The 115,343-nt window shown below is 32.8% G+C and carries 87 protein-coding genes, 1 other RNA gene, 3 pseudogenes and 1 riboswitch (1 of these 92 running past the window's edge); of the genes and pseudogenes, 79 read left to right on the forward strand and 12 right to left on the reverse strand.

All coding sequences use genetic code 11. The annotated features are described in order from the left end of the window. Positions 1–246 (forward strand): annotated as a pseudogene (locus ACZ267_RS03020) (NADP-dependent phosphogluconate dehydrogenase); the annotation flags it as partial. A gap of 171 nt (positions 247–417) precedes the next feature. After that, positions 418–2,064, forward strand: a complete 1,647-nt coding sequence (locus tag ACZ267_RS03025; RefSeq protein WP_015364983.1) for a glycoside hydrolase family 13 protein — start codon at positions 418–420, stop codon at positions 2,062–2,064. Positions 2,065–2,131: 67 nt separating this feature from the next. On the opposite strand, the gene ACZ267_RS03030 is transcribed toward ACZ267_RS03025, so the two are convergent. Then, a complete protein-coding gene (locus ACZ267_RS03030; RefSeq protein WP_079449014.1) occupies positions 2,132–2,998 on the reverse strand; it encodes an AraC family transcriptional regulator in 867 nt (288 codons plus the stop codon). A gap of 230 nt (positions 2,999–3,228) precedes the next feature. After that, on the reverse strand, positions 3,229–4,713 hold the full coding sequence (zwf, locus tag ACZ267_RS03035; protein ID WP_002465779.1) for a glucose-6-phosphate dehydrogenase: 1,485 nt from the start codon (positions 4,711–4,713) through the stop codon (positions 3,229–3,231). Positions 4,714–5,032: 319 nt separating this feature from the next. On the opposite strand from zwf, the gene rnz reads away from it, so the two are divergent. Continuing rightward, positions 5,033–5,953, forward strand: a complete 921-nt coding sequence (gene rnz, locus ACZ267_RS03040) for a ribonuclease Z (protein WP_002465732.1) — start codon at positions 5,033–5,035, stop codon at positions 5,951–5,953. Positions 5,954–5,995: 42 nt separating this feature from the next. On the opposite strand, the gene proC is transcribed toward rnz, so the two are convergent. Then, positions 5,996–6,808: a pyrroline-5-carboxylate reductase gene (gene proC, locus ACZ267_RS03045; RefSeq protein WP_079449013.1), complete on the reverse strand. Its 813-nt coding sequence runs from the start codon at positions 6,806–6,808 to the stop codon at positions 5,996–5,998. Positions 6,809–6,966: 158 nt separating this feature from the next. On the opposite strand from proC, the gene ACZ267_RS03050 reads away from it, so the two are divergent. After that, the gene (locus ACZ267_RS03050) at positions 6,967–7,728 is read left to right on the forward strand and encodes an SDR family NAD(P)-dependent oxidoreductase (protein ID WP_019235920.1); all 762 of its coding nucleotides are present in this window, start codon (positions 6,967–6,969) and stop codon (positions 7,726–7,728) included. A 92-nt stretch (positions 7,729–7,820) separates the two neighbouring features. Here ACZ267_RS03050 and ACZ267_RS03055 read toward each other — a convergent pair whose 3' ends face one another. Next, positions 7,821–8,729 carry an aldo/keto reductase gene (locus ACZ267_RS03055; protein WP_002465738.1) on the reverse strand — a complete coding sequence of 303 codons (909 nt, stop codon included), beginning with the start codon at positions 8,727–8,729 and terminating at the stop codon, positions 7,821–7,823. 82 nt (positions 8,730–8,811) lie between these two features. Here ACZ267_RS03055 and ACZ267_RS03060 point away from each other — a divergent pair, with 82 nt between their 5' ends. The 3 genes from ACZ267_RS03060 to xerD all read left to right on the forward strand — a co-directional run bounded on the left by ACZ267_RS03060 (position 8,812) and on the right by xerD (position 10,905). Next, complete coding sequence (locus tag ACZ267_RS03060; RefSeq protein WP_002465769.1) at positions 8,812–9,354, forward strand: NUDIX domain-containing protein; 543 nt, start codon at positions 8,812–8,814, stop codon at positions 9,352–9,354. Positions 9,355–9,458: 104 nt separating this feature from the next. Beyond that, on the forward strand, positions 9,459–9,917 hold the full coding sequence (gene fur / locus ACZ267_RS03065) for a ferric iron uptake transcriptional regulator (protein ID WP_002465733.1): 459 nt from the start codon (positions 9,459–9,461) through the stop codon (positions 9,915–9,917). A gap of 100 nt (positions 9,918–10,017) precedes the next feature. Then, positions 10,018–10,905 (forward strand): site-specific tyrosine recombinase XerD, encoded by an 888-nt coding sequence (gene xerD / locus ACZ267_RS03070; protein ID WP_002465792.1) that lies wholly within the window; start codon positions 10,018–10,020, stop codon positions 10,903–10,905. A 40-nt stretch (positions 10,906–10,945) separates the two neighbouring features. Here the strand turns inward: xerD and ACZ267_RS03075 are convergent, their stop codons facing one another. Continuing rightward, positions 10,946–11,482 (reverse strand): DUF309 domain-containing protein, encoded by a 537-nt coding sequence (locus ACZ267_RS03075; protein WP_002465789.1) that lies wholly within the window; start codon positions 11,480–11,482, stop codon positions 10,946–10,948. Between the two features lie 92 nt (positions 11,483–11,574). Between ACZ267_RS03075 and ACZ267_RS03080 the strand changes: the two genes are divergently transcribed. The 6 genes from ACZ267_RS03080 to ACZ267_RS03105 all read left to right on the forward strand — a co-directional run bounded on the left by ACZ267_RS03080 (position 11,575) and on the right by ACZ267_RS03105 (position 17,082). Beyond that, positions 11,575–12,306, forward strand: a complete 732-nt coding sequence (locus ACZ267_RS03080) for a segregation and condensation protein A (RefSeq protein ID WP_002465785.1) — start codon at positions 11,575–11,577, stop codon at positions 12,304–12,306. Continuing rightward, positions 12,299–12,841, forward strand: coding sequence for an SMC-Scp complex subunit ScpB (gene scpB, locus ACZ267_RS03085; RefSeq protein ID WP_002465782.1), 543 nt, complete (start codon positions 12,299–12,301; stop codon positions 12,839–12,841). The genes ACZ267_RS03080 and scpB overlap by 8 nt, the downstream gene beginning before the upstream one ends. Further along, a complete protein-coding gene (locus ACZ267_RS03090) occupies positions 12,834–13,574 on the forward strand; it encodes a pseudouridine synthase (RefSeq protein ID WP_002465723.1) in 741 nt (246 codons plus the stop codon). The genes scpB and ACZ267_RS03090 overlap by 8 nt, the downstream gene beginning before the upstream one ends. 130 nt (positions 13,575–13,704) lie before the next feature. Beyond that, positions 13,705–14,430 carry a response regulator transcription factor gene (locus ACZ267_RS03095; RefSeq protein WP_002465735.1) on the forward strand — a complete coding sequence of 242 codons (726 nt, stop codon included), beginning with the start codon at positions 13,705–13,707 and terminating at the stop codon, positions 14,428–14,430. Next, positions 14,414–16,156 (forward strand): ATP-binding protein, encoded by a 1,743-nt coding sequence (locus ACZ267_RS03100; RefSeq protein WP_015364986.1) that lies wholly within the window; start codon positions 14,414–14,416, stop codon positions 16,154–16,156. The genes ACZ267_RS03095 and ACZ267_RS03100 overlap by 17 nt, the downstream gene beginning before the upstream one ends. 187 nt (positions 16,157–16,343) lie before the next feature. Then, positions 16,344–16,472: riboswitch (FMN riboswitch) on the forward strand. A gap of 61 nt (positions 16,473–16,533) precedes the next feature. Continuing rightward, complete coding sequence (locus ACZ267_RS03105; protein WP_002465771.1) at positions 16,534–17,082, forward strand: ECF transporter S component; 549 nt, start codon at positions 16,534–16,536, stop codon at positions 17,080–17,082. A gap of 51 nt (positions 17,083–17,133) precedes the next feature. Here ACZ267_RS03105 and ACZ267_RS03110 read toward each other — a convergent pair whose 3' ends face one another. Further along, the gene (locus tag ACZ267_RS03110) at positions 17,134–17,382 is read right to left on the reverse strand and encodes a ferredoxin (RefSeq protein ID WP_002433578.1); all 249 of its coding nucleotides are present in this window, start codon (positions 17,380–17,382) and stop codon (positions 17,134–17,136) included. A 111-nt stretch (positions 17,383–17,493) separates the two neighbouring features. Here ACZ267_RS03110 and ACZ267_RS03115 point away from each other — a divergent pair, with 111 nt between their 5' ends. The 4 genes from ACZ267_RS03115 (at position 17,494) to ypdA (ending at position 22,980) form a co-directional block, all read left to right on the forward strand. Continuing rightward, complete coding sequence (locus ACZ267_RS03115) at positions 17,494–18,462, forward strand: YpbB family protein (RefSeq protein ID WP_079449012.1); 969 nt, start codon at positions 17,494–17,496, stop codon at positions 18,460–18,462. Beyond that, positions 18,443–19,822, forward strand: coding sequence for a RecQ family ATP-dependent DNA helicase (locus tag ACZ267_RS03120; protein ID WP_002465787.1), 1,380 nt, complete (start codon positions 18,443–18,445; stop codon positions 19,820–19,822). Before ACZ267_RS03115 ends, ACZ267_RS03120 begins: the two co-directional genes overlap by 20 nt. A gap of 156 nt (positions 19,823–19,978) precedes the next feature. Continuing rightward, positions 19,979–21,805 (forward strand): elastin-binding protein EbpS, encoded by a 1,827-nt coding sequence (gene ebpS / locus ACZ267_RS03125; protein WP_058714511.1) that lies wholly within the window; start codon positions 19,979–19,981, stop codon positions 21,803–21,805. A gap of 188 nt (positions 21,806–21,993) precedes the next feature. Beyond that, positions 21,994–22,980, forward strand: coding sequence for a bacillithiol disulfide reductase YpdA (ypdA, locus tag ACZ267_RS03130; protein WP_002465727.1), 987 nt, complete (start codon positions 21,994–21,996; stop codon positions 22,978–22,980). Positions 22,981–23,037: 57 nt separating this feature from the next. On the opposite strand, the gene ACZ267_RS03135 is transcribed toward ypdA, so the two are convergent. Continuing rightward, complete coding sequence (locus ACZ267_RS03135; RefSeq protein WP_002465794.1) at positions 23,038–24,012, reverse strand: asparaginase; 975 nt, start codon at positions 24,010–24,012, stop codon at positions 23,038–23,040. Between the two features lie 76 nt (positions 24,013–24,088). Between ACZ267_RS03135 and cmk the strand changes: the two genes are divergently transcribed. The 25 genes from cmk to ACZ267_RS03260 all read left to right on the forward strand — a co-directional run bounded on the left by cmk (position 24,089) and on the right by ACZ267_RS03260 (position 49,041). Continuing rightward, positions 24,089–24,748 (forward strand): (d)CMP kinase, encoded by a 660-nt coding sequence (gene cmk / locus ACZ267_RS03140; RefSeq protein WP_002465786.1) that lies wholly within the window; start codon positions 24,089–24,091, stop codon positions 24,746–24,748. A gap of 284 nt (positions 24,749–25,032) precedes the next feature. Beyond that, the gene (gene rpsA / locus ACZ267_RS03145; protein WP_002465798.1) at positions 25,033–26,211 is read left to right on the forward strand and encodes a 30S ribosomal protein S1; all 1,179 of its coding nucleotides are present in this window, start codon (positions 25,033–25,035) and stop codon (positions 26,209–26,211) included. Positions 26,212–26,386: 175 nt separating this feature from the next. Further along, positions 26,387–27,697 carry a ribosome biogenesis GTPase Der gene (gene der / locus ACZ267_RS03150; RefSeq protein WP_002465765.1) on the forward strand — a complete coding sequence of 437 codons (1,311 nt, stop codon included), beginning with the start codon at positions 26,387–26,389 and terminating at the stop codon, positions 27,695–27,697. Positions 27,698–27,718: 21 nt separating this feature from the next. Then, positions 27,719–28,717 (forward strand): NAD(P)H-dependent glycerol-3-phosphate dehydrogenase, encoded by a 999-nt coding sequence (locus tag ACZ267_RS03155; RefSeq protein WP_002465734.1) that lies wholly within the window; start codon positions 27,719–27,721, stop codon positions 28,715–28,717. 170 nt (positions 28,718–28,887) lie between these two features. Then, the gene (locus tag ACZ267_RS03160; RefSeq protein ID WP_001043863.1) at positions 28,888–29,160 is read left to right on the forward strand and encodes an HU family DNA-binding protein; all 273 of its coding nucleotides are present in this window, start codon (positions 28,888–28,890) and stop codon (positions 29,158–29,160) included. Positions 29,161–29,402: 242 nt separating this feature from the next. Beyond that, positions 29,403–29,975 (forward strand): heptaprenyl pyrophosphate synthase subunit A, encoded by a 573-nt coding sequence (locus ACZ267_RS03165; protein WP_002465724.1) that lies wholly within the window; start codon positions 29,403–29,405, stop codon positions 29,973–29,975. Between the two features lies 1 nt (position 29,976). Then, positions 29,977–30,684 (forward strand): demethylmenaquinone methyltransferase, encoded by a 708-nt coding sequence (locus ACZ267_RS03170; RefSeq protein ID WP_002465741.1) that lies wholly within the window; start codon positions 29,977–29,979, stop codon positions 30,682–30,684. 20 nt (positions 30,685–30,704) lie between these two features. Beyond that, positions 30,705–31,664: a polyprenyl synthetase family protein gene (locus tag ACZ267_RS03175; RefSeq protein ID WP_079449034.1), complete on the forward strand. Its 960-nt coding sequence runs from the start codon at positions 30,705–30,707 to the stop codon at positions 31,662–31,664. Positions 31,665–31,797: 133 nt separating this feature from the next. Then, positions 31,798–32,247 (forward strand): nucleoside-diphosphate kinase, encoded by a 450-nt coding sequence (ndk, locus tag ACZ267_RS03180; RefSeq protein WP_002451137.1) that lies wholly within the window; start codon positions 31,798–31,800, stop codon positions 32,245–32,247. A gap of 259 nt (positions 32,248–32,506) precedes the next feature. After that, positions 32,507–33,673 (forward strand): chorismate synthase, encoded by a 1,167-nt coding sequence (gene aroC, locus ACZ267_RS03185; protein WP_015364988.1) that lies wholly within the window; start codon positions 32,507–32,509, stop codon positions 33,671–33,673. 24 nt (positions 33,674–33,697) lie between these two features. Beyond that, a complete protein-coding gene (aroB, locus tag ACZ267_RS03190) occupies positions 33,698–34,762 on the forward strand; it encodes a 3-dehydroquinate synthase (protein WP_002465790.1) in 1,065 nt (354 codons plus the stop codon). Between the two features lie 11 nt (positions 34,763–34,773). Then, positions 34,774–36,075 carry a 3-phosphoshikimate 1-carboxyvinyltransferase gene (gene aroA, locus ACZ267_RS03195; RefSeq protein ID WP_015364989.1) on the forward strand — a complete coding sequence of 434 codons (1,302 nt, stop codon included), beginning with the start codon at positions 34,774–34,776 and terminating at the stop codon, positions 36,073–36,075. A 2-nt stretch (positions 36,076–36,077) separates the two neighbouring features. After that, entirely contained in the window at positions 36,078–37,322 is a 1,245-nt protein-coding gene (locus tag ACZ267_RS03200) for a tetratricopeptide repeat protein (RefSeq protein WP_015364990.1), read from the forward strand. A gap of 15 nt (positions 37,323–37,337) precedes the next feature. Beyond that, positions 37,338–37,913 (forward strand): YpiB family protein, encoded by a 576-nt coding sequence (locus ACZ267_RS03205; RefSeq protein WP_002466631.1) that lies wholly within the window; start codon positions 37,338–37,340, stop codon positions 37,911–37,913. Beyond that, positions 37,903–38,499, forward strand: a complete 597-nt coding sequence (locus tag ACZ267_RS03210) for a DUF1405 domain-containing protein (protein ID WP_015364992.1) — start codon at positions 37,903–37,905, stop codon at positions 38,497–38,499. Before ACZ267_RS03205 ends, ACZ267_RS03210 begins: the two co-directional genes overlap by 11 nt. 44 nt (positions 38,500–38,543) lie before the next feature. Continuing rightward, positions 38,544–39,239, forward strand: a complete 696-nt coding sequence (locus ACZ267_RS03215; protein ID WP_002451145.1) for a zinc metallopeptidase — start codon at positions 38,544–38,546, stop codon at positions 39,237–39,239. Between the two features lie 167 nt (positions 39,240–39,406). After that, on the forward strand, positions 39,407–39,724 hold the full coding sequence (locus ACZ267_RS03220; RefSeq protein WP_002466603.1) for a nucleotide pyrophosphohydrolase: 318 nt from the start codon (positions 39,407–39,409) through the stop codon (positions 39,722–39,724). Between the two features lie 35 nt (positions 39,725–39,759). Beyond that, positions 39,760–40,899 (forward strand): N-acetyl-alpha-D-glucosaminyl L-malate synthase BshA, encoded by a 1,140-nt coding sequence (bshA, locus tag ACZ267_RS03225; protein WP_002466605.1) that lies wholly within the window; start codon positions 39,760–39,762, stop codon positions 40,897–40,899. Continuing rightward, positions 40,892–42,094, forward strand: coding sequence for a CCA tRNA nucleotidyltransferase (locus ACZ267_RS03230; RefSeq protein ID WP_019235916.1), 1,203 nt, complete (start codon positions 40,892–40,894; stop codon positions 42,092–42,094). The genes bshA and ACZ267_RS03230 overlap by 8 nt, the downstream gene beginning before the upstream one ends. After that, positions 42,081–43,052, forward strand: coding sequence for a biotin--[acetyl-CoA-carboxylase] ligase (locus ACZ267_RS03235; RefSeq protein WP_002466619.1), 972 nt, complete (start codon positions 42,081–42,083; stop codon positions 43,050–43,052). The genes ACZ267_RS03230 and ACZ267_RS03235 overlap by 14 nt, the downstream gene beginning before the upstream one ends. Positions 43,053–43,076: 24 nt before the next feature. Then, entirely contained in the window at positions 43,077–45,785 is a 2,709-nt protein-coding gene (locus ACZ267_RS03240) for a helicase C-terminal domain-containing protein (protein ID WP_002466610.1), read from the forward strand. Between the two features lie 165 nt (positions 45,786–45,950). Then, positions 45,951–47,243, forward strand: coding sequence for an asparagine--tRNA ligase (gene asnS, locus ACZ267_RS03245; protein WP_002451151.1), 1,293 nt, complete (start codon positions 45,951–45,953; stop codon positions 47,241–47,243). A gap of 130 nt (positions 47,244–47,373) precedes the next feature. After that, positions 47,374–48,060: a DnaD domain-containing protein gene (locus ACZ267_RS03250; protein ID WP_002466615.1), complete on the forward strand. Its 687-nt coding sequence runs from the start codon at positions 47,374–47,376 to the stop codon at positions 48,058–48,060. Next, the gene (nth, locus tag ACZ267_RS03255) at positions 48,050–48,709 is read left to right on the forward strand and encodes an endonuclease III (RefSeq protein WP_002466632.1); all 660 of its coding nucleotides are present in this window, start codon (positions 48,050–48,052) and stop codon (positions 48,707–48,709) included. Before ACZ267_RS03250 ends, nth begins: the two co-directional genes overlap by 11 nt. 5 nt (positions 48,710–48,714) lie before the next feature. Beyond that, a complete protein-coding gene (locus tag ACZ267_RS03260; protein WP_002466604.1) occupies positions 48,715–49,041 on the forward strand; it encodes a YpoC family protein in 327 nt (108 codons plus the stop codon). A gap of 127 nt (positions 49,042–49,168) precedes the next feature. Here the strand turns inward: ACZ267_RS03260 and ACZ267_RS03265 are convergent, their stop codons facing one another. Continuing rightward, complete coding sequence (locus tag ACZ267_RS03265; RefSeq protein WP_047210821.1) at positions 49,169–51,418, reverse strand: transglycosylase domain-containing protein; 2,250 nt, start codon at positions 51,416–51,418, stop codon at positions 49,169–49,171. Beyond that, entirely contained in the window at positions 51,415–52,041 is a 627-nt protein-coding gene (recU, locus tag ACZ267_RS03270) for a Holliday junction resolvase RecU (RefSeq protein ID WP_002466620.1), read from the reverse strand. The genes ACZ267_RS03265 and recU overlap by 4 nt, the downstream gene beginning before the upstream one ends. A gap of 340 nt (positions 52,042–52,381) precedes the next feature. Here recU and ACZ267_RS03275 point away from each other — a divergent pair, with 340 nt between their 5' ends. The 10 genes and pseudogenes from ACZ267_RS03275 to ACZ267_RS03320 all read left to right on the forward strand — a co-directional run. Then, the gene (locus tag ACZ267_RS03275) at positions 52,382–52,714 is read left to right on the forward strand and encodes a DUF1798 family protein (RefSeq protein ID WP_002466611.1); all 333 of its coding nucleotides are present in this window, start codon (positions 52,382–52,384) and stop codon (positions 52,712–52,714) included. 11 nt (positions 52,715–52,725) lie between these two features. Further along, a complete protein-coding gene (locus ACZ267_RS03280; protein ID WP_002466629.1) occupies positions 52,726–53,292 on the forward strand; it encodes an SLOG family protein in 567 nt (188 codons plus the stop codon). Positions 53,293–53,302: 10 nt separating this feature from the next. Next, complete coding sequence (gene gpsB, locus ACZ267_RS03285) at positions 53,303–53,644, forward strand: cell division regulator GpsB (RefSeq protein WP_002451159.1); 342 nt, start codon at positions 53,303–53,305, stop codon at positions 53,642–53,644. A gap of 162 nt (positions 53,645–53,806) precedes the next feature. Next, positions 53,807–54,186, forward strand: an RNA gene (gene rnpB / locus ACZ267_RS03290) — RNase P RNA component class B. A gap of 144 nt (positions 54,187–54,330) precedes the next feature. Beyond that, positions 54,331–55,473, forward strand: a complete 1,143-nt coding sequence (locus ACZ267_RS03295; RefSeq protein WP_002466622.1) for a THUMP domain-containing class I SAM-dependent RNA methyltransferase — start codon at positions 54,331–54,333, stop codon at positions 55,471–55,473. A 132-nt stretch (positions 55,474–55,605) separates the two neighbouring features. Next, positions 55,606–56,244 carry an SDR family oxidoreductase gene (locus ACZ267_RS03300; RefSeq protein WP_002466628.1) on the forward strand — a complete coding sequence of 213 codons (639 nt, stop codon included), beginning with the start codon at positions 55,606–55,608 and terminating at the stop codon, positions 56,242–56,244. A gap of 192 nt (positions 56,245–56,436) precedes the next feature. Next, positions 56,437–59,883 (forward strand): dynamin family protein, encoded by a 3,447-nt coding sequence (locus ACZ267_RS03305; protein WP_002466601.1) that lies wholly within the window; start codon positions 56,437–56,439, stop codon positions 59,881–59,883. Positions 59,884–59,901: 18 nt separating this feature from the next. Further along, a complete protein-coding gene (locus tag ACZ267_RS03310) occupies positions 59,902–60,780 on the forward strand; it encodes a 5'-3' exonuclease (RefSeq protein WP_002466627.1) in 879 nt (292 codons plus the stop codon). 341 nt (positions 60,781–61,121) lie between these two features. Then, entirely contained in the window at positions 61,122–77,501 is a 16,380-nt protein-coding gene (gene ebh, locus ACZ267_RS03315) for a hyperosmolarity resistance protein Ebh (RefSeq protein ID WP_463680287.1), read from the forward strand. Further along, positions 77,502–89,258: pseudogene (locus ACZ267_RS03320) on the forward strand (DUF1542 domain-containing protein); the annotation flags it as partial. Between the two features lie 59 nt (positions 89,259–89,317). On the opposite strand, the gene ACZ267_RS03325 reads toward ACZ267_RS03320, so the two are convergent. Next, positions 89,318–89,716 carry a ribonuclease HI family protein gene (locus ACZ267_RS03325; protein ID WP_002466613.1) on the reverse strand — a complete coding sequence of 133 codons (399 nt, stop codon included), beginning with the start codon at positions 89,714–89,716 and terminating at the stop codon, positions 89,318–89,320. Between the two features lie 159 nt (positions 89,717–89,875). After that, positions 89,876–90,580 (reverse strand): queuosine precursor transporter, encoded by a 705-nt coding sequence (locus tag ACZ267_RS03330; RefSeq protein WP_002466626.1) that lies wholly within the window; start codon positions 90,578–90,580, stop codon positions 89,876–89,878. 318 nt (positions 90,581–90,898) lie between these two features. Here ACZ267_RS03330 and ACZ267_RS03335 point away from each other — a divergent pair, with 318 nt between their 5' ends. The 22 genes and pseudogenes from ACZ267_RS03335 to ACZ267_RS03440 all read left to right on the forward strand — a co-directional run bounded on the left by ACZ267_RS03335 (position 90,899) and on the right by ACZ267_RS03440 (position 110,404). Beyond that, entirely contained in the window at positions 90,899–91,093 is a 195-nt protein-coding gene (locus ACZ267_RS03335) for a zinc-finger domain-containing protein (protein ID WP_463680288.1), read from the forward strand. Positions 91,094–91,105: 12 nt separating this feature from the next. Continuing rightward, positions 91,106–91,360 (forward strand): NifU N-terminal domain-containing protein, encoded by a 255-nt coding sequence (locus ACZ267_RS03340; protein WP_002466633.1) that lies wholly within the window; start codon positions 91,106–91,108, stop codon positions 91,358–91,360. A gap of 30 nt (positions 91,361–91,390) precedes the next feature. Continuing rightward, on the forward strand, positions 91,391–92,506 hold the full coding sequence (locus ACZ267_RS03345; RefSeq protein ID WP_002466624.1) for a conserved virulence factor C family protein: 1,116 nt from the start codon (positions 91,391–91,393) through the stop codon (positions 92,504–92,506). 25 nt (positions 92,507–92,531) lie between these two features. Continuing rightward, complete coding sequence (gene brxA / locus ACZ267_RS03350) at positions 92,532–92,975, forward strand: bacilliredoxin BrxA (protein ID WP_002466614.1); 444 nt, start codon at positions 92,532–92,534, stop codon at positions 92,973–92,975. 252 nt (positions 92,976–93,227) lie between these two features. Continuing rightward, complete coding sequence (locus ACZ267_RS03355; RefSeq protein ID WP_002466618.1) at positions 93,228–94,184, forward strand: thymidylate synthase; 957 nt, start codon at positions 93,228–93,230, stop codon at positions 94,182–94,184. A gap of 168 nt (positions 94,185–94,352) precedes the next feature. Next, positions 94,353–94,835, forward strand: a complete 483-nt coding sequence (locus ACZ267_RS03360) for a dihydrofolate reductase (protein ID WP_015365001.1) — start codon at positions 94,353–94,355, stop codon at positions 94,833–94,835. A gap of 12 nt (positions 94,836–94,847) precedes the next feature. After that, complete coding sequence (locus tag ACZ267_RS03365) at positions 94,848–95,690, forward strand: DegV family protein (RefSeq protein WP_015365002.1); 843 nt, start codon at positions 94,848–94,850, stop codon at positions 95,688–95,690. 97 nt (positions 95,691–95,787) lie between these two features. Next, complete coding sequence (msrA, locus tag ACZ267_RS03370) at positions 95,788–96,315, forward strand: peptide-methionine (S)-S-oxide reductase MsrA (RefSeq protein WP_002466625.1); 528 nt, start codon at positions 95,788–95,790, stop codon at positions 96,313–96,315. Then, complete coding sequence (gene msrB, locus ACZ267_RS03375) at positions 96,308–96,736, forward strand: peptide-methionine (R)-S-oxide reductase MsrB (protein ID WP_079449011.1); 429 nt, start codon at positions 96,308–96,310, stop codon at positions 96,734–96,736. Before msrA ends, msrB begins: the two co-directional genes overlap by 8 nt. Positions 96,737–96,748: 12 nt before the next feature. Next, the gene (locus ACZ267_RS03380) at positions 96,749–97,249 is read left to right on the forward strand and encodes a PTS sugar transporter subunit IIA (RefSeq protein ID WP_079449010.1); all 501 of its coding nucleotides are present in this window, start codon (positions 96,749–96,751) and stop codon (positions 97,247–97,249) included. Continuing rightward, entirely contained in the window at positions 97,249–97,470 is a 222-nt protein-coding gene (locus ACZ267_RS03385; protein WP_002451177.1) for a YozE family protein, read from the forward strand. The genes ACZ267_RS03380 and ACZ267_RS03385 overlap by 1 nt, the downstream gene beginning before the upstream one ends. Before the next feature lie 423 nt (positions 97,471–97,893). After that, complete coding sequence (locus ACZ267_RS03390) at positions 97,894–99,351, forward strand: S41 family peptidase (RefSeq protein ID WP_026088912.1); 1,458 nt, start codon at positions 97,894–97,896, stop codon at positions 99,349–99,351. A gap of 81 nt (positions 99,352–99,432) precedes the next feature. Next, positions 99,433–99,936, forward strand: a complete 504-nt coding sequence (locus ACZ267_RS03395) for a GNAT family N-acetyltransferase (protein WP_002466563.1) — start codon at positions 99,433–99,435, stop codon at positions 99,934–99,936. A gap of 17 nt (positions 99,937–99,953) precedes the next feature. Then, on the forward strand, positions 99,954–101,027 hold the full coding sequence (locus ACZ267_RS03400; RefSeq protein ID WP_002466564.1) for an undecaprenyldiphospho-muramoylpentapeptide beta-N-acetylglucosaminyltransferase: 1,074 nt from the start codon (positions 99,954–99,956) through the stop codon (positions 101,025–101,027). A gap of 12 nt (positions 101,028–101,039) precedes the next feature. Then, positions 101,040–101,654, forward strand: coding sequence for a phosphatase PAP2 family protein (locus ACZ267_RS03405; protein ID WP_002466562.1), 615 nt, complete (start codon positions 101,040–101,042; stop codon positions 101,652–101,654). A 250-nt stretch (positions 101,655–101,904) separates the two neighbouring features. Continuing rightward, positions 101,905–102,012, forward strand: a pseudogene (locus ACZ267_RS03410) (hypothetical protein); the annotation flags it as partial. A gap of 328 nt (positions 102,013–102,340) precedes the next feature. Next, positions 102,341–103,000 (forward strand): response regulator transcription factor, encoded by a 660-nt coding sequence (locus ACZ267_RS03415; RefSeq protein ID WP_002451182.1) that lies wholly within the window; start codon positions 102,341–102,343, stop codon positions 102,998–103,000. Continuing rightward, a complete protein-coding gene (locus tag ACZ267_RS03420; protein ID WP_031463981.1) occupies positions 102,997–104,355 on the forward strand; it encodes a HAMP domain-containing sensor histidine kinase in 1,359 nt (452 codons plus the stop codon). Before ACZ267_RS03415 ends, ACZ267_RS03420 begins: the two co-directional genes overlap by 4 nt. Positions 104,356–104,585: 230 nt before the next feature. After that, positions 104,586–107,390 (forward strand): 2-oxoglutarate dehydrogenase E1 component, encoded by a 2,805-nt coding sequence (locus ACZ267_RS03425; RefSeq protein ID WP_015365004.1) that lies wholly within the window; start codon positions 104,586–104,588, stop codon positions 107,388–107,390. A gap of 17 nt (positions 107,391–107,407) precedes the next feature. Next, positions 107,408–108,694: a dihydrolipoyllysine-residue succinyltransferase gene (gene sucB, locus ACZ267_RS03430; RefSeq protein ID WP_002466839.1), complete on the forward strand. Its 1,287-nt coding sequence runs from the start codon at positions 107,408–107,410 to the stop codon at positions 108,692–108,694. Positions 108,695–108,860: 166 nt separating this feature from the next. After that, positions 108,861–109,700, forward strand: coding sequence for an ABC transporter ATP-binding protein (locus ACZ267_RS03435; protein ID WP_002466851.1), 840 nt, complete (start codon positions 108,861–108,863; stop codon positions 109,698–109,700). Then, the gene (locus ACZ267_RS03440; RefSeq protein WP_002466846.1) at positions 109,700–110,404 is read left to right on the forward strand and encodes a hypothetical protein; all 705 of its coding nucleotides are present in this window, start codon (positions 109,700–109,702) and stop codon (positions 110,402–110,404) included. The genes ACZ267_RS03435 and ACZ267_RS03440 overlap by 1 nt, the downstream gene beginning before the upstream one ends. Before the next feature lie 101 nt (positions 110,405–110,505). Here ACZ267_RS03440 and ACZ267_RS03445 read toward each other — a convergent pair whose 3' ends face one another. Beyond that, positions 110,506–110,676 (reverse strand): hypothetical protein, encoded by a 171-nt coding sequence (locus ACZ267_RS03445; protein WP_002466835.1) that lies wholly within the window; start codon positions 110,674–110,676, stop codon positions 110,506–110,508. A 227-nt stretch (positions 110,677–110,903) separates the two neighbouring features. On the opposite strand from ACZ267_RS03445, the gene ACZ267_RS03450 reads away from it, so the two are divergent. The 5 genes from ACZ267_RS03450 to brnQ3 form a co-directional block, all read left to right on the forward strand. Further along, positions 110,904–111,713, forward strand: coding sequence for a VOC family protein (locus ACZ267_RS03450; protein ID WP_002466843.1), 810 nt, complete (start codon positions 110,904–110,906; stop codon positions 111,711–111,713). Between the two features lie 35 nt (positions 111,714–111,748). Next, complete coding sequence (locus ACZ267_RS03455; protein ID WP_002466853.1) at positions 111,749–111,952, forward strand: DUF6501 family protein; 204 nt, start codon at positions 111,749–111,751, stop codon at positions 111,950–111,952. A gap of 130 nt (positions 111,953–112,082) precedes the next feature. After that, positions 112,083–112,874 carry an ATP-binding protein gene (locus ACZ267_RS03460; protein ID WP_002466844.1) on the forward strand — a complete coding sequence of 264 codons (792 nt, stop codon included), beginning with the start codon at positions 112,083–112,085 and terminating at the stop codon, positions 112,872–112,874. Between the two features lie 13 nt (positions 112,875–112,887). After that, on the forward strand, positions 112,888–114,777 hold the full coding sequence (locus tag ACZ267_RS03465; RefSeq protein WP_002466850.1) for a vWA domain-containing protein: 1,890 nt from the start codon (positions 112,888–112,890) through the stop codon (positions 114,775–114,777). A 126-nt stretch (positions 114,778–114,903) separates the two neighbouring features. Beyond that, a protein-coding gene (brnQ3, locus tag ACZ267_RS03470) for a branched-chain amino acid-like transporter carrier protein BrnQ3 (protein ID WP_015365006.1) crosses the window boundary here: on the forward strand, positions 114,904–115,343 show its 5' end (the start). It continues 904 nt past the right edge of the window; the window shows 440 of its 1,344 coding nt (coding positions 1–440); its start codon is at positions 114,904–114,906; its stop codon lies off the right edge, out of view.

Consider the following 115,343-nt stretch of genomic DNA (forward strand, 5'->3'; position numbering starts at 1 on the left):
TTAGATCCATACTTCAAAAATATTGTTACAGATTACCAAGATGCATTAAGAGACGTCGTAGCAACAGGCGTTAAAAATGGTGTACCAACACCAGGATTCTCTGCAAGTGTGAACTACTATGATAGTTATCGTTCTGAAGATTTACCTGCTAATCTTATCCAAGCACAACGTGACTATTTTGGTGCACATACTTATGAACGAAAAGACCGTGAAGGTGTATTCCACACACAATGGGTTGAAGATTAATCATACAATGTTTTGATTTATAACGTCTTACACGAAAGTGTAAGGCGTTTTTTTAAGTTAATTTACCTAAGTTTTACATCAAAAATTTTGACCATCGCTTATATTATCGATAAAATAATTAATAAAGAAACCGGTTTCATTTATAAACAATATATTAGAGGTGTACATATGATGACTAAAAATTGGTGGAAAGAAGCAGTTGCATATCAAGTTTACCCAAGAAGTTTTAATGATAGCAATGACGATGGTATAGGGGATTTACCTGGTGTTATAGACAAGTTAGATTACTTAAAAGATTTAGGTATAGATGTAATCTGGTTAAGCCCAATGTACAAATCGCCTAATGATGACAATGGCTATGATATTAGTGATTATCAGGCAATTATGGATGAATTTGGTACAATGGATGACTTCGATCGATTATTAGAGGGTGTACATCAACGAGGAATGAAATTAATACTAGATTTAGTTGTAAATCATACATCTGATGAACATCCTTGGTTTATTGAATCAAAATCAAGTAAAGATAATCCTAAACGTAACTGGTACATTTGGAAAGATCCAAAACCTGATGGTTCGGAACCTAATAACTGGGAAAGTATTTTTAATGGTTCAACATGGGAATATGATGCCAATACGGATCAATATTATTTCCATTTGTTTAGTAAAAAACAACCAGATTTAAATTGGAATAATAAAGAGGTAAGAAAAGCAGTATTCGACATGATGAATTGGTGGTTTGATAAAGGGATAGATGGATTCAGAGTTGATGCTATTACGCATATTAAGAAAACATTTGAAGCAGGTGATTTACCCGTACCAAATGGGAAAACATATGCACCGGCATTTGACGTCGATATGAATCAACCTGGTATCCAAGATTGGTTACAAGAAATGAAAGATCAATCATTATCTAACTACGACATTATGACTGTGGGTGAAGCAAATGGCGTAACACCAGACGATGCTGATGAATGGGTCGGAGAGAAAAATGGTAAATTTAATATGATTTTCCAATTCGAACATTTAGGACTGTGGAGTACGGGAGATTCTCAATTTGATGTCAGTGCATATAAAAATGTACTAAACCGTTGGCAAAAACGCTTAGAAGGCGTTGGCTGGAACGCACTATTTATTGAAAATCATGACCAACCAAGGCGTGTATCAACATGGGGAAATGATACCGATTACTGGTATGAATCAGCTACAAGTCATGCAGTTGTGTATTTCCTTCAACAAGGTACACCATTTATTTATCAAGGACAGGAAATAGGAATGACTAATTATCCATTTGATAGTATAGAAACATTTAACGATGTAGCAGTTAAAAATGAATATCAAATCGTTAAAGAACAAGGTGGCGACGTTAATCAATTATTGGATAAATATAAAATGGAAAATAGAGACAATTCTCGTACGCCAATGCAGTGGAATAATGAGGAAAACGCAGGCTTTACAGGTGGAAAGCCATGGTTCCCAGTAAATCCTAACTATAAAGAAATTAACGTAGCTGATCAACAAGAAGATGAGCATTCTGTATTAAATTTTTACAAATCACTCATTCAATTGAAAAAATCGGCTGATATTTACACTTACGGTCAATTTGATTTAGTGGATGCTGATAATCCAAATATATTTGCTTATTCAAGAACACTTAACAATGATAAGGTACTCATCGTGGGTAATTTAACTGATAAAGTGAGTCAATTAAATATTGATATCGATGTAAAACATACAGAAACATTACTTCACAATTATGATAAAGATATTAATCTAAATCAAATTGAGCCTTATGAAGCCTTTGTATTAAAACTTTAATACAACTAAAAATCATGTCTACAAATATGACGCAATGTCATTCTGTAGACATGATTTTTTATGTCTATTATTCATTATTATAATGTTCTTGCTCAACAGGTAACCATAATTGAATTTTAGTAAAAGGATCATCAAATGAAATCTCTAAAGGATACACTTCTACGTATAAACTATTTCTTTCATATGGTAACGTCAACTGTAGACTTGTTTCGATATAATACCAAGCCTCATTTACCGTATAATCAATTTCCCCTTGTAAATTAAACTTAGCATAGTGTCTGCCAGGTAGAAATCTACTTTCTAAATGAGCTGGATAACGCTCACTCGGTACACCTACGAAAATTTCTAACCCAGAATCTAAAGGACAACTTATAACAAATAATTCGAATGGACTTATATCATTATAACGTCGTAACTCTTTTAAATGACCATCTAATAGCAAATCTTCTAAAAAGTCAGGAACATTAAAAGGGTTTGACAAATTCTTTGCATCGATATAGCGTGCATACCCAACTAAAGAAATATCATCTGTTTCTTCTAGTCGATAAGGATAAGGTGCTCTCTCTGTTGTTGTCAATTTAATGTATATGCGCTCTTGCATTTTAAGTTCATCTTTTTTAGTTGACGCTTGTATTGGTGAAACGCCGTGAAAATCACTAAAATCATTTGCAAAATCATTTGAATTTGCATATCTATACTTTTTAGCTACGTCTACCAAACGACTCGCACTATGTTTGACGTCGATAGCAGCTAGTGTTAGCTTTCTAGCTCTTGCGTACGTCTCTGGTGATAGACCTACAATCATTTTAAATGATTGTTCAAGGTGAAAGGGAGAGAGACCAACGTAATCACTTAATTCTTGCAAATTAAACGGCTCAAGAAGACGGTCTTCAATATAAACAATTGCCTGTTGTATTTGCTTGATAACGTCCAAAATATTCACTCCAATTATTTTCAATCATTAACTTTTATTCTACATTATTTTGTCTTAATATACACCTGAAAGCATAGCAATAAATGAATTTAATAAAAAAAGTGAACGACTACAGGTACTCAATGCTATTATAATGAACACAGTGATGAGTGCTAATATAACTATCATTTCACATACCATATAATCATTCACTATTTGATTGATTTAATCATACATTTTATTACATCTTCTTATTGAATATCGTCCCACCAGTGATTACCATCTCTACTTAATAAAAGGTCACTTTCTAACGGGCCGTTTGTACCAGAAGTATAGTTAGGGAAATCTGGTTCTACCATATTCCATTGTTCTTGAATCGCATCAACAAATTTCCAAGTTGATTTTAATTCTTCCCAGTGTGTAAAGTTTGTTGCGTCACCTTTAAGACAATCAAATAATAGATTTTCATATGCATCGACAGTATTCATTTTATCTTGTGCACCCATCGCATAAGATAATTGTACTGGTTCAGTATCAATGCCTTGAATATTTTTCTTAGCATTTAAATGAAGTGATACACCTTCATTTGGTTGAATATTAATGACTAATAAATTAGAATCCAATAATTTATCTGTTTGATAGTATAAGTTCATAGGTACTTCTTTAAATTCAACTACTACTTGAATTGTTTTAGATTTCATTCGTTTACCTGTTCGAATATAGAATGGTACGCCTGCCCATCTAAAATTATCAATAGTTAATTTACCAGACACAAACGTTGGAGTGATAGAATCTTCAGCAACTCGATCTTCTTCACGATATGATTTTACTTCTTGACCTTCAATGACACCTCGGTCATATTGTCCACGCACAAAGTTCTTTCTCACATCTTGTGGACGTAATTGACGTAAAGATTTTAATACTTTTACTTTTTCAGCTCTAATATCTTCACTATTTAAACTGATAGGGGCTTCCATTGCTAATAAGGCAACCATTTGTAACATATGGTTTTGAACCATGTCTTTTAAGGCACCACTAGATTCGTAATAACCACCACGATCTTCCACACCTAAAATTTCAGAAGATGTTACTTGGATATTAGAAATATATTTATTATTCCATAGTGGTTCGAACATAGCATTAGCAAAACGTAAAACTTCAATATTTTGAACCATATCTTTACCTAAATAGTGATCGATACGATAAATTTCTTCTTCTTTAAATGAACGTCTTATTTGGTTGTTTAATGATTCAGCTGATTTCAAGTCACTTCCAAATGGCTTCTCTATAACAAGACGTTTAAAGCCTGAAGTATTGGTTAATCCAGATGATTTTAAATAATCTGAGATAACACCAAAGAATTGTGGAGCCATAGCAAGATAGAACAGACGATTACCTTTTAAACCGAATTGAGTATCTAACTGATTACTAAACTCTAATAATGATTGATAACTTTCTTCATCACTTACATCATGCTTGTGATAAAACACATGTTCCATGAATTCATCAATTTTATGTGTTTCCTTAACATGTGATTGGATTGACGCTTTAACTTGCTCACGGAACGTATCGTTACTAATATCGCGGCGACCAATTCCAATAATAGCTATGTGTTCATCTAAGTTATCTTGTTGAAAAAGGTGAAAAATGGAAGGGAACAATTTACGATGACTCAAATCACCAGTTGCTCCGAAAATTGTAATTAAACAAGGTATATGTTTTTGTTTTGTACTCAAGATTAAAACCTCAATTCTATAAAAAGATATATGATTGTTATATTATATGATAAAGAAAACTTATGGTCATATAATATGCTTTGTAAAAAAGTCATAAAACGTAACTATGATTTATTTAAATGATAATCGATATTGACAATAATTACCAAATTATTCGACTTACGTATAGCGCTACTAAATAGTGAATTTACATCAGGAATGACTAATAAGCATTAGTATTTATACTTATAATCATTCTTGTTATATATACATTTTATTTCTTATTATAAAAATTGTCATTATATATGATAAAATAAATCGAAGAGAAGGAGGTGTGAGCATGGAAGTCACATTTTTCGGTACTAGCGCTGGACTACCAACCAAAGAGAGAAACACACAAGCAATTGCATTAAATCTTGAACCTTATTCTAATTCAATATGGCTTTTTGATGTAGGTGAAGGCACACAACATCAAATTCTTCATCATTCGATTAAATTAGGAAAAATCGATCATATCTTTATTACACATATGCATGGTGATCATATTTTTGGACTTCCAGGATTACTAACAAGTAGATCCTTTCAAGGTGGAGAAAATAAACCTCTCACACTCGTCGGACCTAAAGGTATTCAAAAATATATTGAAACAACATTAACTTTATCCGAATCACATCTCAATTATCCAATTACATACATAGAGATAGACGAATCCTTAAATTATCATCATAATGGATTTATAGTACAGGCTGAAATGTTAAATCATGGTATTAAATCTTTTGGTTATCGTATAGAAACGCCTACAACACCAGGTACTATTGATGTGGATGCACTAAAAGCAATCGGACTGGAACCTGGACCTAAATATCAAGAAGTAAAAACAAATAATACCTTTGAATTTAATGGGAAAGTTTATCAATCTGATGAATTCAAAGGAGAGGCAAAGTCCGGACCTGTTGTCGCTATATTTGGTGACACAAAGCCATGTCCTAATGAACACATTATAGCGAATGAAGCTGATATTATGGTACATGAAGCCACGTATATTGAAGGTGAAAAAACGCTAGCCAATAGTTATCACCATAGTCATATCGATGATGTTTTCAATTTAATTCGTCAAGCAAATGTCAAACAAAGCTTAATCACACATATGAGTAATCGCTATACTAAAGAAGAAATCGAAAATATTGATCAGGAACTCAATGCATTAGCAGATACACCAGATTTTACTTTCGTTACTGATTTTGACTCTTTTAAAATTTAAAACATCGCCACTGATTTATGGTCAGTGGCGATGTTTTACTATTTAATCATCTGTATTGGATAATTCAACACTTCGATTAACTGCTGCACTTAAACAATCTTCAAATACAGCAACCAAATCATATTGAGATAGGGCATCTAAACCAGCTTGTGTTGTACCGCCTTTAGATGTAATATTTTTTCTTAGTTGTTCCATGCTTAAATCAGATCGTTCAATCATCTTACTCGTTCCAATTATTAAATTACGAATAGATTCTTCAACTTGATCTTTTTCTAAACCGAGTTGCGTACCAGCTTTAACATATTGTTCAAATACATGGTATAAAAATGCAGGCCCGCTTCCTGTAATAGCCGTTACTTGATGTAAGTGATCTTCTGATACCTCAATGACTGAACCAAATGCATTAATCAATTCATTCACTTCATCTTTAGCTTTAGGACCAAAATTATTTGAGAAACTAATACCTGTTACAGAATGACCTACTTGTGCATTAGTATTAGGCATAATACGAGCTAATGGATTATTAGTATTTAATTGCTCTCTTATATAATCAATGGATAAACCAGCCATAATTGAAATAAAACGATTACTATCAGTGATTGAATCTTTAATTCTATCAGCTAAAGCTTCGAAATCATGTGGTTTCGTGCCTAAGAATAGGTAATCAGCATCCTTAAGTAATGCTTCATCATCATAGCTATAATTCACACCTAATTTTTCGGCAAAATCTTTAAGTGCCGCTTCATTCGATTTGTTTGTTAAATAAATATCATTAGGATCTAAATTATTAGAATTAATAATGCCTGTAAAGATTGCTTGTGCCATATTGCCTGCACCATAAAATACAAGTTTCATATACTTCACATCACCTTCATTTTAGTTATAAAATAATGATACCTTATAAATATAACTACATAGTAACATATATTAGAAATATTCAATATTAAGTATACAATTTATCGACATTTTTATATGAAATGAGATATCTCTATATAAGAAAGAGAGTGAATACCATGATAGGCCAACATTATATTGTTACAGGTGGTACAAGTGGCTTGGGATTAGATATTGTACATGAACTTATTAAAAGAGGAACTCATGTAACCATTCTTGCACGTAACATTAAGAAGTTTCGACAAATTAATTTCGGTAGTCAATCCTCATTTGTCGATGTTATAGAATGCGATTTGCAAAATAGGCAAGACATTATTCATATTACATCTCAAATTAAAACACCTATACACGGATTGATATATAGTTCAGGATTAGGTTATTTTAAATCTATTGCTATGCATACAACAGAAGAGATGATTGAAACATACGATGTTAACTTAATTAGTTTTAATTTACTATACAATACGATAAAGCCATATTTAGTAGATCATGCGCATGTAATTGGTATATCTAGTCAAGCTGCATTTGTCACACAATCGCACGCTGCGCACTATGGTGCGTCTAAAGCTGCTTTTAATCAAGTTCTAAATGCACTGAGATTAGAAGAACCAAAATTACACGTCATGTCAGTAAATACGGGACCGATTGACACTCCATTTCATCAAAAAGCAGACCCATCCTTATCGTATTTCAACCAATATCGTTCAATAATGATTCATTCCAACCAACTTGCTCAACATATCGTGGAAGGTATTATTAAAGAAAAGCAAGAAATCAATGCACCTACATGGATGCATCAAATGTTAAAATTATATCAATTAGCACCAAGATTTTTGGAAAAACATTTTTCTCATTTGTTTAATAACAAAAGTAATCATTAATTATAAGTGTTTGATAGAATCAGAAAACAAATTATATTACAAAAGCCACTAAATGAATTATCGTCATTTAATGGCTTTTCCTATATCTATTATTATTTTAAATGTTGTGTATACTGTAAATCTTTGACGCGTTCTCTAGACGCTTTAATTTGATCTAAACTTACATCTTTATAATAATTTTCAACATTTTCTTCTAGTTGTTCTACGCTACTTGCACCTACGATGATAGAGCCTAAAGCATCATGTGAAGTGAGATAATTAAATGATAGCGCAGTTAGATTACTTTCAATTTCTTTAACAGAAGCAATCGTTTCACCTAATTCATCTTGTGTATAGTCGAATATACCATCAGCGAATTTTTTATCTAATGCTTCGTTACTATTTGACGTTAATAAACCTTTAAATACAGGTCCACGTGCTAATACTTTAATTTGCTTTTCATGTATGTCATCTAATAAGCTTTCAGGTCGATTATCAATGAGGTTAAATTGAGACATTAATGTTTCAATTTGACTATGTTTTAAATAATAATCAATCACATTTGGACGAATAGATGAAATACCATATGCGCGAATGATACCTTCTTGTTTTAACTCATCAAACGCACTTATTGTTTCATCTAATGGATCATCAATAGTACCACCATGTAATTGATATAAATCAATATGATCTAAACCTAAACGTTGTAATGAGCCTTTCACACCTTCTTTAATATGTTTTTTTGAAGGATCCCATGTGATACTGCCATCTTCAGTTAATCGGTTACCAACTTTAGTGCCAATAACTATATCATCACGATTTTGATATCTTTTTAATGCTTTACCAACGATTTCTTCATTAATACCTTGGTCATACATATCAGCCGTATCAAAATAAGTAATACCATTTTCAATTGCACTTTCAATTATCGGTTGTGCAGTTTTATAATCTGTACCTAAACTCATACAACCTAATCCTAATTCTGAAATTTCTATACCACTTTTCAAGATATTCTTTTGCATGTATTTTCTCCTTTCGATACACTTTAACTAACGCATTCAGTTTATCAATTTATTAAAACATTTAAAAGGAACGTGATTATAAATGGAATTTAACGAAAAAACGATAGATAGAACAGTGATTTATAATGGGAAAATAGTCGATTTAGAAATCCATGATGTAGAACTACCTGACGGACGTACATCTAAACGTGAACTCATTTATCACAATGGCGCAGTGGCAGTATGTGCCATAACACCTGAAAATGAAGTACTACTAGTAAAGCAATTTAGAAAACCAGCCGAAAAACCATTATTAGAAATTCCTGCTGGTAAATTAGAGAAAAATGAGGAACGAGAGGAAGCAGCTAAACGTGAATTAGAAGAAGAAACTGGATATATTGCGAAAAACTTGCAATTTGTTACACATATGTATGGTTCTCCAGGCTTTTCAAATGAGAAGCTTACCATTTATTTTGCTGACCAATTAGAAGTAGGGGAAATGAACCTTGATGACGATGAATTTGTGGAAGTTCATAAATTCTCAATTGAAGAAGTAAAAGAAGCGCTTCAAAATGCAGAAATTGAAGACGCAAAGACAATCATTGCACTTCAACATCTATTATTAAATTATAATCATTCTAAATAATGAACGAATATCCTTGCGTTTCATTGAGAATACTGGTAATTTATATATTGAATCATGCTTTAGATTAAAATGATTATAATTCTTAGTAGAGGAGTGAGGCTTCCGTGGAAGAACGATTAAATCGCGTGAAGCAACAATTACAACAGTCTTCATATAAGTTAACTCCACAACGTGAGGCTACTGTAAGAGTTCTAATAGAAAACGAAAAAGACCATTTAAGTGCAGAAGATGTATATTTAAAAGTTAAAGACAAATCACCAGAGATCGGATTAGCTACCGTTTATCGTACCTTAGAATTATTAGCAGAATTAAAAGTATTAGATAAAATTAATTTTGGTGATGGTGTTGCTCGTTTTGACTTAAGAAAAGAAGGAGCTAAACATTTCCATCACCATTTAGTATGTATGGAATGCGGTAAAGTCGAAGAAATCGAAGAAGACTTATTACCAGAAGTTGAAAATCGTGTTGAAAAAGAATTTAATTTTAAAATTTTAGACCACCGATTAACATTCCATGGTGTATGTTCAAATTGCCAAGCTAAAAAAAGTGAAGAGAATAAATAAAATTACTTTATCTGAATAAATGTACAAATGTTTGAGTATTTTAGATTCTCCACACATATATGATATTAAGAAGTCACCGCTTCAAAAGAGGTGCTTTATGATGGAAACAATTATAGAAGAATATTTAAAATTTATTCAAATTGAGAAAGGATTAAGTGTCAATACAATTGGTGCTTATCGTCGAGATTTGAATAAATATAAAGAATACTTAACATTACAAAAGATTTCAAATATCGATTTTGTAGATCGTCAAACAATTCAAGAATGTTTAGGTTATTTAATCGATCAAGGTCAATCATCTAAATCTATCGCTAGATTTATTTCAACAATACGTAGCTTTCATCAATTTGCGTTACGCGAAAAATATGCAGCTAAAGATCCAACAGTATTAATAGAAACACCAAAATATGAAAAGAAACTCCCTGATGTTTTAGAAGTAGATGAAGTCATTGAATTACTCAATGCACCAGATTTAAATAAAAACAATGGATATCGAGACCGCACAATGCTTGAGTTATTATATGCTACAGGTATGCGTGTATCTGAAGTGATACAAATTGAAGTTGAAGACGTCAATTTGATGATGGGATTTGTTCGCGTATTTGGTAAAGGAGACAAAGAACGTATTGTGCCATTAGGAGATACGGTTATAGACTATTTAACTACCTATATCGAAACCGTAAGGCCACAATTACTTAAGCAAACTGTGACCAACGTCTTATTTTTAAATATGCATGGTAAACCTTTATCTAGACAAGGTATATGGAAGATGATTAAACAAAATGGTCTAAAAGCTAATATTAATAAAACACTCACGCCACATACATTAAGACACTCATTTGCAACACATTTACTTGAAAATGGTGCCGATTTACGTGCAGTACAAGAAATGTTAGGACACTCTGATATTTCAACTACACAATTATATACACACGTTTCAAAATCACAAATTAGAAAAATGTATAATCAATACCATCCTAGAGCTTAATAAACGTTAAAACCAATGATACCTAAGATATAGAAGCGTATCATTGGTTTTTATTATTATCTATTTGAAGTCTTTGATACTGTTTATCCTTTAATGCGAGTTGTCGTGCTAAAATAACATCACTTCGATCTCTTAATAAATGGTGATGAACAATCTCATCATTTAAAATAGGTGATGAAACAAAATGATAATCTGAATAATGTAATTGAATTCGATTCAACATGTCAACATTAATAGGCAATTGAATAGGTTCAAATGGTTGTCGTTGTGCTACGCGTGTCATTTGTTGGTCAAGTAACGTGATATACCGTTGAATATTCAAATGTAATTGCATTTGATCTTCTTTATTAGCGTTTTTAATGACTTGTTTTGCTTTGTCAAAAGACTTAGCAGCACCTTTTAAATTACATCGTCGAAAGTGATAGCAAGCCGTAGCACATAAAATCAAACTCACGACAGCATCTTGTTTGCTAAAATGGTTATTTTCTTTCCAAGCCTCTTCAAGTATGTCATGACATAAAAAATAGTGCTGACTTGTATGAAAGTGATAATAAAATTGAATTAATGCTTGTTCCATCTGAATTTCACCTTAATTTTAAAAGTTATATAAATTCATGCTATAATATTTTAGTGAAATATGCACATAAGTTGCAACATGAGGTAGATACTATGTATGAAGTAAAACTGGATGCATTTAACGGTCCACTCGATTTGTTATTACATTTAATTCAAAAATTTGAAATAGACATTTATGATATTCCTATGAAGTCATTAACTGAACAGTATATGCAATATGTTCATGCAATGAACCAATTAGAAATCAACGTTGCAAGTGAATACTTAGTCATGGCTTCAGAATTGCTGATGATTAAAAGTAAACTATTGTTACCACAATCAGAAGATAATCTCGACCTAGAAGAAGATCCACGTGAAGATTTAGTTGGTAGATTAATAGAATATCAAAATTACAAAGAGTACACAGAAATCTTAAATGAAATGAAAGCTGAACGTGATCACTATTATACTAAGCATCCAACTGATTTATCACATATGGAGACTGATGAATCTTGGGACCCATCGAATACCATTGATTTAACCGAATTAATTGTTGCTTATCAACGTGTTAGAAACCGAGTAGAAATCAACAAACCTCATTCCGTAGAAATTAAGAAAGAAACATTTACCATTCAACAAGCAACGGCACAAGTCACGGACAGATTAAAAACAAAGTCATCCTTCAATTTCTTTAGTCTGTTTACATTTACAGAACCTATAGAACAAGTGGTAACACACTTTTTAGCCATATTAGAAATGTCAAAGTCAGGGATTATTAATATTGAACAACATCAAAACTTTGATGACATTAATATATTAAGAGGAGTGAATTACGGCGTTGAATAAGCACGGTATATTAGAAGCACTGCTATACACATCAGGAGATGAAGGCCTTGAAGTCAAACAATTGCTTGAAATTCTAGAGGTCAATGAAGCTGAATTAACTGACCTAATCGACACGTACGAATCGAACGGTCTCATGATTCAACAATTTGGAACAACATGTGTTATGACAACTAAAAAAGACGCTGCACAATACATCGAAGCCTTAATTGAACAAAAATCTAAAATGAAATTATCACAAGCCGCAATGGAAACATTATCGATTATTGCGTATAATCAACCATTAACTCGAAGTGATATCGAACTTATTAGGGGTATTAATTCTGATGGTGCAGTTAAAACACTCATTGCAAGAGGTTTAGTAGAAGCAAAAGAAGTCCAGAATTCACGGAGTCAACAATTAATCACGACAGACCTATTTTTAAATGTATTTGGTATAGAAAAATTAGAAGATTTACCAACCACTCAAGAAGATGAAGAAGAAATGGACGCGTTCTTTAGTAACTTGGTAAATCAAAAGGGAGATACAAATGAGTAAAGAATTAGAAAGATTACAAAAAAGAATTGCAAGCAGTGGTTATACATCACGTCGTAAAGCTGAAACTTTAATTACTGATGGCAAAGTAAAAGTTAATGGACAAGTCGTCACTGAACTGGGTACAAAAGTTTCAAATTCAGATACTGTTGAAGTTGAAGGTATCAAATTAGAGCAAGAAGATAAAATTTATATTTTATTTAATAAACCTGCACAAGTAATTACAAGTGTATCGGATGATCGTGGCCGTAAAGTCGTGACTGATTACTTCAAAGATATAGAAACACGTATATATCCAGTAGGTCGATTAGATTATGATACATCGGGATTATTATTGTTAACGAACGATGGAGAGTTCACGAATTTAATGACACACCCTCGATATCATATTAAAAAGAAATATGTCGCTAAGCTTAAAGGGTATCTAATGAGAGAAGAAGTGAAAGCTTTAGAAAAGGGTATCGAACTTGAAGATGGTTTCACACAACCTGCTCAAGTTAAAGTGAAAAACCAAGACAAAGATAAAAATACTACTCTTGTTGAAATCACGATTAGTGAAGGTAGAAACAGACAAGTGCGTCGTATGTTCGAACATTTTGGACACCAAGTAAGCAAATTAACGCGTATCCAATTTGGCCCGCTTGACATAAAAGGTTTAAACGCAGGTGAAGGTCGAGTACTCACACCTCATGAAGTTAAAACAATCCGCCATTTAGCTGAAAATGGGAATGATTAAACTATACCAATGATATTTAAATCTTTGAGATTTTTTTCACAAAGATTTCTTTAACACTAACTTAATGACTATTTCATATGCTATAATAACTATTGAAATGAACAGCATGTGTAGGAGGTAATTTAGTATTATGACGAATGAAATACTTATCGTTGATGACGAAGACAGAATCAGAAGATTACTTAAGCTATACCTAGAAAGAGAATCTTTTGAAACACATGAAGCAAGTGATGGTAAAGAGGCATATCAACTTGCTATGGAAAATGACTATGCGTGCATTCTTTTAGACTTAATGTTGCCAGAGATGGACGGTATCGAAGTAGCCACTCAATTAAGAGAGCATAAAGATACACCTATTATCATGCTCACTGCAAAAGGTGAAGAGACGAATCGTGTCGAAGGGTTTGAATCAGGTGCCGATGACTATATTGTAAAACCATTCTCCCCAAGAGAAGTTGTCTTAAGAGTCAAAGCATTATTAAGAAGAACGCAATCAACAACACCTGAACAAAGTGAACCTCATGCAAGAGATGTGATTGAGTTCAATCACTTAGTCATCGATAATGATGCACATAGAGTACTAGCTGATAATGAGCAGGTTAATTTAACACCAAAAGAATATGAACTATTAATTTATTTAGCTAAAACACCTAATAAAGTATTTGATCGTGAACAATTATTAAAAGAAGTTTGGCATTATGAATTTTATGGCGATTTACGTACGGTAGATACGCACGTGAAAAGATTAAGAGAGAAGCTCAACAAAGTATCGAGTGATGCAGCTCATATGATACAAACGGTTTGGGGCGTCGGCTATAAATTCGAGGTTAATACAAACGATGAACCGGCTAAATAGTGTAGTAATAAAACTGTGGTTAACTATAATTTTTATAGTAACGACAGTTTTAATTTTATTAAGTGCTGCGTTAATTACTTTTATTCAATATTATTATACACAAGAAGCTGAAGATTCCATTAAAGAAGACGCCAAACGTATTAGTTCATTGGTAGAAAGCTCTAAAAATCAAAATATAGCCATTAAAAATAGCCAAACATTGATAGATAATCCAGGTGGATTAATTATTATGAAAAATTCATCTACCGCTTATCAACAAACAATTTCACCGGATAAAAAAGCAATGTTAAAAGAAATCAAAGATAATAAAGATTTTAACCGTGTTTTCAAACATGGTGAGTCAATGACACGTAATGTCACGATTAAAGAACAAGGTAATTCACATCCCTATATATTAGTGGGTTATCCAATGAAAGCTGAGCCAGGAAGTCACTCAGAATATAGTGGTGTCTTTATTTTTAAAGATTTAAAATCAATTGAAGATACTAACAATGCGATTACAATTATCATCTTAATTACCGCAATTATATTTTTAGCAGTGAGTACTATTTTTGCATTTTTCCTATCATCTAGAATTACGAAACCGTTAAGAGAGTTAAGAAATCAAGCTCAAAAGGTATCACAAGGTGATTATTCACATATCACATCAGTATCAACAAAAGATGAAATTGGAGAACTGTCACGAGCGTTTAATAATATGAGTTTTGAAATTCAAGAACACGTAGAAGCATTATCTACATCTAAAAATATACGTGATAGCTTGATTAACTCAATGGTCGAAGGTGTTATAGGTATTAATGAACAAAAGGATATTATTTTATCAAACAAAATGGCAGACCAAGTCTTCTATACATTAGATGATAACGCGGTTGAATTAATAGAAAATCAAATTGAACAAACCTTTAATACTAAAGAAACGCAATTCCAAGAAATTGAAGCAAACACACGTTATTATGTGATTATCATGAGTTATATTGAACGTATCCAAAATGATGGCAGAAGTGGTATCGTTGCTATAATACGTGACATGACAAATGAACATAATCTTGATCAAATGAAAAAAGATTTCATCGCAAATGTGTCTCATGAGTTACGAACACCAATTGCATTACTACAAGGCTATACAGAATCTATTGTAGATGGAGTTGTCACAGAACCAGATGAAATACATGAATCACTCGCTATTGTCTTAGATGAATCTAAACGTCTAAACCGCTTAGTAAATGAATTATTAAATGTAGCGCGTATGGATGCTGAAGGATTATCTGTAGAGAAAGAGACACAACCAATTTCTGATTTACTTAACAAAATGAGAATAAAATATCGCCAACAAGCCACTGATTTAGAACTTAACATGCAATTTGAAGTGAACAATCAACAGTTATGGAACTATGATATGGACAGAATGGATCAAGTCTTAACCAATTTAATTGATAACGCATCAAGATATACACAACCTGGAGATACAATTTCAGTAACTACAGACGAAGATAATAGCTATAATATTTTAAGAATAACAGATACGGGTACTGGCATCGCACCTGAACATTTACAACAAGTCTTCGATCGTTTCTATAAAGTAGATGCATCAAGAAAAAGAGGTAAACAAGGTACTGGATTAGGATTATTTATCTGTAAAATGATTATAGAAGAACATGGCGGTATAATTGAAGTTGAAAGTCAAGTAGGCGAAGGAACAACCTTTATCATCAAATTACCAAAATAAACATAATAAAACCTGTTAGAGTCAGTTGATTACTTTAACAGGTTTTTTATTTATTATTAAATCTATAGATTAATCATCAACTTGATTATTTTAATGACAACTTATATCTATATAAATATATCGGAGCAAACTCATTGTACATAACAGAGTTATCATGTATGATATATTTAAAATAAAATTATAGTTAATTCATCTTCGGGGTCGGGTGCAATTCCCAACCGGCAGTAAATTAAGCCTGCGACGTAAAATGTCTCATTTTACCTGATTCAGTGAAATTCTGAAGCCGACAGTATAGTCTGGATGGGAGAAGATGGAGGTTTTTTGTTGTGCAAATTTCCTCCTTTTCTAGCAAGATGAATGAAAGGAGAAAATCATATATGCAACAAAACCAAAATAGACGTTTAATCTTTATAAGTATGTTAAGTGCAGTCGCTTTCGTACTTACATTTATTAAATTTCCATTGCCATTTTTACCACCATACTTAACGTTAGACTTTAGTGACGTACCTACATTACTTGCTACATTTTTATTAGGACCAATTGCAGGAATTATAGTGGCATTTATTAAAAATTTACTCAATTTCTTTTTCAATATGGGCGATCCTGTAGGCCCCGTAGCGAACTTCTTAGCAATTGCAAGTTTCTTATTAGCTGCATATTATATTTATAAAAATAAACTTAGTAAGCAATCATTATTAATAGGTCTTGTAATAGGTACAGTTGTTATGACCATTGTATTAAGTATTTTAAATTATTTTGTATTGTTACCACTTTACGGCATGATATTTAACCTAGGTGACATTGTTCATAATCTTAAAGTAATTATTGTTTCAGGTGTCATACCATTTAATATTATTAAAGGTATTGTCATTTCAATCATCTTTTACTTTATATTCAATAGAATTAAAAATAACATTCACTTATAAATAACTAGCGCCCTTACACATAATGTGTAAAGGCGCTTTTAATACTATATATTATTCAAATTTAAGTGCGTCACCATCAAATGGTTCGTCTTCAATTTTAATTGAATCTGTTGGACAACCTTCTAGTGCATCTTCCATATCTTCATATAACTCTTCTGGCACCTCTGCAGTACCTTGGTTATCATCAAGGATTACGAAAGCAATACCTTCGTCGTCATAATCATAGATATCTGGAGCTGCTGCACCACATGCACCGCATGCTATACAAGTATCCATATCAACGATTGTATATTTAGCCAATTTCATTCGCCTCCTTTGAAAAAAATGCTACACTAGTAATAACAATACTACTATTGTAGACATCGATAGTGTGATTTTCAATATATTCGTTTTATAGAGTGAGGGTTTATCTTGTATCAAATTATCAAATATGCGTGTCAGCACGCATTCAACTACAAAACAAATAAAAGTATTTATAATATCTTAACAGGAAAAAAATCCCATCAAACATTTTTTGACGCAAGTAGTCAACAACTTTTGTCATTATATCATAGTTTACCGAGATTAAAATATCCGTCTTTTGAGCGATATTTAAATGAATTGAATGATGAGGAACCAAAAATAAATATCAAAACGCATCCAAGATGTACCTATGATAGCCTTATTAATACATTTAACTGTATCCAATTACTCATTCAAACGGTATCACAAAGCTTACATAACGATTTTAGGTTCATTCCTATTACTCAACAAACATACATTCAACAACGTGTTAAAGATATTTATCAACACATAAAGGTTAACGATTTAGAGTCAAATTTTATCACTGAAATAAAACAATTATTTGAAAAAATTGCTAGCAAGCATGAACATGTTTATTTGCATTATTATTTACAAGGATATGAAGAGACGATGTATACCAGACAACAAGTCAGTTTAATTGAATCGAAGTCTCAACAAGAACTATTTGAATTAGAAATGAATCAATTGGTCGATGTCATGTTTGAAATTGAAGATATGCAAAAACATCCTTTATTAAATCAAACGATTATACGTCCAACATTACTTAATAAAACGAAGTTAACCTTACATCAATTAGAGCAAGGACACCCGATACAAGACATCTCAACTGTTCAAAATGTTAAATTAAATACGATTGAAGATCATCTTTTAGAGTTGTTTATCAAAGGTTATATCAATGACTATGACAGTTATTTAGACATCACAACAATTCAACCATTTATCGATTTTTACAAAAGTCATATAGGAATCAAATTGCGTGAGTACAAGCAACAATTTGATACATTAACTTATTTTCAAATTAAATTGGTAATTGTCGGTATTGAAAGGGGTGACTTAGTTGCTTCAACAGAAACTTAAAGATTGGTTTGGGTTTGATTCCTTTAAACCTGGGCAAGAGGAAATCATTACCAGTGTATTAAATCAAAAGCATACACTTGGTATTTTACCAACAGGTAGTGGCAAAAGCCTTTGTTATCAATTACCTACTTATATAATTGAAAAGCCAACACTTGTCATTTCACCATTAATTTCTCTTATGGATGATCAAGTCATGCAAATGAAGTTAAATGGTGAACGTGCAGTTTGTTGTATCCATTCAGGAATGGACAATACAGAGAAACGACAAAATCTTAGCAATATTCGACAAAGTAAATTTATCTATTTAAGTCCCGAATTTATATTACAACCTCAAAATTTTAAACTTATCGCCAATATAGATTTTGGTTTAATTGTTCTTGATGAAGCGCATTGTTTGTCTGAATGGGGATATGATTTCAGACCACATTATGCCTTGATTGGAAAAATAACGAATTCATTTAAGTCGGCTACAATTCTTGCATTAACAGCAACTGCACCACCTCATTTAGAAAGCGATTTATCTGAAATGCTCAATGTTAATTTCAGTACAATTAAAACAAGTATGAATCGTATGAATATTTCATTGAAACATCTCAATTTCGGATCTGACGAAGAAAAAATAGAATGGTTGTTACCACAACTTAATGAAACAGGTCCCACTATTATATATGTATCCTCTAAAAAATTATGTTTAACACTAGCTCAACTTATTTATGACTCAGGTTTTTTAACAGGGATATATCATGGCGATTTAAGTTATCAAGAAAGACAGACAGTACAACACCAATTTTTAAACAATGATATTCCAATCATAGTTGCGACAAGTGCATTTGGTATGGGAATAAATAAAAAAGACATCCGAACAGTCATTCATTTTCATTTGTCATCTAGTCCTTCTAATTATCTACAAGAGATTGGAAGAGCAGGTAGAGACGGTGAAGCGAGCCAAGCCATTAGCTTATTCCAACCCGACGACGCTTTTATATTAGAAACCATACTATTTGCTGATAGAATCACAACTGAAGATATTCATGCATTTGAATTAGGGCAATTTATCCCTCCTGAAAAAGAATCCATTTTATCCATACTTTATAATCAATATTCAATTAATCAAATGCAACGTATTTTTGATCAATCTTTCAGACGTAAAAAATTAGGTTATAGTCGCATGTTAGGCTACACACAACTTGACCAATGTCGCCGAAAATATTTGTTGGAATTTTTTAATGAACAACCTAAACTGCCAGATGTATGTTGTGACAATGATACTGAGTTACCTAGCATGAAAGTAATTAATCGCAAGAAAGTTAAACGTAAGCTATCATATAGTGAAAAACTTCAAAATTTATTTGAACTATAGATTTTATTTTGCTTAACTCTTTATTCAAGCTATAATTAACTTATGAACAAAATCTTAATACCTAAAAAATTCTTGATTACTATACATAATCATTTAATAAATGGGTATAGTTTATGTATCATTATAAAATAAAATTAAACAGAGAGGATGATGATTGTGTCTAATAATAACTTCAAAGATGATTTTGAAAAAAATCGTCAAGCAATAGACCCAGAAGATCATAATGAGCAGACATCTTCACATGAAGAGCAAGAAGATAATGCAGTAGACAGAACTGAAGACAAAGCAAATCAACAATTCCCACCGAGAAATGCACAGAGAAGAAAGCGTCGTCGAGATATAGCGACAAATAATAACCGTCAGGCAGATTCACGTACAAAAGATAGCCAAGATGGTTCATTAGATGATAGACATGATGATACATCATTACATAATGGAGATAACAAAAATTATGATGCATCCAATCACAATGATGTAAATAGAGATCAAAAACAGGCACATCATCCTGAAAATCGTTCGACTCGTGAGTCAGAACAAGAATTAAATCACGATGAACCTTTAAAGCGTAGTGGTAAAAGTGACGATGTTCAACATGATGATCGTCATGACAAGAAAGACGGGCACGGTAAAGATGCCGCTCTAGCAGGTGGTGCTGCAGTTGGTAAAAAAGTGACTAGTGATCATAAACATGGTGACAATAATGGCCATGAGGATCGTGTACGTGAACATGACCATCACAAAGATAATGATCGACATGATGACTTTAATAAAGATGACCGTCGTCAAGATACATCTAAAGATCGCCAAGACGAACTTAATAAAGGTCATCATGATGAAGAACACCACGATTCAGGTAAAGGTAAAAAAGCTGCTGCAACTGGTGCCGGTGTGGCTGGTGCTGCGGGTGCTGCTGGTTTAGCTAAACATCATCATGATAAAAAAGACGATCATACTGGCGAAAATAAAATAAAAAATGACCGTCATCAAGATCATCATGATAACAAACATGACGACAAAGAGATTAAAGATAATCATCAATCAGATGATGAAAAATCAGGTAAAGGTAAGAAAGCTGCCGCAACTGGTGCAGGTGTTGCTGGTGCTGCAGGTGCCGCTGGTTTAGCTAAACATCATCATGATAAAAAAGAAAGCCATCATAGTGATAAAGATATCAAGGATGACCGCAAACATGATGATGACGACAAACATGATAATAAAGATAAACATCAATCTAATAAAGGGAAGAAAGCTGCTGCAGTAGGTGCAGGCGCCGCAGGTGTTGCTGGTGCTGCAGGTGCAAAACATCACCATGATAAAAAAGAAGCCAACCAACATGATGATAACAATAATCATCGAGACAATCATGATGGTAAGAAAAAAGGCGGCTTTATGAAAATCATCTTACCAATTATAGCTGCAGTATTAATCCTAGGTGCAATTGCTATTTTCGCAGGTATGGCCTTAAATAATCATAGTAATAGTGGCAATGATGATAACAAAGTAGCTAATAAAGATAGTAAAGATGGCAAGAAAAACAACGACACTAGCAAAGATAAAGACAGCAAAGATAAAGATAGTTCAAAAGACAAAGATAAATCAAAAGACTCTGATAAAGATAAAGCAACATCTAGTGACGAATCAAATTCATCAGACGCTTCAAATTCAGATAAAAATAGTTCTGGTGATAATGCTAATGGTGCTAACTCACAAGCAACTAATAACCAAGGTCAAAATGGCGGAAATAGCCAAAATGGTCAAGGCCAAAACTCACAACAAAATGGCCAACAAGGTAATAATAGCCAAAATAGCAATAGTAACCAACAAGGTAAACAAACACATACTGTAAATGGTAAAGAAAATCTCTACAGAATTGCCATTCAATATTACGGTAGTGGTTCACCTGCAAATGTTGAAAAAATTAGACAAGCTAATGGATTAAATGGTAACAATATTCATAATGGTCAAACATTAGTAATTCCATAGGTACAATTCAATCATCAAATTAACTGTAAGTAATGTTATCGCATTACTTACAGTTTTTTTGGTTTCCGTCAAATCAAGACGATTATTCAAAAAAGTCATAAATAATTTAAACTTTTCTAAAACAAGGACTTCGCGAAAATAGGATATAACTGATATAATAATTTGGTGATTAAAGGAGGCCGTTTTACATGCAAAAAATAGAAAGTATCATCATTGGTGGAGGACCTTGTGGCTTAAGTGCAGCCATTGAGCAAAAGAAAAAAGGTATTGAAACATTAGTGATAGAAAAAGGTAATGTTGTAGAATCTATCTATAATTATCCAACACATCAAACCTTCTTCTCATCTAGTGATAAATTATCAATTGGTGATATTCCATTTATCGTGGAAGAAAGTAAACCACGTCGAAATCAAGCTCTTGTATATTATAGAGAAGTCGTTAAACATCATCAATTAAATATCCATGCATTTGAAGAAGTTTTAACAGTTAAAAAGATGAATAATCGTTTTACAATCACGACTACTAAAGATGTTTACGAATGTAAATTTTTAACAGTTGCAACTGGTTATTATGGTCAACATAATACACTAGAAGTTGAGGGTGCTGAGTTATCTAAAGTATTCCATTATTTCAAAGAAGCACATCCGTACTTCGACCAAAATGTTGTCGTAATAGGTGGTAAGAATTCTGCAGTTGATGCCGCTTTAGAATTAGAAAAAGCTGGCGCAAATGTTACAGTAATCTATCGTGGAGATCGTTATCCTAAAGCTATTAAACCATGGATTTTACCCAATTTTGAGTCATTAGTTAATCATGAAAAAATTACGATGGAATTTAATGCCAATGTAACACAAATCACTGAAGATCATGTTACATATGAAAAAGAAGGTAAGACAATTACGATCCCGAATGATTATGTCTTTGCAATGATTGGTTATCATCCGAATTATGAATTCTTAGAATCAATCGGTATTGAAATTAATACAAATGAATATGGTACTGCACCAGTTTATAATCGTGAAACATACGAAACAAATGTAGAAAATTGTTATATTGCTGGTGTTATTGCTGCTGGTAATGATGCTAATACTATCTTTATTGAAAATGGTAAATATCATGGTGGCTTGATTACACAAAGCATTCTTACTAAAAAGCAAACGCCGCTTGAATCATAATAAATATGGCGTAGAAGGTTTAAATATCATACCTTCTACGCCTCTTTAATTTCTTGTTTATTCTTCAAAATATCGTTTAATTTGTTCGCGATTCAATTCATTACTTAAACTTACAACTAATTTTAGTCTTGCTTTAGGACCATTTAATCCATTGGAAAATATCAAGCCTTTTTCAGCCAGTTGATAACCGCCGCCTTCATATGCATAGACAGGACTAACAATGCCGTTAAATGATCGAGATACAATGACAATCGGAATTTGTTTATCAATACAAGCATATAAACCTTCTAAACAAGTAGGTGGCAAATTACCTTGTCCCATAGCTTCTATAATTAAACCATCAATATCGCTCTCCGCATAAAAATGCAATAAGTCGCTCTGCATATTCATATAAGATTTTACTAAAGGTACATTTAACTTTGGATTAATCTTTTTATAACTTGTATGATGCAACGGGTGGTGATGATATTGCACATTATCCTTTGTTAATACACCTAACGGACCATGATTCGGACTTTGAAAAGTATTCGTATTGGATGTATGTGTTTTAGTTACATTACGTGCTGTATGAATCTCATCATTAAAGACAACCATAACACCCATATGATATGAATTGTTTGATGAAGCCACTCTTATAGCGGAAATAAAATTGTATAATCCATCTGAACCAATTTCATTTGATGAACGCATAGCGCCAGTAATCACTACAGGTTCTTCGATATCTAATAACAAATCTAATAAATAAGCTGTTTCTTCAAGTGTATCTGTGCCATGTGTAATAACAAAACCATCATAAGTAGTTTCATTGTTTAGATTTGCATTAACGATAATATCCCTTAGTTCTTTAACATGTTGAATAGACATGTGAGGAGAAGGGACATTCATAGGATGTATTTCATCTACTTGTGCATATTGTTTGATGATATCCTGATGTTGAGAAATTGGATTTTCTTTATTTGTAATGACTCGATTGGAACTATCTTGTGACATACTAATAGTGCCACCTGTATGTATAACAAGTAGACGTTTCATAGTTTTCCTCCTATTAATAAAATACATATTTATGATAAAATATTATTCATCAAACAACAAGGTAGGTATTTCGATAATGAGTTTAATTAATATTGCTTTAGATGGTCCTGCAGCTGCAGGTAAAAGTACAATTGCAAAACAGGTTGCTAGCCAGCTATCAATGATTTATGTAGATACTGGTGCGATGTATAGAGCAATCACATATAAATATTTACGTACAAATCAAACTGAAGACTTCGAAGCATTAATCAAAGATACAACACTAGAATTAACTTATGACGAAACAAAAGGCCAACGTGTAATACTAGATAACGAAGATGTCACTGATTACTTAAGAGAAAATGATGTTACAAACAACGTTTCATACGTTGCCTCTAAAGAACCAGTGAGATCATTTGCAGTTAAAAAACAAAAGGATTTAGCAGCTCAAAAAGGCATTGTTATGGACGGTAGAGATATTGGTACAGTTGTACTGCCAAATGCTGAACTAAAAGTTTATATGATTGCGTCTGTTGAAGAACGTGCAGAACGTCGTCAAAAAGAAAATGAACTTCGAGGTATTGATTCTAATTTAGAGCAACTTAAAGTTGAGATAGAGCAACGTGATCAATATGATATGAATAGAGAAATTTCACCTCTAAGAAAAGCAGACGATGCTGTTACATTAGATACAACGGGTAAATCAATTGAAACAGTTACAAATGAAATTTTGGACATGGTTAATCAAATAAAATAATCAATTAAGAAGCTATATAAACGACTTAAGCAGAAACGTTTATATAGCTTTTATTGTGATTTATAATAAACATGAGTTATTTCAAACTGAAATAATAATTATATATACTATAAACATGCATCTTTACCTCTTAATTTTGAATAAAAATTGAAACCTAACGTACTTTAAAGGGCAACTTTTATCAAATAACAATCTTTTTCTTAAAGTGTAAAAGGGGAATTTCTTGACAATTCTGTCAGTTTGTAAGATGTTATAATTATGTAGTGTATAAGGAGGCAGACAAGATGACTGAAGAATTCAACGAATCAATGATTAATGATATTAAAGAAGGTGACAAAGTCACTGGAGAGGTACAACAAGTTGAAGATAAACAAGTTGTTGTGCATATTAATGGTGGAAAATACAATGGTATAATCCCTATTAGCCAATTATCCACACATCATATTGAAAAACCTAATGAAGTAGTTAAAGAAGGCGACGAAATCGAAGCCTACGTAACGAAAATAGAATTTGATGAAGAAAATGATTCAGGCGCTTATATTTTATCTAAAAGACAACTTGAAACTGAACAATCTTATGATTATTTACAAGAAAAACTTGATAACAATGAAGTGATTGAAGCAAAAGTCACAGAAGTTGTTAAAGGTGGATTAGTAGTAGACGTAGGTCAACGTGGATTTGTTCCAGCATCACTTATTTCAACAGACTTTATTGAAGACTTCTCTGATTTTGAAGGTCAAACAATTAAAATTAAAGTTGAAGAATTAGATCCAGAAAATAATCGTGTTATTTTAAGCCGTAAAGCAGTAGAACAAGCTGAAAATGAAGTTAAAAAGGCTTCATTACTAGACTCACTGAATGCCGGTGATGTTATTGAAGGTACAGTAGCACGTTTAACAAACTTTGGTGCATTTGTTGATATTGGAGGCGTAGATGGATTAGTTCACGTTTCTGAATTATCACATCAACATGTACAATCTCCTGAAGAAGTCGTTTCGGTTGGAGATAAAGTAAATGTTAAAGTTAAATCAGTGGAAAAGGATACAGAACGTATTTCATTATCAATCAAAGATACGTTACCAACACCTTTTGCTCAAATTAAAGGTCAATTCCATGAAAATGATGTTATTGAAGGTACAGTTGTAAGATTAGCTAACTTCGGTGCATTTGTTGAAATTGCTCCTGGCGTACAAGGATTAGTTCACATTTCTGAAATTGATCATAAACACATTGGTACACCAGGTGAAGTATTAGAACCTGGTCAACAAGTAAGTGTTAAAATCTTAGGCATTGACGAAGAAAACGAACGTGTTTCTTTATCAATTAAAGCAACGTTACCAAATGAAGACGTTGTTGAAAGCGATGCATCTACAACTCAATCTTATTTAAACAATGACACTGATGAAGATAATCCTACTTTAGGTGATGTCTTCGGTGATAAATTTAAAGATCTTAAATTTTAATAGTTAAATATGCTATGTATGTACACTCCAATTAGAGGTTAAACTTTAATTGGAGTGTTTTTTTACGTGAGCCTCATTAAAGTCAATATATTATCTTGTTTATTATAATCGTATTTTGAATCGGTGCTTGCATGTGATAAAATTATAGAGATTAAGAAAGAGAGGAAGTTAACAAATGACTAAACCTATAGTTGCAATTGTAGGAAAGCCTAACGTAGGTAAATCTACAATTTTTAATAGAGTAGTCGGCGAACGTGTATCCATCGTGGAAGACACACCTGGTGTAACCAGAGACCGAATCTATTCATCAGGTGAATGGTTAACGCATGAATTCAATATTATTGACACAGGTGGTATTGAAATAGGAGATGCACCATTCCAAACACAAATAAGAGCACAAGCAGAAATTGCGATTGAAGAAGCAGATGTCATAGTATTTATGGTCAATGTTAGAGAAGGATTGACGCAAAGTGATGAAATGGTTGCTCAAATGCTTTATAAAAGTAAAAAACCTGTCGTCCTTGCAGTAAACAAAGTTGATAACGTAGAAATGCGTAATGATATTTATGATTTCTATTCATTAGGCTTTGGCGAACCTTATCCTATTTCAGGATCACATGGGCTAGGTTTAGGTGATTTATTAGATGCAGTCGTTGAAAACTTTGGTGAAGAGGAAGAAGATCCATATGATGATGACACAATCCGTTTATCAATTATAGGACGACCAAATGTTGGTAAATCTAGTTTGGTTAATGCTATTTTAGGAGAAGAACGTGTTATTGTATCTAATGTAGCAGGTACTACTAGAGATGCAGTAGATACAGAATATTCGTATGATGGACAAGATTACGTTTTAATCGACACAGCTGGTATGCGTAAAAAAGGTAAAGTTTATGAATCTACTGAAAAGTATTCTGTACTTAGAGCATTAAAAGCGATTGAACGTTCAAATGTTGTTTTAGTTGTTATCGATGCAGAGCAAGGTATTATCGAACAAGATAAACGTGTTGCAGGATATGCACACGAAGAAGGTAAAGCGATTGTAATCGTAGTAAATAAATGGGATACCGTTGAAAAAGATAGCAAAACAATGAAGAAATTTACTGAAGATGTGAGAAAAGAATTTCAATTCTTAGATTACGCTCAAATTGCTTTTGTTTCAGCTAAAGAACAATTAAGACTAAAAACACTATTCCCATATATTAAAGAAGCAAGTGAAAATCACAAGAAACGTGTTCAAAGTTCTACTTTAAATGAAGTCATTACTGATGCTATTTCTATGAATCCTACACCAACAGATAAAGGTAGAAGATTAAATGTCTTTTATTCAACACAAGTGGCTATCGAACCACCAACATTCGTAGTATTTGTAAATGATGTTGAATTAATGCATTTCTCTTATAAAAGATACTTAGAAAATCAAATCAGACATGCATTTGGATTTGAAGGTACACCTGTTCATATCATTCCAAGAAAAAGAAACTAATAAAGGGAGGGGAATATTAATATGACTAAAATATCAGTATTTGGTATGGGAAGTTTTGGTACTGCTTTAGCAAATGTTTTAGCACAAAACGGACACGACGTATTAATGTGGGGTAAAAATAGTGAAAATGTTGATGAATTAAATACACATCATATGAATAAAAACTATTTAAAAGAAGCAAAGCTTGAGCCAACTATCAAAGCTACAACGGATTTAAGTGAAGGTGTTGCTTTTGCGGATATCTATCTAATGGCTCTACCTACAAAAGCGATGAGAGAAGTAGCAACACAAATTGATAGTTTATTAACTTCTAAAAAAACATTTATACATGTAGCAAAAGGTATTGAAAATGGTACTTTCAAACGTGTTTCTGAAATGTTAGAAGATTCTATTTCTCCGGAACATAATGCAGGTATAGGTGTATTATCAGGCCCAAGTCATGCAGAAGAAGTGGTCATCAAACAACCTACAACAGTTGCTGCCTCTTCAAAAGATGAAAAAGTAAGTCAATTAATACAAGATTTATTTATGAATGACTATTTACGTGTTTATACTAATAATGATCTTGTAGGCGTTGAACTCGGTGGCGCATTAAAAAATATCATTGCCGTAGCTAGTGGTATTGTAGCTGGTATGGGCTTTGGTGATAATGCTAAGGCAGCACTAATGACACGCGGTTTAGCTGAAATTAGTCGTTTAGGTGAAAAATTAGGTGCAGATCCAATGACATTCCTAGGATTAGGTGGCATTGGCGATTTAATTGTAACGTGTACGTCCACTCATTCACGTAACTTTACATTAGGCTATAAATTAGGCCAAGGGAAAACAACTGATGAAGCACTTGAAGAAATGAAAATGGTAGTTGAAGGTATCTATACAACAAAATCAGTATATTATTTAGCACAAGAAGTTAATGTTGAAATGCCAATTACAACTGCGTTATATAAAGTGTTATTTGAAGATGTCCCCGTTAAAGAAAGTATTAAAGAATTAATGGGTCGAGACAAAAAATCCGAATAAATAGTGTAAATTAACACATATTTTATGAGATTTTCAAAAAAATTAATTCTATTCGCTTTATTTCAACGTTTTTAATATATAAATCGTTGCGATGACAGTAATCAGTGTGTTAAAGTCATACCATAATGATATAAAGATATCATTATCAAACCTCAGGAGGTGAATTCATAATGAATAAAACTGATTTAATCAATGCAGTAGCAGAGCAAGCTGATTTAACTAAAAAAGAAGCTGGTTCAGCAGTAGACGCTGTATTCGAATCTATCCAAAACTCACTTGCTAAAGGTGAAAAGGTACAATTAATCGGTTTCGGTAATTTTGAAGTACGTGAGCGTGCTGCTCGTAAAGGCCGTAACCCTCAAACAGGTAAAGAAATTGATATTCCTGCAAGTAAAGTCCCAGCATTCAAAGCTGGTAAAGCATTAAAAGATGCAGTAAAATAATTTTACTTAAAAAAGCCCTTCTGGGGCTTTTTTGTTTTTATAATGCTTTTCGAATATATAAGCAAGTTATTTAAAACTACTCAATTTTATTTTTCCAAATTGAAACCACTATACATACGATTAAATTTTATACATATATTAGAGTACCTAACTTCTTTCTTTGAAAGAAGAAGGTGCTCTAACATTTAATTTTTTGATATATAATGTTAATATAAATAGTGATAATATCGTGAGGTGTGAACATGGAAACTACTGTCAGCAAATTAAATATAGATATCAAACAAAGGCTTAAGGGTATTACTGATTATGAATCAATCCAAATCAACGAGAAGTTGGGGGAATTATTGGATTCATATGATTTACCGGAAAAAGCTAAGTTAGCTTGCCTCACAATTGACACTTCAATGAAACATTTAGATGATATATCTAACAGTGGATTATCAAAACATTCAATTTTAGTTGGTGATCTACTTAGTGCACATTTTTATACTATTCTAGCTGAAATCAATGATCCAACATATCAGCTTGCAATGAGTAAAGCTATTGTTGAAGTTAGTGAGTTGAAATCATCTCTTCATCAACATGTTTTAACTGATGATGAAGCTAGTAACGCCATATTTAAAGTTGAAACATTATTCCCATATATTACGCTGTCACATTTTTGCGATGAAGAAAATGCTAATCGTATATATGAATTTTTATATGACGATGTACATGATTACTATCCGTCATATTTAAAAAACTATAACAAAGAACGTATTGACCATATAATGCAAGACATCAAACAAACGCTAGATAAAAGAAGAGGTAATTAAGATGGCTGAAAATAACGCTAAAAAAGAGCAAGTTCATACAGTATTCCAAAATATTTCAAAAAAATACGATAGATTAAATAACATCATTAGCTTCGAACAACACAAAGTTTGGAGAAAACGTGTTATGAAAGAAATGTCAGTTAAGAAAGGTAGTACAGCTTTAGATGTATGTTGTGGTACTGCCGATTGGACAATCGCATTAAGTAAAGCAGTTGGCCCTCAAGGAGAGGTGACTGGACTAGATTTCAGTGAAAACATGCTAGAAGTTGGGAAAGAAAAGACAGCTCACATGGACAACATTCATTTAGTCCATGGTGATGCAATGAATTTACCTTTCGATGATGCGTCATTTGATTATGTAACAATTGGGTTTGGTTTGAGAAATGTACCTGACTACTTAGGTGCACTAAAAGAGATGGAACGTGTGCTTAAACCAGGTGGTATGATTGTCTGTCTAGAGACTAGCCAACCAACATTACCAGTATTCAAACAAGTTTATCGTTTATATTTCAAATTCGTAATGCCTATATTTGGTAAGTTATTCGCAAAATCTAAAGAAGAATACGAATGGTTACAACAATCAACCTTTGACTTCCCAGGTAAAGAAAAATTAAAACGACTATTTGAACAAGCAGGATTTAGTAATATTAAAGTACGTAGCTTCACAGGTGGCGTTGCTGCAATGCACCTTGGCTATAAACAAAAATGATCAGACCAAAGGTGATTAACGTGGCAAAGTTAAACATGAACAATGAAATAAAAAAAGTTGAAAAGCGTCTTGAACAAGCTATCCATAGTCAAGATAAGGTACTTGAAGAGGCTGCTTTTCATTTACTATCTTCAGGGGGAAAGCGTGTAAGACCAGCTTTTGTTATCCTTAGTAGCCAATTCGGTAAAGAAGAAGGCGTTTCTGAAGATACTTACAAAGTAGCCGTCGCATTAGAACTTATTCATATGGCAACATTAGTTCATGATGATGTCATAGATAAAAGTGATAAACGTAGAGGCCGTTTAACTATATCTAAAAAATGGGATCAAACTACAGCTATTATTACAGGCAATTTTTTACTAGCATTAGGTCTACAACATTTATCGGAAATTAAAGATAAACGTGTTCATGAAATATTATCAGAATCTATTGTAGATGTCTGTCGAGGAGAGCTATTCCAATTTCAAGATCAATTCAATAGCCAACAAACGATGACCAACTATTTACGACGAATCAATCGTAAAACTGCACTCTTAATTCAACTTGCTACCGAGGTTGGTGCAATTACAGCTGACTCGGATATTAAAACAGTACGCAAGTTAAAAATGATTGGCCATTACATCGGTATGAGTTTCCAAATAGTTGATGATATTCTTGACTTCACAAGTACTGAAAAGAAACTAGGTAAACCTGTAGGTAGTGACCTAATGAACGGGCATATTACTTTACCAGTGCTACTTGAAACGAAAGATGATTCAACATTTAAGCAAATGATTGAAGATCTAAACCCAAATAGTGATAAAGAACAATTTGAAGCATGTATCAACATCATTCGTCAATCAAATAATATTCAAGTTTCAAAAGATATTAGCGAAAAATATTTAGATAAAGCACTAAATTTAATTGATGAATTAGAAGATAATCAAGCACGTAACTTGTTTAAAAAGTTAATTAAAAAAATGGGCTCTCGGAATGTGTAGAGAATGTAAATCGACTTGAAAGCGCTTTAAATAATTGGTATGATAATAATTAGCTAGGTTATTAATAGCCGGACAAGTCAAATTATACATACACTAGAAACTTGTTACATTAAATTACAGGGGGACTACGCAAGTGGAACGTACATTTTTAATGATTAAACCAGATGCAGTACAAAGAAATTTAATTGGAGAAATTATTTCTCGAATTGAAAACAAAGGATTAAAACTTGTAGGCGGTAAGTTAATGCAAGTACCACAAGAATTAGCAGAAAAACATTATGGTGAGCATGAAGGAAAACCTTTCTACAATAATTTAATCTCTTTCATTACTTCAGCACCAGTTTTTGCAATGGTTGTTGAAGGTGAAGATGCTGTTGCAGTATCTCGTCATATTATCGGAAGTACAAACCCATCTGAGGCTGCTCCTGGTTCAATTAGAGGAGATTTAGGTTTAACAGTTGGTAGAAATATCATCCACGGTTCTGACTCTGTTGAATCAGCAGAAAGAGAAATTAACTTATGGTTCAAAGAAGAAGAAATCAGTAGTTACGAATCTCCTAGAGACGCTTGGTTATACGAATAATATTAAACATAAAACGTTATTCATTTTATCCAGAGTGATGTGTCCATGACACATCACTTTTTTATTTTCTTTGAGATTATTATCTCAATTACAAGAATTATCAAATTTATATACTAAATCATAATTATGAGAAGTTCATTTTTTTAAAATCAATAAATATAGTGATCACTTGCTAAACTTATATTGATTTATTGATTATGATATGATTAAACCAATATAATAATTTATAAAAGAACTCAAGGGAAAGGAGTGTGCTTTGATGAGATATTTAACCTCTGGTGAATCACATGGCCCACAACTAACAGTAATTATTGAAGGTGTACCAGCTAATTTGGAAATTAAAGCTGAAGATATTAATAAAGAGATGTTTAAGAGACAAGGTGGCTACGGTAGAGGACGTCGTATGCAGATTGAAAAAGATGCTATTGAAATTGTTTCTGGTGTAAGAAATGGTTATACCTTAGGTAGTCCTATCACACTTGTCGTTACAAACGATGACTTTACACATTGGAGAAATATTATGGGTGTTGAGCCAATAAGCGATGAAGAAAGAGAAAATATGAAACGTACAATTACTAAACCTAGACCAGGTCATGCAGACCTTATTGGTGGTATGAAGTACAACCATCGTGATCTTCGTAATGTTTTAGAACGTTCATCAGCTAGAGAAACAGCTGCTCGTGTAGCTGTTGGCGCTGTGTCTAAAATTTTATTAGACCAATTAGATATCCATATCTATAGTCGTGTAGTAGAAATTGGTGGTATCAAAGACGAAGGTTTATATGATGTTGATACATTTAAATCTAATGTAGATAAAAACGACGTTCGAGTTATTAACGAAGATATCGCTCAACAAATGAGAGATAAAATAGATCAAGCTAAAAAAGATGGCGACTCAATTGGTGGCGTCGTTCAAGTTATGGCTGAAAACATGCCTGTAGGTATAGGTAGTTATGTCCATTACGATAGAAAATTAGATGGCCGTATTGCTCAAGGTGTTGTAAGTATCAATGCGTTTAAAGGTGTGAGTTTCGGTGAAGGTTTTAAAGCAGCTGAGAAACCTGGTAGTGAAATTCAAGATGAAATCATGTATAACGAAACACAAGGATACTACAGAGCATCAAATCATTTAGGTGGTTTTGAAGGTGGTATGTCTAATGGGATGCCAATTATTGTTAATGGTGTAATGAAACCAATACCAACTTTATATAAACCTTTAAACTCTGTAGATATCAATACTAAAGAAGATTTCAAAGCGACTATTGAAAGATCTGATAGTTGTGCTGTGCCAGCAGCAAGTGTTGTTTGTGAACATGTCGTTGCATTCGAACTTGCTAAAGCCCTACTAGAAGAATTTCAAGCCAATCATATCGACCAACTTAAAGCACAAATAACAGAACGCAGACAATTAAATATCGAATTCTAATTCGTATAATTCAGGTGATTAAATATGAAGTTAAACACAACATACGCTAACAATAACTATCCTATCATTGTAGAACATGGCGCGATCAATCAATTAAATGATATCAACAAATCATATGATCAATCATTTTTTATCATCGATGATACTGTTTATCATTTATTTAAGGACAAATTAGACCAATTAATCCAAACTAATCATGCTACTAAAATAATCATACCATCGGGTGAACAAACAAAGACATTTGCACATTTCCATGACATCATTGAATCCATACTCAGTTATCAAATTACACGTAACACGTCAATTGTAGCTATTGGTGGTGGTGCAACAGGAGATTTTGCTGGATTCGTTGCATCAAGTTTATTAAGAGGCGTTGCATTTATACAAGTACCGACGACCATTTTAGCTCACGATTCAAGTATCGGAGGTAAAGTAGGTATTAATTCGCAACATGGTAAAAATCTGATAGGTGCCTTTTATCGTCCTAGTGCCGTTTTATATGATTTAGACTTTTTATCAACGTTGCCTTATAGTGAAGTACTTAGTGGTTATGCGGAAGTTTATAAACATGCTTTGCTCAATGGTGAAGCAGATACTAGACAAATAGAACAGCATTTTTCAAATAAAGACGCTTTAGCCTCATTAAATGATATGGAAATATATATTTATAAAGGAATTGAAACGAAACTCAATATTGTAATTAATGATGAAAAAGAGCAAGGTGTTCGTAAATTTTTAAATTTAGGACATACCTTCGGACATGCTATTGAGTATAAATATAAAATACCACATGGGCATGCAGTAATGATTGGTATTGTATATCAGTTTATTGTAGCGAATCACTTATTAAAAACAAACTACGATATTAATCATTACTTAAATTATTTAGATGCTTTAGCATATCCAATCCATATCATTAAAGAACTTGATTTCGATGACATTTATCAATTTATGCTTTTAGATAAAAAGAACAATCATGATGGCATTCAGATGGTATTATTAAAATCTTTAGGTAATGCAGTCGTTCAACACGTTGATCAATCTACACATCTAGCTGCATTTAAAGAACTTCAATCAAAAATTAAGTAGGTGAATAAATGATGTCGACTGCAGAAACAATTCAAATTAATGGTCCTTTGCAAGGCGAAATAGAAGTCCCAGGGGATAAATCAATGACACATCGAGCGATTATGCTCGCTTCATTAGCCACAGGACAAACACAAATATACAAACCTTTACTTGGTGAAGATTGTAAACGAACAATGAATATTTTTAGACTTTTAGGTGTTTCAATTACCGAAGAAGAAGATAGATTAATTGTCGATTCACCTGGCTACCAACATTTTAAAACACCTCACCAAGTGCTCTATACAGGTAATTCAGGAACTACCACACGCTTATTAGCTGGTCTACTAAGCGGCATTGGTATTGAAAGTGTACTATCTGGTGATGTGTCTATTGGTAAAAGGCCTATGGATAGAGTGCTTAATCCTTTATTACAAATGAATGCAAATATTTGTGGTGTAGAGGGTAACTATACGCCACTCATTATTAAGCCTTCCGAAATCAAAGGAATGACTTATACAATGGAAGTAGCAAGCGCTCAAGTAAAAAGTGCTATTTTATTTGCAAGCATTTTTTCAAAGGAATCCTCGAGTATTACTGAAATTGATGTGAGTCGTAACCATACTGAAACGATGTTTAATCATTTTAATATCCCTATTACTGTAAATGGTAAAACGATTATCACAGAGCCTTTAGCAGTACAAGATATAAAACCACATGACTTCCATGTACCTGGAGATATTTCTTCAGCAGCCTTTTTCATCGTTGCAGCCTTAATAACTCCTGGAAGTGATGTTACAATTCATAATGTTGGCATTAACCCAACACGTTCCGGTATCATAGATATCGTTCAACAAATGGGTGGTCGTATTGAGTTAACTAATGTAACTGAAGAAGCTGAACCAACAGCGTCTATTAGAGTTCAATACACACCTAATTTAAAGCCAATACAAATTCATGGAGAACTAGTACCAAGAGCCATAGATGAATTACCAGTGATTGCATTATTATGTACACAAGCATCAGGTACAAGCGTTATTAAAGATGCTGAAGAGTTGAAGGTTAAAGAAACGAATCGTATCGATACAACAGCAGACATGCTAAATCAATTAGGTTTCGAATTACAACCTACAAATGATGGACTTATTATTCATCCGTCGGAATTTAAAACAAGTGTGACTGTAGATAGTCAAACTGATCATCGTATTGGTATGATGTTAGCTATTTCATCTTTATTAAGTTCTGAACCTTTAACGATTGAACAATTTGATGCAGTCAATGTTTCATTTCCAGGCTTCTTACCAAAACTAAAGCTTTTAGAAAATGAGGGAAAATAGTAATGGAAGATATCTACAAATTAATAGACGATATCAATTTACAAAAACTAACAAATTTAGATACACGTGTGAATGAAGTGCTTAGTTCTAATAACGATGACGCATTATTCATATTAGGTGAAACGCTATATAATTTTGGCTTAACACCTCAAGGTTTAGAAGTTTTCAGAACGTTATACCATAGATATCCTGATGAAAGTGAATTACTCATTTACTTTATTGAAGGATTAATGTCAGAGAATCAAACTGATGAAGCGTTAGAATATTTAAGTCAAGTTGAAGCATCTACTGAAAAACTAATGCTTGAAGCCGACTTATATCAACAAATAAACATGCTTGAAGTCGCAATCGATAAGATACAAGCAGCCATTCAGCTAGAACCAAACGATCCTATTTTACACTTTGCATTAGCAGAATTACTTTATTTTGATGGACAATATCTGCGTGCAACTACTGAATATGAGACTGTACTTGAAACAGGTGAATATGAAGTGAATGGTATCAATCTGTTCTCGAGACAAGCAGATTGTAGTTTACAAAGTGGGAACTATAGCGATGCGATTCGTTTATATGATGAAATTAATGAAACTGAGATGAATTCAGAAGATTATTTCAAAAAAGCAATTGCATATGAAAAAAATGATATAACGCAAGAAGCCATTAAGATTATGAAGTCATTATTATCTAAAGATCCTGACTTCTTACAAGGGTACTTCTATTTACAATCTTTATACGAAAACGAGAAAAATTATCCTGATGCCATTGAAATTGGTAAAGAGGGATTAAGACTTAGTCAATTTTATAAAGAACTAATGGTATCAACTGGTAGTTTAGAAATAGAACATGGCGATGCTAATGAAGGTGTTACTTTATTAAAACAAGCATTAGAAGTAGACAATGCTTATCATGAACCATTACTTATTTTAAGTGATTTATATAGAAGTGAAGAGGACTACGAAGCTATAATTGAATTATTAACTTATGTAGATGAAGAAGACCTAGATCCTGTATTTATGTGGCATTTAGCCTATGCATATGGGCAAGAAGAGAGAGACAAAGAAGCACAACATTTCTTTGAACTGGCTTATCCTACACTTAAATCACAATCTGAATTTTTAAGTGACTACTATTTCTATTTATTAGAAATTGGTCAAAAAGATCAAGCTAAATCAATACTAGACCAATTATTAGAAATGGATCCAAGTAATGAAACATGGCACGATGAAGCTATGAGATTACAGTCTTAAAAGGGTGATTAATAAATGAATAACTCCCTAACTAAAATGAAACAAAGCTTTATCGAATATCTTTTATTTCATTATGAATTTAAATCTCGAATTTCAGTTTGGGTATTAAATTATTTGAAAGCGAGTCCTAAAAAGCTACAATATATCCATTTTGTTGATGAAAGCATCAAACACCATCAAACTTTACAGATTGCAGAAGTAGATTCACATGCTTCTGCAATTCAATTTAATGATAGACATCAACAACTAGTTAATACGAATGCAATTTTCGAATTGATAGCTAATAACGAATTTTCATTTGATATTCAATTACATTTTTCACCTAAGGAACAACGTGAAAGCCGCTTAGATGATCTGATACTTGCACAATTAATTCATTCACCGAATTATTCATCTTATGTACAAGATTTATATGCCATTTCGATGAATGAACGTAAACAAGCAACATTAATCGAGCGCTTGCAAGATAATATTGATTTAAGTCTTCAAATGAAAGAACAAGAACGGTTTTATCAATTAACACAAATTCTGAACGTTCTAAAGTCTAAACAAATTAAAAACGATAACGGAGACTATAACGATGACAATTAAACAATATTGGGAAGTTTCATTGTATTATCGTCCATTTTTAATTTTTTTACTTATATGCAACGTATTAGGGACAATTTATGGTTACGATTGGTATAGTGGTCAACTCTATATCACTCCTACTTATTTTTTACCATTTGTACCTGATAGTCCAACCGCTTCATTATTTTTATCAATTGCGATTGGTTTATTATTATTTAATCGATCATCATCGATTATCGAAGCGCTTGCCTTTGTCACACTCGTAAAATATGGTGTTTGGGCAGTGATTATGAACATCATCATGTTTATGATTGATGGTGAGATAACTATAAATGGACTCATGCTCTTGTTATCTCATGGAATTATGGCACTTCAAGCCTTTTACTTTTATCCTCGTTTTAAAATTACGACAATAGGCTTTATCGTCTCTTTCATTTGGGTGTTAGTGAACGATTATATTGATTACGTAAAAATGCAATTTCCTTATTATAAGTTTATTGCTTCCCATGTTGTAGAAATTGGAGTATTATCTATTTGTCTAAGTATCATTTCACTAATTTTATATTTATATTTAGAACGTATCATTAAAGTTAAATCATTTGATTAAAGTGCATTTTGACAGTAGAATATGATTAAAGGAGAGTGAGTTTATTGTCTTTAATATCAATGATTATTTATTTTGTAATATTAATGGTCATCCCTATGTGGGCACAACATAAAGTTAAATCTAATTATGAAAAATACTCACAGGTTAGATCCACTAGTGGTAAAACTGGTCGTGAAGTAGCTGAAGAGATTTTACATGCAAACGGCATTTACGATGTCGATGTAGTTAAAGGTGATGGCTTCTTAACAGACCACTATGACCCAAACAAAAAAGTTGTTTGTTTATCTCCTGCAAACTACGATAGACCTTCTGTTGCTGGTACAGCTATTGCAGCCCACGAATGTGGACACGCAATACAACACCAACAAGGTTATGTTTTCTTAAGATTCAGATCAGCATTGGTACCTGTTGCAAACTTAGGTAGTTCACTAAGTTATATGGTTATTATGTTAGGTATCGTGTTAACTGCATTAGGCAGTGCATTCGGATCTACTGCATTATGGATTGGTGCAGGTTTAATGTCACTTGCTGTTTTATTCTCAATAGTGACATTACCAGTCGAATTCGACGCCAGTTCACGTGCAATGAAACAAATCACAGCATTGAATATCGTAAATGAGAAAGAGTACAAACACGCTAAGAAGGTATTATCAGCTGCAGCAATGACATATGTTGCATCTACTGCAGTAGCATTAGCCGAATTAGCTCGTATTATTTTAATCGCTAGATCAAGTGATTAAATCTATCAGACTTAAATTAAGACAGACCTAATGGTTGATATCGTCCAAATGATGATATCAACCATTTTTTGTTGAATACAAACACTCACTTTGATTGCACTAAGAATGCATATCACTTTATTTTGATATATACTATATTAGAAATGCATTCAAAGGAGAGACGTTAATTGAAATCAATGACTCAAATGCAAAAAGAAGTAGATGATTATATTAGTCAATTTAAAGCAGGTTATTTTTCTCCATTAGCTAATCTTGCTAGACTAACAGAGGAAGTCGGAGAATTGTCTAGAGAAATCAATCATCAATACGGCGAAAAGAAAAAGAAAGATACAGAAGAAGAGAATACAATTAAAGCAGAATTAGGCGACAATTTATTTGTATTATTATGTATTGCCAATTCTCTAGATATCGATATGACAGAAAGCTTTAATGAAACAATGGACAAATTTAATACTCGAGATCATGATCGATTCGAAAGAAAATAAATCGTTAAAATTAATAGAGAAAGGATGGGTTATTGATGAAAATAGGTATTACTTGTTACCCGTCCATGGGTGGTTCAGGCATTATTGCTACAGAATTAGGCATAAAAATGGCAGAAAGAGGACACGAAGTCCATTTTATCACTTCCAATATACCATTTAGAATCCGCAAACCATTACCAAATATGATTTTCCATCAAGTCGAAGTGAATCAATATGCCGTTTTCCAATATCCACCATATGATATTACGTTAAGTACAAAAATTTCAGAGGTCATTAAAGAATATGATTTAGACATTCTACATATGCACTATGCTGTACCACATGCAATATGTGGTATTTTAGCGAAGCAAATGTCAGGTAAAGATATTAAAATAATGACGACCTTACATGGTACAGACATTACTGTACTCGGCTATGATCACTCATTAAAAGGTGCCATTAAATTTGGTATAGAAGAAAGTGATATCGTTACAAGTGTGAGTCATTCTTTAGCAGAACAAACAAAAGAAATTATTCATACTGATAAAGAAATTGTACCAATTTATAATTTTGTACGAGAAAATGAATTTCCAACACGACATGATGAAACCTTTAAAACTGACTATGGCATCTCACCCGATGAAAAGGTGCTCATACATGTTTCTAACTTTAGATCCGTCAAACGTATCGACACTATTATTGAAACGTTTGCCAAAGTACATGACAAAATACCTAGTAAATTAGTTCTCTTAGGTGATGGGCCTGAACTTATTGATATGCGTCAAAAAACTCGAGATTTAGGCGTTGAAGAACATGTACTATTTTTAGGCAAACAAGATAATGTGAGCGCATTTTATCAATTGTCAGATTTAGTACTCTTATTAAGCGAAAAAGAAAGTTTTGGTTTAACACTATTAGAAGCAATGAAAACAGGCGTCGTACCTATAGGGTCAAACGCCGGCGGTATTAAAGAAGTTATCAAACATGGTGAAACAGGCTATATTGTTGATGTAGGGGATAGCGATCAAGCATCACATTATGCCATTAAATTGTTACAAGATCGCAAACTTTATGAACAATTTCAGTCGCAAATGCTTTTAGACATTGAGCAACGTTTTGGTTCAGAACTAATTACTGATCAATATGAATATTATTATCGTAAAATGCTAAATAAAGGTGAGGACTTGCATGAGTAATGAACTATTTGAAAGAGCTAAACCAATTTTAAACCAAATACAACAACATGGATATCAAGCTTATTATGTTGGTGGTTCTGTTAGAGATTACTTAATGCAACGTCCAATCCATGATATAGATATCACTACGAGTGCTACGCCAGATGAAATCGAGTCAATTTTTGACCATACGATTCCAGTTGGTAAAGAGCATGGCACGATTAATGTAGTATACAATCGTGAGAACTACGAAGTAACTACGTTTCGTGCAGAAGAAGAATATATTGATCATCGACGACCTAGTGACGTACATTTTGTTCGAGATTTATATGAAGATGTACAACGTCGTGATTTTACCATTAATGCCATTGCAATGGATACAGATTATCAAACATTTGATTATTTTAGTGGCGAAGATGATATTAACAATGGCATTATCAGAACGGTCGGTCAACCTACTGAACGATTTGAAGAGGATGCACTACGCATATTACGAGGATTACGGTTTCAGTCACAACTTAATTTCAAAATTGAGTATCATACGTATAATGCTATGGCAAATCAAATGGAAGATATTAAATATTTATCAATTGAACGTATCATCGTTGAACTAAAAAAATTAATTTCTGGTCAAAATGTTGCAAAGAGCTATCATCATCTCATCGAATTAAAGGCGTTTAACTTTATACCTTATTTTCAAAATTTCGAAATGCATCAATTAAACATAGATGAACCAATACATTTCGATACATGGATTGCGTTAATTAATTCAAAATTTGATGAACAACAACCTTTGTCACCGCTTAAAATCAGTAATAAAGAGAAGTCACATATTAAACAACTCACGACTATCATTAATCAATTACCAACCATTAACACTAAAAAAGATTTAATAATGATGGTATATGATTTTGATATCAATGATATATTAACCGTAATCGAGCTCAGCACACTACTCTCTAAAAACCAATTTGAGACACCCAATCCACTGATAATTAATCCACAAACCATTATGGAAAGTTATCATCAATTACCAATTAATGAAAGACAACAACTTGCTGTTAATGGTAGTGATTTAATGCAATATTTAAATCAACGAGGTGGACCTTGGGTAAAAGATGTTTTGCGACAAATAGAATGTGCAGTGGTAACGAAACAAGTTATTAACTCACACGATGAAATAATGAAATGGGTGGATAATCATGTCGAAATATAGTCAAGATGTCGTCAGAATGTTATATGAACATCAACCTGAATACATTTCAGGTCAATACATTGCAGATCAATTAAATATTTCAAGAGCAGCAGTTAAAAAAGTTATTGATCAATTAAAAATGAATGGATGTCATATTGAATCGATTAATCATAAAGGGCATTTACTGAAACAATTACCTGATCAATGGTACAGTGGCATTGTTAATCCAATTATTGAGCAACGTCACATTTTTGACTATGTTGACGTTATGAGTACAGTTGATTCAACTCAACTCAAAGCAAAGCAAGCACTAGTTGGGAACCAGGATTCATTTATTATTTTAAGCGATGAACAAACGAAAGGGCGTGGACGTTTCAATAGATATTGGCGTTCTACTAAAGGAAAAGGCCTTTGGATGTCCGTTGTTTTACGTCCTGATGTACCATACGCAATGATTCCTAAATTTAATTTGTTTATGGCATTAGGCATTAGAGATGCGATACAACAATTTTCTAAAGATGAGGTCACCATTAAATGGCCAAACGATATATACATAGATGGAAAAAAGGTATGTGGCTTTTTAACTGAAATGGTTGCCAATTATGATGCTATTGAAGCAATCATATGTGGTATAGGCATTAATATGAATCATGATCCGTCTGATTTTGATGAAGAGATTCAACATAGCGCAACCAGTATACGTATTCATGCTGAAAACGACTTTAATAGATATGAATTTCTAGATGTATTAACACAAAATATTGAACGCCGCTATCAACAATTTTTAACTGTTCCATTTGAAGAGATTAGAGAAGAGTATATTGATGCAACAAATATGTGGAATAAACAATTACGTTTTACTGAAAATGATAAACAATTTATTGGTGAAGCAATAGATATTGATCATGATGGATTTTTAATGGTAAAAGATGATGAAGGGCAACTTAGAAGGTTAATCAGTGCAGATATAGAATTATAACAAAGTTAACTAGGAGAGATAGCTATGGGAATAGCAACATATGCAGTTGTTGATTTGGAAACAACAGGTAATCAACTAGATTATGATGATATTATCCAAATCGGCATTACATTCGTTCGACAAAATAAAATAATAGGCACGTATCATTCAATGATTCGAACTGATTTGGATATACCACCGTTTATTCAAGCACTCACTTCTATAGAAGAGACAATGCTAGAACAAGCGCCGTATTTCAAAGAGATTGCCCAAGATATCTATCAACAATTGCAAGATTGTGTATTTGTTGCACATAATGTCGCATTTGATTTGAACTTCATTAAAAAAGCGTTTAAAAATTGTAATATCAAATACCGTCCAAAACGTGTGATGGATACGTTAGAGCTATTTAAAATTGCATTCCCAACAGATAAAAGCTATCAGCTTAGTGAATTAGCTGAGGCACATGATATTCCTTTAAACAATGCACATAGAGCCGATGAAGATGCGACTACAACAGCACATTTGATGATAAAAGCCTTTGAAAAGTTCGAACAATTGCCATTAGATACCTTAAAACAATTGTATTATTTAAGTAAGGACTTAAAATATGATTTATATCACATTTTATTTGAAATGGTACGCCAACATGATAACGCTACGTTAGATAGTCAATATGGCCAATTCGAACAAATCATCTATAAAAAGCAGGTTGATCTAAAAGGACCAGTTACAGAATTTAATGGAACGCTAAAAACACTATATAAAAAAGCAACAAAACAATTAGGCTTAACCTATCGACCACAACAACTTTATTTGTCAGAAATCATATTAGAACAACTCATGCATAGTGAAAAAGCGATGATTGAAGCACCGCTTGGAAGTGGAAAGTCATTAGCATATCTATTAGCGGCGTTAATGTATAATATCGAAACTGGTAGACATGTAATGATTTCAACTAATACCAAATTGTTACAAAGTCAATTATTAGAAAAAGATATTCCAGCACTTAATCAAGCACTTGATTTTAAAGTCAATGCAACATTAATTAAAAGCAAAAATGACTATATCTCTTTAGGACTAATCAGCCAAATCTTAAAAGAAGAAACAAATAATTACGAAGTTAGCATTCTTAAAATGCAATTATTAATATGGATAACAGAAACACACACAGGTGATATTCAAGAATTGAATTTAAAAGGCGGACAGAAAATGTATTTCGATCAGAAGATTGAGACTTATGTGCCAGTCCGTCATGATATCCATTACTATAATTATCTCAAACGTAATGCGCAAAATATCCAAATAGGTATTACCAATCATGCACATCTAATTCATTCGGATGCTGAAAATTCTATTTATCAAATGTTTGATGATTGTATTATTGATGAAGCACATCGATTACCAGATTATGCACTTAATCAAGTAACCAATGAGTTAAATTATGCAGATATTAAATATCAGTTAGGTTTGATAGGTAAAAACGAAAATGAAAAACTTTTAAAAGCCATCGATCATTTAGAACAACAACGTATTTTAGAGAAACTAGACATTGCACCTATCGATGTTTTTGGTTTGAAATCTAATATTAATGACATACATGAACTCAATGAGCATTTATTTGACGATATATATGACATTATTCAAAACTCAGACGTGTATGATGATGATATTCATAAATATCATTATGTTTATGAATTTGAAAATGACCCAATTCTGAAGGACTTACATCTTTTAATAAACAAACTTAATAAAACATTAGAAGTCTTTAATGGAATGAGTCATAAGACGATTAAAACCATGCGTAAACAACTACTATATCTAAAAGAATGCTTTAGACAAATTGAACAAAGTCTAAAAAATCAACATACAAGCTTTATATCAATTAAAAATTTAAGTCAGAAGTCTACAATTCGTTTATTTGTTAAAGATTATGCTGTTAAAGATATTTTGACACAACAGGTTTTAGACAAATTTAATGCTTTAACCTTTATATCAGGTACATTAACATTTAATCATTCATTCGATTCCTTTAAAAACTGGTTCAATAAGGATGTACAATTTAATACGTACGAGGTCACTACATCTGTTCAAAACACTAAAAATACAAATGTTTTTATCCCTTCAGATGTAGCACCATACAATTATAAAAATATTGATGATTATGTCGCATCTATTGTCAATTATGTTATTGAATATACCAATACTACGGAATCTAAATGTCTCATATTATTTACCAGCTATAAAATGATGCATATGGTTCAAGACATGTTAAATGAATTACCGGAATTTGAAGATTATGTGATCCTAACACAGCAACAAAACCAAAATTACAAGATTGTTCAACAATTTAATCACTTCGATAAATCTATTTTATTGGGCACATCTACGTTCTTTGAAGGGTTTGACTTCCAAGCGAATGGTATCAAATGTGTCATGATTGCTAAATTGCCATTTATGAATAAAAACAATGCAAAATATTGGCTAATGGATTCAGAGTTTGAATCTACTTTCAAAGATTATGTATTACCTGATGCTGTTACCCGATTTAGACAAGGATTAGGCCGTTTAATAAGACATGAAAATGATAAAGGCTTAATTGTGTCATTTGATGACCGCTTAGTTAATAGTAATTATAAAAGTTTTTTTGAACAAACATTAGAAAATTATCGACAGAAAAAAGGTGATTTGAATCAATTTAGTAAATTATTGAAACAAATCCAAAAGTCAGTTGATAAAGATATAAGTAAATAATAAAAGTGGTAATCACGATTCAACGTGATTATCACTTTTAAATTCATATCATATTTAAATCGTGAGTATATGCACATACTTTTAATTCAAGTTCTAGAAGTTAACTACATATTTTGTTAAAATAAACAGGTATTGAAAAAAAGATAAAAAAATAGGAGACTAGTTATGAAAACAACGATTAAACAAGCAAAACAACATCTTAACCAAGAAGTGACAATCGGTGCTTGGTTAACTAACAAACGTTCTAGTGGTAAAATTGCGTTTTTACAATTACGTGATGGAACTGGATTTATGCAAGGTGTCGTAGTTAAATCTGAAGTAGACGAAGACGTTTTTAACTTATCTAAAGAGATTACACAAGAGTCTTCTTTATATGTAACAGGTACGATCACAGAGGATAATCGTTCAGACTTAGGTTATGAAATGCAAGTTAAATCGATTGAAGTCATTCATGAAGCACATGATTATCCAATCACACCAAAGAATCATGGTACAGAGTTCTTAATGGATCATCGTCACTTATGGTTACGTTCTAAAAAGCAACATGCAGTGATGAAAATTAGAAATGAAATCATTAGAGCAACATATGAATTCTTTAATGAAAATGGTTTTACAAAAATTGATCCACCTATTTTAACAGCGAGTGCACCAGAAGGTACAAGTGAATTATTCCATACAAAATATTTTGATGAAGATGCCTTCTTATCACAAAGTGGACAATTATATATGGAAGCTGCAGCAATGGCACATGGCCGTGTATTTTCATTTGGACCGACATTCCGAGCTGAAAAATCAAAAACAAGACGTCATTTAATTGAATTCTGGATGATTGAACCAGAAATGGCGTTTACTGAACATGCAGAAAGCTTAGAAGTACAAGAACAATATGTAGCACATGTTGTTCAATCAGTTCTAAAAAATTGTCAATTAGAGCTTAAAGCATTAGATCGTGACACTTCTAAATTAGAAAAAGTAGCAGCACCATTCCCAAGAATTACGTATGATGATGCTGTTAAGTTTTTAAAAGAAGAAGGTTTCGACGACATAGAGTGGGGCGAAGATTTCGGAGCACCACATGAAACAGCCATCGCAAATCATTATGATTTACCAGTATTTATTACAAATTATCCAACTAAAATTAAGCCGTTCTATATGCAACCAAATCCAGATAATGAAGATACTGTATTATGTGCTGATTTAATCGCACCTGAAGGTTACGGTGAAATTATTGGTGGTTCAGAACGTATTAATGATTTAGAGTTATTAGAACAACGTATTAATGAACACGAATTAGATCCTGAAGCTTATAGTTATTACCTAGATTTACGTCGCTACGGTAGCGTGCCTCACAGTGGTTTTGGTCTTGGATTAGAACGAACTGTTGCTTGGATCTCTGGTGTAGAACACGTGCGAGAAACATCACCATTCCCACGTTTATTAAATCGTTTATACCCATAACATTGAATGAATTCAATTTAGATAGATACTACACTTACTAAGCCTGGGACATAGCATCATGTCACAGGCTAGATTTTTATATTAGTTATAGCTTTTTTTCTTTATTACATATAATGATGGGAGGGGTAAGATGGATAAATTTCAATTAAAAACAAGACCTGTCGTTATTCGCCGAGAATTGCTTGATCATTACAGTGAATTAGGATTAGATGAACAAGACTTAATTATATTAATCAAGCTTATCTATGCATCTGAAACGTCAAACAAGCAACCATCGATTGAATTATTACAAAAAGGGTCTAATATGCAACCACGTGAAGTAACAGCTGTTATCCAAAATTTAATTCAACGTGAGCTATTAGAATTGAATGTTAATAAAGATGAAGAAGGACGCTTCACTGAATATATGAATTTAGATCCTTTTTATGAGAAGTTAAGTCAATTACTCAAAAAAGAAACAATAGATACCAATGTACAAAGTGATAAAGAAAAGTTTAAAACTTTATTCCAAATGATTGAGCAAACGTTTGCGAGACCTTTATCACCATATGAAATTGAAACATTAAATCAATGGATCGACGTTGATCAACACGATATTGATATTATTCAAGCAGCACTAGATGAAGCTAATAGTCAGAACAAGTTGAGCTTTAAGTACATGGATCGCATATTATTAAATTGGAAGAAGAATAATGTTAAAACTATCGATGATTCAAAAGAAATTCGTAAACAATTTAATAAACCTAAGATGAAACATACAGTTAAAAAGGTGCCTAAATTCGATTGGTTAAATGGAGAGAAATCAGATGATAAGTAAGAAAAAAGCATTAGAAATGATCGATGTCATAGCAGATATGTTCCCAGATGCAGAATGCGAGCTGAGACATGACAATGCATTCGAACTCACAATTGCTGTGCTTTTATCAGCACAATGTACGGATATATTAGTCAATAAAGTAACTAAATCATTGTTTGCCAAATATAAAACACCCGAAGACTATTTGAATGTCAGTGATGAAGAATTACAAAGCGATATTAAATCGATAGGCTTATATAGAAATAAAGCTAAAAATATTAAAAAATTATGTCAATCATTATTAGACAAGTTTGATGGTGAAATTCCACAAACACATCAAGAATTAGAAAGTCTAGCAGGTGTAGGTCGTAAAACTGCGAATGTTGTAATGAGTGTTGCATTTAATGAGCCTTCACTCGCTGTAGATACGCATGTAGAACGGGTATCTAAACGATTAGGTATTAATCGTTGGAAAGATAATGTGAGACAAGTAGAAGATAGACTTTGCTCTGTTATACCTAAAGAACGATGGAACAAAAGTCACCATCAACTCATTTTCTTCGGAAGATATCATTGCTTAGCTCGTAAGCCTAAATGCGATATTTGTCCTTTATTCAATGATTGCAGAGAAGGTCAGAAACGATATAAAGCAAGTTTGAAAGAAGCGTGAAATAAATGATTGAAAAACAAGATTTTGAGGATTTAGAACAACAACTTGATACATTAGCAAGTCAAAAAAAGTTAAATTCATCAGAAGCTAAACCTTTACTTGATCATTATTTTGAATTGATTATAGATTATTTTAAACAAATTAATGAGATTAGTGATTTTGACTTAACTTTATTAGATAACTATCCAGTCGTGCCAATGAACTTTTCAGAGCGTTATCAATATATGCAAGCTCGAAAATATCATTTTATGGGATATAGACAAATGAAAACATTAAAATCAGAACTCATTAAAATGAATGCCTCATATCAAATTCGAAAAAAGAGAAAATAAATAGTTAGAAATAGTTTATAAAAACTCGCTAATCAGACATATCTGTTATTAGCGAGTTTATTTTTGTATACTGGAACATAAAAAAAGCACAAACCTTGTTGTAAGGTTTGTGCTTTTCGTCTATGCGTTATGATACTTTATTGTTAAATATCGCATTGAAACTAAATAGACGAGTTAAGGCATTGCCACTTTGTTGTTGTGAGCTAGTACCTTGTTGTTGTGAACTGCCATTTGAACTGTTTGATGAACCATTAGAACCGTTTGTGTTACTACTGTTAGATGATGACGAATCACTGTCGCCATGTGTACTCTTATTAGTAGTATCGTTGTCAGGGTGACCACTAACAGATAATGATTCTGGATCGCTACCTTCAACTGAGCTTGGTTTTTCAAAGTCTTTACCATCTCTAGAAGAAATGTCTGACATAACTTCTTCGAATAGGTATTGTGGATATTCTTGTTCTGAATGTCCAACGAATGAGTTAGTACCGTATTCTTTAACTTTGTTGAAGCCCATCCACACTGACATAGTGTATTGAGGTGAGAATCCGTTAATCCAAACGTCTTTGGCTGCATTATCAGGTAAGTTATATTGACTGTAAATTTCAGCACCATAAGTACCTGTACCTGTTTTAGCACCCATGTTAACGCCAGATACACCGTGTCCATAAGCAGAACCGTAAGCTTTGAAAGTACCTTTAAGCATTTCAGCTAACATGTATGCTGTAGAATCTTTCATTGCTTTATGGCTTGTATGATCATATTCAATCGTATCGCCATCATGAGTGACAACTTTTTGAATTGAATGTGCATTGTTATACGTACCGCCATTAGCAATTGCAGCAAACGCTGATGCTAATTGAGTAGGTGAGAATTCAGATGAAGAACCACCTAATACTTCAGAAGGTCCAATTTTACCATCGTAATCTAAACCAACTTTAGATGCGAATTTCTTAGGCGCATCATTACCGGCACTTTCTTTTGTTTGTTGCCATGCTTTTAAGGCTGGAATATTGAAACTTTGACGTAAAGCATCATAGATGTTTACTGTACCATGACTCTTAGTATCATAGTTTCGGAATGTAGATCCGTCGACTTGATATGAAGATTCATCTTGAAGTGCATGGTTTGTTGCCCAATGCATGTTTTCAATAGCTGGACCATAAGCTAAGAATGGTTTTAGTGATGAACCAGTAGGGTGAGCATCTGTAGCTTGGTTTCTGTCAACAACGTCTTTATAATTACGTCCACCAGAAATGGCTACTAAACCACCAGTTTTACTATCTAAGATAGTTGCACCAACTTGTTGGTCATCATTTTTGTAGAAGCTACCATTATTAATCTTATCTTGAAGCGTTTGTTGAACGTCTTTATCCATATTAGTATAGATTTTAATACCGCTTTGAAGAACGTTACCTAAGTTTTCATCTTTGAAGTGTTTGTTATTCATTAATTCTGATTTAACAAAGTTCACATAAGATGCTAATTCAGGATCTTTTTCTTCAGTCGTATTTTGACGTTCTTTATCAGTTCTTTGAACTAAATTAGCTTTAAGATCGATTTTCTTAGCTTTTGCATATTCTTTGTCGCTAATTCTGTGATGCATATGCATTAAGTATAGCACTGTATCTTTACGACTCTCAGCTTCTTTAGGATGATCATAAATATTATAATTATTAGGTACTTGTGGTAAACCAGCTAAGTAAGCTTCTTCAGCTAAGTTTAAGTCTTTAAGGTCTTTATTAAAGTAGTACTTAGCAGCCGCTTTAACACCAGTTACACCATCAGAGTAGTAAATCTTATTCAAGTAAACTTGGAAGATTTCATCTTTACTATACTCTTGCTCTAATCGGTAAGAAAGGTAAGCTTCTTGCGCTTTACGACCGATAGATTTTTGTTGAGACAAGAATGCATCTTTAACAACTTGTTGCGTTAAAGTTGAAGCACCTTGTGCACCAAATCCACCAGTTAAGTTTTTCCCAACTGCACCGAACAGACGTTTATAGTCTAAAGCACCGTGATCATAGAAGCGATTATCTTCAGTAGCTAATACGGCATCTTTCATACCTTGAGGTACATCTTTGAGATTGACATGTTCATGACGTTGACCATAATCTAACGTCTTGACTAAGTCACCATTTTTATCATAAATCTTAGCAGGAATTGGATCCTCTAACTTAGATTCTGTAAAAGCAGGTGCTTTCCATGCATAATATGCAAATAGTAAGATACCGAGCAACAATAGAACAATAAAGGCAATAAACATAAAGCCAATAATCTTAATAATCGTTCTCTTCACATTTCTATTCTTTTTTTCGTCGGACTTCCCATTATTGCCATTATTTTTAGGCTGAGAAGACCCTTTGTTTTCCGTCATACGCGGTCCTCACTTTCATCTAATATCAACTTATCAACTGCTTTGAGGTAATTCAATCTAGGTTGATACTGATAAGGAATATGGTAACCATTTTTTCGTATTTCATCAACTGTTATTGATTTTTTAATATCCTTTTGATATCTATTCCAAAAGAATTCAAATTTAGAATAAGGTAATAGATATACTTCATCAAGTGATTTAAATCTTATCATTAAAAAAACAATACCGTGTTGTTGGTATGTGTTTCTCATATGATCCACTTGATGATCATGAATATTATTCAAAGGGAAGGATGTTTTATTCTTCGTTTCCTTTGCTTCAAAATCAATATAATAGCCATTATAGACACCATTATAATCAGTTGTTGAAGGCGTACGAAAATAAGCTTCATTTATCACAGCTTTACTCCGTTTGGGATAATGAACATTCACTATCTGAACAGGAGTAGGTTTCTTGTGAATGACTGCGATGCCACGTTTTAAATAAAAAGCATTAGAATGCTCAATATCTTTTTCAAGTGACATACCTCGTCCGCCATACTCAATACTACTTGAATTTGACGTCGATTTGCGTCCGTCCAAAGACTTATTTTCTTTGTATGGTTGACCATTAGGATAATTCATATATTTCACCACACAAGCTTGGTAGTAAACTGCAATTATTATACACAACAATTTACGATTTACCAAACTTTTATAAAATTAATGTATATTTAACTAACCAAAAATACATCAAACCTTATTTTAACGTGCTTTCATCAAATAAACAATAAAAACAATCACATTTATCTTCACGTATATATACTATTTTTCTACCATTTTAATGATGTGACATTAATGAGTTAATGCGAAAAACATAAAAAAATATATTTTGATAGTATATTATGTCTAGTACTTATTGTATAACCCTATGTATGACGCTTTAAAAACATTATGGTAAATTAGTAATGTAGGAGGCAATTGAATGCTAGATACTATTCGACAGTTAATAGAAGAAGTCAATTATATGAATGACACTTACGAACAAGTTAGAAAACATGACGAAGATAAAGACTTCCACAAAGTAGTTGAACCTTATGTCCGTCATATAGATTCTCAATTAAAACAATTAAAAACATATGAACAATCACTGATTGATACGACTTATATGAATAAACCAAAACTAGATTTATTAATTAAAAATATTGAAGAACTTTCCGTTGAATGCCATTTTAAACGAACAAGTAGAAAACTTTTCACTGAAAAAATAAAAGCGGTACAATATGATTTGAACAATATTTTAAATAAACATGTTTAAAGAGGGAAATTATGGTTAAAACTGTTTATATCACAGGGTATAAATCTTATGAATTAAATATTTTTAAAGATGATGCACCTGAAGTTTACTATTTAAAAGAATTTATTAAACATAAAATTGAACAATTATTAGATGAAGGATTAGAATGGGTTTTAATTCAAGGTCAGATGGGAATTGAATTATGGTCAGCAGAAGTTGTGATTGAATTAAAAGAAACATATCCTGAGCTTAAACTAGGTGTTATTACACCCTTTGAAGGTCATACAACAAAATGGAACGAACAAAATCAAACGAAATACATAAATATTATTAATCATGCAGATTTCATAGAAAGTGTATTTCATTCAGAGTATCAAGGACCATTCCAATTCAAACAAGCTGACCAATTTATGTTAGACCATACTGATCAAACTTTATTAATATATGATGAGGAACAAGAGGCTAGCCCTAAATTCTTCAAATCGATGTTAGTTGATTTTATGGAAAAAACAAACTATACTTGTGATATTGTGACGTTTGATGAACTCACTGAATTCATCAACGACTTGCAGTGGTCTCAAGATCAAAGTTTCGAATGAGGTGGAAAAAATGTCAGATGTTTCATTAAAATTATCAGCGAAAGATATTTATGAAAAAGATTTTGAAAAAACTATGGCTCGTGGCTATAGAAGAGAAGAAGTAGATGCTTTTTTAGATGATATTATTACAGATTATCAAAAAATGGCAGACATGAATAACGAAGTTGTAAAACTTTCAGAAGAAAACCACAAACTGAAAAAAGAACTTGAAGAATTAAGATTACGCGTAGCGACAACTAGACCACAAGAGAATAAAAACTTTTCTTCAAATGGTTCTAACAATGCATCATCAAATAATGTTGATATTTTAAAACGTATTTCTAATTTAGAAAAAGCAGTATTTGGGAAATAATAAATGAAAAGGTTGAGACAATCCGTGTGATATATGCCAATGAGTTATATCGCAAAACTTATAAGTCTTGTGACACATATACTTTTTATTAATGAAGGTGATGTCATCTTACTTGAAAAAGCTTTGTCTCAACCTTTTTTTATGTTATACTCTCAAAGGTGATATTTTGGGTAATCGCTATAGTGATATAGAGGAAAGTCCATGCTCACACAGTCTGAGATGGCTGTAGTGTTCGTGCTTGATGAAACAATAAATCAAGGCATTAATTTGACGGCAATGAAATAACCTAAGTCTAAGGATACGGTTAGAATAGTTTGAAAGTGCCACAGTGACGTAGCTTTTATAGAAATATAAAAGGTGGAACGCGGTAAACCCCTCGAGTGAGCAATCCAAATTAGGTAGGAGCACTTGTTTAGCGGAATTCAACGTATAAACGAGACACATGCATATATTTGTTATGTGTAGACAGATGGTTACCACCAACGTACCAGTGTAACTAGTGCACGTGATGAGTACAATGGAACAGAACATGGCTTACAGAAATATCACCACTAGTTTAGCTCTCCCATTAAACGGAGAGCTTTTTTAATGTCAATAAACATTATTCATTTATATATATGATTAAATTTTAAATCTAACTCTGTTAGAATAAACATAAAGAAATCAATCCAAAAGGAGAACAACGCATGTTTCAATTATTAGCAGTATGTCCAATGGGGCTTGAATCGATCGTAGCCAAAGAAATTCAAGAACTAGGTTATGAAACACAAGTAGAAAATGGACGTATCTTTTTTGAAGGTGACGAAAATGCCATCGTCAAATGTAACTTATGGTTACGTACCGCAGACCGTGTCAAAATCGTCATGGGACAATTTAAAGCAACTACGTTCGATGAATTATTTGAAAAAACAAAAGCATTACCTTGGGAGTCAATCATCGACCAACAAGGGAACTTTCCAGTCCAAGGTCGCAGTGTTAAATCCACCTTATATAGTGTGCCAGATTGCCAAGCCATTACTAAGAAAGCAATCGTAGAACGTCTTAAACATGCTTATAATGAAAAAGGATGGCTCAACGAATCGGGAGCAAAATATCCAGTAGAAGTATCAATTTTAAAAGATAAAGTACTACTTACTATTGATACATCCGGTTCAGGGTTAAATCGACGTGGCTATCGTTTAGCACAAGGGGAAGCACCTATCAAAGAAACATTAGCTGCTAGTTTGATTAAATTAGCCAATTGGACGGGTGATACGCCACTAATCGATCCATTCTGTGGTTCAGGAACGATTGCGATTGAAGCATGTCTCATCGCACAAAATATTGCTCCAGGATTCAATAGAGATTTTGTATCTGAAGAATGGAATATCATGCCACCAAATATTTATGACGATATGCGAGACGAAGCTGATAAACACGCGAATTATGATAGAGAAATTCAAGTATATGCCTCAGATATCGACCCAGAAATGGTTGAAATCGCTAAACGAAATGCAGAAGAAGTTGGCTTAGCGGACATCATTCAATTCAGTGTAAAAGATGTAAATACATTAACTATTGATACTGAAGAACCAATAGCATTAATCGGTAATCCACCATATGGTGAACGTATTGGTGATAGAGATGAAGTAGAAGAAATGTACCGATATATTGGTACATTAATGAAACAACACGATTATTTATCAACTTATATCCTAACAAGTAATAAAGAGTACGAGCATTTAGTTAACAAAAAGGCGACAAAACGCCGTAAGTTGTTTAATGGTTATATTGAATGTACGTACTATCAATATTGGGGTAAAAAACCTCAAACCAAAAAAGAATCATAGTTCATAAAATCAAATCAATTCATTAGCACTCTCAATTCAACTGTAGTAAGGTTGGATTAAGAGTGTTTTAATTTAAATTACTTTTATAATTAATAAATATAATAATCATTATTATTGAGAGGAGTAATTAATATGAAGAATGTTTTAATTATTGGGGCAAACGGACGTGTGGCTATCGAAGCAACTAAAATTTTCTTAGAGAATTCAAACTTCAATGTGAACCTGTTCTTAAGAAATGCGCATCGTATCCCTGATTATGCATCAAACAGAGTAACAGTATTTGAAGGTGATGCTAAGAACCAACAAGATTTAGAACAAGCATTAGACAATATAGATATTGTTTTTACTGGTACCTCTGGCTCATTAAATCGTCATGCTGAAACGATAGTTAAAGCTATGGACGCAAAAGGGATTAAAAGATTAATTTTAATTGCTGCACCAGGTATTTATGATGAGTTACCTGAAGCATTCAATGAATGGAATAAACAACAATTTGGAGATAAGTTAGACTTATACCGTCAAGCAGCAGATACAATCGAGCAATCCGACTTAGATTATACAATCATTAGACCGGGTTGGTTAACAGATAAAAATGAAAATATATATGAAATTAGCACTAAAGAAGGGGACTTCGAGGGTACAGAAGTATCAAGAAAAAGTGTCGCTAATTTAGCTGTACAAATTGCGAAGCACCCAGAATTACATTCAAAAGAGAATATCGGTGTATTTAAGCCAGGAACTGAAGGTACCAAACCCTCATGGTTTGAATAATCCTGTCTAAAATTCATAGGTTTTAAACGATATATATGATAATATTTTAAGTAATATCATAATCTATGATAACTGACTTATTTAGAAGAGGTTATGACAACGTCACTTACATTAAAATTTTGTATAGAATTTTAAATCACATTGTCTTAATCTCTTCTTTTTTATTGACTGAACTAAAGGGGATTAATACGCATGACACATACAGAACAATTAGACATTTTATATAAATTAAAAAAAGAAGTTGAAAAATCAAATAACACTGCTTTACTAAATACAATTAATCAGGTAATTAAAAAGGTATATAAAAACCAATTTACAATGTCCTTTGTTGGGCACTTTTCAGCTGGTAAATCAACATTGATCAACTTGTTATTAGAGCAAGATATTTTACCAAGTTCTCCAGTACCTACAACTAGTAATACAGCAATCGTATCAGTTTCTGATACAGAAGATATCATCGCAAACTTACCAAACCAACAATATACAAAATTAAAAACATACGATGAAGTTAAACAAATGAATCGTCAAAATATAGATGTTGAATCTGTAGAGATTAACTTCCAATCCGATAAATTTGATAAAGGCTTTACATTCCAGGATACACCTGGTGTTGACTCTAATGTCGCAACACATCAAACAACAACTGAACAATTCATGTATACGAGTAACGTTTTATTTTATACCGTTGACTATAATCACGTGCAATCTGCACTTAATTTTCAATTTATGAAAAGAATTAATGAAGTAGGCATTCCAGTTGTATTCATCATTAACCAAATCGACAAACATAATGATGATGAACTATCATTTGATACATTCAAATCTAGAGTTGAGAAATCTATTAATGAATGGGACATCGATTTACAACATATATATTATGTATCAAAATTCGATCATCCTGAAAACCAAATTGATGACTTATCTGAATACCTCTTATATTTAGATAAGAATAGAGAACCAATGGAAACGTATGTTGAACGAACGGTATCTTTTATTACAGATGCTCAACTTTCATACATTCAAAATGAAATGCAAAGTATACTTGAATACCTCAACATCGAAGAAGATGAGTTTGAACAAGCTTATTTAAATTTCCAACAAACACAAGCTGTTTCAGAAGAAGCACAACTTTTAAATGATAAAGATAAATTAAAAGCATATCTTAAACAAAAACGTAAAGATATATTAGAAAATGCCTATATTATGACACATGATATGCGCGAACAACTGCGTTCTTATCTAGAAAGTAAGGCAACTGACTTTAAAGTAGGTGGTCTCTTTAATAAAGCTAAAAAGAAAGAGGAAGCACAAACGGAGCGTTTAGATAAAGCAATCAGTATGCTACAAGAAAAGATTAACACTCAAATACGTCAACCTATGCGTGAAGACATGTCATTTTTAACGCGCTTTATCAATCAAAAAAATATAAACGAACATATACTCAACCAATCCTATGATATTCCAAATGATTTAGTTTCATCACTGTATCAACCACAAACAACCATCAGCAATACTTATGTATTAACATTTTCAGATGAAGTTGTTAAAGCAATCAATCAATTTGTTGAACGTCAATCGAATCCATTATTTGAAAAAGCTATCCAACACGTACAAGCTAATGAGATTGAAAGCGAAGATAATGAAACATCAGATGAATATCAACGTTACTTACAATTAAATAACTTAAAAGAATCTATCACAACACGCAATTATCAACATTACTATATCCATTTGGAAGATTCTTTAGATAAATTAACTGGACGCACTGAAGCCAATTTCACGATTAAAGAAGAAAACGATACAACACAACATCAGCATCGTGATCAAATTCAAGCCAGTGATGACACAGTGAGTCGTTCACAAGTAGACATTGAAAAAGCATTAAATATCATCGAAGATATTCCATTATTCGAACGTACACAAACAGATATTAAACAAACACTAACGCGTTTAGATCAACAAATAACAAAAATAGGTGTATTTGGGACATTTAGTGCTGGTAAGAGTAGTTTAATTAATGCTTTATTAGGTGATAATTACTTAGTTAGCTCGCCAAATCCGACAACAGCAGCCACTACAGAACTGACATACGGGGAAAGTAGTAGCATAACATTAAAATCATCTAAACAATTACTCGATGAGATTAACCAATTGCTAGAGTTCTTTAATCAGTCATTTTCGTCTTTAGATGAATTTATGAATAGCGATATTTCTCAATTGAAATCAAAACTAGAAAAAAATCAACTTGCCTTTATTTCAGCAGTAGAAAAGCATTACGACATGTATATCAATATGTTAGAAGAAGGGGAAGTACATCATATTTCACAAGAAGATGTCAAAAAATGGTCTGCCGAAGATGAATATGCAACTTTCGTAAAAACAGTACATTTACAAGTACCTGTTGAATGGCTTAAAGGCAAAATTGTTGTCGATTCACTTGGTTTACATTCCAATAACCAGCGTCATACTAATGAAACTGAACAAATCCTCACTTCATCTGACTTAATTTTATATGTCAGTTATTTCAATCACTCTTTTACTGATAACGACAAAGCTTTCATTGAACATATGAAAGATATGAATCAGTTAAATGAAAATCAAGCATTCAAAATGATTATTAATGCTGTCGATTTAGCTGAAAGTGATGAAGATCTTAATGCCGTTAAAGATTATGTTGCCGACGCACTAAACCAAGTACAATTGCAATCTGAAGTGTTTGGTGTGTCTAGTCGAGAAGCATTAAAATCTAGTGATGAAGGTATGAATCAATTAAAAGAAAGCATTCAACATTTCGTCGATGTTGAATCTAAAACGATACTCGAACAACAAATGATTCACCAACTTCAACAAATTGATCAGTCATATCAAGAGATGATTTCAGAATTTGAAACCAATAAAGATGACATCGCGAAACGTCAACGTAAATTAGAAACATACAAAGACAAACATAGACTAGAAAACCAATTAATTGCTACTACGACTCAACATACAAATAATGAAGTTGAAGAACAAGTCTATCATTTAAATCAAAGATTAAAGCTTCAGTTAATGGATGATATTAAGTCTGTTTATAATAGTCAAATGACACAAAATAGTGATTTCAACGCTGAAAAGAAAAACTCAACTAAAATTTATTTAGATCAAATTCATCAAAGAATGTTCTTAGAGCAATCATTAATCACTGAAAGAATTAAGAAGTATTTTAATCAGCAATTAGACGAACAAGTTGCACCTGTCTTACAACAGTTAAGTCAATTGCATATTATTGTACATCCACGTTTCAATTTACAACCTGATGTTGTTGATCAACCATTACTTCATATCGATTTAAACGATATGATGGCTGAATTACCTAAACAATTAACGAAACGTAAAATTTTAAATGCGAATGCTCAAAAGGATATTCATGAAATGATTTGTCAAAGTACATTAGAACTACTTCAACCTAACTTTAGTCGCTTAAGACAACAACTTGAAACTTATGTTGAGCAAATGTCTGATGAAGCAGAACAACAATTTAATAGTATTGAAGACAATATTCAAAGTCAGATTAATGAATTATTATCATTTGAATTAGATGAATCATTAATTTCACAACTTAAAGATAAGCACCAACAACTTGAAGCAATTATATATTAAGAAAGAAGGACAATCGAAATGCCTAATAAAGTATTACTCGTTGATGGCATGGCTTTATTATTTAGACATTTTTTCGCAACGAGTCTCCATAATCAATTTATGTACAATTCAAAAGGCGTGCCAACTAACGGTATTCAGGGGTTTGTACGTCATATCTTTTCAGCTATCCATGAAATCCAACCCACACATGTAGCTGTTTGTTGGGATATGGGGCAATCAACCTTCAGAAATGACATGTTTGAAGGTTATAAACAAAATCGCTCAGCACCACCAGAAGAGCTCATTCCACAATTTGATTATGTTAAAGAGATATCTGAACAATTTGGTTTTGTTAATATTGGTGTGACTAATTATGAAGCCGATGATGTGATTGGTACATTAGCACAAACTTATTCCGTTGATAATGATGTCTATATTATTACCGGAGATAGAGATTTGTTACAATGTATCAATGAAAATGTTGAAGTATGGCTCATTAAGAAAGGCTTTAACATATATAATCGATATACCTTAAATCGATTTAATGAAGAGTATGAATTAGCACCGCAACAACTCATTGATATCAAAGCGTTTATGGGTGATACAGCCGATGGTTATGCAGGTGTTAAAGGTATAGGTGAGAAAACTGCGATAAAATTAATTCAACAATATGGCAGTGTGGAAGGGGTCATTGAACAAATTGATGCCTTAACACCAGGTCAAAGGAAGAAAATTAATGACAATATGAATGAATTACATTTATCGAAGCGATTAGCTGAGATTCATACAAATGTGCCCATCGATAGTGAACAATTGTTCCAAGATATGTCTTTTGCCACAACATTGAACCATATCTTATCTATATGTAATGAACATGAGCTATATGTTTCCGGTAAATATATATCAAGTCATTTATAAAATCATAAACATAACGACTCGTACGATTATCTAATTAAAGATAAAAATACGAGTCGTTTTTATTTTATTATCTCATTATTTTAAAATCATTATAATTTATCACATATTCAATTATACTTATATAAAATTTTATGATATTATTAAATGGAACGTAAATAAATTGTTCAACATTATGTTGTGATGTATGCCGATTTGTCTGTTTTTTATCATTTATTTGGTAAATCATAGCATTTATGATGAATCATCATTTATCAAATCCTAACTATAATTAACAGACCTGTATACTTATCACAACTACAACATCAGAGACACAACAACAAGATAAGGAGTGAACAATAGCTGTGAATAATCGTGAGAAATTACAGAAGTTTAGTATTCGTAAATATACAGTTGGTACGTTTTCAACTGTCATTGCGACATTAGTCTTTTTAGGTTTTAATGCTTCTCATGCACAAGCTGAAGAATTAAATACCACTAAAACGGCGTCACAACAATTACTACATCAACAGGATGAGGTAAATGACGATTCGAAATCTAATACCGATTCATCAATAGCTAACCAACTAGCTAATGAACAAACTAGTGATGAAACTATAACTTCAGAACAACCATCTAAAGAAACTGTGGTCTCTCAAACACATAAAGATCCTACAGACACACAAACTATAGATAACGTTTCAACAGATAATGAAAATTCCATTCAAACGACTGATCAAACAGCAAATTCTAATCATTCAAATGATTTAGAACAAAATAATCAATCTCATTCTGCAGAAGTAAATAACGTAGAAAATAAGTTAACTGCAAACGTGGATAATGTAAAACATCAAAGCATTGAACAAGAAAGTAATTTAACGCAACCGGCTCAATTGAATAAGGATTCGTTACAAGCTTTCTTTGATGCTAATTATCATGATTATCGCTTTATAGATAGAGATAAAGTAGATCAACCAACATATGATCAAGTTAAGCAGGCTTTCGATAAAGTCAATACGTTACTTGGAAACAATAATCCAATCAGTGAAAAATCATTGCAACTTGCATATCAAGATTTAGAACAAGCAGTAGCAACGATACGCACATTACCTAAGCGTCAATCTCAAACAAGACGCAACCATCATATTCAAGAACGTGCAGCCGAATCAAGATCATCTGGTAGTTATCAATCAGCTATTACATCTTACTATGTAGATAATCCAAATGATGGTTCAGGTTACCCTGAAGGTACTTATATTTATGCAGCTAACAAAGGGACACCATTTTCATTACCTAATACACCATGGAAACGTCTAAGAGCTGCCGATTCTAAAGGTATTGCCTACGTCGTTACGAAACGATTAAAAGATGGTTATGAATGGACGATTAAATTTAATCAAAGTCATCAAATGCATGAGCACATGGTATTTTGGTTTGGCTTACCGGATGGACAGACACCAGTAGGTCCAGCAAGATTATCGATTGAAGACCCAGACAACTCTAATATCGTAAGTAGCTTAGGTGTTGGCGCAGGAGAAGGTCAACCATTACCTTTCATGTGGCGTACTGCAGGTGGTATTGACAGTTCTCGTGCCTCTAATTTCGTACAAGGACCACGTACAGGCTATACATTTTATGATGAACCTACGATTCATATTAATAGCTTTAAAGAATTTGCACGTGCACCTGAATTTCAACATGAACAAGATGCATCAGATAATGCGAGAACAAACGGTGAACAAAATTTTGCATTATTAAATGGTGAATTTCCAAACCAAATTACGGGTCTTGACAGAATGTATGCATTTATTGGAAAAGGTAACGCAAGTTATACACTCCAATTTAGAACACAAGGAAACACTGCATCACGTTTCTATTATGCAGCCGGTGGTAGAGCTTTAGAATATAGACAACTATTTAGCTATAACGAGCTATATGTCGAACCATTAAATCATTTTACAGAAAGAGTTAAAGATTTTACATTAGTTACCAATCGTACATATCATTTAGGCAATTATAAAAACGTATATGATTTAACTTTGAGAAGAGATGTAACAAAATTTATTTTAGATTCAAATGATGAAAACTCTGAAGATTTTGCTACGGACCCATTAAGCTATGTTAGAACGCCGAGTCCATTAGTTATTGGTTTTTTCGATCCTAACTTACCTTCAAAATCGTTTCGTCATGGACCTCACATCCAATTAAATGACTATCAAATCTATCAATTAATCAATAATGAAACGTTAATTAACGCAAGTCGCTCAGGTAATCCAATCAAGTTAAATATTGGATTTAGCGTTCAAGATAGATATGGTAATGACGAAACTTTAATGCCAGTTTATTTATATGTGAAACCTGAACTTCAAAATAATATGGGCTTTTTCACAAATAACGATCCAAATAACCGTGCAGAATCACCCGAATCTAAATCAGCAGGACACCCAGTCTTTAATGTATTTCAAGGTAATATGGGCAATAGTTATACAAGCAGTGGTAACACATCTAACTATGTTCAACCATTACGCATTCAATTAGCAAGTAATGAAGATTTTAGTAATAATGATTGGGAAATCACTGGTATCCCAAGTACACTTCATATTGAAAATGCTGCTGGCAGAACTAATAATAATAGAGAAAGAAACCTTGAATTGGTAGGTAATATTGCACCTGGCGATTATTCAGGTATCGTACGATTACGCAAACGAGAACAACCATTTGAAATTAGAGTCAAACCATTGCCACCTCAAATCGATACAACTGTTCGAGAATTAAGAGGAAAAGGTGGAACTAAACCAACTATCACAGTGTCTAATGTACCTGCAGATCCTAATGCCCTTGTGTATTTAGTTGCAACTGGAAATTTAGCACAAGATGGTACAAATGATCCCGCTTCAGTACCAAAAAATTACGACATTATAGCTAGTGCAACGCCGACAAGTACAAGTAATAGTGTGACATTCAATCCAGAAGACTATGTACAGAACTTACCAAATACTGGCGTAATCAGAGCAATCGTTTATTACAATAAGAAGGTGGTATCTAATTTTAGTAATGCTGTTGAAATACAGGCAGACAACACACCACCAACAATTGGTAACCCTGTCGATTTAAAAAATAAATATTATAAAGGTGAACAAGTCAACTTTACGATTGATATTACAGACGGTGCAAATGGTACTGGAATTAAATCTGTAAATGTTAGCAGATTACCACAAGGATGGACTTCTCAATTTGTGCAAAACGCAAATGGTGAGGGTGGTACACTTAGAATTACGGGAAATGTATCTGATAATCAACCATTCAATAGTCAAATCAGATTCAATGTTTCTGCAACAGATAACAGCAATAATACAACCAATAGTCGTCAATCTAAACAAATTGCAATCAATATTGGCCAAATGAGTAATGATTTTTCTCCAATTGTATTACCTAATGTTCAAAAAATTAATGTAGTTAATCCTGGAGACTTAACTCGTGCTGAAGAACGAGATGTGATTAACGCTCTAAAAGCCGTTAATACTAATATCATTCCATACCTAGAAGATTCAAGTCCAATCAATATCCCATCCACAGATATGATTAGTTTTAATTATAAAGATGGATCAACAGATCGGATTTCAATCACTAATGCAATAACTTATGAACCAGTTCGAAAATCAATATATGCCGAAGGTAACAATACTAAAGAAGCAACAGTGACGATAGCTAGAGGTCAACAATTTGAATTTGGTGATTTAAAACAATACTTTGCATTAAGTAATGGCGCAGATATGCCAGAAAGTTCACTATTTACTATCACTGCAGTTAATGCATTGCCGAATTCATCACAAATATCTCAATTAGGTGTCGGTACATATACGTATCAATTAAATGCGAGTGATGCTTATAGACAAGATCAAGCACCTTTAACTTTAAAATTAAAAGTTGTAGATGTGAACCAACCAACAGGTGACCAACGTGTATATCGTATTTCAACATTTAATGTAACTGATGATGAAAAAGCGCAAATAAAACAAGCATTTATAAATGCGAATAGTAGCCAACTACAATTAACTGATAGCAATATAGAGATTACAAATACGCTAAATCGATTAAATACAAGTACGATAACTGTAAATATCACAAAAGGTAAATTACAAAAATCATTTACATCTAATGCAACGACAATGAATTTCTTAAGATGGGTGGATTTCCCCAATGACTATTCAGTAGGTTGGACAAGTCAAACGATCCCTGGACGTCAATCAGATGGAGGCTTCCAATGGTCATCAGATCATAAATCATTAATTTATCGTTATGACGCAACTTCTGGTAGAACCATTAATGCTAATGATGTTTTAAAACTGATTACAGCGAATACGACTATTCCAGGCCTAAGAACTAATATAAGAGGTACTGAAAAAGCATTGGCCGAAGCAGGTGGAACACCAAACTATAATCCAGTAGGTTATTCTTTAACAGCTCCTGATGCGGGCGGTCAACGTGAATTCACCTATAACGGTAAAATCATCCAAGCTTTAGATTTAGTTGAAACAAGTCGTGGCTATGGTGGTCAACCTATTACGTATTCAAATTTAAGCTCAAATAAAACTAATTCATCTCTAACAAATGTGAATGAATCTGCCAGAAATGGTGTGCCAGCATTTACAATAGACCATGTTATTAAAAACAATACGATTACTGGTAACAATAGTCCTGTATATAGAGCACAATTATTCTTATCACCATATGGCCCACCAGCTTATTTACAAGCGATTAATAGTAATCAAGCAAACACTACTGACGTCATTAACGTGTATTTTGTACCAAGTGATAGTGTGAATCCGACATTAACTGTTGGCAATTACAGTAATCATGTCGTGTATTCTGGTGAAACTTTCACAAACAATATTACAGCGAATGATAATTATGCTTTAGGTAGTGTACAAGTTGCACCTAATTCTCAAATAGCAGGCACAGTTAGCAATAATAATCAAACAGTATCGTTACAAGCACCAAATGTCTCTACAAGTAGTGATAAAACGATTACATTAGTTGCGACAGATACAAGTGGAAACACGACTAATCAGTCATTTAACGTCACAGTTAAACCGTTAAAAGATAAATACCGTGTGACAACCAATGCAACTGTTGGAAATCCAATTAGAATAGCAAATATTCGTGACAATGCAACAATTTCACAAGCAGATCAACAAAAGATTATCGATAGTATTACTACAACTAATATTGCAGGTACAAGACCATATGCCACAGCCGGTGCAAATGAAATTAGAAGTAAAGTTGTAACTGGTAATGTTGGAAGATTAAACCAATCACCTGTAGCAACCGTTACAGTTACGTTTGCTGATGGTTCAACATCAACAGTTACCGTTCCTGTAAAACATATCCTTTACAACGTTGTAGCTAGTCCAAGATATACCATTCAAGGACAAGATTTCCCTAATGGTAAAGGTGCATCACCAAATGATTTCTTCACCTTAGAAAACGGTGATCCAGTTCCTGATGCCACAATTACATGGCTACCAAATAATACACCAAACAAAAACAATACTCGTATTGGTGAAAGTATTACAGTTAAAGCTAATATCTTATTTGATGGTGAAACAACACCAATTATTAAAGAATCATCATATATGGTAGTACGATCAATTCCAAAACAAGTATTTGTAACCAATAGAGTTACACCAATTCCTGGTATTGATAATCCAAACAATCCAAAAGATTATCTTAAACCAATCATTCATTCATGGGATAACGATACACAACAGATGAACTTTGCATTTGTCGGTAATGGAAATACACCACCAAACCTTAATATAGTAGGTAGTCAAACTAGATTGGTCCGTGTTACTTATGCCAACGGGCAAAGTGAAAATGTTAGATTCTTAGTAAATGTACGACCTGATGCGCCACGCATTGATAGTAATACAGTTTTATTTAAAGCAGGCTTAACTAATCAAGAAATCAAAATTAATAATGTTCTAAACCAATCACCAGTTACATTATTAAAATCCGATGGCACATCATTAGCGATTTCTCATACCAATTATGGTCCTGGACATAATGCAACTGTAGTTGTAAGTGATGCATTACCAGATGGCGAAATCAAAGCTAAAACGAGCGTAACCACTAGACATATCTCATACACTACTCAAAATAACCAAGGACAAGTTCAAGATGTAACACAAGATATTACAGTAGATTCATTTGAAAGTGATCCTGTACGTGTAACACCACAATTGCATGCAATTCCAGACGGCGCTCATTTCATAAAAGATGATACGCAAAATGACTTTAGTAGTGCCGCACGTTATATCGATCAATTACCTCAAGGCGCTACAGCTGTATGGCAAGACAATGCTGATAATTGGAAGAATAATGTAGGTAACTTTACTAAAACAGCAGTTGTTACATTACCGAACGGACAAGGTACAAGAAATGTAGATATTCCAGTCAAAATTTACCCAGTGGCACGTGCTAAAGCACCAACACGCGAAGTACAAGGCGGTCAACTATCTCAAGGTACTGACGCATTACATTATGTAACATTTGATCCTAATACCAATACAAATGGCATTACTGCAGATTGGGCAAATCAAGCACAACCAAGTACGAGTCAACCTGGTGTTCAAAATTTAACAATTAATGTGACATATCCTGGAATAACAACACCTGTACAAGTTCCTGTTAGTTTAAATGTATATCAATTTGATTTCAGTCCTAATGAATATACAACAACGATAGGTACTACTTTTGCCCGTGGTATTGAGGCATCTCAATATCAACACATTGTGAATAATAATGGTTTACCAACTGAAGGATTTACATATCATTGGAATCAAGCAACCACTGGTACTAATGGTGAAAGTTGGGAAGCATTAAATAAACCAAATTCTGCTCAAGTATTAAATGCAAAATATGATGTGTTATATAACGGTCAACCTTTCGCAACGTCCCAACCTGCACGTTTTATAATTAGAAATGTACAACCTTCTGTACCTCAAATTTCTGAATCCAAGCAAGGTGTTATTACAATAGCACCAGGTGCAAACCAATCTATTAATACTCGTACAGGTAATGTCGATACGTACGCAGATCGTTTGGTTATTAAACATAACGGCCAAGTCATTACAACATTTATACGTAATAATAGTAATAGCCCATGGACAAAAGAAACCTCTGCACAAAGCGTGAACGGTGTAGTAGGTACAGAAAATGGTATCACTATCGCGGCAGGGACATTCAGTCCATCAGACAATATTCAAGTCATTGCAACACAAGGTAATGGAGAATTAATAAGCGACGAACAACCTAGTCAAATGTTTACAGTTGTAGCACCTCAACCTAATCAAGCTACATCTCACATTTGGGAAAATGGACAAGTAGAAATCGCACCAAATAATTTACCAAATAACCTTGTTAACCCAACAACAGCGGTAGAGATTACTTACATCGAACAAGTAAGTAACACTAGTGAACAGACAAAAACATTACAAGTTGTTCAAGGTCCTAATGGACAATGGTCAATTGCTGACAAACCAAGTTATGTCACAGTAGATAGTGCAACTGGTAAAGTAACTTTCAATGCAAATACAATCAAACCTAATAGTGATGTCACTACAATTGCAAAAGCAGGTTCGGGTAATGCAGAAAGTACAAACACAAATACTTATAATATACCTAATGCACATACTGTCACTATTAATCAAATTGTGAAAGATTATGGTTCTAACTTCACACCTGAGGATATTAATAATGCAGTACAAGTTATCAACAAACAAAATGCAACAATTAAACAAGGTACTCCATTACCTGTTAATCTTGCAGGTGGTAGTACAACAACCATACCAGTTGTCATAACGTATGATGATGGTAGCACAGAACAAATTACTGAAACGATTTTTACTAAGTCAGACAAACGTGATTTAATTTCAGCGGTAAATCACTTAGATGATCCAATCAGTACTGATGGTAAAACACCAGCAAGTATCACGCAGTTTAATAATGCGATGACAAATGCTCAAAGTGAAATCAATACTGCCATTACTCAAGCAGACCAAGTCATTCAAGATCAATTCGCTTCACCTGAACAAGTGACACAAGCATTAAACACTGTTCAAGCTGCTCAAGCAAAAATTGATCAAGCCAAAGCATTACTTCAAAATAAAGCTGACAATCATGAATTAGTTCAAGCTAAAAATGACTTGCAAGCATCTATAGATCAACAACCATCATTAGATGGTATGACACAACAAAGTATTGATAATTACAATGCGAAACGACAAGCTGCTCAATCTGAAATCACAAAAGCACAACAAGTCATTGATAATGGTGATGCCACAGCACAACAAATTGCAGAACAAAAACAAAATGTAGATAAAGCATTAACAGCATTAAATCAAGCCAAATCGGATTTAACTGCAGATACAAGTGCTTTACAACAAGCAGTTCAGCAACTTGATAGAACTGGTACAACAACAGGAATGAGACCAGCTAGTATCACAGCTTATAACCAAGCGATGCAAGCTCTTAATCCTGATTTAACTCAAGCACGTCAAAAAGCCGATGCAATTATTAACAAGCCAATTCGAACTGTTCAAGAAGTTCAAGATGCTTTAAGACAAGTTGACCAAGTGAATGAACGTATTACACAAGCGATTAATCAGTTGCAACCTTTAGCAAATAATAGCGAACTTAAAACGGCGAAGGCCAAACTTGATGATGAGATTAACCAAACAGTATCAACAGATGGCATGACAACCGAGTCTATTAATGCATACCAACAAGCGAAACAAGCTGCACAAGCTGAATCTGAAGCAGCACAACAAGTCATTAATAATGGCGATGCAACAGAACAAGATATCGCAAACGAAAAAGCAAAAGTAGAAGATAAATACAATGCATTGAAACAAGCGATTGCAAACTTAACACCTGATGTTTCACCATTAGAAAGAGCTAAAGCTGATCTAGAAAATGATATCAATCAAACAACAAGCACAACAGGTATGACTGATCAATCAGTAGCCAACTATAATGAAAAATTAAACGCTGCAAAACAACAATTACAAGAGATTAATCAAATCCTACAATCTCATCCTAACGTAGCTACAATCAGAGATTATGTTGCACATGCAAATGATGCTAAATCAGTTCTAGATACAGCTCGTAACGGATTAACAGTAGATAAAACACCTTTAGAAAATGCGAAAAATGCGTTACAACAAAGTATTAATCAAGTTACTGATACAACAGGTATGACACAAGATTCGATTAATACTTACCAAGCAAAATTAAATGCCGCTAAAGAAAAACTGAGCGCAATTAATCAAGTCTTAAATAGCAATCCAACCGTGGATCAAATCAATACAAATACAACAGCAGCAAATGATGCTAAAGCTGAATTAGACGACGCACGTTCAAACTTAACGCCAGACCAAGCACCATTACAACAGGCAAAAGTTGAACTTCAAGAAGCGATAAATCAAGCACAAGGTACTGATACAACAGGTATGACGCAAGATTCAATTAATGCTCTTAATGACAAATTAAATGCGGCTAAAGAAAAGATAAAAGAAATTGATCACGTCTTAAATAACCACCCAACTGTCGCTCTAATCAATGACAGTGTGAATCAAGCAACTACTACCAAAGAAGCTTTAAATGAGGCACGTCAAAACCTAGTACCTGATAAAGCACCATTAGAAGCTGCGAAAAATGCGTTACAACAAAGTATTAATCAACCTACAAATACGACAGGCATGACGCAATCATCTATTGATGCTTATAATGAAAAACTTGAACAAGCGAAAGCAAAACTTGCATCTATAACTCAAGTACTTAATGGTTCACCAAGTGTTGGAGACATCAATTCAAATAAGAATGAAGCAAACATTGCGAAAGATGCATTAAATCAAGCACGTCAACAATTAACAGTTGATAAAGCACCATTACAACAAGCCAAAATGGAACTTGAACAAAGTATCAATCAACCAACAGATACAAATGGCATGACTCAAGAATCAGTTGCGAATTATAACAGCAAAGTAAATGCAGCACGTGAAAAACTTCGTGAAATAGAACAAGTTTTAAATGGTAATCCAACCGTTGATGATATTAATAACAACACAAGTGCAACAAATAATGTAACTAATGCGTTAAACCAAGCACGTCAACAATTAACAGTAGATAAGGCGCCATTAGAAGCTGCAAAAGACGCATTACAACAAAGTATTAATACTGCAGATAACACTGATACAAATGGCATGACTCAAGATTCTATTAATACATTTAATGACAAATTAAATGCGGCTAAAGAGAAACTTGAAGCTATCAAACAAGTACTTAATGGTAATCCAACTGTTCAAGACATTAATACAAATGTAGCTCAAGCAAATACCGTTAAATCTGATTTAGATCAAGCTCAAGCTCATTTAACACCTGATAAAGCACCATTAGAAGCTGCGAAAAATAGTTTAGAAGCAAGTATTAATCAACCAACTGATACTGATGGTATGACATCCGCTTCATTAGAGGCTTATCATCAAGAGTTAGGTAAAGCGAGACAAACATTAAATGAATTAAATCAACTTATTGCTGGTCAGCCAACTGTAGCTGAAATTAAAGCTAAAGTAGCACAAGCACAAACAAATGAAGCGAATTTAAATCATGCACGTTCTAATCTAACTTTAGATCGTCAACCAACATTGACTTCATTACAAAATGCAACAAGTTTAAATGATGCTCAACGTAATCGTTTAGAAGAACAAATTAATGCTGCACCAAATCATGCGGCACTTGTAGCATTACAAAATGATATTAATCAATTAAATCATGCAATGACTAAATTAAGAGATAGCATTGCTGATAATGATCAACTTAAGACAGGTATTAACTATATAGATGCAACACCATCTATCAAATCAAGTTATGATAATGCCGTTGATGATGCAAAAGGTACTATTGATAGCCAAACACAACCAATCATGGATCCAACGACAATCAATCAACAAGCTGAAAATGTTAAATCAAGCCAAGCTGCATTAGATGGACAACAAAATTTGCAACGTGCTAAAGATGAAGCAACCGCAATAATTGTAGGAGCTAGTGATTTAAATCAAGCACAAAAAAATGCATTAATTCAACAAGTTTCAAAAGCACAAAATGTTCAACAAGCTAATGATATTAAGCAAAATGCAGACGATTTAAATAATGCGATGACAGCATTAAAACAAGGTATCGCTAATCACGATCAACTTATTCAAAGTGATAACTACGTCAATGCGAACCCTGAATTAAAAACGGCTTATAACAATAAATATGATCAAGCTAAAGCTATCGTTGAAGGTACAGGTCAAAGTCCTATACTTACACCAAATGAAGTCAATCATGCATTAAAACAAGTCACGTTTACAGAGCAAGCATTAAACGGTAATACCAACCTTAATAATGCAAAACAACAAGCGCTTACCGCTCTTGGTCAGTTAACACATTTAAATCAAGCGCAACGTCAAGCATTAGAAACACAAATCAATGACGCGCATCAAATTGATACAGTAAATAATGCTAAAGAACTTGCTAATAATATTGATGGCGCTATGGCAAATTTACAACAATCGATTGCGAATAAAGAGGATGTTAAACAAGGCGAGGATTATATAGATGCAGAGCAGCAAAAACAATTAAATTATAATGATGCTGTAACAAATGCAGAAACTATCATTAATGAAACATCACAACCAACACTTGATGTGAATACAATTAATCAAGCGACTAATAACGTTACCCAAACAAAAGATGCTTTAGATGGAGAAGAAAGACTTGACCAAGCTAAAACGACAGCAACTACAGCATTGGATGGCTTAACTCATTTAAATCAGGCTCAAAAAGCTAATTTGACTGACAATATCAATCATGCTAATCGTATTGCTGATATCGAACAGTTAACACAAACTGCTAACGATTTAAATCAAGCGATGTCTGACTTACAAAATGGTATCAATAATGAGAATACCGTACTAAATAGTCAAAATTATCAAGACGCTTCACCAGACAATAAAGCGAATTACACAACTGCAGTACAAGCGGCTAAAGACATTCTTAACCAAGCAGGTCCAAATAAAAATAAAGCGCAAGTAGAAGAAGCTTTAAGACAAGTTCAAAATGCCGAACAAGCATTAAATGGTACTCAGAATTTAGATCAAGCTAAACAAAACGCTAAACAACAATTAAATTCACTTACATCATTAACAGATGCTCAAAAAGCACAATTAACGCAAGACATTGATAATGGTCAAACAGTTAGTGACGTTCAAGGTATTCAAAACAATGCCGACACATTAAATCAAGCAATGGACACATTAAGACAAAGTATAGCTGACCAAACAACTGTTAAAGATAATGAAGATTACCATGATGCATCTCCAGATCAACAACAAGCATATAATGCAGCAGTAACAGATGCTGAAAATATCATTAATACAGCAACTAATCCTGAAATGAATCCGGATGCAATCAATAACAAGGCTCAACAAGTTATTTCAGCCAAAACTAAATTAAATGGTGATGAAAACTTAGAAGCTGCTAAGCAAGATGCAAAACAATATTTAGATACATTAGGTCAAATTACAGATCAACAAAAAGCGAATTTATTAAATCAAATCAAACAATCGCCTCATATAAGTGACGTTAATCAAGTAAAACAAGCAGCTAATGATTTAAATCAAGCAATGCAACAATTACAAGCTGAAGTGAATCAAGCGCCACAAGTTAAAACAACTGAGAATTATACTGATGCCGATCAACCTAAACAATCTGATTATGATCAAAGTGTAACAACTGCTGAAGCTATATTAGATCAAGCAAATGGTCCTAATACATCTCAAGACAAAGTAGAAGAAGCTTTACAACGAATTGTCGCAGCTAAAAAAGCATTAAATGGTGATCAAAAATTAAATGATACGAAAGCAAGTGCACAACAATATTTAGGTACGTTAACACATTTAACTGATGCGCAACGACAGGCTTTTGAAGCAAATGTAAATCAAGCAAATCATATTGCTGATGTAAATCAAATTAAACAAGAAGCTCAATCGTTAGATGATGCAATGGAACAATTAAATACATTAGTGAACAATCAACCATCAGTACAAGCAACTCAAAACTACTTAGACGCTGATCAATCAAAACAATCTGATTATGATATGTATTTAGTTACTGCACAAGGCATTGTTAACCAACAATCAGGTCCTAATACTCCGATGAATGAAGTTCAAAACCTTATTAATCAAATCAATCAGGCACAACAAGCATTAAACGGAGAACGTAACCTTGAAGATGCTAAACGTAACGCAATGAATACTATAAGTAACAGTGCTGATTTAAATGATGCTCAAAAAGACGCTTTAAAAGCGCAAGTATCTAACGGTAAGCGTGTTGCAGATGTAAAAACAATTGAACAATTAGCTACTGAAATAAACAACAATATGACTAGCTTAAAAGAAGCTATTGCTGATAAAAATGATACTTTAACAAGCGGCAATTACATCAATGCAAGTGGTGATAAACAACAAGCCTACACAAATCAAGTTGATAATGCAGAAGCCATCATTAATGGTACGCAAGGTGCAGTCTTAATTCCAAGTGAAATTTCAAATGCTACATCACAAGTTAACGCTGCTAAACAAGACTTAAATGGTGATGAAAACTTACGTGAAGCAAAACAAAACGCAACAACAGCTATCGATGGATTAACTTCTCTCAATGATGCTCAAAGAGACCAGTTAAAACAACAAATCGCACTAGCACAAACTTTACCTGATATAAATACTACTCAAAATAAAGCAACAGTACTCAATGACGCAATACATAAATTAAGAGACAGTATTGCTAATGCATCTAATATTAAAACGAGTCAAAATTATACAGACGCTAATCAAAATTTACAAGATGCATACAATAGTCAAGTTGATAATGCCAATGGAATCGTTAACCCAATAGCATCACCTACAATGGATCCTGATGCAATTACACAAGCTGCATCTCAAGTGACTACTGCTGAAAAAGCACTAAATGGTACAGAAAACTTAAGACATGCACAACAAGATGCCTTAACACATTTAGATAGCTTAAGTCATTTAACTGATGCTCAAAAAGCAGATCTCACACAACAAATTAATCAAGCAACTCATGTGAGTGATGTAACAGCTACGCAAAACAGTGCGAATGATCTTAACACTGCGATGGACCAATTGAACCAAGCTATCGCAAACCAACAAGCAATTAAGCAATCAGTGAACTATACAGATGCTAACAATAATCTCAAAGAAAATTATTCAAATGCTGTTAAGGAAGCACAACAAATATTAGACAAGACAAATGGTCCTAACACATCACAAACTGATGTAGTAGCAGCAATGCAAAAAGTTCAAACTGCAGAACAAGCTTTAAATGGTAACCAAAATGTTGAACATGCGAAGACTCAAGCACTAGCTGATTTAGAACACTTAACATCATTAAATAATGCTCAAAAAGAAGCATTAACACAACAAATTAATGATGCAACAACAGTCGCAGATGTGAATCAACAAAGCGACAATGCTACAGAACTAAACACAGCAATGAGTCAATTACAAGATGGTATTGCTAACAAACAACAAATATTAGATAGTCAAAACTATACCGATGCCGAACCATCAAAACAACAAGCTTATAATCAAGCCATTTCAAATGGGGAACAACTTTTAGATAAAGAACACGGTCAAAATCTAGACAAAGATGCTGTTGCACAAGCTTTAGCACAAGTAACATCTACAAAAGATGCTCTAGATGGTACTCAGATTTTAGAACAAGCAAAAACGAATGCTACTAATGCGATTAATGATCTACAAAACTTAACAAATATACAAAAGGATGAGTTAAAACGTCAAATTCAACAAGCTCAAAATGTAGCAAATGTTGATAACGTTAAAACACAATCTCAAACACTCGATCAAGCAATGCAAGTATTACGTCAAAGCATTCAAGATAACCCATCAATTAAAACAGGGCAAAATTATTTAGATGCATCAAATAGCAATCAAAATGACTACAATACGGCTATTGATCAAGCAAATGCGATTATCGATGCTACAAGTCAACCTAACATGAGTGCTACTGAAATTAATCAAGCTGCAACTAAAGTAAATGAAACAAAAGCAGCATTAAATGGTGAACAAAACTTAATTCAAGCTAAAGAAGCTGCGAAACATGATATTGGTCAAATGAATCATTTAAATCAAAATCAAATCAATACTTTGAATGATCAAGTACAACAAGCTAATGATATTGCAGCTGTCAACGCACTTAAAGATTCAGCTACATCATTAAATACAGTAATGGGTCAACTTAAAGACACAATTGCTAATCATAACGATGTTCAACAAAGTGTGAATTACACTGATGCTGATACTGATAAACAACAGGCATACACAGATACTGTTACTCAAGCACAAAGTATCCTTGATAAAGATCATGGAAATGATCTTACTCAATCTCAAGTTGAACAAGCTTTAGCAAAAGTAAATCAAGCACAACAAGATTTGAATGGTGAAGAAAAAGTTCAAGAGGCTAAAATAGCAGCTATTCAAGAACTAGGCACTTACTCAAACTTAAATCATGCTCAAACAAACACTGCTCAAGATCGTATCAACAATGCCCAAACATTAGCTGAAGTAGCACAAGCTAAACAAACAGCACAAGATTTAAATAATGCAATGGGACAATTACAACAAAGTATTGATAACTATCAAGATGTTGAACAAAGTGTAGATTATACTGATGCTGATACTAGTAAACAATCTGCATATACTAACGCAGTGCATCAAGCACAAAACACACTTGATAAAGACCTTGGACATGATCTTACACAGTCTGAAGTAGAACAAGCTATTGAAAATGTTAATCATGCTAAACAAGAATTAAATGGAGAAGAAAAAGTATCAGAAGCTAAAATCAATGCACTACAAACATTAGATAATGATACGCATTTAAACCAACACCAACGTGAAGCTGCGAAAAATAACATTAATGGTGCTACGACGCTATCTCAAGTTGCACAAGCAATAGATCAAGCAAATGCATTAAATACTGTGATGGGTCAATTAAAAGATAGTATCAGTGATCAAGCAACTATCAAACAACAAATCAATTACACTGATGCTGATACAGATAGAAAAACAAATTATGATGATGCAGTTACAAATGCTCAAGCTATTTTAGATCCAGTAAATGGTAATAACTTATCAAAAGAACAAGTAGAATCTGCCATAAATCAAGTTAATACAACTAAAGATCAATTAAATGGTAATACTAACCTTCAAAATGCTAAAAACGAAGCCAATACTCAATTAAATGCACTTGATCACATCAATCATGCGCAAAGTGACAATTTAAGAGATCAAATTGCTACTGCACCTTCAGTAGAAGCTGTACATCAAATTGAAGCTACTGCTCAAGCATTAGATCAAGCAATGCAACAATTACAACAAGCAATTGCTAATCGAAATGATATCTTAAATAGCCAAAATTACGCTGACGCAAGTCCTGATAAAAAACAAGCCTATGATCAAGCATTACAAAATGCAGACGATATATTAGCTAAAACAACAGGACCAAATAGTGATCAGCAAGCAGTTGAACAAGCAATGCAAGCTGTTACAAATGCTGCACACGAGTTAAATGGTGCACAAAACTTACATGATGCATAATCTCAAGCTACTCAAGCGATTGAAAATGCACCACATCTTAACGAACAACAAAAAAATGAACTTAAAGGAAAAGTAAATCAAGCACAAACGGTAGCGGCTGTAACAGATTTACAAAATAACGCTAATGCATTAAATACTGCTATGAAACAACTCAAACAAGCGATTGCAGATCACGATACAATTGTTGCAGATGGTAATTACACTAATGCTAGCCCACAAGAACAAGGCGCTTATACAGATGCTTACCAACGTGCACAAAATTTAATCAATGGTACACCGGATGTCATTATCAATCCTGCAGATATTACTACTGCAACTCAAAATGTTAATAATGCAGAGCAAGGATTAAATGGTAATTCAAACCTTGCCAATGCTAAACAAGAAGCAACCAATGCTTTACAACAAATGACAGGATTGTCAGATGCACAACGTCAAAGTATTCAAGACCAAATTGATACAGCGAAACAACTTCCTGATATAGATACGATTAAAGCTAATGCAGGCAACTTGAATAATGCCATGTCTGACTTACGACAAGAAGTTGCAAAACAACATGATGTTAAAGCAAGTCAGCCTTATGTAGATGCAAATACTAGCAATCAAGATGACTATAACCATGCCATTACAAATGCTGAAAGTATGATTAATGAAACAACTCAACCTACATTAAATCCAGAGGCTGTGACTCAAGCATTAAATCAAATCAAAACATCAACTCAAGATTTAAATGGAGTAGAAAACTTAAATAATGCAAAACAAAGTGCTACGAATGATCTACAACATTTAAGTCATTTGAATCAAGCACAACAAGCTGACTTGACACAACAGCTTAAAGACGCACCAAATGTTGCTTCTGTTGAACAAGTTAAAGCTAAAGCAACTTCACTTGATCAAGCTATGGAACAATTAATAAACGCAGTCAATGATAAAGATCAAGTACATCAAAGTGTTAATTATAGTGACGCAGATCAACCTAAACAAAGCGCTTATGATCATGCTATTAATGATGCTCAATTAATTACAGATCCAACTACTGGATCAAATTCAACACAAGCTGAGGTTGAAGCAGCATTATCTGCAATAAATACAGCGAAACAAGATTTAAACGGTAACCGTAAAGTTGAAGATGCTAAAAATAATGCAAATCAAGCACTTAACAATTTAAATCATCTAAATAACGCTCAACGTGAAAACATTGAACATCAAATTGATCAAGCACAAACACTAGCTGACATCGATCGAATAAACAACGATGCACAAGCTTTAAATAATGCTATGGGACAACTCGCAGATAGCTTAAATGACAAAGCTGAAACGCTTAATAGTCAAAATTACAACGACGCTAGTCCTGATAAGAAAACTGACTATACTGATGCAGTTTCAAATGCCGAAACAATCTTAAACCCAACACAAGGTGGTAACTTAACTAAAGATGAAGTAGAAGCAGCTATAAATGCGGTCAACAGTAAAAAAGATGCCTTAAACGGTAAAGAAAACTTAGCTAATGCTAAACAAAATGCTAACCAAGCTATTGATGGATTAACACATTTAACAAATCCACAAAAAGAAGCCTTAAAACAATTAGTTGATCAATCTACAACTGTTGCAGAAGTTAAAGATAATGAAAATAAAGCACAAGCAGTTGATACAGCAATGGAACACTTAAATCAATCAGTTGCCGATAATACAGATATCAAAAATGGACAAAATTACATTGATTCAAGTGAAAATAATAAAGATGCTTATAATAATGCAGTTAACACAGCACAAGGTATTCAAAATGAAGTAACTAATCCAGTTATTGATCCAACTGTGATAAACCAAGCTGCAGACACAGTTACTAACACTAAAGACGGTTTAAACGGTAATGAAAACCTTACACACGCTAAAGAAGAAGCAATGCAATCAGTTGGCACGTATGATCACTTAAATAATGCACAACAAAAAGACATAGAAAATAGGATTAAACAAGCAACATCAGTAGATGAAGCTAATCAAATTAAAATTGAAGCTGAAAATCTAAATCATGCTATGAATGATTTGAATCAGGCAATTAAAGATAAAGATGATATTAAATCTAATGTTAACTACACAGATGCTGATCCAGCGAAACAAGAAGCTTATAATAATGCTATTAGCAATGCTGAACACATTTTATCTAAGACAAACGGTAATAATGCGACACAAACAGAAGTGGCAGAAGCAATTCAAGCAGTTAAAAGAGCTAAAGACACCTTAAACGGCAATGACAATGTTCAAAATGCTAAAATTCAAGCGACTGATACAATCAACAATTCAAATGATTTAAATCATGCTCAAAAAGATGCGTTAAAACAACAAGTTGCTGATGCAACAACTGTCGCTGACGTTAATGCAATTAAACAAAACGCTCTAGATTTAAATCAAGCAATGACAGCTTTAAAACAAGGTATCGCTAATAAAGATCAAATATTAGCAGACGGTAACTACACAAATGCAAGTCCTGATAAACAACATGCATACAATGATGCAGTTAACCACGCACAACAATTAATAGATGGTGTGCCAAACGTTATTGTGTCACCAAGTGACATACAAAATGCATTAAATCACGTGAACCAAGCTAACAATGACTTGAATGGTAATGCTAACCTTATTAATGCTAAACAACAGGTAACACAAGCGCTTGATCAATTACCAAATTTAAATCAAGCACAACGTGATGAATTTAATAAGCAAATCAATCAAGCATTACAAGTACCTGATGTTAACGCGATTCAACAAGCTGCAGAAAAACTTAACGATGCAATGACAGCCTTGAAACAAGGCATCGCAAATAAAGACGATATCAAAGGTAGCGAAAATTATCATGATGCAGATCCGGATAGACAAACAGCATTTGATGATGCTATCAATCATGCAGATACATTATTAAATGAGCAAAACAATCCAACTATGGATCCAGACACAATCAAACAAGCATTAGCTAATGTTAATGAAGCTAATCATAATTTAAACGGCGACCAAAAACTTGCCACTGCTCAACAAGATGCTAAAACAACACTAGGTACATTAGATCATTTAAACCAAGCACAAATTGATGCATTAACTCAACAAATTGATCAAGCGCCAGATATTGCCGCAACGAACAAAATTAAACAAAATGCTGAAAGTTTAAATAATGCCATGAATCAATTAGATCAAGCATTACAAACTAAAGCAGATACGTTAGGTAGTATCAATTATTCAGATGCAGATCAACCTAAGAAAGATGCTTATAACGATGCAGTAACACTTGCAGAAAGTATCGTAGATCATAATAGTCAAAACAATGCATCTCAAGATGATATCGCACAAGCGTTAAAACAACTTAACGATGCTAAAGATGCATTAAATGGTAATTCAAACGTTGAAAATGCGAAACAGGAAGCGATTGAGCAAATTAATAACGCACAAGATTTAAATCCTGCACAAAAAGAAGCATTAAAACAACAAGTGAATTTAGCAAATACTGTAAATGATGTAAATCAAGTTAAAGCTACAACAAGTAATTTAGATCAAGCAATGTCCGCATTGAAACAAGGTATTGCAGACAAAGATCAAACAATAGCAGACGGTAATTACACAAATGCTAACCCAGATAAACAACAAGCATATAGTGAAGCAATCAATCATGCCGAACAAATTATCAATGGTACTCCGAATGCAATCGTAGATCCACAAGCTATTACTAACGCTTTACATCAAGTGGATCAAACGAAAGGCGATTTGAATGGTAATGATAATCTACACGATGCACAACAAAACGCATCTACTCTGATTGATGGTTTACCAAACTTAAATCCTGCACAAAAAGCAGCTTTAAAAGAACAAGTGAATCAAACAAGTCTTGTTCCAAGTGTTGATCAAATCAAACAATCTGCAAATGATTTAAACACTGCAATGGGTAACTTGAATCAGACATTACAAGCCAATGCTCAAGTACCTCAAACCATCGATTACACACAAGCAAACAATGATAAACAAACAGCATATGATAATGCTGTAGCTCAAGCACAACAAGTTGTTAATGGCAATCAAGTGGTACAATTATCACCAGACGCTGTGAAACAAATGACTGATGCTATTAATCATGCGAAAGATGATTTAAATGGTGATGAAAACCTAGCTCAAGCTAAACAAGATGCTAAAGCAAATCTCAATACATTACCTGATTTAAATCAACCGCAACATGATGCACTTACAAACCAAATTGAGCAAGCACAGACAATTGAAGCGGTAAATCAAGTAAAACAACAGGCACAAAATGTCAATGATGCAATGCACAACTTAAAACAGGGCATTGCAAATAAAGACGATATTTTATGTAGTGAAAATTATCACGACGCTGATACTGATAAACAAACTGCATATCAAGATGCAATCAGACAAGCTGAATCCATCATAAATCAAACTGTTGATCCAACTTTAAATCCAGATGATATTACACAAGCACTAACTCAAGTAAATCTGGCTAAAGATGACCTCAATGGTGATACCAAATTGACAACAGAAAAGCAAAATGCTACTAACGATGTCAATGGCATGACACATCTAAATGACGCACAAAAGCAAGCACTCACATCTCAAATCGAACACGCGCCAAATATAGATGCTGTTAACACAGCTAAACAAACTGCTGAAAGTTTGAATAATGCAATGGATCAATTAGAACAAGCGATTCATAATAAAAATCAAATATTAGCTGATGGTAATTATTTAAATGCTGATCAAGCTATCCAAGATGCATACAATCAAGCAGTAGGAAATGCAGAAAATGTATTAAATCCTCAACTTGGTACTAATGAAGATCAAAGTACAATTGAAGCAATGACTAATAAGGTAAATCAAGCGATCCAAAATTTAAATGGTAATTCAAACTTAGCCCAAGCTAAACAAGATGCTAATCAAGCATTAACGCAATTACCTCACTTAAATGACGCGCAACGACATGATTTGGAAACACAAATTGCAAATGCACCATTAGTTGCTGATGTCGATTCAATAAAACAAAATGCACAAACATTAGATCAAGCAATGGAACATTTAAGAGATAGTGTTAAAGATAATCAACAAACACTTAATTCTGAAGATTATCATGATGCAACTGCTGATCGTCAAAATGACTATAACAATGCAGTGAATGATGCTAATCAAATCATAAATGCAACAACACCAGTTATGAATCCAACTGACATTAATGCAGCTGCTAACCTTGTTAATGCTAATAAAGTAGCTTTAGATGGCGATGAAAACCTAACTCACGCTAAACAACAAGCTACACAAACCATCGATCACTTAGATCACCTAAATCAAGCACAAATACAACAAGCACAAGAGGGTATTGCTCAAGCTACTGATATTGATGCCGTAACTCAACATGTTCGAGATGCTCAAGCGCTAGATAATGCAATGAATCAATTACAAAATGCTATTGCTAATCAAAATGACGTAAAACAACAAAGTCAGTTTGTTAACGCTGACCCAGATAAGCAATCTGCATATACTGATGCTGTTGCCCATGCTCAATCTATCATTGATCATCAACATGGACCAAATGCAAGTCAACCAGAAGTTGAACAAGCATTAACTCAAGTTCAACAAGCATTACAAAACTTAAATGGCGAACAAAGATTACAAGATTCTAAATTACATGCTCAACAAGCCATTGATGGACTAGCAGATTTAAATGATCCACAAAAATCTGCTTTAAAAGAACAAGTTAATCACGCACCACTCATTACGGATGTGCAACAAATTGAACAACAAGCAGATTCGCTTAACCAAGCTATGCATGGATTACGTCAAAGTATTGATGATAATGCAGAAGTTAAAGCAAGTAGTGCATATATTAATGAGGATCCTACAGAACAACAAAATTATGATCAAGCAGTCCAAAATGCGCAAGATTTGATTAATGAACAACAAGCCACATTAGATACAAATGTAATTAATCAAACAACTGAAAGTGTAAATAATAGTAAACAAGCACTTCAAGGTGTAACTAAATTACAAAATGAAAAAGATCTAGCTAAGGAACGCATTAATCAATTACCTCATCTTAATGATGCTCAAAAACATATGGAAGATGCTTTAATTGATAATGAAACAACACGTACAGCTGTTAAAAATGATGTAACTGAGGCACAACAACTTGATCAATATATGGATGCGTTACAACAAAGTATTGCCGATAAACAAACAACATTAGATAGCAGTCAATACATCAACGCAGATCCTAATAAAAAGCAAGATTATGACAACGCAATTCAAAATGCTGAAAGTATCATTGCTGGAATAACTAATCCAACAATCAATAAAGATAATGTAAATCAAGCTACTGAATCAGTGAATGCTACTAAACAAGCGTTAAATGGTGTTGAAAAACTAGCTGAAGATAAACAACATGCCGGTGAAACAATGAATCAATTTAATCAATTAACACCAGCACAACAACAAGCGCTTAATGATGCAATTACTGATGCTCAAACTAGAGATGAAGTTGCTCAAAAAGTAGCGCAAGCAGAAGCACTTAACAATGCAATGCAAGCATTAAAAGATAGCATTAAGGATCACCAACAAGTTGAAAATAGTAGTCAATTCACAAACGAAGATCCAAAACAAAAAGATGATTATTCTCAAGCGGTTCAACATGCATTAGATATTATCAATCAAGCTACAAATCCAACATTAGATCAAACACAAATTGAACAAGCAACACAAGCTGTTATCAATGCCAAAGATCAATTACATGGAGATCAAAAATTAGCTCAAGATAAACAACTAGCAAACGAAACGATCAATCATCTACAAAATCTAAATGCTGCACAACGTCAAGCACTACAAGAACAAATCAACCAAGTACCTACTCGTGACGAAGTTGCTCAAAAAGTAGCGCAAGCAGAAGCTTTAGATCAGTCAATGAAAGCATTGAGAGACGCGATTCAAGATCATCAACAAGTTGAAAATAGTAGTCCATTTATTAATGAAGATTCACCTGAACAAAATGCTTATACAAATGCAGTACAACAAGCGGAAGCATTAATTAATCAAGTAGATCATCCAACATTGGATAGAACACAAGTTCAACAACTTACAGAAGCTGTTACAAATGCGAAAGATCACTTACACGGTGCTGAAAAACTTCAAAATGATAAACAACACGCGATTACAGATTTAAATCAACTTAATGGCTTAAATGACGCTCAACGTAACACATTCGAAACTCAAATTAATCAAGCACCAACTCGTAATGAGGTCGCTGAAATTGTCGCTCGAGCAAATGCATTAAATCAAGCGATGAATACATTGAGAAATGTCATTCAAGACCAGCCACAAATTGAATCAAGTAGTCCATTTATTAATGAAGATTCACCTGAGCAAGAAGCATATAAACAAGCCGTTTCAAATGCCAAATCAATTGTCGATAAAACTACAGATCCTATCATGGATAAAGATCATGTAGACCAAGCAATACAAGAAGTAAATGACGCTATCGCAAATCTACACGGAAATCAAAAACTTGCTCAAGCACAACAACAAGCATTGACTGATTTAGATGGACTTAGCAATTTAAATCATGATCAGCTTGAATTTGCGAAAGATGCAGTTAACCAAGCAACAACAAGAAATGAAGTTGCTCAAATCGTCCAATCCGCAAATCAACTTGATCAAACAATGGGTAGACTTAAAGATGTAATGAATCAAGCAAATAGAGACAAATCAGATCCTAATTACACAGAGGCATCTACTGAAAAACAAGATGCATTCAATCAATCTTTAACAAATGCAACACATATTACAGATATACAAACAGGACCTAATGCAACTCAAATAGATGTTGAAAATGCAATCACATCTTTACAACAAGCAATAAATAATCTAGATGGAAATGCACGTGTAACTAATGCAAAGGTACAAACTATTCAAGATATTGAACAACAACCACATCTTAATGATGAGCAAAAATCAGCGATGAAAGATCAAGTTAAACAAGCAACTACATTAAAATCAATCGCTCAAATTGAAGATCAATCACATCAATTAGATCATTCGACTGATCAATTACAACAAGCGATTGATGAACACAATCATGTAACAAATACAGTTGATTTCACGCAAGCTGATCCTGACAAACAAGCTGCATATAATCAAGCAATAGCACAAGCACAACAACTTCTAACTCAAAATGCGACACAACAAGAAGTTGAACAAGCTATTACAGCGATTGAAAATGCTAAACATGATTTGAATGGTGATGAAAAAGTTGCAGAAGCGAAAGCAAATGCAACTCAGAATATTGATCAATTAACTGCTTTAAATGAAGCGCAACATCAAGCGATAAACAATCGCATTAACAATGCCAACGATTTAAATGATATTCAAAGCATCGTTAATGAGGCTAATAAGTTAAATCATGCAATGACTGAACTTCAACAAGCAGTTAACGATAATAATGAACCAACGAAACAAACAGGTAATTATTTAAATGCCGATACTCAACTTAAACATGATTTTGATGAAGCTATCACACAAGCACAACAAGCATTAGATCATCCAACTGGTTCTAATTTAACAACTGATCAAATTAATCAACTTAAAGATGCAATCACACATACAAAAGATGCATTAAATGGTAACCAAAGATTAAATGATTCCAAATCTGATGCATTAAACAAATTAGATCAATTAACACATCTGAATAATGCTCAAAAACAAATGGCAGAACAACAAATTAATTCTGCTAATACCTTAGGCGATGTGGCTAAAGCAGCTCAAAAAGCAACAACATTAGATAAATCTATGGATGCTTTAAATCAATATGTTCAACGAACAGAAGCGCCAGTCAAAGCAAGTTCGAATTATATCGATGCAGATGATGAGTTAAAAGCGAATTATAACGCTACTTTAGATCGTGCACATAATGTGTTGAACAAAGCTCAAGGTAATGCATTAACAAATGATGAAGTAGAATCTTTACAACAAGAGATAATCAATGCTGAAAATGCCCTTAATGGTGATCAAAACGTTTCTAAAGCTAAAGGTAAAGCTGATCAATTTATCGATAGTTTAGAAAACTTAAATCCAAATCAAAGAAACTTAGCACATCAATTAGTTGCTCAAGCTGATGATTTAGATACTCTTAATGACATCATCAATAATCAAATTGATTTAAATGATGCAATGAAAGTATTAAAAGATATTGTAAATAATGATGTGCCAAGTAGCGAAAATAGTATTAAATATCAAAATGCAGATGATAATGCTAAAGCGAACTTTACTCAAGCTAAAGATGATGCCATTAAATTATTAAAAGGTACTGATAATGAAGTTGGCGATACAAACGATATCCAAGGTGCAATCCAAACACTTAAAGAAGTAATCAACCATTTAAATGGCGATTCTAGATTACAAGATGCTAAAAACAAAGCAATCCAAATGATTAATAAAGCATTAGCAGATAAAATCAATGATATTGAAGCTACAAATGCGACTGATCAAGATAAGATAGATGCTAAAAATAAAGCCGAAGCGCTTGCGAATCAAACAATCAATAATATTAATAAAGCAACAACTAATCAAGCAGTCGATAATGTTGAAAATAACGGCAGTCAAGCAATTGCTCAAATTCATGCTAACGAAATACCAAAAGCTCAAAACGATGCTAAACAAGATATTAATCAACATAGTCAAGCATTAATAGATGCAATTGATCATAATTCAAATCTATCTGATGCAGAAAAAGACGCTTTAAAAGCGCAAATTCGTCAATTACAACAACAAGCAAACACTGATATTTCGAATGCTACAACTAAAGAGCAAATTCAAAATGCCAAAGATCAATTCAACAATGCTTTAGACAAACTAAAAGATTTAATTCAGTCTAAAGTTGATGCAAAACAAGCGATTAAAGATATTGCTAATGCAAAACGTGATGACATTAACAACAACCCAAATCTTACAGATGCGCAAAAAGCAAAAGCATTAAAAGAAATCGATGATTTTGAAAATCAAGCATTGAACAATATCGAAAATGCTAAAACAAAAGACGAAATTTCAAATGCATTAACTAATGGAATTAATCAAATTCAAAATGCGCCTATTTGGGAAGTAGACCAACAACCAGTCACAAACGAATTACCTAAAGCCTCAGCTCAACAGGTACTCGTTAATGGAGAAATTGTTGTCCAACGTGACGAAGTCATAACTGACGAAGACGTGCTTCAACATATCAACTTAAGTGAACAAATAAAAGCAAAAGTATTAGAAATACCAAATACATCAAGCGTATCTAATAATTTAGAAGCACGTGTTGAAATAACTTTAACTGATGGATCAAAAGTGATTGTTCACGTACCAGTTAAAGTGATTGAACAAGCATTAACAGTAGCCAAACAACAAGCAATAAAAGATATTGAAGATGCAACCCGAAATAAAATTGACGATATTAATAACAACACTACTTTAACGCAAGAACAAAAAGATGCTGCGATTACTGAGGTAGATAAATTAAAACAACAAGCAATTGACAATATCAATAAATCTACTAAACAAGATGACGTTGATCAGGCTAAACAAAAGGGACAAGATCAAATTAATCAATTTGACCCTAATGCATTTACTATTGATCAAGCAAAAGATAATGCACAAAAAGCGATAGAAGACGCAATCAATCAAAAAATAGATGAAATTAACGCTAGAAAAGATCTATCAGATAAAGAAAAACAAGTTGCAGTCGAACAACTTAATAAGTTAAAAGACAATGCGATCAAGGCGATAAACGACGCAACAACTTTAACTGAAATTAATAAGCAAAAAGCTCAATATCAAGCAACAATTAATCAATTCAAACCTGTTGCTAACGACTTAGCGAAGCATAAAAACAATGCCATTTCATCTATTAAACAAATTGCTAACCAAAAATCTAAAAGTATCCTAAATAGTCCGTTTGGAACACGTAGTCAAAAACAAGATGCATTAAATAGAATCTATGGCATTTTAAACGATACAATTAGAAATATTTACAATGCTCAATCACAACAAGTTGTTAATCAAGTATTAAATGATGGCATCGCACGTATTCTTTCTGTAGAAATAACAGGATGGAATTCAAACATTCCGCCTCAATCAACATTGACTCATCCATCCGTGTACGATTTATCTAGAGCGCTTAATACTAACCAATTTAAAACATTTAATAGTTCTAGCGAAAATGCAATGGAAAGTCTAAAAGATCTTATAACTAATGAACATGCGAAGAAAGATAGCGAAAAACCAAATGACAACTTTAAACACCATAAAAATTCAAATGGTTTTGTAGATTTATTAAAAAATACACTTGGATTTGTAGGTATTTCAGGTTTATTAGCAGGATTCTGGTTCATTTTAGCGAAACGTCGTAAAAAAGATGAGGAAGATGAAACAGAAGATTATTCTTCACATCAACATAAGAAGAACAAACACTTAATCGATGATGTCGACCACACACCATTGTTAGTTGCTAAAAAGAAAAAGAACAATGACGAAGAAAACAATAAGAAAGCAACTGAATTATCTCAAAAGAAACAATCATTAAAAGATGATGATTCACACGTTGCACCACTGATTGCTAAAAAGAAAAAAGAAAGCAAAGATACAACACCAAAACCAAAAGGAACAGCGACAACCAAAAATAAAAAAGTCGTCGCTTCTAAAAGAAAGAAAAAGAAATCTAAAAAGTCTTCTAAACGTAAAAAGTAATCGTTCCTCAAAATAAAGGAGCACCGATTGAAATCACTTCAATCGGTGCTCCTTTTATATTACTCGGCTTTTAATATTTTATATAATGCTTGTTGTGCATGTTGATTAGCTTCTTTATTTTGTTCTCTAGGTACCCATTTTACAAACAACAAATCAAAGTCTTGCTCTAAAATTTCTAGTTGTTCAAAGTAAGGTTTGAATTTAGCATTTTTTACATATCCTGCTTCTACACTATCTGCAATTAACTTTGAATCCGTGTATAGAAGGGCATTATTTACTTTTAATTCTCTTGCATGTTCTAACGCATGAATACAAGCTGCCCATTCAGCACTATGGTTATCCATTTCTCCTAAATCGTGGGTAAACACATGATGTTGATCTTCTTCTTTAATTACAACAGCACATGTACTCCTACCTGGATTCCCTTTAGTTGCAGCATCAAAATTAATCTTCGCCATGTTTACACCTACTTCATTTATATGTTTTGAACTAATCTAATCATTATTAATTTAATCATAATCATAGGTACAAATTCATCAAATTTTAATTATCATTAATAAAAAATCGCTTTACCTAATTAGTACATTAAGCAAAGCGAAGCGTATTTAATAATTGATTTAAAAGCCTTCATCTAATTTAGTAATTTTACCTTTACGGTAGAACGATTTGGCAATGTATCCAAATGGCACATTGAAAATCGTAGACACAAGTTTTAAAACATATGTCGTGATAAAGATTTCAAAAACTGCCATGCCAGGTAAACTACCTATAAATGCAATAGATACAAATAATGCTGTATCAATGATAGAGCTAATAATGGTACTTCCATAAGCTCTAATGATAAATGTTTTATCTGAACTAAATAGCTTTTTAATTAATGAAAATATAAATACATCCACGTGTTGGCCTATGATATAAGCAACTATTGAACCTAATGCAATTCTAGGCACAACATCAAAAATGGCATGAAAAGCATTTTGCGCAGTATCTTCAGGGGCCGGAATAAAATGTAATGACATTTGCATTATAATAATCATAACTAAAGTTGAAGAGAAACCTAACCAAACTGCACGTTTCGCTACTTTTCTTCCATAAATATCATTTAAAATATCCGTAGCTAAATAAATAGAAGCAAACATCACATTACCTAAAGTAGCTGAAATACCGAATATTTCTACCGTTTTGATCACTTGAATATTTGCGATAATCGTTCCAATCGCTACCCATGCTAGTAATCCTTGTTTACCAAACATACGATACATCGCTACCATTAATATAAACGTCACTAAAAAGGTAGCAACGCCAAACAATTCATTATACATATCATTTTCCTCCTAAATTTTGTTAATGCGGGTGTTTAGAAACCGCTAAAATAACTTAACCATTTTACTCTAAAATAGTATTTTATGCAATGCGATATCCATTTCCACGAAATGTTATATTCATTAAAAAGTGAAATATAAGAAAGACAAATTGATTGTTGTTCAATCATGGTTAATAAATGCTATAATATCGACATGTGAATTAATGAGTCAAAGACAGTAGATTAGATGAACTTGACATATAAGACATGTCATATACGCTACGTTAATGTCCCGAACTCTTTATTTGCGACATAAAAAATTCTATAGCTAAAGGGAGTGGAGAGTATCCTTACTTATTCCGAACAACAAGCTATAAATCAAATTGATCAATTATTGACTACGTATTGTCATCAATGTCCATTAAAGTCGCATATAAGAAAGACTGAGAACAAGACACAGACACATCATTTTTGTATCAATGAATGTTCAATTGGTAAACAAATTAAGCAAATAGGAAATGAACTTCAATAGGAGGTAATTGTTATGGAAATTGTTTCAATCTCAGAAACACCAAATCACAATACTATGAAAATCACTTTAAGTGAATCACGAGAAGATATGAAATCTAATACTTATACATCAGCAGAAGAAGGGCAACCTGAATTCATTAACGCATTATTTGATATCGAAGGTGTAAAATCAATATTTTATGTTATGGATTTCATCTCAGTTGATAAAGAGGATCAGGCAGATTGGCAAACGCTAATCCCTCAAATCGAAGATAAGTTCAATCAATAAGTAAATCTGATTGCATGGAGGACAGAGACTATGGAAATTTTACGTGTAGAACCTACACCGAGTCCTAATACGATGAAAATCGTCTTAACAGAAAAAAGACAAGATAATCAATCGAATACTTATACAACAATTAATGATCAGCAACCACAATTTATTAATGATTTATTAGAACTTGATGGCGTGAAGTCCATTTTCTATGTTATGGATTTCTTAGCAATCGATAAACAACCTAAAGCCGATTGGGAAGAAGTCTTACCTTTAATTACATCTACCTTAAATAAGGAAGATCAAACACAACAAGAATCACAACCAGATGAACACTTTGGAGAAGTTAAAGCTGAGGTATTAATGTTTAAGGGGATACCTTATCAAATCAAACTATCCACCGGACATGATGAAAAACGTAAACAATTACCAGAATTTTATGTAGATAGTATGCTTAAAGCTCAAAAAGATAGCGATAACATAGTATTTTTAAGAAAATGGGAAGACTTTGGCATTCGATATGGGGATATTGAAGACGTTATGAATGACGTATATGAAGAAACATTAGCACTATATCCCGAAGAACGAATTCAACAACTAATTAAAGAAGCATTAGAAACAGATATTGTTATTCCAGAAAGTCACTACCAACATGTATCGCTTGAAACTTATCAGCAAGCTTCAGACTGGAAAGAAAAATTAAGAATGTTGAAATCATTCCCAACACCGACATTTGATGATATTCCTTTATTAGACGCTGCATTAAATGAAGAAAAAGTGCCACTACGTCGTGAAGCAATTGTGTTATTAGGCATGATTGAAGATCGTCAAATCCTACCCTATATTTATAAGGGATTACATGATAAAAGTCCTGCAGTACGACGTACAGCAGGCGATTGTCTAAGCGATTTAGGATTTAAAGAGGCACTACCCGAAATGGAAAAAGCACTTGATGATCCACAGAAAATCGTTCGCTGGAGAGCAGCAATGTTTATATTTGATGAAGGAAACGAACAACAATTAGATAGTCTAAAAGCGCATGCCGATGATTCAGCATATGAAGTTAAATTACAAATTGAAATGGCTATTTCTAGAATAGAGAAGGGCGATGAAGCCCTCGGCTCTGTTTGGAAACAAATTGCGAATAGAAATAAATCCTAATCAATGAATAAAGGAGTATATCAATATGAATGCATATGAACAATATATGAAAGAACTCGCTCAACAAATGCGTTCTGAACTTACAGATCACCAATTTGAAAGTTTAGAAACAAGTGAAGCAGTAGAATCCTACATGAAACAAGTCAGTGACAATGACACAACTTTCGTCGTTATCAATTCTACTTGTGGTTGTGCTGCCGGATTAGCAAGACCAGCTGCTGTTGCTGTTGCAGAACAAAACGAAGCGAAACCAACAAATAAAGTTACAGTATTTGCTGGCCAAGATAAAGAAGCAACTGCAACAATGCGTGAATATATTCAACAAGTACCATCTAGTCCATCATTCGCTTTATTTAAAGGGCAAAATCTAGTCCATTTTATGCCAAGAGAGCATATCGAAGGTAGAGACATCAATGACATTGCGATGGACTTAAAAGACGCTTTTGATGATCATTGTGAAGTCAAATAATCAATGAGTATCACATATTATTGAAAACATTAGGGTAGTAAGAGTAGTACAGTTTTCTCAAGACACTTAGAGATGCGAGACTGTGCTACTCTTTTTGTATGTTTTTTTGACTAAATAAATTAAATTTTACACATATCTGGCTTACTACTTTTTTCAACGATTAATTCTCAGTATAATAAAATTAATGTTAATTGTTGGTAAATATGCCAAAGATACATCAATACAGACTATTAAGAAAGGATGTCATCAATTATGCTCAATTCATTTGATGCAGCTTACCACGGCCTCTGTGAAGAAATTCTAAATATAGGAAACCAAAGAGATGATCGCACTCATACAGGAACCATTTCTAAATTCGGACATCAACTTAGATTTGATTTATCTAAGGGATTTCCATTATTAACTACTAAAAAAGTATCTTTTAAACTCGTAGCAACAGAATTACTTTGGTTTATTAAAGGGGATACAAATATTAAATATCTTCTTCAATATAATAATAATATTTGGAATGAATGGGCTTTTGAAAATTATATCAACTCAGAAGACTATCATGGACCAGATATGACCAATTTCGGTCATCGTTCACTTCAAGATAGTGAATTTAATGAATTATATAAAGCTGAAATGAAAAAATTCAAAGAAAATATTTTAAATGATGATGCATTTGCGCAAAAATACGGTGATTTAGGAAATGTATATGGTAAACAATGGAGAGATTGGGAAGATAAAGACGGCAATCATTTTGACCAACTTAAAACTGTCATTGAGCAAATCAAGCAACATCCTAATTCTAGACGTCATATTGTATCGGCTTGGAATCCTACTGAGATAGATACTATGGCATTGCCACCATGTCATACGATGTTCCAGTTCTACGTACAAGATGGTAAATTAAGTTGCCAATTATATCAACGTAGTGCTGATATCTTTTTAGGCGTACCATTTAATATTGCCAGTTATGCATTACTTACTCATCTCATTGCTAAAGAATGCGGACTTGAAGTTGGTGAGTTTGTTCATACTTTTGGAGATGCACATATTTACTCTAATCACATGGATGCAGTTGAAACACAATTATCCCGAGATAGTTTCAATCCACCACAAATTAAGATTAACACTGACAAATCCATATTCGATATTGAATACGAAGATATTGAACTCATTAATTACGAATCACATCCAGCTATTAAAGCACCTATCGCTGTATAGTATATAAGAAATTTTTTGTAGCTTAGTATAATTATGAGAAATTTTTCAATTTTTATCATAAAATTTTCAATATGAACTAGGTTATTGTAACGAATTGTATTCAATTTATGTTACATTAAATTTATGAAACTGATATATTAACGCCCACATACCAAGGAGGAGAACGAAATGACATTATCTATTTTAGTCGCACATGATCAACAAAGAGTTATAGGTTACCAAAATCAATTACCATGGCATTTACCTAACGACCTTAAACATGTTAAAGAATTAACAACAGGTCATACGTTAGTAATGGGACGAAAAACTTACGAATCCATTGGTAAACCATTACCAAATAGACGAAATGTGGTTTTGACTAAAAATATGTCTTTTCATCCTGATGGTGTGGATGTCATTCATTCTTTCGAAGAGATTCAACAATTAGAAGGCCACGTATTTATTTTTGGTGGTCAAACATTATTTGAAGAAATGATAGATAAAGTAGACGATATGTTTATTACTGTGGTAGATGGAAAATTTCAAGGTGATACATTCTTTCCTCCTTACACTTTTGAAGAATGGGAAGTTGAGTCATCAGTTGAAGGCAAACTAGATGAAAAAAGTACAATTCCACATACATTTTTACATTTAAAAAGGAAAAAGTCATAGGAGGAGTTATTTATGGTTAAGCAAGTTATCGTTACGGATTCTACATCAGATTTACCTCAAAGCTATTTAAAGGAAAATTCAATCAATGTTATACCTTTGAACGTTACAATTGACGGTAAATCATATATTGACCAAATTGAGATTACTTCTGAAGAATATATTGAATATATGGAACAAGATGCTGATGTTAAGACAAGTCAACCTGCTATCGGTGAATTTATTAACCTATACGAAGAACTTGCAGGTGATGATGTGGAAATTATCAGTATTCATATGTCATCTGGCTTAAGTGGTACATATAACACGGCATATCAAGCAAGTGAAATGGTAGATGCGAATGTGACAGTCATAGATTCTAAATCAATTTCCAACGGTTTGGCATATCAAATTAAACATATCGTTGAATTGATAGAACAAGGTACATCTACAACTGACATCGTAAAAAGCGTTAAAGAATTGCAAGAAAACACGAAACTATTTGTTGTCATTGGACAATTAAACCAACTTATTAAAGGTGGCCGTGTAAGTAAGACTAAAGGACTTATTGGTAATATCATGAAAATCAAACCAATAGGTACATTAAATGATGGCAAATTAGAGTTAGTACATAACGCTAGAACTCAAAATACTAGTATCAATTATCTAAAAAAAGAAATTTCAGAATTCATAGAAAATCATAAAATTAAATCAGTAGGTATTACTCATGCAAGTGCATTAGATTTTGTTGATAAAATTAAAAATACCTTTACTGAGGCATTCAATTGTCAAGATTATGATATTAACATCACAACACCTGTTGTCACTACGCATACTGGAAAAGGTGCAATTGGATTGGTTGTCGTTCGAGAAAAATAATAATCGCTTTCAATGTCTTCTAGCCTTTGAGCGTTTATCTTTATTTCTATCTAATAATATCGTAAATTATTAACAAGAATAGGAAGGAGGCAATCAAATGGCTTATGCAACATTAGCTGGCGGTTGTTTTTGGTGTATGGTTAAACCATTCACATCATATCCTGGCATTGAATCAGTAGTCTCTGGATATAGTGGTGGTCATGTAGAAAACCCTACTTACGAACAAGTATGTACTAATCAAACTGGACATGTAGAAGCTGTCCAAATTACTTATAATCCAGAAATAACTTCATTTGAAAATATATTAGATGTTTATTTCAAGACATTTGATCCAACAGATGATGGCGGTCAATTTTTCGATCGAGGTGAAAGTTATCAACCTGTCATCTTTTACCATGACGAAGAACAGCGTAAAGCTGCCATCTTAAAGAAACAACAAATTGATGAACAAGGTATTTTTAAGAAACCGGTTATTACACCAATCAAACCATATAAAAATTTCTATCCTGCAGAAGATTATCATCAAGATTACTATAAAAAGAATCCTATGCATTATGAACAATACCAACGTGGTTCAGGCAGAAAAGCATTTATAGAAACACATTGGGGGACTCAACATGATTAAAAAGAATAAAGACGAACTTAATGATATGGAATATCTAGTTACCCAAGAAAATGGTACCGAGCCACCATTTCAAAATGAATATTGGAATCATTTTGAAAAAGGTATTTATGTAGACAAACTTTCAGGTAAACCATTATTTACGTCTGAAGCAAAATTTGAATCTGATTGTGGATGGCCAAGTTTTTCAAAAGCTATTGATAATGACGAAATCATTGAATTAGTAGATAAAACGTTTGGTATGATTAGAACAGAAGTACGTTCTGAAGATGCCAACAGTCATTTAGGCCATGTGTTTAATGATGGTCCGAAAGATAAGGGTGGATTAAGATATTGCATCAACTCAGCAGCAATTCAATTTATTCCTTATGATAAATTAGAAGAATTAGGTTACGGTGACTTAATACAACACTTTGAGAAATAGGAGTGAAACACTATGTTTAAAAAATTATTTGGTAAAGGTAAAGAAGTAGATAAGAATATTCAAATTTATGCGCCACTATCTGGAGAATATGTAAAAATCGAGGATATCCCAGATCCAGTTTTCGCTCAAAAAATGATGGGAGAAGGTTTTGGTATTAATCCAACTGAAGGTACTGTAGTATCTCCAATTGAAGGTAATGTAGATAATGTATTCCCTACAAAACATGCAATTGGATTAAAAGCAGAGAATGGTCTTGAATTATTAGTGCATATCGGTTTAGATACTGTTCAACTTGATGGAGAAGGCTTTGAAGTACTTGTAGACAGTGGAGACACAGTTAAAGTTGGAGACCCAATCATCAAATTTGATGTTGAATATATTAGAAACAATGCAAAATCAGTTATTTCTCCAGTTATTATTACAAACTCTGATCAAACAGCATCTATTCACTTTGAAGACGTTAACGCAGTTGTTAAAGGTGAAACAAAAGTTATTGATGTGACAATGAGCTAATGAAGAATTATTCATTTTATCAATTTGCTATGACAGTTAGAGGTAGAAAAGATGATAAAGGGCGCTTAGCTGAACAAATTTTTGAAGATTTAGCCTTTCCGCGTCATGAGAATGATTTTAATACTCTTTCTGACTATATTGAAACACATGGAGATTTCACATTATCTATGTCCGTTTTTGATGATTTATACGAAGAATATACTGAATGGTTAAAATTTTAGCATTTACATTTAAAGAGGTCGGGACGTAAGCGTTTAAGATTTGAATTGCTTAAAACGATAAAATAATGATAGTACAATACTTATTAAATCGTGAGCGCAATTCTTTCAATACTGCTTTTTAGATACCGTTACATTGGTATCAAAAGCATTAAACCTTAATGTCTCAACCTCTTTTCTTTTATTCTGCTATATTGCAGCTAATATACAAATATAGCCTGTGCTATAACCGTTGATATTTCAGTTGATTTTCCAAATTAATCCATACATACTATAAGTATCTTTTTGTAAATCAAATCGCTAGTTAAATAAAAAGCAACATACTAAAATAATAATGTATTATCAATGTTTCAATTGAATACATCAATTTGAATGGTCACCAAAGATTAAGGGAGTGATTATGTGACGAATGATAAAGACGAACAAATCGAACAAGATCAACAAGATGTAAAACAGCAGAAAAAGAAAGATAAAGCTAAAAAGAAAATTCATCTTAAATTATGGCATTTGATTACACTCATTATTGCTATTATTTTAATTACTGCCGCTATTACTGTAGCAGCTACATTGTTAATTAGTCACCAAATGAGTGGATTGAATAAAGAACAACGTGCTAATTTACATAAAATTGAATATGTATATAAAACATTAAATAAAGATTACTATAAAAGTGAAAAATCCGATAAACTTTCTCAAGCAGCAATAGATGGGATGGTCAAAGAATTAAAAGATCCTTATTCAGAGTACATGACAAAAGAACAAACCCAATCATTCAATGAAGGTGTGTCTGGTGATTTTGTAGGTATCGGAGCAGAAATGCAAAAGAAAAATGATCAAATCAGTATTACAAGTCCAATGAAAGGTTCTCCTGCAGAAAAAGCAGGCATCAAACCAAAAGACGTGGTTACTGAAGTTAATCATAAATCAATCAAAAATAAACCACTTGATGAAGTTGTAAAAATGGTACGTGGTAAAAAAGGTACCAAAGTGACATTAACGATTAAACGTGGCTCAGTTGAAAAAGATATTGCCATTAAACGTGATACAATCCATGTTAAAAGCGTTGAATACGAGAAGAAAGACAATGTTGGTGTCATTACAATCAACAAATTCCAAAACAACACATCAGGTGAATTGAAAAATGCGATTAAGAAAGCTCATAAACAAGGTATTCGTAACGTCGTATTAGATTTACGAAATAACCCTGGAGGATTATTAGACGAAGCAGTTAAAATGGCTAATATATTCATTGATAAAGACAAAACAGTTGTCCAACTTCAAAAAGGTGACGACAAACAACAGCTTAAAACTGAAAACGATCCTCTAAAAGAAGCAAAAGATATGAAAGTGTCGATCTTAATCAATGAAGGTTCAGCAAGTGCATCAGAAGTATTTACTGGCGCCCTCAAAGATTATCATAAAGCAAAAGTATACGGTTCTAAGTCATTTGGTAAAGGAATTGTACAAACAACTCGTGAATTCAATGACGGTTCATTATTAAAATATACTGAAATGAAATGGTTAACGCCTGATGGTCATTATATTCACGGTAAAGGTATTAAACCTGATGTTGAAATTGCTACACCTAAGTATCAATCATTAAGCGTTATTCCTAATGATAAAACGTATAAGTTAGGAGATAACAATAAACATGTCAAAACAATGAAAATTGGTTTAACAGCGCTTGGTTTCAAAGTAGATAATGAATCTAAATCATTTGATACAAGTTTAGAGTCAGCAATTAAAGCATTCCAAAAAGACAATGATTTAACTATTAATGGTGAATTTGATAAGGAAACAAATGATAAGTTTACTCAAAAATTAGTAGAAAAATCTAATAAAAATGATACCGTTTTAGATCAACTACTTAAGAAGTTAAAATAAGTTTAAAATGATTTAAAAGCGTGAATTTAAAGATAAGAGCATTTAACTAACAAACATAAATACAAAGAGGTGTTTTAGATTATGATTAGATTAGCAACGAAAAAAGATCTTTCTAATATTGAAAAATTAGTAGAAGAAGCAAAAGAAATAATGGAGAAATTCAACAATAATCAGTGGGATGATAAATACCCTGTAACTGAACATTTTGAAGAAGATATCGAATCTGAAACACTTTATGTATTAGATGTAGATAATGAAATTTATGGCTTTATTGTCATCGACCAAAATCAGTCAGAATGGTATGATGAACTAGAATGGCCAATCGATCGTAAAGGTGCATACGTAATCCACCGCTTAGCTGGTTCACAATCTTATAAAGGTGCAGCAACCGAGTTATTCCAATTTGCTGTTGATTTGACAGAAGATCATGGTGTACATGTTATTTTGACAGACACGTTTGCGCTTAATAAACCAGCACAAGGATTATTTGAAAAGTTTGGATTTACAAAAGTAGGCGAAGCTGAAATTGATTACCATCCATTCGATCGTGGTGCACCATTTTACGCATATTATAAAAACATATAAGAATAGAGGTTATATTTATGACTAAAATTGCATTTACCGGAGGCGGAACGGTTGGACACGTTTCAGTCAATTTAAGTCTAATCCCTACTGCAATAGACAAAGGGCATGAAGCGTTTTATATTGGTTCTAAAAATGGTATCGAAAGAGAAATGATAGAATCACAATTACCTAATATTGCATACTATCCTATTTCAAGCGGTAAATTACGTCGCTATCTATCATTAGAAAATGCGAAAGATGTATTTAAAGTTTTAAAAGGTGTGCTAGATGCACGTAAAATCTTGAAAAAACAAAAGCCAGATTTACTATTCTCAAAGGGTGGGTTTGTATCTGTACCTGTTGTTATTGCTGCACGTTCTTTAAAAATTCCTACCATCATTCACGAATCTGATTTAACACCTGGCTTAGCAAATAAAATTGCATTAAAATTCGCTAAGAAAATCTATACAACATTTGAAGACACATTAAACTATTTACCAAAAGATAAAGCAGACTTTGTAGGTGCGACAGTACGTGAAGATTTAAAACAGGGAGACCAACAACGTGGCTATCAATTAACTGAATTTAAACCAGATAAAAAGGTCTTACTTGTTATGGGTGGTAGCTTAGGCAGTAAAAAATTAAATGATGCTATTCGTGAAAACCTAGAAGCATTATTACACCAATACCAAGTCATACATTTAACAGGTAAAGGTTTAGTAGATGATTCAATTAAAAAAGAGGGTTACGTTCAGTTTGAATTTGTTAAAGATGATTTAACAGATTTACTTGCGATTACTGATACAGTTGTGAGTCGTGCAGGTTCAAATGCTATTTATGAATTCCTGACGTTACGAATTCCAATGCTATTAATTCCACTTGGACTTGATCAATCTCGTGGAGATCAAATTGATAACGCAAAAAACTTTGAGTCTAAAGGTTATGGTAAAGCCATTCCTGAAGAAGAATTAACGCAAGTAAGATTATTAGAAGAGTTGAATCACATTGAAACAAACCGTGATGATATCGTTAAACAAATGCAAACATATAAAGAAAGTTATACTAAAGAAGATTTATTCGATAAAATAATCAAAGATGCTTTAGATAATTAGGGGGACAATGTAATGAGTCGATTAAAACGAATTTCATTACTTATCATTTTTACTTTGATATTTGGAATCATAGCATTCTTCCATGAATCACGCTTAGGTAAATGGATAGATAATGAAGTTTACGAGTTCATTTATGCATCAGAAAGTTTTATTACAACTTCAATCATGCTTGGCGCTACCAAACTAGGTGAAGTATGGGCTATGGTTTGTTTATCATTAATGCTTATTGCATATTTAATGTTAAAACGACTTAGAATTGAAACATTATTTTTTGTTATTGTGATGAGCTTATCAAGCATATTAAACCCCGTTTTAAAAAATATCTTTGATAGAGAACGACCAACATTATTACGTTTAATTGATATTACTGGTTTCAGTTTCCCTAGCGGTCATGCAATGGGATCAACTTCTTATTTTGGTAGTATCATTTATATCTTGAACAGAACTGATTCTGGTCTATCTAAAGGCATTTTAATTGGGTTAGCAGCGTCACTCATTTTGATGGTATCAATATCCCGTGTATATTTAGGGGTACATTATCCAACTGATATTATTGCAGGTATCATTGGTGGTTCATTTAGTATTGTATTATCAACACTAATTTTAAATAATAAATTGGCAGAATAATATTAGATTATAAAGCACCACATTTCCATAATTTGAAATGTGGTGCTTTCATTTATCATCAATTGATTTTACTAATTTATAAAACTAGAGCCCTCTAATTCTTTTAAATTGTTTACTGAACTAAAAAAGCAGTAAACCTCAAGTGTCTAAAGGTCTACTGCTTTATTAAAACGTTTTTCAACGTTAGTCTTTTACGGGCATATAAAAGGGGATTATATGAAAATGACCAATCCTTAAGAACGAAATATATGTGGGGGGGAAAGTTCTTTTTGGTATTGATAATCATTTTCAACTATTATTATACATGAATGAGAATCATTGTCAATTAGAAATAACGAAAAATGATGAACTATTTATAAATTATTAACCATCATCAATTTTTGACATTACGAATACTTGAAATAATAATAAAATACTTCTCAATACCTACCATTTAACGATTGAAAATATGATAAAATTTAGTTAAGAAGACAATTAATGGGTTATACACAAAGAGACAAACACATATGAAAAAAGTCATCTAATTAATCATTGAGATTTAGATTCATAATTTTATGAAAGCAATGACTTGCTTTCAAAATCAGATGTCTACATTTACATCAATGAACATAAAAAGATATATAAATCATTCATATGTTAAATGTATTTATTTAACATTGTGTATAACCATATTAAGAGGTGCAAAGATGACAAACATTTTAATTGTAGAAGATGAAAAGAACTTAGCTCGATTTATTGAACTTGAACTAACTCACGAGAATTATCAAGTCGATATTGAAAATGATGGTGCTACTGGTCTAGATAAAGCACTGAATAAAACTTATGATCTCATTATTTTAGATCTAATGTTACCCAATATAAATGGATTAGAAATATGTCGTCAAATTCGTCAACAACAAACAACACCGATTATCATCATTACCGCTAAAAGTGATACTTATGATAAAGTTGCAGGTTTAGATTATGGTGCTGATGATTACATTGTTAAACCATTTGATATTGAAGAATTACTTGCTCGTATTAGAGCTATACTTCGTCGTCAACCTAAAAAAGATACGATTAATATTAATGGCATTATTATAGATAAAGAAGCTTTTGAGGTTACAGTAGATGGCACTCAATTAGATTTAACTAAAACTGAATATGACTTATTCTATGTGTTAGCAGAGAACAAAAATCATGTATTACAACGTGAACAAATATTGAACCATGTATGGGGATATAATACTGAGGTTGAAACGAATGTCGTAGATGTCTATATCCGATATTTAAGAAATAAACTCAAACCGTTTGGTAAGGATAAAGTAATTGAAACAGTACGTGGCGTAGGGTACGTGATTCGATGATGAAACAACGAAAACTCAAATATAAATGGATGTTAATCACAACATTTATAACTTTTATCACAATCGTTTTATTCTGTTTGGTTATCATCTTCTTTTTAAAAGATGCTTTGCATGATAGTGAGCTAGACGAAGCTGAACGTAGTTCTGACGATATTATCAATTTATTCCACGCCAAACCATTAGATGAAATATCGGCCTTGGATTTAAATGCTTCTTTAGAAAACTTTCAAGAAGTAACTATTTTTAATACTAAAGGAAAAAAATTACTACAAACAACAAATGAAAATTTACCTTCTGTACCTTCTAATATCGGCCTTTCACATCCTGAAAGAGTCAAAATTATCAAATACAAAGGCGTTGATTATCTAGCAATCACAGAACGTATCCATACTAAAAATTTTAATGGATATAGCGTATTAATACATTCATTAGAAAATTATGAACATCTTGTACAATCTTTATATATTGTAGCCATTGCATTCGGTTTAATCGCTACAATCATCACAGCTATAGTAAGTTATATTGTCTCGTCACAAATCACTAAACCCATCGTAACTATGTCTAACAAAATGAATCAAATTCGGCGAGATGGTTTCCAAAATAAGTTAGAGTTAACGACTAACTATGAAGAAACTGATAATCTCATCGCTACATTCAATGAGATGATGTTCCATATCGAAGAAACATTTAATCAACAACGGCAATTTGTCGAAGATGCATCCCATGAATTAAGAACACCATTACAAATTATTCAAGGTCATTTGAATTTAATTCAACGATGGGGTAAAAAAGATCCAGCCGTGTTAGAAGAATCACTTAATATTTCTTTAGAAGAAATGAATAGAATTACTAAATTAGTTGAAGAATTATTATTATTAACTAAAGACAATGTTAAAAGTGGCCAACTAGAAAAAGAACTCGTAGATATCAATTCTGAAATATTATCTAGAGTCAAATCACTCAAACAATTGCATCCGGATTATACGTTTGATGTTGAACTAGATGAAAAACCTTTAAAACTTAAAATGAACCGTCATCAGTTTGAACAACTCATTTTAATATTTATAGATAATGCAATGAAATATGATACTGAAAATAAATTAATTCAGATCAAGACTCAACTTAAAAACAAACAAATTAGTATAGAAATTACTGACCATGGTTTAGGTATTCCAAAGCAAGACTTGGAATTTATATTTGACCGTTTTTATCGTGTAGATAAATCTCGCGCTCGTAGCCAAGGTGGTAATGGTTTAGGTCTATCAATTGCTGATAAAATCGTTCAATTAAACGGGGGATTTATTCATGTAGAAAGTGAAGTTGATCAATATACAACATTTAAAATCATATTTTAATAACCCCAACCAGAATTAAATTTCTATCTCAATCACGCTATTTTGTATACCTAATTAAGCTTTTAGTTTACATCTTTAAAGTCAACATTTTAATATAATTAAATTAATGCAGAACCAAATTTTTCTTGGTTCTGTTTTTTTACAATAATAGGTAAATCCACTTTAACAAAATTTGAAATAATGCTATTATTGTCTTGTAAGCGTTTCAACATTTTTGTGGAGGGTGTAATATGACAAAGGACAAGAGAGAAGTTACAGAGGCACCTGTAAACTTCGGCGCAAATCTAGGGTTAATGCTAGATTTATACGATGATTACCTACAAGATCCATCATCTGTACCCGAAGATTTACAAGTCCTATTTAGTACAATTCAAACAGGGGAAGCTCATATCGAAGCTAAACCAGCCGCTAATGAGGGTGGTTCACAATCTGGTGACAGTACAATTAAACGTGTCATGAGATTAATCGATAACATTAGACAATACGGACATTTAAAAGCAAATATATATCCAGTCAATCCTCCAGAGCGTAAAAATATACCTAAATTAGAAATAGAAGATTTCGATTTAGATCAAGCTACTTTGGAAAATATCTCAGCTGGAATCGTATCAGAACATTTTACTGATATTTACGATAATGCATATGAAGCTATTGTTCGTATGGAAAAAAGATATAAAGGTCCTATTGCGTTCGAATATACGCATATTAATAACAATAAAGAACGTGTATGGTTAAAACGTCGTATCGAAACACCATATAAAGCAACATTAAATAATAAACAAAAAACTGAATTATTTAATAAATTGGCTCATGTCGAAGGTTTCGAGAAATATTTACACAAAAACTTCGTTGGTGCAAAACGATTCTCTATTGAGGGCGTCGATGCTTTAGTACCAATGCTACAACACACGATTACACTAGCTGGTGAAGCTGGTATTAAAAATATTCAAATTGGTATGGCACACCGTGGTCGTTTAAATGTACTGACTCACGTATTAGAGAAACCATATGAAATGATGATTTCAGAGTTCATGCATACTGATCCTATGAAGTTCTTGCCAGAAGATGGTAGCTTAGAATTAACTGCTGGTTGGACTGGTGATGTGAAGTATCACTTAGGTGGCGTGAAAACTACAGATTCATACGGTATTGAACAACGAATCGCTTTAGCAAACAACCCAAGTCACTTGGAAATTGTAGCGCCCGTTGTTGAAGGTCGTACTCGTGCTGCTCAAGATAATACGCAACAAGCAGGCGCACCACAAACTGACTTCCATAAAGCTATGCCAATCATTATTCATGGTGATGCTGCTTATCCTGGTCAAGGTATTAACTTTGAAACAATGAACTTAGGTGATTTAAAAGGCTACTCAACAGGTGGTTCTTTACACATCATCACAAACAACCGAATTGGTTTCACAACTGAACCAACAGATGGCCGTTCTACAACATACTCAACAGATGTGGCTAAAGGTTATGATGTTCCAATTTTACATGTTAATGCTGACGACGTTGAAGCAACAATTGAAGCTATTGATATCGCAATGGAATTCCGTAAAGAGTTCCATAAAGATGTTGTCATCGACTTAGTAGGTTATAGACGTTATGGTCATAACGAAATGGATGAACCGTCAATTACAAATCCATTACCATACCACAATATCCGTAAGCATGATTCAGTAGAACTTGTTTATGGTAAAAAATTAGTGGACGAAGGCATTATTAGTGAAGATGAAATGAATCAAGTCATTGATAGTGTTCAAAAAGAAATGCGTGCAGCACATGATAAAATTGACAAATCAGATAAAATGGACAATCCAGATATGGAAAAACCAGAATCCTTACAACAACCACTTAAGAGTGATGATAAAGAGTTCACATTTGATCACTTAAAAGAAATCAATGACGCGATGTTAACATATCCTGAAGGATTCAATGTGTTGAAAAAATTAAATAAAGTACTTGAAAAACGTAAAGAACCATTTGAAAAAGAAGATGGTTTAGTAGATTGGGCACAAGCGGAACAACTTGCTTTTGCAACGATTTTACAAGATGGTACTTCTATTCGTTTAACTGGTCAAGACAGTGAACGTGGTACATTCAGTCATCGTCATGCAGTACTACACGATGAAGAAAATGGTGATACATTCACACCATTACATCATGTACCTGATCAAAAAGCATCATTCGATATTCATAATTCACCATTATCAGAAGCAGCTGTTGTTGGTTTTGAATATGGTTACAATGTCGAAAATAAAGGTAGCTTCAACATTTGGGAAGCACAATATGGGGACTTCTCAAATATGGCTCAAATGATGTTTGATAACTTCTTATCAAGTGCGCGAGCAAAATGGGGCGAACGTTCAGGTTTAACATTATTCTTACCTCATTCATTTGAAGGTCAAGGTCCAGAACATTCATCAGCACGCCTTGAAAGATTCTTACAACTTGCAGCAGAAAACAATAGCACTGTAGTTAACTTATCAAGTGCAAGTAACTACTTCCACTTACTACGTGCGCAAGCAGCAAGCTTAGATTCTCAAGAAATGAGACCTTTAATTGTTATGTCACCGAAAAGTTTATTACGTAACAAAACAGTTGCTAAACCAATTAATGAGTTTACGACTGGTGGTTTCAAACCGATCATTGCTGAAGATTATGAAGCTAATAAAGTTAAAAAAGTAATATTAGCTTCAGGTAAAGTATTTATCGACTTAAAAGAATATTTAGCTAAAAATCCTGACGAATCTGTATTACTTGTAGCAGTTGAAAGATTATATCCATTCCCTGAAGAGGAAATCCAAGAAATTTTCGATCAACTACCAAATCTTGAATCAGTATCATGGGTACAAGAAGAACCTAAAAACCAAGGTGCATGGTTATTCGTTTATCCTTACCTAAGATCATTAGTTGGTGATAAATACGATTTAAGTTACCATGGAAGAATCCAAAGGGCAGCACCAGCTGAAGGTGATGGAGAAATCCATAAACTTGTTCAAAATAATATTATTGAAAGTAGCATTACTAAATAAATAGGGGGAAATTCAAAATGCCAGAGGTTAAAGTTCCAGAATTAGCAGAATCAATTACAGAAGGTACCATTGCAGAGTGGTTAAAAAATGTTGGGGATAGCGTAGATAAAGGTGAAGCTATTCTTGAATTAGAAACAGATAAAGTAAACGTAGAAGTTGTGTCAGAAGAAGCAGGTGTCTTATCAGAACAACTTGCTAACGAAGGCGATACAGTTGAAGTAGGTCAAGCTATCGCAGTTGTTGGTGAAGGTAGTGGTAATGCATCAAGTGGTTCATCAGATAATCAAACTCCACAAAGTAATGATGAAACTAATAAAGACGATCAACAATCTAAAGAGACTTCTCAACCATCAAACGATAATCAATCATCTGATCAATCACAAGATGATTCAGCTAATAACCAACGTGTGAAAGCAACACCTTCAGCACGCCGTCATGCTCGCGCTAACGGTGTTGACTTAAGTGAAGTTGCTGGAAAATCTAATGACGTTGTTAGAAAAGAAGATGTAAACAACAGTCAAAACCAAGCTCAACAATCATCTCAAAATGATAACAAACCTTCTGGTAATGAAGCTAAAAAATCTAGTGACAAACCATCTAAACCAGTTATTCGTGAAAAAATGTCACGCAGAAAGAAAACTGCTGCTAAAAAATTATTAGAAGTATCTAATAACACAGCAATGTTAACAACTTTCAATGAAGTTGATATGACAAATGTTATGGATTTACGTAAACGTAAAAAAGAACAATTCATCAAAGACCATGATGGTACTAAATTAGGTTTCATGTCATTCTTCACAAAAGCTGCAGTAGCTGCACTTAAAAAATATCCAGAAGTTAACGCTGAAATTGATGGCGAAGACATGATTACTAAACAATACTATGATATCGGTATCGCTGTATCTACTGATGACGGTTTATTAGTACCATTCGTAAGAGATTGCGATAAGAAAAACTTTGCTGAAATCGAACAAGAAATCGCTAATCTAGCTGTCAAAGCTCGCGACAAAAAATTAGGCTTAGATGACATGGTTAACGGTTCATTCACAATTACAAATGGTGGTATCTTCGGTTCAATGATGAGTACACCAATTATCAATGGTAGTCAAGCTGCTATCTTAGGTATGCACTCAATCATTACTCGTCCAATTGCAATTGACAAAGATACTATCGAAAACCGTCCAATGATGTACATCGCATTAAGCTATGATCACAGAATTATTGATGGTAAAGAAGCAGTAGGATTCTTAAAAACAATCAAAGACTTAATTGAAAATCCTGAAGATTTATTATTAGAATCTTAATTCAAAAGACTAAATTTGAATATAACTAAAGAACCAACGGTGAAATGAATCACCGTTGGTTCTTTATGTATTAATTAATACTTAGGTAGTATATGATTTTACGAAAATGAATGATACGCTTACTTTAAAGATTAAGCTAACAATCATTTTAAATGGGGGTGCATTGATGACAACTGAGGCAATTGTTGCAAATCACATATCAAAATCAATCAATCATAAAGAAATTATAAATGATCTATCGATAACCATTCCAAAGCATAGTATGACTCATATACAAGGGCATAATGGTTCAGGCAAAACAATCACATTACAATTACTTGCACAGCTTATCAGTCCTAGCAAAGGCAATATTAAAGTTAACGGCCGTATCAGTTATGCACCTGATTATCTTCCAAATGATTTAAATTTAACTGTAAGAGAATATCTATCATTTATTCGACATCTCAATCATTTACATATCAATGATCAATATTTAAATAATATGATTTCAAATATGCATCTTGAACCATTTCTCTCACATAGATTAAAAAATTGTTCAAAAGGAACACAACAAAAGGTAAATCTTATTCAATGTCTAGCATCAAAAGCAGATATATACTTATTAGATGAACCATTTAATGGACTTGATGAGTCATCTTTAGCTTATTTACTGTCACAACTTAAGTTATTAAAAAATAAAGCAACGATCATATTAACTGCTCATGATTCGCTTATTTATCATCACATCATCACTCATACATTTGATCTCGAAAGCCAAGAATTAAAAGAAATAACAACTACGATGTCAAAATACAAAATAATTAGTTTTAACATAGATAATATAGAAAATAAAGAAGATTTAATCTACCACTTCAAAATGAAACATGACACTACTATTTTAAAAAATACTAATAATACTAATTACATTAAATTAAAAGTACCTGCAAAAGAGACCAATGTCGTTTTAAAAAAGTTAATTCATAAGAACGTAACTATTGATTCCGTTATTAACGAGGAGGGTGATTAATGCGTTTTACAGCTTATCAATTCAAAAAATTAATAAGATCATACACATTTATACCTCCCTATATCGTTTATATGATTTGGATAGCTATGCTTTATGTTTATAGTGGGCAATCTATTTTATCAAGCTATGCATCATCAACTATTGTGTTATTAGCTGTATCAGCATGGTTAACGATTAATATATATCAATTAGAAAATAATAAAGAACGACAGTTATTATTTATACAATTTAACTCTAAACTCAAATATCTGACACATAAGTTATATTTTAGCATTATGACATTACTACCTTTAATCATTTTTTCAATACTTTATCCAATTCTATTCAATCGATTTTCAGAAAAAATGTCTATCATACATTTGACTCTGGCATTATATTTACATGTTATTGTTGTCATTTTTGGTGTGTTAATCGGTACCTTTATTTGTATTCAAAATGTCATGTCGAGAAAGTACAGTTGGCTATTATTGATTCTAATCATTCTATTATCTATAATGCGACACACCATCATTCTAAGCGTACCAGCTACAAAATATATATTATGGCTCATACCACCAGTAGGTGACTTCATTCAAATATACCAGTATTCTCTAAACCAACTGATCACATTCCATTTTTTATTCATTAGTTTATGGATTGCTATTTATATCTTCATTTTCACTTTAGGATTGTATTATTTATTTTCTAAAACAGAATATTTGTAAAATCTAGCATGAATAATCAGAAAAAAGCCAGTAAACGGGTCTTTAAAAACTCATTTACTGGCTTTATCCATGTTAAATATCTAAAACTATAAAATAATATTTTAGTATAAGACGATAATCTCTATAATTGCTAAAATAATACATACAATAAATGCAATTAAGAAATATTTAAAACTTGGCTTTTGCTTATTTTGCAAATTCGTAAAAACTTGTATGCCTGAATAGACAGCTATTAAAACAGTAATTGCAAATATAATCCACATCGTAGACATGTGTATGCCTCCTTATCTAATCTCTATACTTATATTTTAATACACTTTTGCAACAATACCAAAATGTATTTTAGCTTAATTTTGAAAAATGAATTACATTCAAACTAAAAACAATTTATAATTCTACTATTTTAAACAGCAAATCATCACAATAGTTCATCATATAAATCATCGTGAAAATACGTTATAATAATATTGTAACGATAAATGATTAGGGGTGTCAGTATATGAGCGGACTTAGAAGTGTCACGTTAGGTACAAGTGACCTATCTAAAACTAAAGATTTATTTGAAAATATATTAGGTTTTAATTCATCTGAAAAAGGTGAACATGCTTTAAGATTTGGTGATGCTAATTTAAGCCCAGGTACGCGCATACATTTTGTGGAAGTACCTAATAACAATTATCAAAACTTACATATCGATAGCGTTGGTTTAAGAACACCATCCGATTCTGGTCTAGATGAATATCAATCTATTTTCACAAATCATCAAATATCTTATAGCTCAATTACTGAACTCAATGGTAATAAGCATTTTAACTTCAAGGATCATAATCAACAATTATTTGATATCTATTCAAACGAACATAATACAGGCGTTCCATTAGGCATGCCATCATTTGAAAGTACTGTCAATCCGCTACATCAAATTCAAGGTTTAGGCCCTGTGATTCTTAAGGTAAATGAATTGCCAATCACAGCATCTATCCTTACAAATGTATTTGGATTAAATATATTTGCAGAATATCATCCCTCTGAAGAATCAACACAAGCTATCCAAGTATTTAAAATTGGAGAAGGTGGCCTTGGTGGTGAACTGCATCTATATGAAGCAGAGACAGAAATCAATAATGAAGATGTAGGTATGGTTGAACAAATAGAATTTTCCACTCAAAATAAGTCGGAATTTGAAAACGCTAAGCAAACATTAGATGATATAGGTATACCATATCAAACATTAGAACAAGATGATTCTGATTCACTGCGAATAACTGAAAACAGTGGTATTTCATTCATTTATACACTAGAAAAATAAAATTATTAAAATAATCATAGAGGTAGGGAAATAAAATGTTACACGAAACATGGAAAGAACGTACACCAATTAAAAAAGTAGAAGTGACAAATACAGATGCGAAGAAGTTCACTGTATCTGATATGCTTACTGTTGGTGAACAATATGATGTCATTAATGAAACTGAAGAATATTATCAAATCATCGATAATTCAGGTTTAGTTGGTGGCTATTACAAAACATACTTTAAAGAAGTTTAAAATCGTTTCAATCAGTTTAGACTGTCAAACAAGTATATAAAGACAATAGTCAACAAGACTAAGACAATTGGAAATCCAAACCCACATGTCTTAGTCTTTTTCATATAGATAAAAAAGGAGCATATGATTTATGGTACAAGCACAATATAAAAATGCTGACGTTTCAGTTTTTAATGATGCGAAAGCATTATTTGATTTAAATAAGAATATTTTATTAAAAGGACCAACAGGTTCTGGGAAAACTAAACTCGCAGAAACATTAAGTGAAGTTGTAAATACACCAATGTATCAAGTTAACTGTTCAGTTGATTTAGATGCAGAAAGTCTATTAGGATTTAAAACAATCAAAACGAATGAACAAGGGCATCAAGAAATCGTTTTTATTGATGGACCTGTTATTAAAGCCATGAAAGAAGGACATATCTTATATATTGATGAAATCAATATGGCTAAGCCGGAAACATTACCTATCTTAAATGGTGTGTTAGATTACCGTCGACGTATAACTAATCCCTTTACAGGTGAAGTTATTCAAGCAAAGCCTGGCTTTAACGTGATTGCCGCTATCAATGAAGGCTATGTAGGTACGCTACCTATGAACGAGGCACTTAAAAACCGATTTGTTGTGATACAAGTGGATTATATCGATGGAGATATTTTAAGTCACGTTATTAAAGAACAAAGTCGTTTACAAGATGATGCAACTATCCAAAAAATCATTAAATTCAACGAAGATTTACGTACAATGACCAAACAAGGTCAAATTTCTGAAGAAGCAGCAAGTATACGTGCACTGATTGATTTAAGTGACTTAGCAACTGTAATGCCTATCGAACGTGCGATTAAACGTACAATTATAGATAAACTTGAGGATGAACGAGAACAACAAGCCATCATAAATGCAATTGAACTTAACTTTTAGAGAGGGATAAATCATGAGCGACCGTTTCATTAAATTTAACGACGAACAGTTAGATGCTAAACAAGTGATGATGTTACAAGACTTAGCTCGTTTACTTTTAAAAAACGAGCAAACACAAGTTAAAATTCAAAAATTCCCTTTTTACAATCCATTTAGTAATACTCTTATTACAAGTTGGTTTTGGTCCCACCGTCCAAAAGAAGTTGAAGCTGCTGGCCTCAAAACAGATGTTATGTTAGCGGCCTATGGTTATCGAATGATGGATGTAGGTATCGTTAATGAGGTGTTACACAATAACGAGTTTAAACATCCTAAATTTTTCCAACAACTATTTAAATTATTAGAAGATATACGTATATTTAATGAAATTAAAATACAACGTCCAAGCACTACAAAGTATATAGATTTACGTTTAAATACCAGACTTACATTTACTGAATCACAAATTAATGTTTATAAAACGAAAACACTATACACAGATTTATTATTTTTATATTTAGAACATGCTTTTATTAATCAAAACTTCTATGATGTTCCATCCATACATCCAAAATTTGATGACGTCTTAGTCAATATGTATCAATATTTGCCTAACTTCTTTCAAAATCAAAATTCTGAAGACAATATGTTTTTAGCTGAACGTATATTATATCAAGTAGATGATTTATTAAAAGAAGATATGTTAAATGAATATTATTATATCCCCAAAAATCTATATAAAGACATTCAACAAGACCTGTTTGAAGACTTAAAGCGAACAGATGCTGCTAATACAGATGGTAAAGATCAGTCACAAGAGGAAAATGATGCTGTGACAGCCGAAGCAGAAACCAAAGCTGCTGATAGTTCTTCTGAAGGTGGCGCTTATCTCGAAATGGAACTACATGAGGGTGAAAACAGTGAAGTAATGGCTGACAATGATACAGCTAGAGAAGGGGACTCATCTGATGACATGACCGATATGATGACTAAAAAAGGTAAGGGGTCTCAAAACACGCTTGATCGCGAAGAAGGAGGCTTTATTGGTCAAAATAGTGCTTTCGCATTAGATGGCATTAATCAAAATGTTGATATTAAATGGAAAGTCCCTGACATTTTACCTGAATACATCCAGGCTTATGAAGATGTTAAAAATGATGTGCAATTTGAAATTAAAGATTTAATCCAAATTATTAAAAAGACAATCGAACGTGAACATCAAGATGAAAGACATAATCTAACTAAAGGCAGATTACAGAAAAATTTAATTAATTGGTTTATAGATGATCAATATAAATTGTTCTATAAAAAACAAGATTTAAGCCAATCATTTGATGCAACATTCACATTATTAATCGATGCTTCAGCTAGTATGCATGATAAAATGGACGAAACGATTAAAGGTGTCGTACTCTTCCACGAGACGTTAAAAGAATTAAACGTAAAACATGAAATATTGGCCTTTAACGAAGATGCCTTTGATTCAGATGATACGAAGCAACCTAATATTATAGATGAAATCATTCATTACGACTATTCAACATTGAAGAAAGATGGCCCTCGAATAATGGCCCTCGAACCACAAGACGATAACCGTGATGGGGTTGCCATTCGAATCGCGAGCGATAGATTAATTCGTCGCAGTCATCATCAACGATTTCTCATTGTCTTTTCTGATGGAGAGCCTTCTGCATATAATTATAGTCAAGATGGCATCATAGATACGTACGAAGCTGTTGAAAATGCGCGTAAATTTGGTATTGAAGTCTTCAATGTATTCTTGAGTCAGGATCCAATTACTGAAGATATAGAGCAGACGATTCATAATATTTATGGTCAATATTCAATATTTGTTGAAGGTGTTGAACATTTACCAAGTTTACTATCACCATTATTGAAAAAACTATTGCTTAAATCTTTTTAAAAATATGTCTATTTGATAAATTTAAATTAACTAAGTTTTTAAATTTTCTGAAATTATATAGACTTATGAATTATATCTATGCTAGAATGTTTAATGTTGCATATTTAAGGACAAAGGAGCAGCATTATGAACAAGAATACATGGATTGTAGGGTTCACACTTTTTGCTATGTTCTTTGGTGCAGGTAATTTAATCTTCCCAACGAACTTAGGTTTAGATAGTGGACACTTTTTCTGGCCTGCGATTCTCGCATTTGCACTAACTGGTATTGGACTGCCATTACTTGGTGTTGTCGTTGGTGCACTTGATAAACAAGGTTATATTGGTGCATTTAATAAAATATCACCAGTTTTTTCGATAATATTTTTAATAGTGATTTATTTAACTATTGGACCTTTATTTGCTATACCTCGTACAGCATCAACATCATTTGAAATGACTGTCACACCGATAGCGCATACCAATGGCAATCTGGCTTTATTTATATTTACACTTATATACTTTATTATCGTATTATATTTATGCATTAACCCAAATAAAATGGTCGATCGTATCGGCTCCTTACT

Source organism: Staphylococcus sp. AC872 (assembly GCF_979255425.1).

Excerpts from the sequence above, each read along its gene's own strand:
- ACZ267_RS03025 (WP_015364983.1), top strand. The coding sequence starts at position 418 with ATGACTAAAAATTGGTGGAAAGAAGCAGTTGCATATCAAGTTTACCCA.
- rnz (WP_002465732.1), top strand. The coding sequence starts at position 5,033 with ATGGAAGTCACATTTTTCGGTACTAGCGCTGGACTACCAACCAAAGAG.
- proC (WP_079449013.1), bottom strand. The coding sequence starts at position 6,808 with ATGAAACTTGTATTTTATGGTGCAGGCAATATGGCACAAGCAATCTTT.
- ACZ267_RS03050 (WP_019235920.1), top strand. The coding sequence starts at position 6,967 with ATGATAGGCCAACATTATATTGTTACAGGTGGTACAAGTGGCTTGGGA.
- ACZ267_RS03055 (WP_002465738.1), bottom strand. The coding sequence starts at position 8,729 with ATGCAAAAGAATATCTTGAAAAGTGGTATAGAAATTTCAGAATTAGGA.
- ACZ267_RS03060 (WP_002465769.1), top strand. The coding sequence starts at position 8,812 with ATGGAATTTAACGAAAAAACGATAGATAGAACAGTGATTTATAATGGG.
- xerD (WP_002465792.1), top strand. The coding sequence starts at position 10,018 with ATGGAAACAATTATAGAAGAATATTTAAAATTTATTCAAATTGAGAAA.
- ACZ267_RS03075 (WP_002465789.1), bottom strand. The coding sequence starts at position 11,482 with ATGGAACAAGCATTAATTCAATTTTATTATCACTTTCATACAAGTCAG.
- ACZ267_RS03080 (WP_002465785.1), top strand. The coding sequence starts at position 11,575 with ATGTATGAAGTAAAACTGGATGCATTTAACGGTCCACTCGATTTGTTA.
- ACZ267_RS03090 (WP_002465723.1), top strand. The coding sequence starts at position 12,834 with ATGAGTAAAGAATTAGAAAGATTACAAAAAAGAATTGCAAGCAGTGGT.
- ACZ267_RS03095 (WP_002465735.1), top strand. The coding sequence starts at position 13,705 with ATGACGAATGAAATACTTATCGTTGATGACGAAGACAGAATCAGAAGA.
- ACZ267_RS03100 (WP_015364986.1), top strand. The coding sequence starts at position 14,414 with ATGAACCGGCTAAATAGTGTAGTAATAAAACTGTGGTTAACTATAATT.
- ACZ267_RS03105 (WP_002465771.1), top strand. The coding sequence starts at position 16,534 with ATGCAACAAAACCAAAATAGACGTTTAATCTTTATAAGTATGTTAAGT.
- ypdA (WP_002465727.1), top strand. The coding sequence starts at position 21,994 with ATGCAAAAAATAGAAAGTATCATCATTGGTGGAGGACCTTGTGGCTTA.
- ACZ267_RS03135 (WP_002465794.1), bottom strand. The coding sequence starts at position 24,012 with ATGAAACGTCTACTTGTTATACATACAGGTGGCACTATTAGTATGTCA.
- cmk (WP_002465786.1), top strand. The coding sequence starts at position 24,089 with ATGAGTTTAATTAATATTGCTTTAGATGGTCCTGCAGCTGCAGGTAAA.
- rpsA (WP_002465798.1), top strand. The coding sequence starts at position 25,033 with ATGACTGAAGAATTCAACGAATCAATGATTAATGATATTAAAGAAGGT.
- der (WP_002465765.1), top strand. The coding sequence starts at position 26,387 with ATGACTAAACCTATAGTTGCAATTGTAGGAAAGCCTAACGTAGGTAAA.
- ACZ267_RS03155 (WP_002465734.1), top strand. The coding sequence starts at position 27,719 with ATGACTAAAATATCAGTATTTGGTATGGGAAGTTTTGGTACTGCTTTA.
- ACZ267_RS03160 (WP_001043863.1), top strand. The coding sequence starts at position 28,888 with ATGAATAAAACTGATTTAATCAATGCAGTAGCAGAGCAAGCTGATTTA.
- ACZ267_RS03165 (WP_002465724.1), top strand. The coding sequence starts at position 29,403 with ATGGAAACTACTGTCAGCAAATTAAATATAGATATCAAACAAAGGCTT.
- ACZ267_RS03170 (WP_002465741.1), top strand. The coding sequence starts at position 29,977 with ATGGCTGAAAATAACGCTAAAAAAGAGCAAGTTCATACAGTATTCCAA.
- aroC (WP_015364988.1), top strand. The coding sequence starts at position 32,507 with ATGAGATATTTAACCTCTGGTGAATCACATGGCCCACAACTAACAGTA.
- aroB (WP_002465790.1), top strand. The coding sequence starts at position 33,698 with ATGAAGTTAAACACAACATACGCTAACAATAACTATCCTATCATTGTA.
- aroA (WP_015364989.1), top strand. The coding sequence starts at position 34,774 with ATGTCGACTGCAGAAACAATTCAAATTAATGGTCCTTTGCAAGGCGAA.
- ACZ267_RS03200 (WP_015364990.1), top strand. The coding sequence starts at position 36,078 with ATGGAAGATATCTACAAATTAATAGACGATATCAATTTACAAAAACTA.
- ACZ267_RS03205 (WP_002466631.1), top strand. The coding sequence starts at position 37,338 with ATGAATAACTCCCTAACTAAAATGAAACAAAGCTTTATCGAATATCTT.
- ACZ267_RS03210 (WP_015364992.1), top strand. The coding sequence starts at position 37,903 with ATGACAATTAAACAATATTGGGAAGTTTCATTGTATTATCGTCCATTT.
- bshA (WP_002466605.1), top strand. The coding sequence starts at position 39,760 with ATGAAAATAGGTATTACTTGTTACCCGTCCATGGGTGGTTCAGGCATT.
- ACZ267_RS03230 (WP_019235916.1), top strand. The coding sequence starts at position 40,892 with ATGAGTAATGAACTATTTGAAAGAGCTAAACCAATTTTAAACCAAATA.
- ACZ267_RS03235 (WP_002466619.1), top strand. The coding sequence starts at position 42,081 with ATGTCGAAATATAGTCAAGATGTCGTCAGAATGTTATATGAACATCAA.
- ACZ267_RS03240 (WP_002466610.1), top strand. The coding sequence starts at position 43,077 with ATGGGAATAGCAACATATGCAGTTGTTGATTTGGAAACAACAGGTAAT.
- asnS (WP_002451151.1), top strand. The coding sequence starts at position 45,951 with ATGAAAACAACGATTAAACAAGCAAAACAACATCTTAACCAAGAAGTG.
- ACZ267_RS03250 (WP_002466615.1), top strand. The coding sequence starts at position 47,374 with ATGGATAAATTTCAATTAAAAACAAGACCTGTCGTTATTCGCCGAGAA.
- nth (WP_002466632.1), top strand. The coding sequence starts at position 48,050 with ATGATAAGTAAGAAAAAAGCATTAGAAATGATCGATGTCATAGCAGAT.
- ACZ267_RS03260 (WP_002466604.1), top strand. The coding sequence starts at position 48,715 with ATGATTGAAAAACAAGATTTTGAGGATTTAGAACAACAACTTGATACA.
- ACZ267_RS03265 (WP_047210821.1), bottom strand. The coding sequence starts at position 51,418 with ATGACGGAAAACAAAGGGTCTTCTCAGCCTAAAAATAATGGCAATAAT.
- recU (WP_002466620.1), bottom strand. The coding sequence starts at position 52,041 with ATGAATTATCCTAATGGTCAACCATACAAAGAAAATAAGTCTTTGGAC.
- ACZ267_RS03275 (WP_002466611.1), top strand. The coding sequence starts at position 52,382 with ATGCTAGATACTATTCGACAGTTAATAGAAGAAGTCAATTATATGAAT.
- ACZ267_RS03280 (WP_002466629.1), top strand. The coding sequence starts at position 52,726 with ATGGTTAAAACTGTTTATATCACAGGGTATAAATCTTATGAATTAAAT.
- gpsB (WP_002451159.1), top strand. The coding sequence starts at position 53,303 with ATGTCAGATGTTTCATTAAAATTATCAGCGAAAGATATTTATGAAAAA.
- ACZ267_RS03295 (WP_002466622.1), top strand. The coding sequence starts at position 54,331 with ATGTTTCAATTATTAGCAGTATGTCCAATGGGGCTTGAATCGATCGTA.
- ACZ267_RS03300 (WP_002466628.1), top strand. The coding sequence starts at position 55,606 with ATGAAGAATGTTTTAATTATTGGGGCAAACGGACGTGTGGCTATCGAA.
- ACZ267_RS03305 (WP_002466601.1), top strand. The coding sequence starts at position 56,437 with ATGACACATACAGAACAATTAGACATTTTATATAAATTAAAAAAAGAA.
- ACZ267_RS03310 (WP_002466627.1), top strand. The coding sequence starts at position 59,902 with ATGCCTAATAAAGTATTACTCGTTGATGGCATGGCTTTATTATTTAGA.
- ACZ267_RS03325 (WP_002466613.1), bottom strand. The coding sequence starts at position 89,716 with ATGGCGAAGATTAATTTTGATGCTGCAACTAAAGGGAATCCAGGTAGG.
- ACZ267_RS03330 (WP_002466626.1), bottom strand. The coding sequence starts at position 90,580 with ATGTATAATGAATTGTTTGGCGTTGCTACCTTTTTAGTGACGTTTATA.
- ACZ267_RS03340 (WP_002466633.1), top strand. The coding sequence starts at position 91,106 with ATGGAAATTGTTTCAATCTCAGAAACACCAAATCACAATACTATGAAA.
- ACZ267_RS03345 (WP_002466624.1), top strand. The coding sequence starts at position 91,391 with ATGGAAATTTTACGTGTAGAACCTACACCGAGTCCTAATACGATGAAA.
- brxA (WP_002466614.1), top strand. The coding sequence starts at position 92,532 with ATGAATGCATATGAACAATATATGAAAGAACTCGCTCAACAAATGCGT.
- ACZ267_RS03355 (WP_002466618.1), top strand. The coding sequence starts at position 93,228 with ATGCTCAATTCATTTGATGCAGCTTACCACGGCCTCTGTGAAGAAATT.
- ACZ267_RS03360 (WP_015365001.1), top strand. The coding sequence starts at position 94,353 with ATGACATTATCTATTTTAGTCGCACATGATCAACAAAGAGTTATAGGT.
- ACZ267_RS03365 (WP_015365002.1), top strand. The coding sequence starts at position 94,848 with ATGGTTAAGCAAGTTATCGTTACGGATTCTACATCAGATTTACCTCAA.
- msrA (WP_002466625.1), top strand. The coding sequence starts at position 95,788 with ATGGCTTATGCAACATTAGCTGGCGGTTGTTTTTGGTGTATGGTTAAA.
- msrB (WP_079449011.1), top strand. The coding sequence starts at position 96,308 with ATGATTAAAAAGAATAAAGACGAACTTAATGATATGGAATATCTAGTT.
- ACZ267_RS03380 (WP_079449010.1), top strand. The coding sequence starts at position 96,749 with ATGTTTAAAAAATTATTTGGTAAAGGTAAAGAAGTAGATAAGAATATT.
- ACZ267_RS03385 (WP_002451177.1), top strand. The coding sequence starts at position 97,249 with ATGAAGAATTATTCATTTTATCAATTTGCTATGACAGTTAGAGGTAGA.
- ACZ267_RS03395 (WP_002466563.1), top strand. The coding sequence starts at position 99,433 with ATGATTAGATTAGCAACGAAAAAAGATCTTTCTAATATTGAAAAATTA.
- ACZ267_RS03400 (WP_002466564.1), top strand. The coding sequence starts at position 99,954 with ATGACTAAAATTGCATTTACCGGAGGCGGAACGGTTGGACACGTTTCA.
- ACZ267_RS03405 (WP_002466562.1), top strand. The coding sequence starts at position 101,040 with ATGAGTCGATTAAAACGAATTTCATTACTTATCATTTTTACTTTGATA.
- ACZ267_RS03415 (WP_002451182.1), top strand. The coding sequence starts at position 102,341 with ATGACAAACATTTTAATTGTAGAAGATGAAAAGAACTTAGCTCGATTT.
- ACZ267_RS03420 (WP_031463981.1), top strand. The coding sequence starts at position 102,997 with ATGATGAAACAACGAAAACTCAAATATAAATGGATGTTAATCACAACA.
- ACZ267_RS03425 (WP_015365004.1), top strand. The coding sequence starts at position 104,586 with ATGACAAAGGACAAGAGAGAAGTTACAGAGGCACCTGTAAACTTCGGC.
- sucB (WP_002466839.1), top strand. The coding sequence starts at position 107,408 with ATGCCAGAGGTTAAAGTTCCAGAATTAGCAGAATCAATTACAGAAGGT.
- ACZ267_RS03435 (WP_002466851.1), top strand. The coding sequence starts at position 108,861 with ATGACAACTGAGGCAATTGTTGCAAATCACATATCAAAATCAATCAAT.
- ACZ267_RS03440 (WP_002466846.1), top strand. The coding sequence starts at position 109,700 with ATGCGTTTTACAGCTTATCAATTCAAAAAATTAATAAGATCATACACA.
- ACZ267_RS03445 (WP_002466835.1), bottom strand. The coding sequence starts at position 110,676 with ATGTCTACGATGTGGATTATATTTGCAATTACTGTTTTAATAGCTGTC.
- ACZ267_RS03450 (WP_002466843.1), top strand. The coding sequence starts at position 110,904 with ATGAGCGGACTTAGAAGTGTCACGTTAGGTACAAGTGACCTATCTAAA.
- ACZ267_RS03455 (WP_002466853.1), top strand. The coding sequence starts at position 111,749 with ATGTTACACGAAACATGGAAAGAACGTACACCAATTAAAAAAGTAGAA.
- ACZ267_RS03460 (WP_002466844.1), top strand. The coding sequence starts at position 112,083 with ATGGTACAAGCACAATATAAAAATGCTGACGTTTCAGTTTTTAATGAT.
- ACZ267_RS03465 (WP_002466850.1), top strand. The coding sequence starts at position 112,888 with ATGAGCGACCGTTTCATTAAATTTAACGACGAACAGTTAGATGCTAAA.